Annotated in this window: 102 protein-coding genes, 1 tRNA gene and 1 riboswitch (2 of these 104 running past the window's edge); of the genes, 42 read left to right on the top strand and 61 right to left on the bottom strand. The window is 73.1% G+C overall.

Going from position 1 to position 111,433, the window contains the following annotated elements; all coding sequences use genetic code 11:
- From D9C15_RS17065 to D9C15_RS17045, 5 genes are all read right to left on the bottom strand, one after another.
- Positions 1-11: the 5' end (the start) of an XdhC family protein gene (locus D9C15_RS17065; protein WP_127999387.1), read on the bottom strand. 997 nt of this gene lie to the left of the window's left edge; only the first 11 of its 1,008 coding nucleotides appear in the window; its start codon is at positions 9-11; the stop codon falls past the left edge of the window.
- 124 nt (positions 12-135) lie between these two features.
- The gene (locus D9C15_RS17060; RefSeq protein WP_127999385.1) at positions 136-1,386 is read right to left on the bottom strand and encodes a vWA domain-containing protein; all 1,251 of its coding nucleotides are present in this window, start codon (positions 1,384-1,386) and stop codon (positions 136-138) included.
- A gap of 3 nt (positions 1,387-1,389) precedes the next feature.
- Positions 1,390-2,319, bottom strand: a complete 930-nt coding sequence (locus tag D9C15_RS17055; RefSeq protein ID WP_127999383.1) for an AAA family ATPase — start codon at positions 2,317-2,319, stop codon at positions 1,390-1,392.
- Between the two features lie 85 nt (positions 2,320-2,404).
- A complete protein-coding gene (locus D9C15_RS17050) occupies positions 2,405-3,199 on the bottom strand; it encodes an FAD binding domain-containing protein (protein WP_127999381.1) in 795 nt (264 codons plus the stop codon).
- Between the two features lie 103 nt (positions 3,200-3,302).
- Positions 3,303-4,145 (bottom strand): hypothetical protein, encoded by an 843-nt coding sequence (locus tag D9C15_RS17045; RefSeq protein WP_127999378.1) that lies wholly within the window; start codon positions 4,143-4,145, stop codon positions 3,303-3,305.
- 222 nt (positions 4,146-4,367) lie between these two features.
- On the opposite strand from D9C15_RS17045, the gene D9C15_RS17040 reads away from it, so the two are divergent.
- On the top strand, positions 4,368-5,393 hold the full coding sequence (locus tag D9C15_RS17040) for an NAD(P)H-binding protein (protein WP_205854828.1): 1,026 nt from the start codon (positions 4,368-4,370) through the stop codon (positions 5,391-5,393).
- A 6-nt stretch (positions 5,394-5,399) separates the two neighbouring features.
- Here the strand turns inward: D9C15_RS17040 and D9C15_RS17035 are convergent, their stop codons facing one another.
- The 9 genes from D9C15_RS17035 to D9C15_RS16995 form a co-directional block, all read right to left on the bottom strand.
- On the bottom strand, positions 5,400-6,725 hold the full coding sequence (locus tag D9C15_RS17035; RefSeq protein ID WP_127999376.1) for a S8 family peptidase: 1,326 nt from the start codon (positions 6,723-6,725) through the stop codon (positions 5,400-5,402).
- 70 nt (positions 6,726-6,795) lie between these two features.
- Complete coding sequence (locus D9C15_RS17030; protein WP_127999374.1) at positions 6,796-9,564, bottom strand: CHAT domain-containing protein; 2,769 nt, start codon at positions 9,562-9,564, stop codon at positions 6,796-6,798.
- The gene (locus tag D9C15_RS17025) at positions 9,561-10,070 is read right to left on the bottom strand and encodes a carboxypeptidase-like regulatory domain-containing protein (RefSeq protein WP_127999372.1); all 510 of its coding nucleotides are present in this window, start codon (positions 10,068-10,070) and stop codon (positions 9,561-9,563) included. The genes D9C15_RS17030 and D9C15_RS17025 overlap by 4 nt, the downstream gene beginning before the upstream one ends.
- Positions 10,071-10,128: 58 nt before the next feature.
- Positions 10,129-10,734, bottom strand: a complete 606-nt coding sequence (locus tag D9C15_RS17020) for an RNA polymerase sigma factor (protein ID WP_127999370.1) — start codon at positions 10,732-10,734, stop codon at positions 10,129-10,131.
- 30 nt (positions 10,735-10,764) lie between these two features.
- The gene (locus D9C15_RS17015; RefSeq protein ID WP_127999368.1) at positions 10,765-11,151 is read right to left on the bottom strand and encodes a hypothetical protein; all 387 of its coding nucleotides are present in this window, start codon (positions 11,149-11,151) and stop codon (positions 10,765-10,767) included.
- Positions 11,152-11,294: 143 nt separating this feature from the next.
- The gene (locus D9C15_RS17010) at positions 11,295-12,092 is read right to left on the bottom strand and encodes an extracellular solute-binding protein (protein WP_127999366.1); all 798 of its coding nucleotides are present in this window, start codon (positions 12,090-12,092) and stop codon (positions 11,295-11,297) included.
- 4 nt (positions 12,093-12,096) lie between these two features.
- Positions 12,097-12,918, bottom strand: a complete 822-nt coding sequence (locus D9C15_RS17005) for an ABC transporter substrate-binding protein (protein ID WP_127999364.1) — start codon at positions 12,916-12,918, stop codon at positions 12,097-12,099.
- Positions 12,903-13,601, bottom strand: coding sequence for an ABC transporter ATP-binding protein (locus tag D9C15_RS17000; RefSeq protein ID WP_127999362.1), 699 nt, complete (start codon positions 13,599-13,601; stop codon positions 12,903-12,905). Before D9C15_RS17000 ends, D9C15_RS17005 begins: the two co-directional genes overlap by 16 nt.
- Positions 13,602-14,315 (bottom strand): ABC transporter permease, encoded by a 714-nt coding sequence (locus tag D9C15_RS16995; protein ID WP_127999360.1) that lies wholly within the window; start codon positions 14,313-14,315, stop codon positions 13,602-13,604.
- A 65-nt stretch (positions 14,316-14,380) separates the two neighbouring features.
- Here D9C15_RS16995 and D9C15_RS16990 point away from each other — a divergent pair, with 65 nt between their 5' ends.
- A complete protein-coding gene (locus tag D9C15_RS16990; RefSeq protein ID WP_127999358.1) occupies positions 14,381-15,478 on the top strand; it encodes a substrate-binding domain-containing protein in 1,098 nt (365 codons plus the stop codon).
- A 2-nt stretch (positions 15,479-15,480) separates the two neighbouring features.
- On the top strand, positions 15,481-18,759 hold the full coding sequence (locus D9C15_RS16985; RefSeq protein WP_127999356.1) for an ATP-binding protein: 3,279 nt from the start codon (positions 15,481-15,483) through the stop codon (positions 18,757-18,759).
- A gap of 28 nt (positions 18,760-18,787) precedes the next feature.
- Here D9C15_RS16985 and D9C15_RS16980 read toward each other — a convergent pair whose 3' ends face one another.
- From D9C15_RS16980 to D9C15_RS16965, 4 genes are all read right to left on the bottom strand, one after another.
- Positions 18,788-20,098, bottom strand: a complete 1,311-nt coding sequence (locus tag D9C15_RS16980; RefSeq protein ID WP_127999354.1) for a hypothetical protein — start codon at positions 20,096-20,098, stop codon at positions 18,788-18,790.
- Positions 20,099-20,273: 175 nt separating this feature from the next.
- Positions 20,274-22,427, bottom strand: a complete 2,154-nt coding sequence (locus D9C15_RS16975; protein ID WP_240668439.1) for a putative bifunctional diguanylate cyclase/phosphodiesterase — start codon at positions 22,425-22,427, stop codon at positions 20,274-20,276.
- Positions 22,428-22,495: 68 nt separating this feature from the next.
- On the bottom strand, positions 22,496-23,722 hold the full coding sequence (gene senA / locus D9C15_RS16970) for a selenoneine synthase SenA (protein ID WP_310734485.1): 1,227 nt from the start codon (positions 23,720-23,722) through the stop codon (positions 22,496-22,498).
- A 318-nt stretch (positions 23,723-24,040) separates the two neighbouring features.
- The gene (locus D9C15_RS16965; protein ID WP_127999352.1) at positions 24,041-24,991 is read right to left on the bottom strand and encodes a LysR family transcriptional regulator; all 951 of its coding nucleotides are present in this window, start codon (positions 24,989-24,991) and stop codon (positions 24,041-24,043) included.
- A gap of 99 nt (positions 24,992-25,090) precedes the next feature.
- Between D9C15_RS16965 and D9C15_RS16960 the strand changes: the two genes are divergently transcribed.
- Positions 25,091-25,711, top strand: coding sequence for an FMN-dependent NADH-azoreductase (locus D9C15_RS16960; protein ID WP_127999350.1), 621 nt, complete (start codon positions 25,091-25,093; stop codon positions 25,709-25,711).
- On the opposite strand, the gene D9C15_RS16955 is transcribed toward D9C15_RS16960, so the two are convergent.
- Both D9C15_RS16955 and D9C15_RS16950 read right to left on the bottom strand, forming a co-directional pair.
- Positions 25,708-26,904, bottom strand: a complete 1,197-nt coding sequence (locus D9C15_RS16955; protein WP_127999348.1) for an OmpA family protein — start codon at positions 26,902-26,904, stop codon at positions 25,708-25,710. The two genes, D9C15_RS16960 and D9C15_RS16955, sit on opposite strands and share 4 nt — an antisense overlap.
- A complete protein-coding gene (locus D9C15_RS16950; protein WP_127999346.1) occupies positions 26,901-28,445 on the bottom strand; it encodes a serine/threonine protein kinase in 1,545 nt (514 codons plus the stop codon). The genes D9C15_RS16955 and D9C15_RS16950 overlap by 4 nt, the downstream gene beginning before the upstream one ends.
- Positions 28,446-28,522: 77 nt before the next feature.
- On the opposite strand from D9C15_RS16950, the gene D9C15_RS16945 reads away from it, so the two are divergent.
- The 3 genes from D9C15_RS16945 (at position 28,523) to D9C15_RS16935 (ending at position 31,750) form a co-directional block, all read left to right on the top strand.
- Entirely contained in the window at positions 28,523-28,927 is a 405-nt protein-coding gene (locus D9C15_RS16945) for a DUF3717 domain-containing protein (protein ID WP_127999343.1), read from the top strand.
- A gap of 56 nt (positions 28,928-28,983) precedes the next feature.
- A complete protein-coding gene (locus tag D9C15_RS16940; RefSeq protein WP_127999631.1) occupies positions 28,984-30,297 on the top strand; it encodes an MATE family efflux transporter in 1,314 nt (437 codons plus the stop codon).
- Between the two features lie 106 nt (positions 30,298-30,403).
- On the top strand, positions 30,404-31,750 hold the full coding sequence (locus D9C15_RS16935; protein WP_127999341.1) for an alpha/beta hydrolase family protein: 1,347 nt from the start codon (positions 30,404-30,406) through the stop codon (positions 31,748-31,750).
- Positions 31,751-31,753: 3 nt separating this feature from the next.
- Here D9C15_RS16935 and ybaK read toward each other — a convergent pair whose 3' ends face one another.
- Positions 31,754-32,248, bottom strand: a complete 495-nt coding sequence (gene ybaK, locus D9C15_RS16930) for a Cys-tRNA(Pro) deacylase (RefSeq protein WP_127999339.1) — start codon at positions 32,246-32,248, stop codon at positions 31,754-31,756.
- Positions 32,249-32,423: 175 nt separating this feature from the next.
- Positions 32,424-33,491, bottom strand: coding sequence for an aldo/keto reductase (locus tag D9C15_RS16925; protein WP_127999337.1), 1,068 nt, complete (start codon positions 33,489-33,491; stop codon positions 32,424-32,426).
- A gap of 98 nt (positions 33,492-33,589) precedes the next feature.
- Between D9C15_RS16925 and D9C15_RS16920 the strand changes: the two genes are divergently transcribed.
- The 7 genes from D9C15_RS16920 to D9C15_RS16890 all read left to right on the top strand — a co-directional run bounded on the left by D9C15_RS16920 (position 33,590) and on the right by D9C15_RS16890 (position 38,275).
- Complete coding sequence (locus D9C15_RS16920; RefSeq protein WP_127999335.1) at positions 33,590-34,144, top strand: DUF2975 domain-containing protein; 555 nt, start codon at positions 33,590-33,592, stop codon at positions 34,142-34,144.
- A 21-nt stretch (positions 34,145-34,165) separates the two neighbouring features.
- On the top strand, positions 34,166-34,387 hold the full coding sequence (locus D9C15_RS16915) for a helix-turn-helix domain-containing protein (protein ID WP_127999333.1): 222 nt from the start codon (positions 34,166-34,168) through the stop codon (positions 34,385-34,387).
- A gap of 5 nt (positions 34,388-34,392) precedes the next feature.
- Complete coding sequence (locus D9C15_RS16910) at positions 34,393-34,995, top strand: hypothetical protein (RefSeq protein WP_127999331.1); 603 nt, start codon at positions 34,393-34,395, stop codon at positions 34,993-34,995.
- An 83-nt stretch (positions 34,996-35,078) separates the two neighbouring features.
- Complete coding sequence (locus D9C15_RS16905; protein WP_127999329.1) at positions 35,079-35,774, top strand: glutathione S-transferase family protein; 696 nt, start codon at positions 35,079-35,081, stop codon at positions 35,772-35,774.
- Complete coding sequence (locus D9C15_RS16900) at positions 35,771-36,247, top strand: VOC family protein (protein WP_127999327.1); 477 nt, start codon at positions 35,771-35,773, stop codon at positions 36,245-36,247. Before D9C15_RS16905 ends, D9C15_RS16900 begins: the two co-directional genes overlap by 4 nt.
- 76 nt (positions 36,248-36,323) lie before the next feature.
- Positions 36,324-37,043, top strand: a complete 720-nt coding sequence (locus D9C15_RS16895; protein WP_127999325.1) for a Rieske (2Fe-2S) protein — start codon at positions 36,324-36,326, stop codon at positions 37,041-37,043.
- Positions 37,022-38,275 (top strand): MFS transporter, encoded by a 1,254-nt coding sequence (locus D9C15_RS16890; RefSeq protein ID WP_127999323.1) that lies wholly within the window; start codon positions 37,022-37,024, stop codon positions 38,273-38,275. Before D9C15_RS16895 ends, D9C15_RS16890 begins: the two co-directional genes overlap by 22 nt.
- Here the strand turns inward: D9C15_RS16890 and D9C15_RS16885 are convergent, their stop codons facing one another.
- The gene (locus tag D9C15_RS16885; protein WP_205854827.1) at positions 38,276-39,076 is read right to left on the bottom strand and encodes an alpha/beta fold hydrolase; all 801 of its coding nucleotides are present in this window, start codon (positions 39,074-39,076) and stop codon (positions 38,276-38,278) included. It abuts the gene before it with no gap.
- Between the two features lie 167 nt (positions 39,077-39,243).
- On the opposite strand from D9C15_RS16885, the gene D9C15_RS16880 reads away from it, so the two are divergent.
- Positions 39,244-41,667, top strand: a complete 2,424-nt coding sequence (locus D9C15_RS16880) for a PAS domain-containing hybrid sensor histidine kinase/response regulator (RefSeq protein ID WP_127999319.1) — start codon at positions 39,244-39,246, stop codon at positions 41,665-41,667.
- Here D9C15_RS16880 and D9C15_RS16875 read toward each other — a convergent pair.
- The 3 genes from D9C15_RS16875 to D9C15_RS16865 all read right to left on the bottom strand — a co-directional run bounded on the left by D9C15_RS16875 (position 41,626) and on the right by D9C15_RS16865 (position 44,130).
- Positions 41,626-42,825, bottom strand: coding sequence for an MFS transporter (locus tag D9C15_RS16875; protein WP_127999317.1), 1,200 nt, complete (start codon positions 42,823-42,825; stop codon positions 41,626-41,628). The genes D9C15_RS16880 and D9C15_RS16875 overlap by 42 nt on opposite strands.
- A complete protein-coding gene (locus D9C15_RS16870; protein ID WP_127999315.1) occupies positions 42,822-43,097 on the bottom strand; it encodes a hypothetical protein in 276 nt (91 codons plus the stop codon). The genes D9C15_RS16875 and D9C15_RS16870 overlap by 4 nt, the downstream gene beginning before the upstream one ends.
- Before the next feature lie 61 nt (positions 43,098-43,158).
- Entirely contained in the window at positions 43,159-44,130 is a 972-nt protein-coding gene (locus tag D9C15_RS16865; RefSeq protein WP_127999313.1) for a hypothetical protein, read from the bottom strand.
- Positions 44,131-44,304: 174 nt separating this feature from the next.
- Between D9C15_RS16865 and D9C15_RS16860 the strand changes: the two genes are divergently transcribed.
- Positions 44,305-45,036 carry a response regulator gene (locus tag D9C15_RS16860; protein ID WP_127999311.1) on the top strand — a complete coding sequence of 244 codons (732 nt, stop codon included), beginning with the start codon at positions 44,305-44,307 and terminating at the stop codon, positions 45,034-45,036.
- A 46-nt stretch (positions 45,037-45,082) separates the two neighbouring features.
- Here D9C15_RS16860 and D9C15_RS16855 read toward each other — a convergent pair whose 3' ends face one another.
- The 4 genes from D9C15_RS16855 to D9C15_RS16840 are packed head-to-tail and all read right to left on the bottom strand — an operon-like array spanning position 45,083 to position 52,249.
- A complete protein-coding gene (locus tag D9C15_RS16855) occupies positions 45,083-47,410 on the bottom strand; it encodes an NADP-dependent malic enzyme (protein ID WP_127999309.1) in 2,328 nt (775 codons plus the stop codon).
- Between the two features lie 22 nt (positions 47,411-47,432).
- Positions 47,433-48,221 carry an alpha/beta fold hydrolase gene (locus D9C15_RS16850; protein ID WP_127999307.1) on the bottom strand — a complete coding sequence of 263 codons (789 nt, stop codon included), beginning with the start codon at positions 48,219-48,221 and terminating at the stop codon, positions 47,433-47,435.
- A gap of 25 nt (positions 48,222-48,246) precedes the next feature.
- On the bottom strand, positions 48,247-50,949 hold the full coding sequence (locus D9C15_RS16845; protein WP_127999305.1) for a CoA-binding protein: 2,703 nt from the start codon (positions 50,947-50,949) through the stop codon (positions 48,247-48,249).
- A gap of 13 nt (positions 50,950-50,962) precedes the next feature.
- Positions 50,963-52,249, bottom strand: coding sequence for an ATP citrate lyase citrate-binding domain-containing protein (locus tag D9C15_RS16840; RefSeq protein ID WP_127999303.1), 1,287 nt, complete (start codon positions 52,247-52,249; stop codon positions 50,963-50,965).
- Positions 52,250-52,463: 214 nt separating this feature from the next.
- Here D9C15_RS16840 and D9C15_RS16835 point away from each other — a divergent pair, with 214 nt between their 5' ends.
- The 4 genes from D9C15_RS16835 to D9C15_RS34495 all read left to right on the top strand — a co-directional run bounded on the left by D9C15_RS16835 (position 52,464) and on the right by D9C15_RS34495 (position 56,764).
- Complete coding sequence (locus D9C15_RS16835; protein ID WP_127999301.1) at positions 52,464-53,429, top strand: Bug family tripartite tricarboxylate transporter substrate binding protein; 966 nt, start codon at positions 52,464-52,466, stop codon at positions 53,427-53,429.
- Between the two features lie 3 nt (positions 53,430-53,432).
- Positions 53,433-53,957 (top strand): tripartite tricarboxylate transporter TctB family protein, encoded by a 525-nt coding sequence (locus tag D9C15_RS16830; RefSeq protein ID WP_127999299.1) that lies wholly within the window; start codon positions 53,433-53,435, stop codon positions 53,955-53,957.
- A 141-nt stretch (positions 53,958-54,098) separates the two neighbouring features.
- Positions 54,099-55,610, top strand: coding sequence for a tripartite tricarboxylate transporter permease (locus tag D9C15_RS16825; protein ID WP_127999297.1), 1,512 nt, complete (start codon positions 54,099-54,101; stop codon positions 55,608-55,610).
- A complete protein-coding gene (locus tag D9C15_RS34495; RefSeq protein ID WP_310734484.1) occupies positions 55,610-56,764 on the top strand; it encodes a YjbE family putative metal transport protein in 1,155 nt (384 codons plus the stop codon). Before D9C15_RS16825 ends, D9C15_RS34495 begins: the two co-directional genes overlap by 1 nt.
- A 19-nt stretch (positions 56,765-56,783) precedes the next feature.
- Here the strand turns inward: D9C15_RS34495 and D9C15_RS16815 are convergent, their stop codons facing one another.
- Positions 56,784-57,836 (bottom strand): ABC transporter substrate-binding protein, encoded by a 1,053-nt coding sequence (locus D9C15_RS16815; protein WP_127999293.1) that lies wholly within the window; start codon positions 57,834-57,836, stop codon positions 56,784-56,786.
- 62 nt (positions 57,837-57,898) lie between these two features.
- Here D9C15_RS16815 and D9C15_RS16810 point away from each other — a divergent pair, with 62 nt between their 5' ends.
- Positions 57,899-58,579: a response regulator gene (locus D9C15_RS16810; RefSeq protein ID WP_127999291.1), complete on the top strand. Its 681-nt coding sequence runs from the start codon at positions 57,899-57,901 to the stop codon at positions 58,577-58,579.
- Positions 58,563-59,933, top strand: coding sequence for a sensor histidine kinase (locus D9C15_RS16805; protein WP_164886754.1), 1,371 nt, complete (start codon positions 58,563-58,565; stop codon positions 59,931-59,933). The genes D9C15_RS16810 and D9C15_RS16805 overlap by 17 nt, the downstream gene beginning before the upstream one ends.
- Positions 59,934-60,023: 90 nt before the next feature.
- Here the strand turns inward: D9C15_RS16805 and D9C15_RS16800 are convergent, their stop codons facing one another.
- Genes D9C15_RS16800 through D9C15_RS16780 form a run of 5 tightly spaced genes read right to left on the bottom strand, consistent with a single transcriptional unit; the run spans position 60,024 to position 65,684 of the window.
- Positions 60,024-61,367, bottom strand: a complete 1,344-nt coding sequence (locus D9C15_RS16800; protein WP_127999287.1) for a PDZ domain-containing protein — start codon at positions 61,365-61,367, stop codon at positions 60,024-60,026.
- Between the two features lie 36 nt (positions 61,368-61,403).
- The gene (locus D9C15_RS16795; RefSeq protein ID WP_127999285.1) at positions 61,404-62,507 is read right to left on the bottom strand and encodes an AraC family transcriptional regulator; all 1,104 of its coding nucleotides are present in this window, start codon (positions 62,505-62,507) and stop codon (positions 61,404-61,406) included.
- A 9-nt stretch (positions 62,508-62,516) separates the two neighbouring features.
- Entirely contained in the window at positions 62,517-63,509 is a 993-nt protein-coding gene (locus D9C15_RS16790) for a questin oxidase family protein (protein ID WP_127999283.1), read from the bottom strand.
- Complete coding sequence (locus D9C15_RS16785) at positions 63,487-65,199, bottom strand: acetate--CoA ligase (protein ID WP_127999281.1); 1,713 nt, start codon at positions 65,197-65,199, stop codon at positions 63,487-63,489. The genes D9C15_RS16790 and D9C15_RS16785 overlap by 23 nt, the downstream gene beginning before the upstream one ends.
- Positions 65,196-65,684, bottom strand: a complete 489-nt coding sequence (locus D9C15_RS16780) for a GNAT family N-acetyltransferase (RefSeq protein ID WP_240668437.1) — start codon at positions 65,682-65,684, stop codon at positions 65,196-65,198. The genes D9C15_RS16785 and D9C15_RS16780 overlap by 4 nt, the downstream gene beginning before the upstream one ends.
- Positions 65,685-65,724: 40 nt before the next feature.
- Between D9C15_RS16780 and D9C15_RS16775 the strand changes: the two genes are divergently transcribed.
- The 3 genes from D9C15_RS16775 to D9C15_RS16765 all read left to right on the top strand — a co-directional run bounded on the left by D9C15_RS16775 (position 65,725) and on the right by D9C15_RS16765 (position 67,656).
- Entirely contained in the window at positions 65,725-66,636 is a 912-nt protein-coding gene (locus tag D9C15_RS16775; RefSeq protein WP_127999277.1) for an alpha/beta fold hydrolase, read from the top strand.
- A gap of 35 nt (positions 66,637-66,671) precedes the next feature.
- Positions 66,672-67,052, top strand: a complete 381-nt coding sequence (locus D9C15_RS16770; RefSeq protein ID WP_127999275.1) for a zinc ribbon domain-containing protein — start codon at positions 66,672-66,674, stop codon at positions 67,050-67,052.
- A gap of 118 nt (positions 67,053-67,170) precedes the next feature.
- Positions 67,171-67,656 (top strand): hypothetical protein, encoded by a 486-nt coding sequence (locus D9C15_RS16765; protein WP_127999274.1) that lies wholly within the window; start codon positions 67,171-67,173, stop codon positions 67,654-67,656.
- A gap of 3 nt (positions 67,657-67,659) precedes the next feature.
- Here D9C15_RS16765 and D9C15_RS16760 read toward each other — a convergent pair whose 3' ends face one another.
- The 6 genes from D9C15_RS16760 to D9C15_RS16735 all read right to left on the bottom strand — a co-directional run bounded on the left by D9C15_RS16760 (position 67,660) and on the right by D9C15_RS16735 (position 73,573).
- Entirely contained in the window at positions 67,660-68,289 is a 630-nt protein-coding gene (locus tag D9C15_RS16760) for a 3'-5' exonuclease (protein ID WP_127999272.1), read from the bottom strand.
- Positions 68,286-70,166 (bottom strand): DUF294 nucleotidyltransferase-like domain-containing protein, encoded by a 1,881-nt coding sequence (locus tag D9C15_RS16755; RefSeq protein ID WP_127999270.1) that lies wholly within the window; start codon positions 70,164-70,166, stop codon positions 68,286-68,288. Before D9C15_RS16755 ends, D9C15_RS16760 begins: the two co-directional genes overlap by 4 nt.
- Before the next feature lie 104 nt (positions 70,167-70,270).
- Positions 70,271-72,394 carry a VC_2705 family sodium/solute symporter gene (locus tag D9C15_RS16750; protein WP_127999268.1) on the bottom strand — a complete coding sequence of 708 codons (2,124 nt, stop codon included), beginning with the start codon at positions 72,392-72,394 and terminating at the stop codon, positions 70,271-70,273.
- A 1-nt stretch (position 72,395) separates the two neighbouring features.
- Positions 72,396-72,656 carry a DUF4212 domain-containing protein gene (locus tag D9C15_RS16745; protein WP_127999267.1) on the bottom strand — a complete coding sequence of 87 codons (261 nt, stop codon included), beginning with the start codon at positions 72,654-72,656 and terminating at the stop codon, positions 72,396-72,398.
- A gap of 51 nt (positions 72,657-72,707) precedes the next feature.
- On the bottom strand, positions 72,708-73,280 hold the full coding sequence (locus D9C15_RS16740; RefSeq protein ID WP_127999265.1) for a tetratricopeptide repeat protein: 573 nt from the start codon (positions 73,278-73,280) through the stop codon (positions 72,708-72,710).
- The gene (locus D9C15_RS16735; protein ID WP_127999263.1) at positions 73,277-73,573 is read right to left on the bottom strand and encodes a hypothetical protein; all 297 of its coding nucleotides are present in this window, start codon (positions 73,571-73,573) and stop codon (positions 73,277-73,279) included. Before D9C15_RS16735 ends, D9C15_RS16740 begins: the two co-directional genes overlap by 4 nt.
- 184 nt (positions 73,574-73,757) lie before the next feature.
- On the opposite strand from D9C15_RS16735, the gene prfB reads away from it, so the two are divergent.
- The 5 genes from prfB (at position 73,758) to D9C15_RS16710 (ending at position 80,846) form a co-directional block, all read left to right on the top strand.
- Positions 73,758-74,862 (top strand): peptide chain release factor 2 gene (prfB, locus tag D9C15_RS16730; RefSeq protein WP_127999261.1). Its coding sequence is split into 2 segments (ribosomal slippage): positions 73,758-73,838 and positions 73,840-74,862, totalling 1,104 coding nucleotides; the frame shifts between segments, so codons are not numbered across the junction.
- 4 nt (positions 74,863-74,866) lie between these two features.
- Positions 74,867-75,544, top strand: coding sequence for an HAD family hydrolase (locus D9C15_RS16725; protein ID WP_240668436.1), 678 nt, complete (start codon positions 74,867-74,869; stop codon positions 75,542-75,544).
- On the top strand, positions 75,537-78,224 hold the full coding sequence (pepN, locus tag D9C15_RS16720; RefSeq protein ID WP_127999259.1) for an aminopeptidase N: 2,688 nt from the start codon (positions 75,537-75,539) through the stop codon (positions 78,222-78,224). The genes D9C15_RS16725 and pepN overlap by 8 nt, the downstream gene beginning before the upstream one ends.
- A 7-nt stretch (positions 78,225-78,231) precedes the next feature.
- The gene (locus D9C15_RS16715) at positions 78,232-79,251 is read left to right on the top strand and encodes a class 1 fructose-bisphosphatase (protein ID WP_127999257.1); all 1,020 of its coding nucleotides are present in this window, start codon (positions 78,232-78,234) and stop codon (positions 79,249-79,251) included.
- Positions 79,252-79,343: 92 nt separating this feature from the next.
- Positions 79,344-80,846, top strand: coding sequence for a TIR domain-containing protein (locus D9C15_RS16710; RefSeq protein ID WP_164886753.1), 1,503 nt, complete (start codon positions 79,344-79,346; stop codon positions 80,844-80,846).
- 188 nt (positions 80,847-81,034) lie between these two features.
- On the opposite strand, the gene D9C15_RS16705 is transcribed toward D9C15_RS16710, so the two are convergent.
- The 3 genes from D9C15_RS16705 to D9C15_RS16695 all read right to left on the bottom strand — a co-directional run bounded on the left by D9C15_RS16705 (position 81,035) and on the right by D9C15_RS16695 (position 84,743).
- On the bottom strand, positions 81,035-82,291 hold the full coding sequence (locus D9C15_RS16705) for a D-amino acid dehydrogenase (RefSeq protein ID WP_127999253.1): 1,257 nt from the start codon (positions 82,289-82,291) through the stop codon (positions 81,035-81,037).
- A 51-nt stretch (positions 82,292-82,342) separates the two neighbouring features.
- Positions 82,343-82,444: riboswitch (glycine riboswitch) on the bottom strand.
- A 90-nt stretch (positions 82,445-82,534) separates the two neighbouring features.
- Positions 82,535-83,743 carry a M20 aminoacylase family protein gene (locus D9C15_RS16700; RefSeq protein WP_127999251.1) on the bottom strand — a complete coding sequence of 403 codons (1,209 nt, stop codon included), beginning with the start codon at positions 83,741-83,743 and terminating at the stop codon, positions 82,535-82,537.
- Between the two features lie 13 nt (positions 83,744-83,756).
- The gene (locus D9C15_RS16695) at positions 83,757-84,743 is read right to left on the bottom strand and encodes a tripartite tricarboxylate transporter substrate binding protein (protein ID WP_127999249.1); all 987 of its coding nucleotides are present in this window, start codon (positions 84,741-84,743) and stop codon (positions 83,757-83,759) included.
- A gap of 134 nt (positions 84,744-84,877) precedes the next feature.
- Between D9C15_RS16695 and D9C15_RS16690 the strand changes: the two genes are divergently transcribed.
- Positions 84,878-85,777 carry a LysR family transcriptional regulator gene (locus D9C15_RS16690; RefSeq protein ID WP_127999247.1) on the top strand — a complete coding sequence of 300 codons (900 nt, stop codon included), beginning with the start codon at positions 84,878-84,880 and terminating at the stop codon, positions 85,775-85,777.
- A 5-nt stretch (positions 85,778-85,782) separates the two neighbouring features.
- Here D9C15_RS16690 and D9C15_RS16685 read toward each other — a convergent pair whose 3' ends face one another.
- The 9 genes from D9C15_RS16685 to araD all read right to left on the bottom strand — a co-directional run bounded on the left by D9C15_RS16685 (position 85,783) and on the right by araD (position 96,409).
- Positions 85,783-87,579, bottom strand: a complete 1,797-nt coding sequence (locus D9C15_RS16685) for a DUF885 domain-containing protein (protein WP_127999245.1) — start codon at positions 87,577-87,579, stop codon at positions 85,783-85,785.
- A 68-nt stretch (positions 87,580-87,647) separates the two neighbouring features.
- Complete coding sequence (locus D9C15_RS16680) at positions 87,648-88,436, bottom strand: SDR family NAD(P)-dependent oxidoreductase (protein WP_127999243.1); 789 nt, start codon at positions 88,434-88,436, stop codon at positions 87,648-87,650.
- The gene (locus tag D9C15_RS16675) at positions 88,436-89,557 is read right to left on the bottom strand and encodes a Gfo/Idh/MocA family protein (protein WP_127999241.1); all 1,122 of its coding nucleotides are present in this window, start codon (positions 89,555-89,557) and stop codon (positions 88,436-88,438) included. The genes D9C15_RS16680 and D9C15_RS16675 overlap by 1 nt, the downstream gene beginning before the upstream one ends.
- Before the next feature lie 5 nt (positions 89,558-89,562).
- Entirely contained in the window at positions 89,563-90,405 is an 843-nt protein-coding gene (locus tag D9C15_RS16670) for a carbohydrate ABC transporter permease (RefSeq protein ID WP_127999239.1), read from the bottom strand.
- A gap of 7 nt (positions 90,406-90,412) precedes the next feature.
- Positions 90,413-91,330, bottom strand: coding sequence for a carbohydrate ABC transporter permease (locus tag D9C15_RS16665; protein WP_127999237.1), 918 nt, complete (start codon positions 91,328-91,330; stop codon positions 90,413-90,415).
- Between the two features lie 144 nt (positions 91,331-91,474).
- Positions 91,475-92,752 (bottom strand): ABC transporter substrate-binding protein, encoded by a 1,278-nt coding sequence (locus D9C15_RS16660; RefSeq protein WP_205854826.1) that lies wholly within the window; start codon positions 92,750-92,752, stop codon positions 91,475-91,477.
- A 26-nt stretch (positions 92,753-92,778) separates the two neighbouring features.
- Positions 92,779-93,849 carry an ABC transporter ATP-binding protein gene (locus tag D9C15_RS16655; protein ID WP_127999235.1) on the bottom strand — a complete coding sequence of 357 codons (1,071 nt, stop codon included), beginning with the start codon at positions 93,847-93,849 and terminating at the stop codon, positions 92,779-92,781.
- A 3-nt stretch (positions 93,850-93,852) separates the two neighbouring features.
- Positions 93,853-94,647, bottom strand: a complete 795-nt coding sequence (locus tag D9C15_RS16650; protein ID WP_127999233.1) for an HpcH/HpaI aldolase family protein — start codon at positions 94,645-94,647, stop codon at positions 93,853-93,855.
- 10 nt (positions 94,648-94,657) lie between these two features.
- A complete protein-coding gene (gene araD / locus D9C15_RS16645; RefSeq protein WP_127999231.1) occupies positions 94,658-96,409 on the bottom strand; it encodes an L-arabinonate dehydratase in 1,752 nt (583 codons plus the stop codon).
- A 75-nt stretch (positions 96,410-96,484) separates the two neighbouring features.
- Between araD and D9C15_RS16640 the strand changes: the two genes are divergently transcribed.
- Entirely contained in the window at positions 96,485-97,546 is a 1,062-nt protein-coding gene (locus D9C15_RS16640; RefSeq protein WP_127999229.1) for a LacI family DNA-binding transcriptional regulator, read from the top strand.
- Here the strand turns inward: D9C15_RS16640 and D9C15_RS16635 are convergent.
- The 5 genes from D9C15_RS16635 to D9C15_RS16615 all read right to left on the bottom strand — a co-directional run bounded on the left by D9C15_RS16635 (position 97,534) and on the right by D9C15_RS16615 (position 101,999).
- Entirely contained in the window at positions 97,534-98,511 is a 978-nt protein-coding gene (locus D9C15_RS16635) for a Bug family tripartite tricarboxylate transporter substrate binding protein (RefSeq protein ID WP_127999227.1), read from the bottom strand. The genes D9C15_RS16640 and D9C15_RS16635 overlap by 13 nt on opposite strands.
- 90 nt (positions 98,512-98,601) lie before the next feature.
- Positions 98,602-99,600, bottom strand: a complete 999-nt coding sequence (locus D9C15_RS16630; RefSeq protein ID WP_127999225.1) for an Ldh family oxidoreductase — start codon at positions 99,598-99,600, stop codon at positions 98,602-98,604.
- Positions 99,597-100,523 (bottom strand): hydroxyacid dehydrogenase, encoded by a 927-nt coding sequence (locus D9C15_RS16625; protein ID WP_205854825.1) that lies wholly within the window; start codon positions 100,521-100,523, stop codon positions 99,597-99,599. The genes D9C15_RS16630 and D9C15_RS16625 overlap by 4 nt, the downstream gene beginning before the upstream one ends.
- 8 nt (positions 100,524-100,531) lie before the next feature.
- On the bottom strand, positions 100,532-101,707 hold the full coding sequence (locus tag D9C15_RS16620) for a UxaA family hydrolase (RefSeq protein ID WP_127999223.1): 1,176 nt from the start codon (positions 101,705-101,707) through the stop codon (positions 100,532-100,534).
- A gap of 10 nt (positions 101,708-101,717) precedes the next feature.
- Positions 101,718-101,999, bottom strand: a complete 282-nt coding sequence (locus D9C15_RS16615; RefSeq protein WP_112184721.1) for a UxaA family hydrolase — start codon at positions 101,997-101,999, stop codon at positions 101,718-101,720.
- A 130-nt stretch (positions 102,000-102,129) separates the two neighbouring features.
- Here D9C15_RS16615 and D9C15_RS16610 point away from each other — a divergent pair, with 130 nt between their 5' ends.
- The 3 genes from D9C15_RS16610 (at position 102,130) to D9C15_RS16600 (ending at position 104,001) form a co-directional block, all read left to right on the top strand.
- Positions 102,130-102,894 (top strand): GntR family transcriptional regulator, encoded by a 765-nt coding sequence (locus D9C15_RS16610; protein ID WP_127999221.1) that lies wholly within the window; start codon positions 102,130-102,132, stop codon positions 102,892-102,894.
- The gene (locus D9C15_RS16605; protein ID WP_127999219.1) at positions 102,891-103,895 is read left to right on the top strand and encodes a YeiH family protein; all 1,005 of its coding nucleotides are present in this window, start codon (positions 102,891-102,893) and stop codon (positions 103,893-103,895) included. The genes D9C15_RS16610 and D9C15_RS16605 overlap by 4 nt, the downstream gene beginning before the upstream one ends.
- A 30-nt stretch (positions 103,896-103,925) precedes the next feature.
- A tRNA-Thr gene (locus D9C15_RS16600) sits at positions 103,926-104,001 on the top strand.
- A gap of 15 nt (positions 104,002-104,016) precedes the next feature.
- Here D9C15_RS16600 and D9C15_RS16595 read toward each other — a convergent pair.
- The gene (locus tag D9C15_RS16595; RefSeq protein ID WP_127999217.1) at positions 104,017-106,299 is read right to left on the bottom strand and encodes a helicase-related protein; all 2,283 of its coding nucleotides are present in this window, start codon (positions 106,297-106,299) and stop codon (positions 104,017-104,019) included.
- A gap of 189 nt (positions 106,300-106,488) precedes the next feature.
- Between D9C15_RS16595 and D9C15_RS33440 the strand changes: the two genes are divergently transcribed.
- The 5 genes from D9C15_RS33440 to D9C15_RS16575 all read left to right on the top strand — a co-directional run bounded on the left by D9C15_RS33440 (position 106,489) and on the right by D9C15_RS16575 (position 109,839).
- Positions 106,489-106,659: a hypothetical protein gene (locus D9C15_RS33440; protein WP_164886752.1), complete on the top strand. Its 171-nt coding sequence runs from the start codon at positions 106,489-106,491 to the stop codon at positions 106,657-106,659.
- A gap of 148 nt (positions 106,660-106,807) precedes the next feature.
- Complete coding sequence (locus D9C15_RS16590) at positions 106,808-107,524, top strand: SDR family NAD(P)-dependent oxidoreductase (RefSeq protein WP_127999215.1); 717 nt, start codon at positions 106,808-106,810, stop codon at positions 107,522-107,524.
- 11 nt (positions 107,525-107,535) lie between these two features.
- On the top strand, positions 107,536-108,054 hold the full coding sequence (locus D9C15_RS16585) for a 2,4'-dihydroxyacetophenone dioxygenase family protein (RefSeq protein WP_127999213.1): 519 nt from the start codon (positions 107,536-107,538) through the stop codon (positions 108,052-108,054).
- Positions 108,055-108,223: 169 nt separating this feature from the next.
- Positions 108,224-108,832 (top strand): ubiquinol-cytochrome c reductase iron-sulfur subunit, encoded by a 609-nt coding sequence (petA, locus tag D9C15_RS16580; RefSeq protein ID WP_127999211.1) that lies wholly within the window; start codon positions 108,224-108,226, stop codon positions 108,830-108,832.
- 80 nt (positions 108,833-108,912) lie between these two features.
- Positions 108,913-109,839, top strand: a complete 927-nt coding sequence (locus D9C15_RS16575; protein ID WP_127999209.1) for an alpha/beta hydrolase family protein — start codon at positions 108,913-108,915, stop codon at positions 109,837-109,839.
- Positions 109,840-109,858: 19 nt separating this feature from the next.
- Here the strand turns inward: D9C15_RS16575 and D9C15_RS16570 are convergent, their stop codons facing one another.
- Complete coding sequence (locus tag D9C15_RS16570) at positions 109,859-111,184, bottom strand: sigma-54 interaction domain-containing protein (RefSeq protein ID WP_127999207.1); 1,326 nt, start codon at positions 111,182-111,184, stop codon at positions 109,859-109,861.
- Between the two features lie 5 nt (positions 111,185-111,189).
- Here D9C15_RS16570 and D9C15_RS34355 point away from each other — a divergent pair, with 5 nt between their 5' ends.
- Entirely contained in the window at positions 111,190-111,324 is a 135-nt protein-coding gene (locus D9C15_RS34355; RefSeq protein WP_259372606.1) for a hypothetical protein, read from the top strand.
- 22 nt (positions 111,325-111,346) lie between these two features.
- Positions 111,347-111,433, top strand: the 5' end (the start) of a protein-coding gene (ccoG, locus tag D9C15_RS16565; protein WP_127999205.1) for a cytochrome c oxidase accessory protein CcoG. The gene runs 1,329 nt beyond the window's last position; only the first 87 of its 1,416 coding nucleotides appear in the window; the start codon lies at positions 111,347-111,349; its stop codon lies off the right edge, out of view.

The raw sequence follows: 111,433 nt of genomic DNA, 5'->3' as shown, positions 1-111,433 counted from the left end.
AGACTGTCCACGGCCGGACTCCTTACGCATGAGAACCCAGAGGGCCGCCAGCACGAGCGCCGACGACCCACCAGACGCGATTCTGGCGCGCGGCCACGGCCGCTGCCGGCGGCGGGGCTTCCGCCGGGGTGGGCCCTAGTGCGGCCCCGACCTGCTCGACCGGACCGGGGGCGAGGCGTTCGCCCTGGCGTTCCATGCAGCGTCGGGTCGGTGAAGCAGGGCCGCCGGCGGCGCCGCCGGGCGGCGCAGCGCCACGCCGAGGTCGGCGAGGCTGCGCAGGTTGTGCACCGGCAGGAAACGGTCCACATGCGCGAGCAGCGCGCGGACGCCGGCGGCGCGCGGCTGGAAACGCTCGAAGCGCAGCAGCGGGTTGAGCCAGACGAGCTGGTGCGCGCTGCGCTGCAGCTGCGCGGCGGCACGTTCGAGCGCCCCGCCCTCGTCGCGCTCGAGCCCGTCGGTGACCAGCAGCACGGCCGCATTGCCGCCCAGCACGCGGCGCGCCCAACGGTGGTTGAACTCGTCCAGGCTGGCCGCGATGCGCGTGCCGCCCTTCCAGTCGTGCACCTGGGCATCGACGAGCCTGAGCGCCTGGTCGGGGTCGCGCGCGCGCAGGCAGCGCGTGATGTTGGTGAGCCGCGTGCCGAAGGTGAAGGTGTGCACCGACAGGTGCCGGCGCGTCAGGCCGTGCACGTAGTGCAGGAACAGGCGCGAGTAGCGGTCCATCGAGCCGGAGATGTCCAGCAGCACGACGATCGGCGGCAGCTCCTCGCGTGCGCGGGTGAAGGCCAGCGCCGGGGCGTCCGGCTGGCGCGCCATCTGCGCCAGGCTGCGGCGCAGGTCCGGCGCGCCGCGGGCACTGCCCTCGTGGCGGCGCCGGCGCACCGGCAGCACCGGCAGCGGCGCGCGTTCGGCGAGCTGCTTGGCGAGTTCGTACTCGGCCGTGCTCATGCTCTCGAAGTCGGCCTGCTGCAGCCGCTCGCGCTCGGAGAAGCCGAACTCGGCATCGACACGGATCTCGTCGTGCTGCGCGTCGGCGCCGGGCCGGGGCGGCTCGGGCGCGCGCAGTGCGGCCAGCGCCTCCGCGAGACGGTTCGAGCGCGGCGGCGCCAGCGGCTCGCGCCGGCCGTCCACCTCGGGCAGCAGCAGGACCATCATCTGCTCGAGCAGCTTCGGGTCGCGCCAGAAGGCCTCGAAGGCGGCATCGAAGATCGCCTGCTGCTCGTGGCGGTCGAGCATCACGGCCGAGAGCGCGGCGTGCACGTCGGCCTTGCGTTCCACACCGACGGCCTCCACCGCGGCGATCGCGGTCAGCACGCGGTCGGGGCCGACCGACAGCCCTGCATCCCGGAGGATGCGCGCGAAGTGCACGAGGTTGTCCGCGAGCACGGCTCAGCCCGGCAGCGCCTTCGCGCGCAGCTCGTCGAGGATCTTGGCCGTGTCGCCACCGCCCATGCGCGTGATGTCGTCCTGGTACTTCAGCAGCACGCCCAGCGTGCTGCTCACCGTGGCCGGGTCGAGCTGCATCGTGTTCAGCGCGACGAGCGCGTTGACCCAGTCGATCGTCTCGGCCACGCCCGGCGCCTTGAACAGGTCGAGCGTGCGCATGCGCTGCACGAACTCCACCACCTGGCGGTACAGCCGCTCCGGGGCGCCCGGCGCCTTGCGGCGCACGATGTCGAGCTCGCGCTCGACGTCCGGGAACTCCACCCAGTGGTACAGGCAGCGCCGCTTCAGCGCATCGTGGATCTCGCGCGTGCGGTTGCTGGTGATGATCGTGACCGGCGGCGCCTCGGCGCGCACCGCGCCGAGCTCGGGGATGGTGATCTGGTTCTCGGCCAGCACCTCGAGCAGGAAGGCGTCGAAGGGTTCGTCCGCACGGTCGAGCTCGTCGATCAGCAGCACGGGCGAGCGCGGCTGCGTCAGGGCCTGCAGCAGCGGCCGCTCGATCAGCATCGCACGCGAGTAGAGGTCGTGCGCGAGCCGTTCGCGGTCGGCCGCGTCCGTCACGGCATGCGCCGCCTCGGCCAGGCGGATCTCCACCATCTGGCGCGCCACGTTCCACTCGTAGGCGGTCTGTGCGACGTCCAGCCCCTCGTAGCACTGCAGCCGGATCAGCCGCGTGGCCAGGCCCTCGGCCAGCGTCTTGGCGAGTTCGGTCTTGCCGACGCCCGGCTCGCCTTCGAGGAACAGCGGGCGGCGCAGCTTCAGGCTGAGGAACAGCGCGGTGGCGAGGCGCCGGTCGCACACGTAGTCGCGCTGCGCGAGCAGCGCGATCACGGCATCGACCGACTCGGGCAGCACGAGCGGGGTGGCCGTCATGGAAGGTTCTCGTCGAAAGGACGCGGCCGACATGCCGCACCCGGGCGACGCAGTATGCCGGCCGGCGCCCCGCCGGGCAGGGCGCTCAGCGCGCCAGCGCCGCCGCGACGGCGCGCGAGGCCATCACGCTGATCATCGCGGCGCGGTAGGCGGCCGAGGCGTGCAGGTCGGCGTTCAAGCCGTCCGCACTCTCCGTCACCGCCTTGGCGGCCGCGGGCGTGAAGCTCTTCGCGAGTGCCGCCTCGATCGGCTGGCAGCGGAACACGCTGCCGGCCGCGCCGGTGACCGCGACACGCACCCCGGAGGCCGTCTGCGCGACGAACACGCCGACCAGCGCGAAGCGCGAGGCCGGCTGCTTGTACTTGATGTACGCGGCGCGCTGCGGCACCGGAAAGCTGACCGCGGTGATCAGTTCGCCCGGCTTCAGCGCCGTCTCGTACACGCCGGTGAAGAAGGCGTCGCCGGCGATCCGGCGCTGGTTGGTGATCACGGTGGCGCTCAGGCCGAGCACCGCCGCGGGGTAGCAGGCCGCCGGGTCGGCGTTGGCGATCGAGCCGCCGATCGTGCCCATGTTGCGCACGGCCGGGTCGCCGATGCCGCCGGCGAGTTCGGCGAGCGCCGGGATGGCCTTGCGCACGTCGGCCGAGGCCGCCACGGTCGAATGCGTCGTCATCGCGCCGATCGTGACCTGGCCGGGCTCGACCCGGATGCCCCTGAGCTCGGCGATGCCGCCGAGGTCGACCAGCCGCTCGCTGGAGGACAGGCGCAGCTTCATCGCCTGCACCAGGCTCTGGCCGCCGGCGAGGTAACGCGCCTCGCCCTGGAAGGCCGAGGCCGCCGCGGCGGTGCTCGCGGGACGCTGGTAATCGAAGGGGTACATGGCCTCGTCTCCTCGCTCGGTTCCGGTCGCGGCATGCCGGTCGGAGACCGGCCGGCGCCCGGATCGTACACACAGCCGCCGTGCACCGGCGCGGCGGCCGTGCTCAGCCGAACAGCTGCCGCAGCGCCTGCGGCAAGGTGGCCGCGTCGGGCAGCCAGTGCGCCAGCAGCAACCCGGTGCCCACGGTGGCGGCCAGCACGATCAGCAGCGGCACGACGGTGCGCCGCAGCGCATGCCCAAGCCAGCCCTCGCGCTGCGCCTTGAAGGCCAGCGCGCTGCTGGCCGAGGCGATGGCGATCTCCACCGCCACGCCAAGCAGCACCTCGGCGCCGAACAGGCCGAACACCGCCACGCCGAAGGCCGCGGCCAGCAGCAGCGCCACGCCGACCAGCAGCGCCAGCGGCACCAGCACGATGGCGCCCTCGTCGGCGCTGCCGCCCACCTCGACCGCGGCGCCGAGCACCCTGCGGCCGCCCTGCGCGCCGAGTTCGGCCAGCGCCGAGCCGGCGTCGCCGCCCACATCGAAGCTGCCGCTGGCACCGCCGCCGCCGAAGTCACCACCGCCGCCGGAGCCGAAGCCCGGCGCATCGGGCGATCCGCCGCCCGACCCACCGGGTAGGTCGAGACTGCCGAGGTCGCCCCCGTCGGCCTCGTGGCGCGACAGCAGCCAGCGGGCCCACAGCCCGAGCAGGCCGAGGTAGACCACGTAGGCGCCGACCAGCGCCAGCGCATGCCGCAACGCCATCGAGTCGACCCCGGCGCGCAGCAGCGCATGCGACAGGCCCCACAACACGCCGAAGGTGACGAGGCCGATCGAGGTGACGTGCACGCGCAGCCAGCGCCGTTCGCGCAGGTCGGCACGCACCTGGCGCTCGAAGCGGAGCGTGGCGCTGGCGCGGCCGTGCAGCGGGCCCGGGCCCTTGCCCTTCCTCCCTGATCGATTCATGGGGGTGAGCGTAGCGGAGCGCCGCGGTGTCCGGTTCCGCCGCCCCGCGCGTCGGGGTCGATGAGACAGACGAACCTCCTGGCGCTTGCCTGGCACGCCATCGCTGCCGCACCGCTCGCTCCCAGCGCATCCGGGGCGCTCGCCGGGCCGTGGCTGCGGCGCATCCCCCGGCAGCACGGGCAGCGCGGGCCGGGCCGGCACCACACGGCGAGAATCGCCTCGATGGCCATCAGCACTCCGAGCCCCGCCGCCGCGCCGACGGATGCGCCGCGCCCGCACTCGCAGCGCCCGCGCCGCATCTTCATGCTCGGCGCCACCGGCACGATCGGCCGCGCCACGGTGCAGGCGCTGCATGCGCGCGGGCACGAGGTGGTGTGCCTGGTGCGCGCGCGTGCCGGGCTCGCGGCGCTGCTGCCCGGCGCCGCGCTGCGCACCGGCGACGTCACCGACCCGGCCTCGATCGAACGCGACGGCCTCGCCGGCGAGCGTTTCGACGTGCTCGTCTCCTGCCTGGCCTCGCGCACCGGCGTGCCGGCCGAGGCCTGGGCGGTGGACCACCGCGCGCACGTGCACGCGCTGGAAGCGGCGCGCCGCGCCGGCGTCGCTCAGGTGGTGCTGCTGTCGGCGCTGTGCGTGCAGAAGCCGCGGCTCGCGTTCCAGCACGCCAAGCTGGCGTTCGAGAAGGTGCTGGTCGAGTCCGGGCTGGACTACTCGATCGTGCGTCCGACCGCGTTCTTCAAGTCGCTGTCGGGCCAGGTCGGGCGCGTGAAGCGGGGCAAGCCCTTCCTGGTGTTCGGCGACGGCAGGCTGACCGCCTGCAAGCCGATCGCCGATGCCGACCTGGCCGAGTACCTGGCCGACTGCCTGGACGACCCGGCACGCTCGCGCCGCATCCTGCCGATCGGCGGGCCGGGCGCGGCGATCACGCCGCGTGGCCAGGCCGAACTGCTGTTCGGCCTGCTCGGCCGCGAACCGCGCCTGCGCTCGGTCAGCCCGCGCCTGCTCGATGCGATCGCCGGCGGACTCGGCCTGGCCTCACGCCTCGTCCCGCCGTTGTCGGCCAAGGCCGAGCTGGCGCGCATCGGCTGTTACTACGCCACCGAGTCGATGCTGGTGTGGGACGCCGCCGCGGGCCGCTACGACGCGGACGCGACACCCTCCTTCGGCACCCGCACGCTGGCCGCGCACTACGCCGCGCTGCTGCGCGGCGAGGCCGTCGACGAGCGCGGCGAGCACGCGGTGTTCTGAGCGACGTCAGGGGCAGACGCGGTCCGGCGCGCGCACACCCGCCACCGCGGCATGTGCGTCCAGCAGCGGCAGCAGGTCGTCGCAGGACGGCGCGGTGGCGCGGCGCATGCGCTGCACCACCTCCTTGGGCTGCAGCGTCGGGGCGCGTTCGCGCACCAGCGCCGCGGTGCCGGCCACCAGCGGCGCGGCCATCGAGGTGCCGCTCCAGGTGCCCCACAGCCCGCCCGGCAAGGTGCTGGTGATGCGCTGCCCCGGCGCAGCCAGGCGCACCCAGGAGCCGAAGTTGCTGAAGGCGGCGATGCTGCCGTTCGGGCGCGAGGCGCCCACCGAGACGAGGCCGTACACGCCCTCGGCGGCCGGGTACTGGCGCACCCGGCTGGCGTCGTTGCCCGCCGCGGCCACCAGCACCGCGCCGCGGCGCGCGGCGCAGCGCCGCTCGTCGTCGGCATAACCGGGGTCGCTGCGGTCACCCACCGGGTCGCCGGCCACGGCCGGCTGGCAGGCAGCGATGCGCGCGATCGCGTCCAGCACGTCGGTGCGTGCCAGCGTGCCCAGGCTCATGTTGATGACGTCGGCACCGTCGTCGGTGTCGGGGTTGCCGTCGGGGTCGGCGGCCCACAGCAGCGCCTCGGCCAGCACCCAGCTGTTGCCCACGCCGTCGGGGTCGAGCACACGCCCCGGCATGATGCGGGCGTTCGGCGCCACCAGTGCGATCAGGCCCGCCACATGCGTGCCGTGGCCCCAGGCCGCGCCGTTGGTCACCGCGGGCTCGCCCGCGTTGCGGTCGCCGTCGACGAAGTCGCGGCCGGGCAGCATGCGGCCGCTGAGCGCCGGGTGGCGTCCGTCGACCCCGGTGTCGAGCACCGCCACGCGCACGCCGCGGCCGGTGGCCAGGCGCTGCGCGGCCGACAGGCGCAGTGCCGCCGGAGCCCATTGCGCCGCATAGGCGTCGGGCTGGCCGATCGCCCAGGCCATGTTCTTGCGGGCCTCGGGACTGGCCTGCCGGCTGTTGGTCTCGGCCACCATCACCGTCGGCTCGAGCCGCAGCGCGTCCAGCACGTCGGCCGGCCGCGCATTGCCGGTCACCGTCAGCCGGAAGATCGGCCGCGCGCCGAAGCGGCTCGCCAGCGCCAGCGGATGTTTCGCGAGCAGTGCCTGCAGGTCGGCGCCGCGGCGCAGCTTGACCAGCAGTTCGTTGTCGATCCGGTCGGGCCCGGAGGCGGCCGCGGCGGGGCCCGCCACGGCGGCCGCGGCGGCTGCCAGCAGGGCCGCGAGCAGGCGGCGTATCGGGCGCAGGAGGCGCGTCGGGTTCATGCGGGTCTCCTCGGGCATGGGCGCATTCTAGTACAAATGTGCTTCATGCACATTTGATGGGCCATCGGGCGGCGTGTCGTGACGGGTCTCACCACGCACCCCAGAGCGAAAACGCAGCCCAGTGGGCCGGGTGCGGATGGGCGCTGCGCGTGCTCGCCTGGGCCGTGCGCAGCGCCGCCGCGGCATTCGCGCCGCCGGCCAGGGCGGCGTGGAACGCCGCCATGAAGCCGCGCGTGACGGCGTCGTCCACCGGCCAGCCGGCGGCCAGCACGCGGGCGGCGCCGGCCACGAAGAAGGCGCGCACCAGCCCGACCACCTGGTCGCCGTGCGCCCCGTCGACCCGGCCGGTGTCGCAGGCGCTGAGCACGACGGTCGCACCCGGGCGCAGCGGCAGTTCCTCGGCCTCGTCGGCGGTCAGCGAGGCATCGGCCAGGTCGAGCCGCGCGAAGCGCGGGTTGTCGGCACGGTACTGTGCGTGGCAGGCGAGGTGCACCAGGTCGGCGCCCGCCACCTCGTCGTGCAGGCGCGCCAGGCTGGCCTCGGCGCCGGTCCAGGCGCGTGCGTGCGCGTGGACCCGCGCCACCGCCTCGGCCTCGACGCCGGCGTGCGGCAGGCGCGTGGATTCGCCCAGCGCGACCACCACCTGCACCGGCCGCAGCGGCTGGCGCAGCGCCTGCAGGGCCGACTGCACGCTGGGTGCGAGGGCGAGGTCGAGCGTCGCGCCCAGCGGTGCGTTGCGCGGGCCGAGCGCGGCGAAGGGCACCCCCGCCAGCGCGCCATGCGGCACGACGATGACCCGCCCGCAGCCGGCCAGCGCCGCCTGCAGCGGCTGCCACACCAGCCGGTGCAGCGCCTCGAGCCGGCGCAGCGCGCGTTCGACCAGGGTGTCCAGGTGGCGTTGCAGCGTGCCGGCGCCGCTGGCGAGCGTGGCGAGCTGGAACTGCGCCGCCTCGGCCGCCTCCTGCACCGCGCTCGCGCCGGCCAGCCGGCGCACCAGCCGGACCGCGCCGTCGCGCAGCACGCACGCGAACAGCTCGTCGTCCAGCACGCCGAAGGCGACGATGGCGGCGCCCGGCGGCAGCGCCGCGGTGTCGAACGCCGTCGGGCGATCGGCGTCGGGCCCTGGCGCGGCCAGCACGCGCTGGCGGCGCTGGCGCTCGCCGAGTTCGGCCTCGGCGCGCAGGATCTCGCCGGTCGGCTCGCCCTCGCCGGCGCCCTGGCGCTGCGCGCGCCGGTACAGCCAGTTCAGGTGCTGGCGCAGGCGCAGCACCTCGGCATCGGGCACCAGGCCGGGTTCACGGCGGCGTTCGTCGAGGGCACGCGCGCGCCAGCGGTCCAGGTGCTGCAGCACGGCCTCCGGAGGCTCGTCGTCGAGCGCCAGGCGCAGCCGGTCTTCCCAGGGACGCAGGTGCTCGGCGCGCAGCGCCTGGCGGAACTCGTCGCCCGGCAGCGTGGCGTGCACGCTGTCGATGTCGGCGATCGCGGCATCGAGCAGCGCGCGCGCCGCCTCGTGTGCGCCGTCGGCCATCGCCAGGCGCGCCAGCGCCGCGCGGCAGCGCGCCTGCGACACGCCATCCCGGCGCGCCTGCGCGCGCGCCAGCGCCGCATCGAAGGCCTGCGCCGCCGCGCCGTCACCGAGCGCCTGCAGCGCCTCGGCACGCAGCAGTTCGCTGCGCAGTTCGCCCTGCGCCTGGCCGGCGGCCTGGAAGCCGGCGCGGGCGGCCTCGGCCTGCGTCCGCGCGGCGGTCGCATCGCCGCGGGCCAGCGCCCACTCGCCCTGCGCCAGCGCGAGGGTCGCGGCGCCGACCGCATTGCCCTGGGCGCGGAACAGGTCGGCGGCCCGCGCGAAGCTGTCCGCCGCGGCCGGCTGGCCGAGCAGGGCCTGCGCACGCGCCTGCTGCAGCAGCGCCCAGGCCTGTTCGTCGGGCAGCTCCAGCGCGGCGAACTGCGCCGCGGCGGCCTCGAACAGTGTGAGCGCCTCGCCGGCCAGGCGCAGCTCGAGGTAGGCGTCGCCGAGCTGCTTCTCGGCGATCGCCAGGTACTGCGGCAGGTCCATCTCGGCGTAGCGGCGGCGTGCCGATTCCATGCCGGCCAGGCCGTCGCGCCAGCGCCCGGCCGCCAGGTCGAGCAGCGCGAGGGATTCGTCCACCAGCGCCGCCGGCAGCGCGAGCGCGCGCCGCTGTGCACGCAGCCGGGCGCGTTCGTAGATGCGGCGCGCCTCGTCGAGCTCGCCCAGCACCGTCATCGCGTCGCCGAGCGAGATGTCGGCCAGCACCGAATGCTGGTGGTCGGCCGCGCGCGCGAACAGCACCGCCGCACTGCGGAAATGCGCCACCGACTCGCGATAGCGGTCACGCCGGAACAGCAGGTTGCCGAGGTTCAGGCTGACCCGCGCCGCGGCGGCGCTGTTGCCGAGCGCACGCAGCACGCGCAGCGCCTCCTCGGCGCAGGCCACCGCCTCGTCGTGCCGGCCGAGCAGCGACAGCGCCATGATCTTCGGCACCCGGGTCTGCGCCGCCGGGTCGGGCCGGCCGGCGCGCTGCAGGCCGTCGTGCGCCGCGTCGAAGGCCTGCACCGCCTCGGCGAAGCCGCCGCGCGTGAGCGCCGCGATGCCGGCGGTCCATTGCGCCAGCGCCTCGATCTCGTCGCGCTCGGCCGCCGCCGCGCCGGGCAGGAGCGCACGCAGCAGCTCGGCGGCGCGCACCGCCTGCGGCGGTGCCTGCTGGAAGGCGGCGTAGCAGCGCTCCTTCAGCGCCCAGGCCAGCTCGAGCCGTCCGGCACCGGCCGGCGGCAGCTCGGCCGCGCCGGCCAGCAGCCGCTCGGCCCGGGCGCCGGCATCGGTGGCGGGCAGCGTCACGGACCGGCCCGGTGCAGATCGAGCAGCGGCAGCTCGATGGCTTCGTCGGCCACCTCGAAGCTCAGGCGGTAGCGCCCCGGCGCGAGCCCGCGCAGGCGGAATTCGCCCAGTTCGTCGAGTTCGGCACCGAAGGGCGCGCCACCGCCCTCGGCGAGCGCCTCGACCCGCCCGCCGGCCGACGGACCGAGCAGCTGGCCGGCCAGGTCGAAGCCGGTGCCGGCTGCGCTGATGCGCAGGTCGACGTCGTGCGCGCCGGCGCTGAACAGCAGGTGGCGCGCGGCACCGCCGGCGCTGCGCAGGCCGAGCGCCGGTGCGGACAGCGCCGCGCTGTCGAAGCTCAGCACCGCGAGCACGCGTCGCAGCTGCGCGGCCGCACGCTCGAGCGGCCCGGGCCACAGCCCGACGGCGGCCTGCCGCCAGGCCAGCGGCGCATCGGGCAGCTCGCGCACGGCACGCCGCACCAGGGCCTCGAAGTCGTCGTCGCCGGGATCGGTGTTGGAACTCATCGCGCCTCCGGGAATGTCTGCACGACAGAGCGGCACGGGCTGCGCCGGATACATCGACTCATGGGCGCACCCCGGCAGCGTCGTAGAGCTTGCGCAGCTTGCCCAGGCAGCGGCTGCGCGTCGGCCCGAGGCTGCCGCGCGGCATGCCCATGCGCTCGGCGATGCTGTCGTAGTCGAGCGCGTCGTCGTCGTCGCGGAAGGTCAGCAGCAGCAGCTCGCGGCAGCGCTCGTCGAGCCGGTCCAGGCTGTGGCGCAGCAGGTCGAGCGACTGCAGCTCGGCGAGCTGCTCCTCGGCGCGCGGGGCGTCGTCGGCCAGGCGCTCGTGCAGCGCGGGGCGGTCGCCGTCCTCGTCGTCGCCGGCGTCCAGCGTCTCGTGGCGGCCGACCCGGCGGATCTCGCGCAGCGCCTCGCGCCGCGCGGTGGTGACGATCCAGGCCTGCAGCCGCTCGGGCTGGGCGAGCCGGGGCAGCTGCTCGTGCAGGCGCTGGAACACGGTCTGGAACACGTCGGCCGCGGTGTGGCCGTCCAGCCCGGTGCGGGTGACGATGGCGTAGACCAGCCGCTGGTAGCGCTGCACCAGCGCCCGCCAGGCCGCGCCGTCACCGGCGCGGCAGCGGGCCACCAGGCGGGCATTCTCGGCCCCGGGATCGTCCCCTTCGCTCATGGGCGCATGGTAGACCCCGGTGCTTATGGCTCACTTGCGGCGGATGCGGCAGGCGACGGTGTCGCTCGCCACGGTGCGGCCGGCGGCGTCGACGATCTTGCCGGTGACCTGGCGATTCACGACGAAGGTCGAGGAGATCGCGGTGGCGCCCTCGCGGATGTCGGCCGGGTTGCTGTCGAAGTCGAACTCGACCTCGTCGCCGATGGCCGCTTCGGCCGGCGACTGCGCGGTGTTGCCGCCCGAGACGATCACGCCGCGGTAGTTGCCGGCGGCCAGGCCGCTGCCGTCCACCGAGGCCTTGGCGCGGCTGGCGCGCACTTCGCAGGTGACGCGCACCGAGGGCGCGGCGGCGGCGGCGAACGAGGCGCCCAGCAGCAGGGTGACGATCGAGGTGGTGGCGATGCTCTTGAGGTTCATGGCGGTGCTCCGTGCGATGCGTGTCGCGGGGACCGGCCGCCGGGGGATCCGGGGCACTCGACATCGTCGCGACGCCTGCGACAGAGCCGCGGCGCCGCGTCCGGATACACCGGCATGTTGTAACAATTCGCTGCAGGCGTCGATCAGGGCGCCGCGAAGCCGTGCCGCGCCAGCACGGCCTGCCCCGCCGGGCCGAGCAGGAAGCGCACGAAGTCCTGAGCCGGCTCGCCGGCGCCGTTCAGCAGCGCGACGCCGTAGCGCGCCGCGACGTTCACCTCGGCCGGCACCTCCACCGAACGCAGCGACGGCACCTCGCGCACGGCGCTCACTGCGTTCGTGCAGTAGGTGACGAAGACGTCGGCCCGCTTCGCCTCCATCAGCGCACCGTAGACACTGCGGTCGGCCGGCGGCGGCGGCGAGGCCGGGCCACCGGTCAGCTGCAGCGCCTTGGTCGAGAGCGTCTTGAAGGCACCGGGTCGGCCCTGCTGCTCGATGCGCTCGAACATCGTCCAGGTGTAGTCGCCGGCCGGATCCGACCGGGGCTTGGAGGTGCCCAGGCGCACCGCCGGATCGAGCAGGCGCTCGACCAGGTTGGCGCTCGTGAGGCCGGCCTCGGCCGGCGCGAGCGCACACAGGCGGTTGCTCGCGAAGGCCTGCGGCGCCAGCGCCCGGCCGGCGGCGGCGAGCGCCTGCGGATGCTCCATGTTGGCCGAGGCGAACACCTGCGCCACCTCGCCGGCCAGCAGGCGGTCCTTCAGCAGCCCCGAGGCACCGAAGCCGAGCACCGCGCGGCGCCCCGGCACCTGCGCCTCCCAGGCCTGCGCCACCTCGGTGAGCGCAGTGCGCAGGCTGCCGGCGGCAAGCACCTTCACGTCGGCCGGCTGGGCCAGCGCCGCGGCAGCCAACCCGAATGCTCCCAGCCCGATCGTCAGCGTTCGCATCGCCTCACTTGTCCGCGTTCGGGAAGAACAGCTGCTCGCCGCCGATCTTGTAGGAGGCGATGCTCGCCTGCCCCTCGGGCGAGACCACCCAGTCGGCAAACGACTGGGCCAGGTCCTTCTTGACGTGCGGGTGCTTGGCCGGGTTCACGACGATCACGCCGTACTGGTTGAACAGGCGCCTGTCGCCCTCGACCAGGATGGCCAGCTCGCCGCGGTTCTTGAACGCCAGCCAGGTGCCGCGGTCGGCCAGCACGTAGGCGCCGGTCGACGACGCGATGTTCAGCGCCGGGCCCATGCCGCAGCCACACTCCTTGTAGCCGGCCACCTTGCCGACCGGCGTGTCCAGCCCGGCGGCCTTCCAGTAGCGCAGCTCGGCGGCATGCGTGCCGCTCTTGTCGCCGCGCGAGACGAACTCGGCCTCGCCGGCGGCGAGTTTCTTCAGCGCCTCGACGATGTCGCTGCCCTTGGTGCCGGCCGGATCACCCTTCGGGCCGATCAGCACGAAGTCGTTGTACATGACCGCGCGGCGCTCCAGTCCGAAACCCTCGGCGACGAACTTCTCCTCGGCCACCTGGTCGTGCACGAACAGCACGTCGGCATCGCCGCGCCGGCCCATGTCCAGTGCCTGGCCGGTGCCCTGCGCGACGACGCGGATGTCGATGCCGGTCTTCGCCTTGAAGGCCGGCAGCAGGTGCGCGAACAGGCCCGACTGCTCGGTGCTGGTGGTCGAGGACATCACGATGAACCTGTCCTGCGCGTGGGCGGCAAGCGTGGCGAGGGCGAGGCCGAACGCGGCGAGCGCGCGGCGGGTCAGCTGGTGTGCCATGGCAGTTCTCCTTTGAGGAACTGGGCGGCGCGCTCGGGCAGCGGGCCATCGAAGAAGCGGGCGGTCGGCAGGTCCGCATGGATGCGGCCGCCTTCCAGGTAGACCACGCGGGTGGCCAGGCGCTTGGCCTGGCCGAGGTTGTGGGTGCTCATCACGAGCGTCATGCCGTCGGCCGCGAAGCCGGCCAGCAGCGTCTCGACCTCGCGCTTGGCGCTCGGGTCCAGGCTCGCGGTCGGCTCGTCGAGGAACAGCAGGCGCGGCTGCACCGCCCAGGCACGGGCCAGCGCGAGGCGCTGCTGCTGCCCGCCCGACAGCGCACGCGCCGGGCGCCCGTCCAGCCCTTGCAGGCCGACGCGTTCCAGCGCCGCCTGCGTACGCGCGGGCCACTCGCCACGCGGCACGCCGGCGAGCCAGAGCGCGAGCTTCAGGTTGGCCGCCACCGACAGCCGCATCACGAACGGGCGCTGGAACACCATCGCCTGGGCGCGCTCGGGCACCCCGGCACAGCGCCGGCCCTCGTGGCGCAGCAGGCCGTGCAGCACGCGCAGCAGCGTGGTCTTGCCCGAGCCGTTCGGGCCCACCAGGGCGACCACCTCGCGCGGCGCGACCTCGAGCGAGACCTGCTGCAGCGCCTGCACGCTGCCGAAGCGCACCGAGACGTTCTCGAGGGCTAGAAGCGTCATCTAGCGCACTCCTGCCAGCGCCGAGCCGTGGCCGCGCTGCGCCAGGCCGAGGAACAGGTTGACGACGCCGACGACCAGCAGCAGCACGATGCCCAGCGCCATCGCGAGCGGCAGGTCGCCCTTGCTGGTCTCCAGCGCGATGCTCGTCGTCATCACGCGCGTCACGCCGTCGATGTTGCCGCCGACGATCATCACCGCGCCCACCTCGGCGATGGCGCGGCCGAACGCGGCGATCAGCACCGTCAGCACCGCCCAGCGGTCGTGCACCAGCATCAGCAGCGCGCAGGTCAGGGGCCGCCCGCCCATCGAGCGCAGCTGGTCGCCGCCGTCGCGCAGCGCGTCGCCCACCAGCTGGCGCGTCAGCGCGGCGATCACCGGCGCGACCAGGACGGTCTGCGCGATCACCATCGCGGTGGGCGTGAACAGAATGCCCCAGGAGCCCAGCGGCCCGCTGCGCGACAGCAGCAGGTAGACGACCAGCCCGACCACCACCGAGGGCAGCGCGAGCAAGGTGTTCAGCACCAGGATCAGCGCGCGATGGCCGGGAAAATGCGCGACCGCGAGCCAGGCACCCGCGACCAGCGCGAACAGCGCGGACAGCAGCGTCGCCGTGCCGCTGACGCCCAGCGACAGCGCGACGGTGCGGGACAGGACGGGATCGGCATGCAGGATCAGGTCGGTGGCGGTACGGACACTCTCGAGAAAGGCACTCATCCGGGATCTCTCATACTGCGCGGGATTCTCCACGGACCCTGGACCCCGAGACCATATGAACCGTCATGCATAGGGTGCAGCTGACGTACACGCTCAGCGGCGAGCCCGGCGCGCTGCCCGACCTGCATCACCCGCTGATGGCGCTGCTGGGAGCGGTGCACGACACCGGCTCGATCAGCGGCGCGGCGCGCCGGCTGGCGCTCTCCTACCGCCACGTCTGGGGCGAACTCAAGCGCTGGGAGGGCGAACTCGGCCAGGAGCTGGTGCTGTGGGTCAAGGGCCAGCCGGCGCTGCTCTCGCCCTTCGGTGAGAAGCTGCTGTGGGCCGAGCGGCGCGCCCAGGCGCGCCTGGCGCCGCAGATCGAGGCGCTGCGCAGCGAACTCGAGCAGGCCTTCGCGATCGCCTTCGACGAACGCGCCGGCGTGATCCCGCTGACCGCCAGCCACGACGATGCGCTGCCGCTGCTGCGTGCGCTGGCCCAGCGCGAGGCGCAGCTGCACCTGGACATCGGCTTCAGCGGCAGCGTCGACGCGCTCGCCGCGCTGAACGACGGGCGCTGCCTGATGGCAGGCTTCCACGCGCTGATCGAGTCGCCGCTGCGCTCGCCGACGGCGCTGGTCTACCGGTCGATGCTCAAGCCCGGCCAGCACAAGCTGGTGTCGTTCGCGCAGCGCATCCAGGGCCTGATGGTCGCGCCGGGCAACCCGCTGCGGCTCGCCACGCTGGCCGACCTGCAGCGCCCCGACGTGCGCTTCGCCAACCGGGCACGCGGCACCGGCACGCGCGTGGTGTTCGACGAGTTGCTGGCGCGCAGCCGGATCGCACCGGCGGCGATTGCCGGCTACGAGCAGGCCGAGCCCTCGCACCGGTCGGCCGCCGAGGCGGTGGCCAGCGGCATTGCCGATGCGGCGCTGGGCATCGAGCCGGCGGCGCGCTCGCGCGGTCTGGATTTCGTGCCGCTGGCGCTGGAGCACTACTTCCTCGTCACGCTGCAGCACGCCCTCGACCAGGCGCCGGTGCAGGCCCTGCTCGCGCTGCTGCGCAGCGAGGCCTGGCGCGCGCAGCTCGAGCTGCTGCCGGGTTACTCGGCCGAGCGCAGCGGCGAGGTGCTGTCGCTGCGCCGCGTGCTGCCGTGGTGGACCTACAAGACGCCCAAGGCCTGACCATGCAGCTGCGCCTGAGCGGGCAACCGCGCATCGAACGCTCCGACGGCACGGCCCATGCGCTGGCCGAGGTCGACGCGCTGCTGCTTGCCTACCTGGCGCTGCAGGGCCCGACCGCGCGACGCACGCTCGGCGCGCTGCTGTGGCCCGAGAGCGGCGAGGCGCAGGCCGCCAGCGCGCTGCGCCAGCGGCTGTTCCGGCTGCGCCGCCTGCTCGGCACCGAGGTCGCGCTCGGGGCACCGCTGCTCGCGCTGGCGCCCGGCGTGGCACACGACCTGGCCGACGCCGAGACGCTGCTCGGGGCGCTCGCCCTGCCCGCCTCGCCCGAGCTGGCCGACTGGCTGCGCCGCGAGCGCGAGACGCGCCGTGCACGCACGCTGGAGACGCTGCGCGAGGCGGCCCGCACGCTGGAGGAGGCGCGCGACCCGGCTGCCGCGCTGGTGCCGGCGCTGCAGCTGCTCGAGCGCGACCCGCTCTCCGAGGAGGCGCACCAGCGTGTCATGCGCCTGCACTACCTGGGCGGCGACCGCGCCGCCGCGCTGGCCGCCTTCGAGCACTGCGAACAGCTGCTGCGGCGCGAGCTCGGCGTGCGCCCCTCGGCCGCCACGCTGGCGCTGCGCGACACCCTGCGCCAGGCCCAGGCCGGCCCGGCCGCGCCGCGCCGCGTGCTGCCCTCCAGCGTGCTGCGGCCACCGCGGCTGGTCGGCCGCGCGGCCGAGCAGCGCCGGCTGCGCCAGGCCTGGGAGGGCGCGCTGGTCGCCGCCGTGATCGGCGAAGCCGGCATGGGCAAGAGCCGGCTGCTGGCCGAGCTGGCCGAGGCCTCGCCCGCCGTGGTGCTGGCCGCGGCGCGCCCGGGCGACGCCGGCGTGCCCTTCGCCACCATCGCACGCCTGCTGCGCCAGCTGCTGCAGCGCGCCCCCGGCGTGACGCCGGCGCCCGGCACGCGGGCCCAGCTCGGCCGCGTGCTGCCGGAGTTCGCCGGCGCCGCCGCCACGCCCGGCGAGGCGCAGGCGACCCCGCTGCAGCAGGCGGTGCTGGAGCTGCTGCGAATGCTGCCCGCGCTCGACGGCCTGGCGCTCGACGACCTGCACTTCGCCGACCCCGCCAGCCTGGAATTGCTGGCGCTGCTGGCCGATCCCGCGAGCGGCGTGCGCTGGGCCCTGGCCTACCGCCCGGCCGAGGCCGGCAGCGCGCTGCGCTCGCTCGAGAACACACTGGCGGATGCGGCCCTGCTCGCCCCGGTGCCGGTGGCGCCGCTGACACCCGAGGCCGTCGCCGAACTGGTCGACCAGCTCGGTCTCGGCATCGACGCGGCGGCGGTCGCGCCGGCGCTGCACCGGCGCACCGGCGGCAACCCGCTGTTCGTGCTGGAGACGCTCAAGCAGGCCTGGGTCGACGAGACCTTGCCGCAGCTGGCCGACAGCCTGCCGCGCCCGCCCTCGATCGACCGGCTGATCGACCGGCGCATCGGACAGCTCTCGGTCGGTGCGCTGGCGCTGGCGCGCGTGGCCGCGATCGCCGGCGTCGACTTCGACATCGCGCTGGCCGAGGCCACACTGCAGACGCCGGCGGTGCTGCTGGCCGATGCGCTGAACGAACTCGAGGCGGCCCAGGTGCTCAAGGGCGAGCAGTTCGCGCACGACCTGGTGTTCGACGCGGTGCAGCGCAGCCTGCCGGCGGCGATCGCGCGCCACCTGCACGGCAGCGTGGGCGACTGGCTGGCGGCGCACGGTGGCGAGCCGGCGCGCATCGCGCAGCACTACCTCGAGGCCGGGCGCGACACCGCGGCCATCGACTGGCTGGGCCGCGCCGCAGCGCGTTCCGAGCAGGCGCTGCGCCTGCGCGAGGCGATGGGCTTCCTCGAGCAGCGCGCGGCGCTGGAGGCGCAGCGCGGCGAGGCCGCAGCCGCCTTCGAGAGCGCGCTGCGGGCGGCGCGCATCAGCGCCGGGGTCGACCACGAGGCGGCCAGCGGCGACGCGCGCTGCGACCGGCTCGACGCGCTCGCCGCCACGCCGGCGCAGGCGATCGCGGCGCAGCTCTGGCGCGCCCACCTGGCCGAGCTGCGCGACGCGCCGGAGAGCGCCGAGGCCGCGCTGCGCGAGGCGCTGCAGCGCAGCGTCGGTCTCGGCGACGCGGCGCTGATCGCACGCTGCCGCCTGCGCCTGGCGGCCAGCCTGGCAATCCAGGACCGGCTCGACGAGGCGGCCGAGCATGCCGAGGCCTGCCGCGCCTGGTTCGACGCGCAGGGCAGCGACGACGAGCGCGGCGAGCTGCACGCGGTGCTGGCGCAGATCCGCGACTCCGACGGCCGGCTCGAGGAGGCGCGTGTGCACCATGCCGCTGCCGCGGCCTGCTACGAACGCGCCGGCCGGCACGTCAAGCTGGCCGACGCGCACCGCGACCTGGCGGCCAACTACCTGTTCCAGGGCGACTCGCTGCACGCCCGCGAGCACCTGCTGCAGGCGCTGCGCGGCTACGGCCAGCACGACGAGGACGCCGCTGCGCGCGGCCCGGTGCTGGGCACGCTGGGCGCCTGCAACACCACGCTCGGCCGCTTCGACGAGGCGCTGCAGCGCCTGGCCGAGGCGCGCGAGCTGCTGGCGGTGCACCAGCCCTCGGCGCTGCTGTTCCTGGCGCTCTACGAGGCCTCGTGCTGGCGCCACCTGGGCCAGTGGCAGCGTGTGCACCAGGCGCTGCGGCCGCTGGACACCCAGGACAACCTGCCCACCACCGTGCGCGCCGGCGCGCTGCTGCAGCGCCACCACCAGGCCAAGGCCGCCGGTCGGCACGACCCGGCGCTGCTGCGCGAGGCGCTGGCGCTGCTGCCCGACGGCGCGCGCACCACCTTCCGCATGCTGATCGAGGTGGAGCACGCGCTCGACCTGGCACCCGAGGCCGGCCTGGCGCTGCTGGACGACGTGGCCGAACGCGCCACGCGCCTCGGGCATGGCGGCGTCCGCCTGGCGACGCGGGTGCGCGCCGCCGAGATCGCCGCGGCCGTCGATCCGGCACGTGCCGCGCACGAGGCCCGCGCGGTGCTCGAGGGCGTGGCGCACCACGCCTACACCGGGCCCTACATCGTCGAACCCTGGCTGGCCGCGGCGCGGGCATTCGCCGCGGCGCACGACGACAGCGCGGCGCGGGCCGCGCTGCGCGCCGGGCTGGCGTGGGTCTCGCAGACGGCGCAGCACCGCGTGCCGGCCGAATTCCGCGCTGGTTTCCTCGAGCGCAATCCGGCCAACGCGGCGCTGCTGGCGCTGGCGGCGCGTCGCGGGGACTGAGCCCGGTCGCCGCGCGCCCGCGCACGGCTCACTCCCAGGCGCGCGCCACCAGCTTCGCCGCGTTGGGGTTGGCGAGGTTGGGCATCGCCCAGCCGGCCACCGCGGCGGCGGCGCCGGCGGCGACCGGCATCGGCCCGCCCCAGTAGCCGGTGCCCAGGTTGCGGCGTGTCCAGGTGCCGGCCGCATAGACCGAGGCCTTGGCGACGTTGGCCGCGTCGTCGGTCCAGCCGACGATGGCCACCGACCCGTCGCCGGCGAAGGCGGCACTTGGCCAGCCCGCCTGATCGGACAGCGCCGACAGCCGCCGCGCCGCGCTCCAGCCGGCGCCCGACGCGGCGACGCGGGCCCAGATCTCGCTGCTGCCGGTCAGCGGGTCCTGCGCGAGCCAGGCGACCAGCATGTCGCCTGCCGCGCTCATCGCGAACGCCGGGTAGGCGGCCGCCTGGCTGCCCGACACCAAGGCCGGCGCGCTCCAGGCGCCGGCCGGCGTGCGCGCGACCACGACCATGCCCTGGCCGTCGAGGTAGCCGATGGCGGCAGCGCCGGTGGCGTCGAGGCCGGCCTTCGGGTTCCAGGTCGCCCGGGCGGTCGGCGCCGAGGCCGTCTGCGCGGGCTCCCAGGACCCGCCGGCGGGCCGATAGGCGGCGACGATGGCGCTCGGGTTGCCCGGCGCCCCTTGCTGCCAGACGGCCAGGGCGGCACCGGCATCGTTGACCACCAAGCCCGGCAGCGCCGCGCCGACATGCGCATTCGACAGCTGCACCGGTGCGCTCCACGGCCCGGCACCCGGCTGGCCGTCGCAGGCGCCGGGGCTGCGCCCGGTACCGGCCAGCGTGCTGGCCCAGAGGGCCGACGCGTCGCCCCACAGCAGCGTCACGCTGCCGTCGCATGCGATGCCGAGCTTGATCGCCCCGGCCACGCTGCCCGGCGCGGGCTCGACGGCGGCGCCGAAGCTGCCGGCGGCCGGACGCACGGACACCATCAGCCGCGACGGCGTGTAGCGCGTCGCCACGGTGGTGTAGGCGACGGCGGCGGCGCCGCTGTTGCCCAGCGCCAGCGCCACCGGACCGGCGCCGCTGCCGCCGCCCGGGACGTTGCCGCGCGGCAGCCAGCCGCCGCCCTTGACATGCTCGGCCCAGCGCACGATGCCGGTGGCGTTCCACGCCAGCAGCGCGCGGCCCTCGGCGTTCATCGCCACCAGCGGCGGCTCGGGGATCGAGCCGGCCGCGAACGGCCCCTCTAGGTTGCGGGTTGCCGTCCAGGCGCCGGTCTGTGCCGACACCGTGCCGGCCAGGCAGAACCAGGCCGCTGCGAGCAGCGCGTTCGTCGTCGGATTCAAGCGAATCTCCTTGGCATGGGGACGACCGATGCTCGGCAGGCATGCTGAAGTCGGACTTAAGCGGTCGGCGTGCGCGCATCGCGCCGGGTGCCCGATACGGGCCCTGCTGAGCCAGCTCAAACCGGCCGTCGACGCGCCCATCGTGCGGCGCGCTCCGCGACGCGCTGCGGCTCGCTCAGGCCGCGTCGAGCATCCCGACGGTCGAGGGCGAAAACGCCACGGGCGCCTGCGCCCGATGGCCGAGCGCCCAGTCGAGCAGTTCGTCGGCCGGCATCGGGCGCGCGAACAGGTAGCCCTGCATCTGGTCGCAGCCCATGCGCTGCAGCTGCTCGCGCTGGCCGGCCGTCTCGACCCCTTCGGCCACCACCACCAGGCCGAGCCGGTGCGACAGGTGGATCACCGCGTCGACCACCGAGCGGGCCTCCTCGCACGTCTCCAGGTCGCGCACGAAGCTGCGGTCGATCTTGAGCTGCGTGGCCGGCAGCTGGCGCAGGCAGGCGAGGCTGGAGTAGCCGGTGCCGAAGTCGTCGATCGCGAGGAACACGCCGAGCCGGCGCAGGCCGTCGAAGGTGCGCTGGGTCGCCGCCAGGTCGTCCATCGCGACCGACTCGGTGATCTCGCACAGCAGCTGGCTGGCCGGCAGCGCATGGCGCTGCAGGGCCTGCCGCACGTGCTCGACCAGGCCGTCCTCGCGCAGCTGGTGCACCGACAGGTTGACGGCGACCCGGATGCGGGCGCCGGCGTGCTGCCACTCGCCCATCTGCCGGCAGGCCTCGTCGATCGCCCAGGCGCCGAGCGCGCCGATCAGGCCGAAACGCTCGGCCAGCGGCACGAACAGTGCCGGGCTGACCATGCCTCGGCTCGGGTGGCGCCAGCGTAGCAGTGCCTCGACGCCGCACACCGCGCCGCGCCGCGCGTCGATCTTGGGCTGGTAGTGCAGCAGCAGCTCGCCGCGCTCGAGCGCGCCGCGCAGGTCGCTGGCCAGTTCGATCTGCTCCAGCGAGCCTTCGTCCATGCGGCGCTCGTACAGCGCCCAGGTCGCGCCGCCGGCTCGCTTGGCGGCGTACATGGCGGCGTCCGCGTGGGCGACCAGGCGTTCGTCCTGGCCCTCGTCCGGATGCACCACGATCCCGACCGAGCACGACAGTTGCACGCGCCGCTGCGCCAGCTCGATCGGCCGCGTGACCGCCTCGATCAGGCGGCGCGCCTGTGCGACCGCCTCGTGCGCGTCGCGCAGCGGCTCCATCAGCAGCAGGAACTCGTCGCCACCGACGCGCGCCACCGTGTCGCCCGGGCGTGCCGCGCCGCGCAGGCGCTGCGCCACCTGGCGCAGCACCTGGTCGCCGACGTCGTGGCCGAAGGAGTCGTTGATCGGCTTGAAGCCGTCCAGGTCGACGAACAGCACCGCCAGGCGCGGCGGCGGCAGGCTGGTGCGCAGGCCGCGCGACAGCACGCCGTCCAGCCGCTGCTCGAACCAGGCGCGGTTCGGCAGCCCGGTCAGCGGGTCGCACAGCGCCTGGCGCTGCAGCGCCTGGTTGGCCTCCTGCAGGCGGCGGTTGCTCAGGCGCAGCGAACGCGCCAGGCGCGTGGTGCAGGCCTGCATGCGCGCGTCCAGCACCGAGGTGAACAGCGTGAGTGCCAGCAGCGCCGCGGCGGCCAGGCCGACGCCGAGCCCGAGGCCCCGGCCGCCCAGGTCGTCCGCGCTCAGGCACAGCGCGTCGGCCGGGAAGCCGGCCGCCGCCATCCCGGTGTAGTGCATGCCGACGATGGCCAGCGCCATCACGCCGGCCGCGCCGAGCTGGCGCCGGCGCCGCTGCGGCCCGGCGTCGCGGTGCAGGCGGCAGAACACGCTCAGCGATGCCGCCGAGGCGCCGAGCGCGACGACCACCGACAGCAGCACCAGCTCGCCGTTCCAGCGGATTCCGGGCTCGAGTTCGAGCGCCGCCATGCCGACGTAGTGCATGCCGCTGATGCCCGCGGCCATCGCGCACGAGCCGAACAAGAGCCGGATGCGGGTCAGGCCGCCGCGCGCCGCCAGGCCGAGCGCGACCGCCGAGGCCGCCACCGCGGCGAGCCAGGACAGCGCGGTCGGCAGCGGCCGCCAGCCGAGCCGGACCGGCAGCTCCAGCGACAGCATGCCGATGAAGTGCATGGCCCAGACGCCGCTGCCCATCACCACCGAGCCGCCGATCCACCAGGCCAGCGCGACGTCGCGGTCGCGCGTGCGCACGCGGCGCGCCAGGTCGAGCGCGACGTAGGCGGCGAAGAAGGCGATCAGCACCGAGGCGGCGACGCCGGCCGGGTCGTGGGAGGCAGGCAGCAGGGACACGCCTGCTTATCGGCCACCCGGGCGCGCTCCGCTGTCGGGAGGTCTGGACGGATGGGCCGCGCCGGTTCCTAGAGGGCGCAGCTGCGGAAGCCGCAGAACAGGTGGTCGGCCTCGGGCAGGGCGAAGGCGCGGAACTTGGCGCTGCGCATGCGGCCGCGCGTCGCGAAGGAGGCCCCGCGCAGCACCTTGTGCGTGCCGAAGGCGGGCTGCGAATAGTCGCGCTGCGGCCCGGGCGCGAAGCCGCGGTAGGGCTCGAAGCTGCTGGCCGTCCACTCCCACACATCGCCCCAGCGGAAGCCGCGGCTGGCCCCGAGGTGCGCGGCCGCCTCCCATTCGGGTTCGGCGGGCAGGCGCCGCCCGGCCCAGCGGCACCAGGCATCGGCCTCGTACCAGCCGACATGCAGCGCCGGCTGCGCCTGCGGCACGCGCGTCAGCCGGCCCAGGCGCTGCTGCAGCACGCCGTGGCGGATCTGGTCGACATGGCGCGGACAGCGCCGGCCCTCGCGCTGCAGCAGCTCCCAGCCCTGCGGGTGCCACAGCTCGCTGCGGTCGTAGCCGCCGTCCTCGACGAACTCGGCGTACTGGCCCCAGCTGACCGGCTGCGCGTCGATCTCGAACTCCGGGATCGGCACGTCGTGCACCCATTTCTCGTTGTCGAACACGAAGCCGCCGGGCTCGCAGCCCATGGGCCAGACGGTGGCCGGGAACAGCAGCGGCTCGCGCGCATTGACCGCGGCCGGCGAACCGAGCAGCCCGGCATCGAAGCCGAGCGTCTGCGACATGTGGGCGAACTTCTCGCCCAGCATGTCCTCGTGGAACAGCGCGAGGCGGTAGAAGTACAGCGCCTCGTCGTCGTCATCGGGCGAGTTGTCGAGCAGCTCGAGCGTGGTCTCGAGCGTGTCGACGAGGTACTGGCGGATCGCCTGCAGCTCGGGCAGCGCCAGCGTCCAGCGCTGTGCATGGCCGACCTGCGCGTCGTCGAAGCAGCGGTCGGCCTCGGCGAGGATAGAGGCCAGGCGCGGCTGCGACGGGTCGCAGCGCGCACCGCGCTGGCGCTGCACGTTGCGCGCGATCCAGCGCTCCTGGAACCAGCCGGCATGGCCGAGTTCCCACAGCGGCGGGCTCAGCTCGGGCTGCTGCGGCACCTGCATCGCCGCGGCGCCGAGCGCGCGCTCGTAGGCGGCGATCCAGCGCAGCGTGTGGTTGCGCGAGTCCATCAGCGCGAGCGACAGCAGTTCCTTGCCCGCGCGTCGCATGCGCGCGGAGTCGACGTTCGGGGCTTCGATGTCGAGCAAGGCCGGATCCTCGGGCGTGAGCCGATTGTGGCACCGCTTCGAGCCGGCTCAGAAGGTGTGAGAGAACCCAGCATGCCCGCGCCGGGGTGGCCAAGGGCCCTGGGCAAGACGCGGCACGCCGCCCAGACTGGCCGTCTGGGCCAGTGACGCAACGCGGCCCAGGGCCCTTGGGTACCCCGGCCCTGCGGGTTGCCCCCGGGATCGCGTCCACTCGTCGTTGCAAATGCTCGACGTGTCACCCGACACGTCTGCGCTTTGCGCCTCGATTGGGCGCGATCTCGGGGGCAACGCGGGCATGCTGGGTTCTCTCACACCTTCTCAGCGCGCGGCCGCCCCGCGCATCCGGGCGGTCCTGGCCTGCTGCGCGGCGCAGCGCGGGCCGACGAACTCGGCCGCCAGCGCGTCGAGGAAGACACGCGTGCGCGCCGGCATCAGGCGCCGTCCCGGGAACACGGCCCAGGCCGGCGCGCCGGGCAGGTCCCAGTCGGGCAGCACCGGCACCAGTTCGCCGGCCAAGACGTGCGGCTCGGCGAAATGGTCCGCCACCGCGGTGATGCCGGCCCCCTGGCGCGCCAGCAGCGTCAGCAGGTCGGGTGCGTTGGCGGTGGCGCGTGCCGGCGGTGCGAGTTCGCGCCGCTCGCCGCCGCGGCTCAGGACCCACGGCGCCGGCTCGCCCGAGCGCGTCAGGATGCGCAGCGTGTCGTGCACCAGCAGCGCCTCGGGATCACGCGGCCGGCCGCGCCGCTTCAGGTAGGCCGGCGAGGCGTACAGGCCGTTCGAGAACGTGGCGATGCGGCGTGCGGCGAGCGTCGCGTCGTCGGCCAGGTCGCCCATGCGCAGTGCGAGGTCGAAGTTCTCGCCGATCAGGTCGACGCGGCGCGGCGAGAGGTCGAGCTCGAGCGCGATCGCCGGATGCTCCTGGACGAAGCGCGCCAGCAGCGGGCCCAGCACGGTGGTGGCGAAGTCGGCCGGCATGGAGACACGCAGCCGGCCGCTGGGCTGCGCCTGGCGGTGCTGCGCGAGCGCGGCGGCGGCCTCGGTCTCGTCGACCACCTGGCGCGCGTGCTCGAGCACGGCATGGCCGATGTCGGTGAGCGTCAGACGTCGCGTGGTGCGCTGGATCAGCCGCTCGCCGAGCTGCGCCTCGAGCGCCGACAGGCGGCGCGACACGGTCGACTTCGGCAGCGACAGGCGCAGCGCGGCCGCGCTCAGGCTGCCGGCCTCGGCGATGCGGGCGAACAGCAGCAGGTCGTTCGGGTCGAGGGTCATCGTTCCACCGGCGCAACGATCATATCCAGCACGCGCTCTTCTCGCGGCGCCGGGGCGCACCTAGATTTGCTGCACCACCGAACTCCACGAGAACCCGCGATGAACATCCTGCAGATCAATGCCAGTGCACGGCGCGACGGCTCCGTCTCCACGCTCCTGGCCGGCGAGCTGGTCGCCGCGCTGCGCGAGCGCCATCCCGGCGCGACGCTGACCGTGCGCGACCTGGCCGCTACGCCGCACCCCGCGCTCGACGAGGCGACGCTGCAGGCGCTCTTCACACCCGAGCCGCAGCGCACGCCGCAGCAGCGCGAGCGCGTCGCGCTCGACGACGCACTGATCGCCGAGCTGCAGGCGGCCGACGTGCTGGTGCTCGGCGTGCCGATGTACAACCTCGGCGTGCCCGCCGGCCTGAAGAACTGGATCGACGCGGTGGCGCGTGCCCGCGTGACCTTCCGCTACACCGAGAACGGGCCCGAGGGCCTGCTGACGGGCAAGCAGGTCTACCTGGTGCTGGCGCGCGGCGGCGTCTACCGCGACACGCCGGCCGACACGCAGCTGCCCTACCTGCGCTCGGTGCTCGGCTTCCTCGGCATGACCGACGTGGTGCCGGTGTACGCCGAGGGCCTGTCGATGGGACCGGAGGCCGAACGGGCCGCGCTCGCCGCGGCGCGCGAGCGCATCGCCGAACTGACGGGCGAGGCGCTCGCGGTCGCGGCCTAGCAGGCCACGATCTTGAACTCGACGCGCCGGTCGAGCGCGTCGACCGCGTCGTCGGATCCGCTGCCCACCAGGTTCTGGCGGAAGCCCATGCCTTGCGGCCTGGTGCGGCTGCCGAGTTCGGCCGACTCGCCGATCAGACGCTGGCGGATCGTCGTCGCACGGCGCAGCGAGAGCGCGTCGTTGTAGGCCTCGGTGCCGGTCTTGCTGGTGTGGCCGACGACGTCCATGCAGACCTTGGCCGTACCGGCCTCGCGCGCGATCTGGCGCAGCCACATCGTGTACGGGCCGCTGATCTTCGGGTCGGACCAGAACTCGGTGCTGTTCGGGTTGAACAGGAACTTGACGCCGAGCTCGCGCGCCGCGATGCCGAAGGCCACCACGCGGCCGAACGCCGCCTCGGCCTCGGCCGGGCGGTTCAGCTTGCTGGTGGAGAGATAGATGCCGTTGAGCACGCGCATCTGCTCGCCCGCCGGCGTGGCCAGGGCGCTGCGGTACTGACCGAGGGCCTCTTCGTAGCGCTCGGCGTTGTAGCTCACCATCGCGTCGTTGATCACGGTGGCCGCGGCGATGCGCTCGAGGTAGGTGGCATCGCCCTTCTGCCCGACCGGCGTGGCCGAGGTCAGCACGTAGCCGTCGATCACCTTGTCCTTCACGAGCACCGGGCTGTCGCGGTAGTACGGCAGCGGGCTCATGTCGACGCTGGCCTCGGTCGCCACCGCCGAGGCCTGCGCGGCGACCACGCCGGTGGCCAGGTCGGTGGCCGCGAGGTTGATGCGGTAGGCCTGGTTCAGGCGCGTCAGCGTGCCGGTGAGCACGAGCTGGGCACGCGCCAGGTTGGCGGCACGGAAGGGCAGCACCTCGAACTGCTCGGCACGCGCGGCGAGCCGCTCGCTGGCCAGCCGGTCGAGCTGCTGCGTGCCGGCGGTCTGCTGGCCGCTGCCGGCGTCCAGCGAGGGGTCGAGCACCAGGGTGCGACGCGCCGGCTTGGCCTGCAGCTGGGCCAGCAGGTTGCCGCCCTTGGACGGCTGCAGCTGGGCCGCGAGCGCATCGGTGGCGGCGGCCACGGCCTGCTCGAAGGGCACCGGCTGGTTGCTCGGCGGAGGCGGCGGCGGGGGCGGCGGCGCCGCACAGCCGGCTGCCAGCAGGGCCGCCAGCACGAGCGCCGCGCGGCGCGGGACGAGGAAGCGGTTCATCGGCACTCCCGTTGCAGGTAGGCGGTCTCCTCGGCCGAGAGCGGCTCGAGCGAGCCCTTCTGCAGAATATCACTGCACCTCGCGGGCACCTTCTGCGGTTTGGGGGATGGCGCGACCGGCGCCGCTGCCCTTGGCGGTGGTGGCGGTGGTGGCGGTGGTGGCGGTGGTGGCGGTGATGGCGGTGGCGGTGGCGGTGGTGGCGGCGGCGGTGGCGGTGGCGGTGGCGGTGGTGGCGGCGGCAGTGGCGGTGGTGGCGGCGGCGCAGGCACCTCGACCGGCGCGGGCGCAGGCGGCGGCAACGATGCGGGCGGGGCCTCCTCGGTGACCGGCAGCGGCGCGGGGGCCGGCGGGGGCGGCACGGACGCGTCAGTGCCGGCACGAGGCCACAACATCCACGCGGCTCCGCCGCCGGCCAGCAGCGCCAGCGCGCCGGCCGCCCACATCAGCTCGCGCCGGCGACGTGGCCCGGCCGGCGCTGCGCGCGGCGCCGGCGCCTGCGTGCGCGGCCGGGTCGGCACGAAGGCCTGCTTGTCGAAGCTCGATTCGGGGAAGGCCGAGTTCGGGAAGCCGGACGGCCCGAAGCCCGAGGGCGAGAGGCGCTCGGCGCTGTCGTCTGCCAGCTCGGCATCGAGCAGCGTGCGGAACTCGGCCACGCTTTGCGGCCGCTCCCTGGGCCGCACCGAGAGCGCCTGGTCGATCGCGCGCAGGAAGCCGTCGCGGTAGCGCCCGGCGGCGCGCTGCGCAAGCGGCTGCAGGGTGTCGTCCATGATGCGCTCGACCGCACTCGGCGGCGCGTAGCCGCCGGTGATCGCGAAGTGCACCACGCTGGCCAGCGCGTACAGGTCGGTCCACGGCCCCTGCGCCATCGCGAGCGACTCGCCGTACTGCTCGATCGGCGCATAGCCCGGCTTGAGCACCACGGTCAGCGCATGCGTCATGTCGCCGATCACGCGGCGCGCGGCGCCGAAGTCCAGCAGCAGCGGCCCGCGCTCGGTGAGCAGGATGTTGTCCGGCGCGATGTCGCGGTGGAAGCAGTTCTCGCGGTGCATCAGCGCGAGCGCATCGAGCAGCGGGCGCAGCCAGCGGCGCAGCAGCACCTCGTCGGGCGGGTGGCCGAGCGCCTCCAGCGCGGCCTTCAGCGTCGGCCCCTCGTAGTACGGCATCGCCATGTAGGCCGTGCCGTGGCCCTCCCAGAAGCGGTAGACCTTCACCAGCGCGGGATGGTCGAAGCGCGCCAGCAGGCGCGCCTCGTTGACGAAGCTCTTCAGCCCGGCCTCGAAGGTCTCGCGGTGGCGCTCGGACTTGACCGAGATGTGCGCGCCGTCTCGGCTGCGCGAGGCCAGCGTGGCCGGCATGTATTCCTTGATGGCCACGCGCCGCTCGAGCGAGTGGTCATAGGCGAGGTAGACGATGCCGAAGCCGCCCTCGCCGATCAGACCGATGATCTCCAGCCCCTCGAGCCGCGTGCCCGGCGGCAGCACGTGCCCGGGGCCGCCGCGCGGCGCGGGGCGGATCACGGTGCGGTCGTCGTCGGCATCCATGGCCCGGCCGATGGTGCCAGAGAAAGCCCCGCGCGCCACCCCTTGCTGCGAGGCGGCGCTATCCTTCGCGCCCCGCCATGGCTGCCCTGCACATCACCGACATCGAATCGGCCATCAACTGGTGGCGCGAACGCAGCCCGTCGCCCGACGGCATCACCGCCTGCCCCGAGGTGCGCGCGCTGGCCGAGGTGTACGCGCTGATGGTCTACCGCCACGAGCACGAGTGGGACGAGGACGGCCTGCCTGGCGCGGCCCGCGAGGCCTGGCTCGCCTGGTACGCCAGCACGCCCGACGCGCCCTGCATCGCGATCTGCTCGACGGTGCAGGGCGACGCGGTCTGCAAGGGCTGCGGCCGCACCGTCGAGGAGGTGCAGCACTGGCCGGTGATGACCCCCGGGGAGAAGCGCGCCACCTGGCGCCGCATCACGCTGCAGGGCACGGCCTGGCGCTTCAACCGCTACGCGGAGCGCTCCGGCTCGTGAGGCGCGGAGCGTTCGTCGCCAGCGCGCGCCGCATCGTCCCGCTGGCCTGGCCGGTGATGGTCGGGCAGCTCGCGGTGCTGGCCTTCAGCACCATCGACACGATGCTGGTCGGCCGCGCCGGCGCCACGGACCTGGCCGCGCTGGCGATCGGCAGCTCGGCCTACGTGACGGTCTTCATCGGCCTGATGGGCGTGGTGCTGGCGGTCGGGCCGATCGCCGGGCAGCTGTTCGGTGCGAAGCACCATGCACAGGCCGGCGCGCAGCTGCACCAGGCGATGTGGCTGGCGCTGCTGCTGGCCGTGCCGGGCTGCCTGCTGCTGCTGTTCCCCTACCCGTTCCTCGCCCTCTCGCGCGCCGAGCCGGCGGTGGCGGAGAAGGTGCGCGGCTATCTCGGCGCGCTGGCCTTCGCGCTGCCCTTCGCGCTGCTGTTCACCGCCTTCCGCGGCTTCAACACCGCGGTCTCGCGGCCCAAGATCGTGATGGCGCTGCAGCTCGGCTCGCTGGCGCTGAAGCTGCCGCTGACGGCCTGGCTGGTGTTCGGCGGCGCGGGCCTGCCGGCGCTCGGCGCGGTCGGCGCCGGGCTGGCCACCACGATTTGCATGTCACTGCAGACGGCCGCCGCCTGGGCGGTGCTGCGGCACGACCCGTTCTATGCGCCGTTCGCGCTCGGCACGCGGCTGCAGCGGCCGCACCGCGCCAGCCTCCTGGCGCTGCTGCGACTGGGCGTGCCGATGGGCGGCTCGGTGATGGTCGAGGTGACCGGCTTCAGCCTGATGGCGATCTTCATCGCGCGCCTGGGCACCGTGCCGGTGGCCGGCCACCAGATCGCGCTGAACCTCGTCTCGGCCATGTTCATGGTGCCGCTGGCGATCGCCAACGCCTCCGGCACCCTGGTCGCGCAGGGCATCGGCGCGGGTGACCTGCGCGAGGCGCGGCGCGTCGGCTGGCACGGCCTCGAGCTCGGCGCGCTGGTGGCCGCCGCGATGGGCGCGGCGGTCTGGCTGCTGCGCGAGCCCATCCTCTCCGCCTACACGCGCGACGCCGCGATCGTCGCCGCGGCGCTGCCGCTGCTGGCCTGGGTGGTGCTGTTCCACATCGCCGACGCGGCGCAGACCGTGGCCGCCTTCGTGCTGCGCGCCTGGCGCATCGCGGTCGTGCCGATGTTGATCTACGTCACCGCGATCTGGGGCGTCGGCCTGGCCGGCGGCTACGCCCTGGCCTTCGACCTGCTCGGCGCCACGCCGCCCTCGCTGCGCGGCGCCCCCGGCTTCTGGGCCGCCGCGACGGCCGGGCTGGTGCTGGCCGGCGCGGCGCTGAGCGGCTTCCTGCTGTGGATGCTGCGCCGCCAGCGCGCCGCGGCCGTGAACTAGAGAACCCGCTCGACGCCCCTCCGCGACAAGGCCGGGTTAGCCCTTGCCCGGGCGGCGGAAACCGGCGGCTAAGCTCGACGGGCTCTGACAACCACAAGGGATGATCATGCGATTCTTCCGTTGGACCGCCGCGGCGATCGCCGCAGCCGTGCTGGCCGCCTGCGGCGGCGGCAGCGACGACGATGCGCCGGCGCGCGGTGCCCTGCTGAACAGCCTGGTGCTCGGCCAGGCGACCACGGCGCAGATCGACGCCGGCACCGCGGCCTCGGGCGCCCAGGCGCTGACCGGCGCGGCGCGCTGCGACGTGACGATCCGCTACGTGCAGTACTCCACCCGCGCCCCCGGCGGCGAGGCGGTTCGTGCCTCGGCCGGCGTGCTGGTGCCCGGCGGCAGCGCTCCCGGCTGCACCGGCGAGCGCCCGGTGGTGCTGTATGCCCACGGCACGGCCTACGAGAAGTCCAAGAACATGGCGCAGGTCAGCACCGACAGCGAGGCGTCCGGCCTGATGGCCTTCTACGCCGCGCAGGGTTTCATCGTCGTGATGCCGAACTACCTGGGCTACGACGGCTCGCTCGACTGGCACCCGTTCCTGAACGCCAAGTCGCAGGCGACCGACATGATCGACGCGCTGCGTGCGTCCAAGTCGGCCCTGTCCTCCGCCGGCGGCACCACGGCCTCGGCAGCGCTGCTCGTCACCGGCTACTCGCAGGGCGGCTTCGTCGCGATGGCGACGCACAAGGAAATCCAGGAGAACTACGGCACCGAGTTCACTGTCACGGCGTCGGCCCCGATGTCCGGCCCGTACAACGTGGCCACGTTCTTCGACGTCGCGGTGGGTCCCGGGCCCATTCCGGCGGGCGCGATGTCCTTCGCACCGCTGCTGCTGACCAGCTACCAGCGCAGCTACGGCAACATCTACTCGTCGGCGTCCGATGTCTACCAGGCGCCTTACGCCGCAACCTCGCCGACACTCTTCCCCGGGGACCTGTCGCCCACCGAGGCGATCGCCGCGGGGCTGCTGCCGAACGACCCGACCCAGCGGCTGCTCTGGGGTGACGGCGGACTGCTGACCGACTCGTTCCGGGCCAGCTACGCGACGTCGGCATTCCGCGAGGCCACGGTCACCAACACCCTGCTCGGCTGGACGCCGACGCGGCCGATGGCGATGTGCGGCGGCGCGCAGGATCCGACCATCTTCTTCAGCGTCAACACCACGGCGGCGCAGGCGGACTTCGCCTCGCGCGGCGCGCAGGTGCCGGCCTTCGACCTGGAGAACCGCGCCACGCTGCCGGCCGGTGCCACCGGCGACCTGCTGTTCGGCGCGTTCCAGCAGCAGAAGGCCGCGGCGGGCGCCAACGCCACGGCGCTCTACCACGGCACCCTCGTGCCGCCGTTCTGCATCGCGCTGTCGCGCGGCTTCTTCGCCCAGGTGCTCGCCGCCTCGGCACCCTGAGCGTCAGGGCTCGAGCGCGCACTCCACGGGGTGCGCGCCGAGCTGTTCGACCAGCACGCGCGGCTCGATACCCACCAGGAAGCCGCGCCGCCCGCCGTTGATCAGGATCCTCGGCAGCGCCAGCACCGAGGCCTCCACGTACACCGGCATGGCCTTGCGTGTGCCGAACGGCGAGGTGCCGCCGACCTGGTAGCCGCTGTGGCGCTGCGCCACCTCGGGCTTGCAGGGCTCGACCGACTTGGCACCGATCGCGCGCGCCAGGTTCTTGGTGCTGACCTGCCGGTCGCCGTGCATCAGCACGATCAGCGGCTCGGCCTTCGCGTCCTGCATCACCAGGGTCTTGACCACGGCATGTTCGTCCACGCCGAGCTGGCGTGCCGACTCCGCGGTGCCGCCATGCTCGACGTACTCGTAGACATGCTCGGTGAACGCCACGCCCTGCTGCTTCAGCCAGGCGGTGGCGGGCGTCTCGCTGACGTGCTTGTCCTTCTTCGCCATCGACCCCTCACAAGCTGTGAACGAACCCAGGCTGCCCGCGCCGGGGTGGCCAAGGGCCCTGGGCAAGGCGCGACGCGCCGCCCAGACTGGCCGTCTGGGCCAGCGGCGCAACGCGGCCCAGGACCCTTGGGTACCCCGGGGGCAACGCGGGCAGCCTGGGTTCGTTCACAGCTTGTCACTGCGCCGGGTCGCGGTGCGTCCAGCGGATCGCGTCGATCTCGGCCAGCAGTTCGGGCGACAGCGTCGTGTCCCAGGCCGCGAGGTTGCGCTCCAGCTGGGCGCGCGAGGTGACGCCGACGATCGTGCTGGTCACGCGCCAGCTGCGGTAGCAGAAGGCCAGCGCGAGCTGCGCGGGCGCGAGGCCGTGGCGCCGCGCCAGCGCGTTGTAGAGCTTCGCCGCGGCCAGTGCCTCGGGCCGCGCCCAGCGCTGCTTCTTCATCGAGTCGAACAGCGCCAGGCGGCCGGGCCGCTCGGCCGCGTCGAGGCCGATGTCGTCGTACTTGCCGGTCAGCGCGCCGAAGGCGAGCGGCGAGTACGCGAGCAGCCCCACCTGCAGCCGGTGCAGCACCTCGTCCAGGCCGTTGTCGAGCGCGCGGCTGGTCAGCGCGTACGGGTTCTGCACGCTCGCGATGCGCGGCAGGCCGTGCTGTTCGGCCAGGCGCACGAACTCCATCACGCCCCAGGGCGACTCGTTCGAGAGGCCGACGGCGCGCACCTTGCCGGCCTTCACCAGGTCCGCCAGGCCCTCGAGCTGCTCGTGGATCGAGGCATAGGCGCGGTCCTTGGACGGGTCGAAGTAGAGCGCGCCGAAGGTCGGCACGTTGCGCGCCGGCCAGTGGATCTGGTACAGGTCGATCACGTCGGTGCGCAGGCGCTGCAGGCTCGCCTCGCAGGAGGCGACGATCTCGGCGCGTGTCAGGTCGGCGCTGCCGTTGCGCACCCAGTCCATGTTGCGCGAGGGCCCGGCCACCTTGGTGGCCAGCACCACGCGCTGTCGCATGCCCGGCCGCGCCGCGAACCAGCTGCCGAGGATGCGCTCGGTCGCGCCGTAGGTCTCGCGGCGCGGCGGCACCGAATACATCTCGGCGGTGTCGATCACGTTGATGCCGCGTTCGACCGCGAGGTCGAGGATGGCGTGCGCGTCGGCTTCGCCGACCTGCTCGCCGAAGGTCATGGTGCCGAGGCAGATCGGCGTCACGCGCAGGTCGCTGCGCCCGAGGGAGACGAGGGGAAGGGGGTTCATGCCGGAAGTGTAGGGAAGGCGATGGGACCACTGCGTGGCTTTGCGTTATTATTGTTTTACGATAAACTTTTATCGCTCTACGAACAACCTCGGACACCATGGCCCTGCCCTCAGCTCCTGCCGGCGCCGCCGCGCCCTTGTCGCCCCGTCTGGTGCTGTTCGTGCGCGCGATGTGCGTGCTGGGCGCGCTCAGCCTGGTCGGCGTGCCGCTGTGGTTCTGGAACTCGCCGGAGGCGGTGCGTGCGCTGGCCCCGCAGTTCGCTGGCGTGCAGGCGGTGACGATCGACGCGCGCGCGCTGCAGCTCGGCGCGCTGCTCAGCGTCGCGCCCGTGGCCCTCGGCCTGTTTGCGTTGTGGCAGCTGTGGCGCCTGTTCGGCGAGTACGGCGCCGGGCGCGTGTTCGGCCGGCCGGCGCTCGCGCACCTGCGCCGCTTCGGCTGGGCCCTGCTCGGCACGGCGCTGCTCGCGCCGCTGGTGCGTGCGGCCGGCTCGGTGGTGCTCACGCTGGGAAACCCGCCCGGCCAGCGCATGCTGGTGCTGGGCCTGTCGTGGAACGACTACCTCGCGGTGCTGCTGGCCGCCGTGCTGATCGCCATCGCCACCGTGATGGCCGAGGCGGTGCGCGTGGCCGAAGAGAACCAGGCCTTCGTCTGAGAAGGTGTGAGAGAACCCGGCATGGGCCACATCGTCGTCAACCTCGACGTGATGCTCGCGCGGCGCAAGATGCGCTCGCGCGAGCTCGCCGAGCGCGTGGGCATCACCGAGCAGAACATCTCGCTGCTGAAGGCCGGCAAGGTGCGCGGCGTGCGCTTCGAGACGCTGGCGCGCATCTGCGAGGCGCTCGACTGCCAGCCCGGCGACCTGCTCGAGCACCGCCCGGGCGACGCGCCGGGCTGACATTCGTGCACCGCGTGCCGACCTGGCGCCGCGACCGCCGCCGCGCGCCGCTGCTCGCGCTGGTGCTGGCGCTGCACCTGGCGGGCTTGCTGCACTGGGCGGCTCAGGCTCCGCTCCGGCGTGCGCCGCCCGACCTGCCGCGCGTGGCGGTGCGGCTGCTGCCTCTGCCGCGCCCCGTGCCGCGCGCGGAGCCGGCGGCGGCGCTGCCGCCGGCCCCGGCCAGCCGCGCGCCACGCGCCCCCGCCACCGCACGGCCCGCGCGCGTGGCCCCGGCCGGGCCGGCCCCTTCGCCGCCGTCGCCGCCGTCGGCCATCGACGCCAGTGCGCAGGCTCCGGCCCTGCCGGCCTCCGCCCCCGATCCGGTCGCCGGGCTCGACCCCGAGGCCACCGCGCGCGCGATCCGCGACAGCGCGCGCCGGCCCGGCCTCGCCGCGCAGGCGGGCCGCATCGGCCCGGCCGAGCGCGCGCCCGACCAGCGCCTCGGCGAGGGCATCGCGCAGGGCGCGCGCGGCGACTGCCTGAAGGGCGAGTACCTCGGCGGCGGCATGGGCGTGCTCTCGCTGCCCTTCCTCGCCGCGGCGGCGCTGCGCGACCAGTGCCGGCGCTGAGAAGGTGTGAGCCCGGGCGATGGCCCGCCGCATGGCTCCTGTGGCGCATGTGCGGCCGCGGGCCGCTGCCTAGAGTGCACGGCATGCGACTCCACCACCACCCGCTCTCCACCACCAGCCGCGCCGTGCTGCTGTTTGCCGCCGACCAGGCCATCGCGCTCGACCTGCGCCTGGTCGACCTGTTCGCCGGCGAGCACCTCGAGCCGGCCTTCGCCGCACTCAACCCGAGCTGCCAGGTGCCGGTGCTCGAGGACGGCAGCTTCCGCCTCAGCGAGACCACGGCGATCCTGAAGTACCTCGCCGCGCGCCACGGCAGCCGTGCCTACCCGGTCGACGCGCGCCTGCGCGCCCGGGTCGACGAGCGGCTCGACTGGCTCAACACCGGCCTCGCGCGCGACCTGGCCTACGGCTTCGTCTACCCGCAGCTCTACCCGCACCACCGCCGCCCCGACGACGCGGCCCAGCAGGCCACCCTGGACTGGGGCCGGCGGCACGCGCGGCGCTGGCTCGGCGTGCTCGACACGGCGCTGCTCGGCACCGACAACTGCTGCCTGTGCGGCGATTCGCTCACGCTGGCCGACTACTTCGGCGCCGCGCTGCTCTCGCTGGGCGACGCGGTGCACATCGACTACGCGCCCTGGCCGAACGTCCACGCCTGGCTGGCGCGCATGAAGGCCCTGCCCTGCTGGGGCGACGTCAACCGCGTGTTCGAGACCCTGGTCGTCGCGCCGAACCGCACGCGCGACTTCGCGCCCTTCGACGAGGAGGTGACGGCATGATCCGCGGCCTGCACCACAACGCCTACCGCTGCCGCGACTCGGAGCAGACGCGCCGCTTCTACGAGGATTTCCTCGGCCTGCCGCTGGCCGGCGCCTTCCCGATCCGACAGACCAAGACCGGCCGCGCCACCGAGGTGCTGCACAGCTTCTACCGTCTCGGCGACGGCAGCTTCCTGGCCTTCTTCGAGGCGCCCGACCAGCCCTTCGAGTTCAAGCCGCAGCACGACTTCGACCTGCACATCGCGCTGGCCGTCGACGAGCCGGCGCTCGGCGCGATGCTGCTGCTGGCGCAGCAGGCCGGCATCGAGGTGCGCGGCATCTCCGACCACGGCTTCATCCGCTCGATCTACCTGCGCGATCCGAACGGCTACGTGATCGAGCTGGCCGCGCCGGTGGAAGGCGGCGCCGCGGCGCTGGACGGCCGCACCGCCCGCGCCGAGCTGCGGCGCTGGCAGGCCGCGCGCGGGCGCTGACAGTCGCCAACCGGCGCCCCGGGGCACGGGCTTGCCCGCGTGGTGGGGCCACGCGGGCTCGTGTAGCGTGGCGGCCATGCCGCACGACACCACCGACATCGAACGCCGCGACTGGATGCGCCAGGCCGCCTGCGTGGCCGGCGCCTGGGCCGCCGCGGGAACGCTGCCGCGCGTGGCCGGCGCGGCCCAGCCACATCCGCGCGCGCTGCTGGTCGACCGGCTCGGTGAACCGCTGCGCGCGGGCACGCTGGTGCCGGGCGAGGCGCAGCTGTTCAACTACCCCTACCTCGCCGCGCCGGTGTTCCTGCTCGCGCTCGAGCGCGAGGTCAAGGCCACCGAGCAGGTCACCGAGGCGGGGCAGCGTTATGTCGCGCCGGCCGGCGTCGGGCCGCGGCGCTCGATCGTCGCCTTCTCGGCGATCTGCTCGCACAAGCTGATGTACCCCACGCCGCAGCTCAGCTTCATCGGCCCGCGCCCCGGCCGCGGCGGCGAGCCGCCCCAGGTGATCCACTGCTGCGGCGACCAGTCGCGCTACGACCCGGCGCAGGGCGCACGCGTGATCGGCGGCCCGGCCCCGCAGCCGCTGGCGGCGGTGCTGCTCGACTGGGACGCGGCCACCGACCGGCTGCATGCCGTGGGCCTGCAGGGCGGCGAGATGTTCACGGCCTTCTTCGAGAAGTACGCCTTCCGGCTCGAGACCGAACTGGGCACGAAGGCCCGCGCGGCCTGCGGGCCGACCGCCACTGTGCTGCCGGCGCGCACCTACAGCCGCCAATGGCAGAGCTGCGCGGCGTGAGCGACGCGCCGGCCCAGCCCGACTCCGCCGCGGCCTGGTGGCGCCTGGCCTGCGCGCTGGCGCTGATGACCGTCGGCTCGTGCGGCATGTACGTCGTGGCCGTGGTGCTGCCGGCGGTGCAGGCCGAGTTCGGCGTCGACCGCGCCGAGGCCTCGCTGCCCTACACCGCGCTGATGGTCGGCTTCGGCCTGGGCGGCGTGCTGATGGGCCGGCTGGCCGACCGCCACGGCGTGCGCGTGCCGGTGCTGCTGGGCAGCGCGGGCATCGCCGCCGGCTTCGCGCTGGCCGCCAGCGCACCGGGCATCGGCGTGTTCACGCTCGCGCACGGCCTGTTCCTCGGGCTGCTGGGCTGCTCGGCCACCTTCGCGCCGCTGGTGGCCGACACCACCTTGTGGTTCGTGCGCCGGCGCGGCATCGCGGTGGCCGTCTGCGCCAGCGGCAACTACCTGGCCGGCGCGTTCTGGCCGCCGGTGGTGCAGTCCATCGTCGACGGCTACGGCTGGCGCACCGCCTACTTCGGCCTGGCCGGCATCAGCCTGGTGGTGCTGCCGCTGCTCGCGCTGGGCCTGCGCGGGCGGGCCCCGGCCTTCCAGGCCGCCCCGGCGCGCGCCGGGCGGCCGGCACCGCAGCCTTCGGCACGGCCCTTCGGCCTCGCGCCCGCGCAGGCGCAGGCGCTGCTGTGCGTGGCCGGCGTGGCCTGCTGCGTGGCGATGGCGATGCCGCAGGTGCACATCGTCGCCTACTGCAGCGACCTGGGCTACGGCGCCGCGCGCGGCGCGCAGATGATGTCGCTGATGCTCGGCTTCGGCATCGTCAGCCGGCTGCTCTCGGGCGCGATCTGCGACCGCATCGGCGGTCTGCCCACGCTGCTGCTCGGCTCGGCGCTGCAGGGCCTGGCGCTGCTGCTGTTCCTGCCCTTCGACGGGCTGGTGTCGCTCTACGTGATCTCGGCGCTGTTCGGGCTGTTCCAGGGCGGCATCGTGCCGAGCTACGCGATCATCGTGCGCGAGCATTTCGAGCCGGCCGAGGCCGGCGCGCGGGTGGGCACGGTGCTGATGGCCACGCTGTTCGGCATGGCGCTGGGCGGCTGGATGTCGGGCAAGGTGTTCGACCTGACCGGCTCGTACCACGCCGCCTTCCTCAACGGCATCGCCTGGAACCTGCTGAACCTGACGATCGCCGGGCTGCTGCTGCTCGGCTGGCGGCGCACGCGCCGGCTGGCTGCGGCCTGATCAGGCCGCCAGGGCCAGCGGCCGCAGCAGCGCCGGCAGGCATTGCGCGGCCACGCGAGCCGCGTCCTCGATCGGGCCGAGGTGGCCGAGGCCGTCGAGCCGCACCAGCACCGAGCCCGGCACGCGCTGCACCAGCCGCTCGGCCACGCGCTGCGCCGGGCGCGGCGAGCGCGTGCCGGCGAGCAGGCGCAGCGGCATGCGCAGGGCCTGGTAGGCCGCCTCGGGCACCGGGTCGCCGAACAGCGCCTCGAACTCGGCGCACACCTTGGCCATGCGCGTGGCCACCGCCTGGCGGCGCTGCGGGGCCAGGCCCTGCCAGGCGCCGGCGCGCGACCAGTAGTCGACGAAGCGCTCGGCCGCGCCCTCCGGCCCGCGCTCGCGCAGCAGCGTGCCGATCTCCCGGCCCACCGCGACGATGCCGCTCCACAGCGCCGGCTCCGCCTCGCGCAGCAGCGCGAAACGCACCGGCTCGTAGAGCGTCAGGCTGCGCACGTGCTGCGGCCAGCGCAGCGCGACCTGCAGGGCCACCGAGCCACCATAGGAATGCCCGAGCAGGTGCACACCGCCGGGCACCGCGGCGATCTCGGCGTGCAGCGCCTGCGCCTCGTCGTCCAGCGTCACCGCGGCACCGTCGCCCCAGCCGGCCAGGCCATAGCCGAGCAGGTCGGGCGTGCGCAGTTCCACCGCCGCGGGCAGCAGGCCGCGCCAGCCCTGCCACTGGCGCCCGCCCGCGCCGCTGCTGTGCAGCGCGACCAGCACGTTCGGGGTGGCGCGGGAAGAGGCATCGAAGGTCATCGGCATGATCGTCTCGGGCAGTCGCGTCGGGTGTGCAGCATCGCGGCCGGCGGTATCGCGCCGATGTCGCCGCGCCGCGCCGCCCGGTTGCATTGGCAGCGCCGGTGTATCGCGCACGTATCGGCCCGGTTTCACCCCTCGCCGGCCGCGGCCGCGCGCCCTAGACTGACCGCATGCCCGCCCTCGACGACCGCCTCGCCGCGCTGCGCCGCATCGCACTGGCGGTGGCGCAGCCCGGCGGCAGCGACCCGTTCGGCATGCTGGTGGGCGAACTGGCCGGCGCACTGGGCTGCAGCGCGGTGTTCGTCGCCGTGTTCGCGGACCCCGACGCGCTGCGGCTGCGCACGCTGGCCGTGCAGCTCGACGGCCGCGTGCTGCGCAACTTCGAGTACCCGGTGCGCGGCTCGCCCTGCGAGCAGGTGGTCGGGCGCGACTTCCGCTTCGTCGCGCGGGGCGTGGCGGCCGAGTTTCCAGCCGGCACGCTGTTCGCGGCCCAGGGCATGGACTCCTACGCCGCCTACCCGCTGCACGACGGCAGCGGCGCGCCGCTGGGCCTGCTCGCCGCGCTCGACCGCACGCCGGTGGCCGGCGGCGACGCCGCGCACGCCGAGGCGCTGCTGAAGATCGTCGCGGTGCGTGCGGCGGCCGAGCTCGAGCGCAGCGCCGCCGGCGAGGCGCTGCGCCGCTCCGAGGCAAGCTACCGCGCGATCTTCGACGCCGCCGAGGACGCGATCTTCATCCACGACTGGGACAGCGGCGCGATCCTGGACGTCAACCCGAAGGCCTGCGAGACCTACGGCTGGGCGCGCGAGGAATGGCCGGGCCTGAGCGTGGCCGACATCAGCGCCAACGAGCCACCCTTCACCGGCGAGGAGGCGGCGCGCTGGCTGGCATTGGCGCGCGGCGGCGCCTGCCCGCCGTTCGAATGGCGCCGCCGCCGCAAGGACGGCAGCCTGCACTGGGACGAGGTGCGCCTGAAGCCGGCCACCATCGCCGGGCGGCCGCACCTGCTCGCCTTCACGCGCGACATCACCGAGCGCAAGGCCGCGCTCGAGGCGCTGCGCGCGCGCGAGGAGCAGTACCGCGCGATCTTCGAGGCCGCCTCCGACGGCTTCCTGCTGTGGGACGCGAACGAACGCGTGGTCGACGCCAACCCGGCGCTGCTGCGGCTGTACGGCTACACACGCGAGCAAGTGGTGGGTCACGGCTACGCGGCGCACCTGCCGGCCGACTACGTGGCCGAGCGGCTCTCCTTCGTGCGCCGCGCGCTGGCCGGCGAGACCGTGGCCGTCGAGACGTTCGCGCTGCGCCCCGACGGCTCACGCTTCGAGATCGACCTGCGCGTGATGCCGTTCCGCCACCGCGACCAGCCGCACGCGCTGGCGATCGTGCGCGACATCAGCGCGCGCCGCGAGCACGAGGCGCAGCTGCGCCAGGCGCAGAAGATGGAGGCCATCGGCCAGCTCACCGGCGGCATCGCGCACGACTTCAACAACATCCTGACCAGCGTGATCGGCTGGCTGGTGATGGGCCAGGAGCGTGCCGAGGCGGCCGGCGACGCCACGCTCGCGCGCCAGCTCGGCCAGGCGCAGCAGGCCGCGCAGCGCGGCCGCGACCTGATCCTGCAGATGCTCGCCTTCGCCCGGCGCCGCCAGGGACCGCGCCGCGTGCTGGCGCTCGCACCGCTGCTGCGCCAGGCGCTGCCGCTGCTGGCGGCGACGCTGCCCGGCTCGATCGAGCTCGACAGCGCCGGCCTGGGCGACGACACCGCCTCGCCGCAGGTCGCCGCCGACGCGGTGCAGCTCGAGCAGGTGCTGCTGAACCTGTGCCTGAACGCACGCGACGCGCTGCCCGGGCACGGCCACATCCGCCTCGGTCTCGGCACGCACGACGGCGGCGGGCACTGCCGTTCCTGCGGGCGGCGCCTCGCGCCGGGGCGCTGGGTCGAGCTGCGCGTCCAGGACGACGGCAGCGGCATCGCGCCCGAGGTGATGCAGCACATCTTCGAGCCGTTCTTCTCGACCAAGGAGGTCGGGCGCGGCTCGGGCATGGGGCTGGCGATGGTGCACGGCATCGTGCACGACCATGGCGGCCACCTGCTGGTGGACAGCGAGCCGGGCCGCGGCGCCTGTTTCCGCGTGCTGCTGCCGCCGGCCGAGGCGGACTCCCTGGTGGCGGAGCCTCCCGCCGCGGCGGCCCCGGCCGCGGCGTTGCCGCAGCGGCTCGCCGGCCGCGTGCTGCTGGTCGAGGACGACCCGCAGGCCGGCGACTACCTGGCCGAGCTGCTCGCCGGCTGGGGTCTGACGGTGGTGCTGCGGCGCGATCCGCTGCAGGCGATGGACTGGCTGCGCAGTGCGCCCGCGCCGGCGCAGCTGCTGCTGACCGACCACCGCATGCCGCACATGACCGGGCTCGAACTGGCCGGTGCGGCGCGTGTGCTGCAGCCCGGCCTGCCGGTGCTGCTGGTGAGCGCGCAGGCGGCCGGCTTCGACGCCGCCACGCTGGCCGCGCACGGCGTGCAGGCGGCCCTCGCCAAGCCGGTGGACGGCACGCGCCTACGCGCCCTGCTGCACGGCCTGCTCGCGGCGCCGGGCTGACGTCCGCGGCCGCACCAGCGCGGCGGCGGCCAGCGCCAGCGCGATGTCGATCAGCCACAGCGTCCGGTCGCTGCCGCTGGCCTGCGCCAGCACGCCGCCCAGCCAGATGCCGGCGAAGCAGCCCGCCTGGTGCACCAGCATCACGACGCCGAACAGCAGGCCGAGCCGCTCGACCCCATGCGCGCGAGCCACCAGCTGCGTCGTGGGCGGCAGCGTCGCCATGTGGCTCGCACCCATCAGCAGCGCGAAGCCCAGCATCGCCGGCGCGCTGGCCGGCAGCACGAGCAGCGCCGCGATCGCCAGCGCGCGCAGCAGGTACAGGCCGACCAGCAGGGCGCCGGGATCGTGGCGGCGCAGCGCCGCCCCGACGGCGACGCTGCCCAGCATGTTGGCGGCCCCGGCCACGGCGATCCACGGGCCGGCCAGCGAGGCCGGCAGCCCGCAGCGCTCGATCACGCCGGGCATGTGCACGGCCAGGAAGCCGACATGGAAGCCGCACACCCCGAAACTGCCGGCGGCCTGCCAGAAGCGTGTGTCGCGCAGCGGGCCTTGCAGGTCGCGCCACGTCGGCCGCGCGGGTGCGCGTGGCGCCGGGCCCGGGCCGTGCCGCCATGCCAGGGCCAGCGGCCAGGCCAGCAGCGCCAGCGCGGCCAGCACGAGCAGCGCGGCCGGCCAGCCACGTTCGTCGATGAGCCACTGCGTCAGCGGGCCCAGCAGCATCTGACCCAGCGAGGCACCGGCGCCGATCAGGCCGACGGCGATGCCGGCCCGCGCCGTGCCGAGCCGGCGGTTCACCTCGCCGACCAGCACGCCGTTGCTGCCGACCGCGCTGGCGGCCACCGCGCCGGCCAGCAGCGACAGCGTCACGCTGGCGGGCGCGACCGACCAGACCGGCAGCGCCGTGGCCAGCGCCAGCAGCGCGGCGCCGGCCACGATCACCCGCGCGGCGCCGTGGCGGTCGCTCCAGTGCCCGACGAGCGGCTGGGCGATGCCGACGCCGAGCTGGCCGAGCGCGGCGACGAAGCTGAGCGTGCCCAGCCCGAGGCCCGAGGCCCCGTTCAGCGGCCCGATCAGCAGCCCGAGCGCGCCGCGGTTGCCGCTGGCCAGTGCCATCAGCAGGGCCGCCGCGAGCGCGAGCCGCCAGGCCGGCCCGCTCACAGGCCCAGCCAGCGGTCGAACAGCGGCAGCCGACGCAGGCGTGTCGCCTCGACCAGCTGCTGGGACTCGGCCCAGTAGGACAACAGTTCGCTGCGGCCGATGCCGAGGTCGCGCAGGGTGGCCTCGTCCAGATCGGGCAGCCGGCGCTCCAGCGCACGCCAGCGCTGCCGCTCGCGCCACGCGCCGAACGCGGATTGCCACGCGCCGGCCAGGCGCAGCAGACATCCGGACCGCCGCGCCGGCAGGCGCGCGGTCGACACCAGGGTTCCCATGTCGATCTCCTTGCGGGCCGCGCGCCAGCGCGGCCGGATTGCGGCGGCCGTGGCGCGTGGCTCAGGCCGCCATCGGCAGCGCCATCGCGGGCTGCAGCGGCACGGCGCCCATCAGCGGCGCGAGCGCCTGCTGGATGCGCGCGGCCTGCGGCTCGTCGATCAGCGCGAACAGCGTCTTCTGGAAGCGCGGCTCCATCACGCCCGAGACGATGTACTGCCAGCGGTAGGCCTTCAGCACCAGGGCCTCGATCTGCTCGCGCTGCGCCGCGTCGAACGCGCGGCCGGCGATCGCGCCGAAGTAGTCGGCGTCGGCGGCCGACTGCACCTGCAGGATGCCGTCGATCGCGCCGACCAGCGCGATCAGCTCGCCGACCGCCTGGTCGCGCTGCGCCGGGGTCAGCGCCGCGTCGATGCGCAGCAGCTCGATCTCGTCGAGCACGGCGTGCTGCGACTCCTCCTTCCAGTGGAACAGGAACACGTCCTTCCACAGCGGGCAGAGGTCGGCGCTGGGCGCGATGCTGGCGCGGTAGTGCGCCTGGGTGAACAGCTCGATGTCCAGCGTCAGCGCCATCACCGCCCAGTCGCCCTGCGCCAGCACCGCGCGCGCGACGGCGTTCGGGTCGGCGGTCAGCTCGTAGCCGGAGGGCATGACCTCGGCCATCATCTGCTCGAGGCGGCGGAACAGCTCCTGGTGCTTGAGCTCCTCGTCGGTCATGCGCACCAGCGCCTCCAGCGCCACCTGGTCGTCGAAGGCCTGGGCGCGGCCCAGCTCCATGGTCTTGGCGGCGATGAAACGCTCGGCCAGGCCGAAGATGTAGGCGTAGGTGCGGCCCTGCACCTGGCTCAGCAGGCGGCGTTCGTCGCCGGACAGGAACGGCAGTTCGTCGACCAGCGACAGGCCGGCCGGCATGAAGGGCCGGCTCATGTCGAAGTGGCGTCCGCGGATCAGGTCGGCGTCGATGTCCCAGCGCACGCGCTTGGAGATCTCGATCACCTTGGCGTGGCGCGGATTGGCGGCGGGAACGGAGTGCATTGACGGATTCCTTGCATCGAAGGCGCCGGCGGCCCCATGCCACCCAGCGTGGGTCGGACTGTGGATGCGCCGCGTAACCGCTTCGCTGCGCGCCGTGGCCGTGCGCGGGCGCGCATGTAGCCCTCTTGTTGTGGCGTGTATCCGGCAGCGCACACCGCGCGCACAATGCGCGCCATGAGTCCGAGCGCAAACCTGCTGGTCGTCGACGACGATGCCTCGGTGCGCCAGATGCTCACGGAGTACCTGGGCGGCCACGGCTACGCGGTGCGCTGCGCCGGTGACGGCGCGGCGATGCGCGCCGAGCTCGAGCGCGAGCTGCCCGACCTGGTGCTGCTGGACCTGCGCCTGCCCGGCGAGGACGGGCTGTCGCTGGCGCGCTTCCTGCGAGAGCGCTACGACCTCGGCATCGTGATGGTGACCGGCGCGTCCGAGATGGTGGACCGGGTGATCGGCCTGGAGATGGGCGCGGACGACTACGTCGCCAAGCCCTTCGACCCGCGCGAGCTGCTGGCGCGCGTCAAGAGCGTGCTGCGGCGCATGCAGGCGCGTGCGCCGGAGGCGGCCGAGGCGGCCGCGCCGACGCCGGCCTTCGCGCGGCAGCGCTTCGGCCGCTGCGAGATCGAGCTCGAGTCGCGCCGGCTGTTCGACCTGGCCGCCGGCGGTGCCGAGGTGCCGATGACGGCGATGGAGTACGACCTGATCCGCGTCTTCCTCGCCAACCCGAACCGCGTGCTCTCGCGCGACCAGCTGCTGCTGCAGACGCGCAACCGAGAGTGGGAGCCCTTCGACCGCTCGATCGACATCCGCATCGGCCGGCTGCGCCGCAAGATCGAGCCCGAGCCCGGCGCCGAGCCGCGCTGCATCCGCACGGTGCGCAACGGCGGCTACATGTACGTGCCGGGCTGAGGGCGGCCGAGCGGCCTCACGCCGTTTCAGGCCGTCTCACGGCGTGTCAGGCGCCGGCCCGCACGCGCGACAGCACCGACGTCGCCGCGTGGCTGGCCCAGGTGGCGCCCACGTCCACCGCCGCCAGCGCGCTCATGTTGACGAGCCGGCGCACGGTCGCGTTCGGGTTCAGCACATGCGCCGGCCGCGCCAGCCCGAGCAGGATCGGCCCGACCGTGATGCCGTTGCCGGCCACCGCCTTGAGCACGTTGAAGGTGATGTTGGCGGCATCCAGCGTCGGCATCACCAGCAGGTTGGCCTCGCGGCTCAGCGCGGCGCCGGGAAAGGCCCGCTCCAGCGTCTCGCGCGAGAGCGCGGCGTCGCCGTGCATCTCGCCCTCGACCTCGAAGGCCGGCTTCAGCGCGCGGATCAGCTCGAGCGCCTGGCGCATCTTGCGCGCGGCCGGCGTGTCCTCGCTGCCGAAGCTGGAGTGCGACAGCAGCGCCACGTGCGGCACGATGCCGAAGCGGCGCACCGCGTCGGCGGCCAGCACGGTGATCTCGGTGAGCTGCTCGGGGCTGGGATCGGCGTTGACGTAGGTGTCGCAGACGAACAGCGTGCGCTCCGGCAGGATCAGCAGGTTCATCGCCGCGACCGTTTCCACGCCCTCGCGGCGGCCGATCAGGTCGGTCAGCAGGCCGAGATGGTCGCGAAAGCCGCCGTGCACGCCGCAGATCAGCGCATCGGCCTCGCCACGGCGCAGCAGCATGCCGGCCAGCGCGGTCGCGTTGTGGCGCACCGCATGGTCGGCGCCCGCCGGGGTGGCCCCCTTGCGGCGCAGCGCGCGGTAGAACTCGCCGGCGATCGCCCCGAGCTCCGGCACGCGGTCGGGATCGACCAGCGTCACGTCCTGCCCCGGCCGCAGGCGCAGGCCGTACTCCTGCACGCGCCGCTCGATCACCTCGGTGCGGCCGATGAGCACAGGCCGCGCGATCCCCTCGTCCACGACCACCTGCGCCGCACGCAGCACGCGCTCGTCCTCGCCCTCCGCGTAGACGACGCGCCGCGGCGCGGCCTTCGCGGCGCCGAACACCGGCTCCATCACCGAGCCCGAGTGGTAGACGAAGCGGTCGAGCGAGGCCCGGTAGGCGCCGAGGTCGGCCAGCGGCCGGGTCGCCACGCCGGAGGCCATCGCGGCCCGCGCGACCTCCGGCGCCACCGCCGCGATCAGCCGCGGGTCGAACGGCTTGGGGATCAGGTAGTCGCGGCCGAAGCGCAGGCTGCGCGCCCCGTAGGCACGCGCGACGGCCTCGGGCACCTCGCCGTGCGCCAGCGCCGCCAGCGCGCGCACCGCGGCGAGCTTCATCGCCTCGTTGATCTCGGTGGCGCCCACGTCCAGCGCGCCGCGGAAGATGAACGGGAAACACAGCACGTTGTTGATCTGGTTCGGATAGTCCGAGCGCCCGGTGCCGATAACCGCGTCGGGCCGCACCTTCAGCGCCTCCTCCGGCATCACCTCCGGCACCGGATTGGCCATGGCGAAGATCAGCGGGTCGCGCGCCATCGCGCCGATCCACTCCGGCTGCAGCACGCCGGCGGCCGACAGGCCCAGGAACACATCCGCGCCGGACAGCAGCTCGGCCAGCGAGCGCGCGGCGGTGGACTGCGCATAGCGCGCCTTGTGTTCGTCCATGCCCTCCTGGCGGCCCGCGTGGACGACGCCCTTGCCGTCGAGCACCCAGATGTTGGCGCGCGGCAGCCCGAGGCTGACGATCAGGTCCAGGCAGGCGAGCGCAGCGGCGCCGGCACCCGAGCACACCAGCTTGACCTCGGCGATCGCCTTGCCGACCAGCTGCAGCCCGTTCAGGATGGCCGCCGCCGCCACGATCGCGGTGCCGTGCTGGTCGTCGTGGAACACCGGGATCTTCATGCGCTCGCGCAGCTTGCGCTCGATGTAGAAGCACTCCGGCGACTTGATGTCCTCGAGGTTGATGCCGCCGAAGGTCGGCTCGAGGCGGGCGATGGTCTCGACCAGCGCGTCCGGGTCCGTCTCGGCCAGTTCGAGGTCGAACACGTCGATGCCGGCGAACCTGCGGAACAGGCAGCCCTTGCCTTCCATCACCGGCTTGCCGGCCAGCGGGCCGATGTTGCCGAGGCCGAGCACCGCGGTGCCGTTGGTCACCACGGCGACCAGGTTGGCGCGTGCCGTCAGTTCGGCCGCCTGCGACGGGTCGCGCGCGATCTCGAGGCAGGCCTCGGCCACCCCGGGCGAGTAGGCCAGCGACAGGTCGCGCTGGGTCGCCATCGGCTTGGTCGGCACCACGGTGATCTTGCCCGGCCGCGGCAGGCGGTGATAGGCCAGCGCGTCGTCGCGCAGCGTCTGCGAGTCGTTCATCGGAGGTCTCCGGTCGGGGTGTTCAGGCGGCCAGCGCGGCGGCCTGCGGGCGGGCCGCGAGGAAACGCCGCAGGCTGCCCAGCAGGGCGGAGGGGCAATCGGCATGCACCCAGTGGCCGGCGGCGTCGATCACCTCGAGCCGCGCGTTCGGGAACATCGGCCGGTAGGCCGCCGCGCCGAGCGGCACGACCCGGTCGGAGCGGCCGCCGGCGATCGCCAGCAGCGGCAGCGCCGTGCCCAGGTGGCGCAGGTGGCGCGGAAAGTCGCACAGCTCGTGCAGAGACACCGCGACCGCCGCGAGGTTGGTGCGCCAGTCGAACTGTGCATAGCCGGCGGGGCTGCGCGGAATCATCCAGTGGCCGAGCCCCGCGAGCACCGCGGCGGCGCCCGCGTCCGGCGCGCCGAGCAGCGCACCCATCGCGCGCTGCAGGTCGTTCGCCCAGCGGTTGGCGTAGGTCACCGGCGCGATGTCGATCACGGCGAGCCGGCCGACCGACCAGGGGGCCGTCAGCGCCAGCGCCATCGCCACGTTGCCGCCCATGCTGTGCCCGATCACCGCCGGTCGATCGAGCCCCTCGCGCTCGATCAGGTGCAGCACGTCGTCGGCCATCGCGAGGTAGGACATGTCGGCGCTGCGCGGCGACGCGCCGTGATTGCGCAGATCGACGGCGTAGACCCGGTGCGTCTGCGCCAGGGCGGCGGCCACGTGGCCCCAGTGGGCCGCGGAGGCGAACAGCCCGTGCAGCAGCAGGACGGGCGGCCCGCCGCCCCCGGTGGTTTCGAAGGCCAGCGCGAGCGGGGCGTGCGGCATGTCGGCGGCGGGCTGGGGCTGCGCGTCAGGCGACGAAGCGGCAGGCCGAGGCGGCGGCGCGCGTGTCCATGTTGCGGCCGCGGTTCAGGTGGTCGTCGGCCTCGGCCGCGCAGCCGAGCATGCGGGCGTACAGGAACACCGTGAACGCGGCCGTCTCCAGCGACGCGGCATCGCAGCGCCCCGCGCGGTAGTCCGGCCAGACCAGCTTGAGCAGCAGCGTGGCGATCACCGCGTCGACGTTGACGCAGTACACGTTGCGCGAGACACCCGCCTCGAACAGCTGACGCACCAGCGCGTGGTAGTAGTCGAGGAACACGTTGTGCTCGCCGCGCCGCTGCATCAGCTCGCGCACGAACACCTCGCGCGGGTCGAGGTTGACCGGCCTGTCCTTGAACACCGGGTGGTTGACGCAGGGGATCTTCTGCAGGTCCAGGCTGCCCTGGTTCTTCTTCTCGCTCTTGTAGCGTGCGTACTCGGCAACGTAGCGCGCCGCGAGCGCCTGCAGGTCGATGCCGTGGTCGGCGCGGCCGGGATCGTTCAGGTCGACGCCGCGGAACTGCTCGAGCAGGAAGGCCACGCCCTCGAAGCCGTTGCCGCCGTGCGCGTAGCCGCAGTGGCTCAGGAAACCGAGCAGCGCCTTGTTCAGCTGCACGCGCTGCGGCTGCTCCGGGCCGTCGGACGAGACCGCGCCCTTGGCGCCCTGGGCGGTGATCGTGCCCGGGCCGTTGGACAGCAGCAGGCCGATCAGCGTCTGGAACGCGAAGCGCTGGTTCTCGTCCGGCACGCGGTCGAGCAGCGCGGCGTAGGCGAGCTCGGTCAGCGACAGGCGGCCGAGCACGTCCTCCTCGGCCAGGCCGGCGAAGCGCGTCGGCGCGTGGCGCGCGGCGTCGACCGAGGCGCCGATCAGCGTGCCGAACAGCCGGCACCAGGCCGGCAGGCACTCGGCCGAGAGCCGCGAGATGCGCTTGCGCTGCAGCGGCCCCCAGGCGAGCGTGGCACAGACCGCGGCGAGCACGCCGTCGGCACTCGGGTGGCCGCCCAGCGCCTCGAGGTAACGCAGGAACACCGACCTGGCGCCGCGTGCGCGCAGCCCGGCGAGCATCGCCTCGGCGCGCGGATCCGGGCGCGGGCCGAGCAGCAGCCCGTGGTCGCTCGCCGCATCGAGCAGCGCGCCGAGCGCGAAGCCTTCGTCCAGCGCGTTGCGCAGCCCGGCGGCCGAGAAGCGGTCGAGCAGCGCCGCAATCGCCGCGCGCGCCGGCTCGAGCCGGCGCGGCCCGAGCAGCGCCGCCGCGGCGGCGAGCACCGCATTGGGCGCATTGCCGGCCTCGCGTGCCGCCTGCGCCGCGGCCAGCGTGGGCTCGCCGTGCAGGTTGACGAACGCGCCGACCGCCACGCTGACGAGCTTGCGGTCGTTCTCGCCGCCCGGCTCCTTCAGCAGCACCAGGCCGACGTTGGCCTCGATCGGGTACTGCGCCGCGTCGAGCACGGTGACGCCGTTGACCCGCGTGACCTGCGTCTTCGCATCCATCTGCGAAACGCCCGAAGCATCCTTCAGCGCCTCGCGCGCGAAGGTCGCGCCGAGCTGCGACTCGAGCGCCTTGACCTGCCGGTCGTAGGGCGCGACGGCCGCCACCACCGGCAGGTCCAGCGCATCCGGCAGCACGAGGCCGGCATTCGAGCCGAACCAGGGCTTGAGCTCCATCGAGCCTTCGGGCGCGAAGTCGGGCCGGATGCCGCGCAAGGCCATCACCGCGCTCAGCGCGGCGGGAATGTGGGCGATGTTGGTCACCACCGCGCCCTTGGCCGAGCACACCGGGCGCTCCGGCGTGAACAGGGCATCGACGCCGAACTTCTCCATGAACCAGCGTTCCTTGCTGGCGGCGTCGTCGCCGCCGCCGGCCATCGCGCCGGCGTGGCCCACCGCGCGGGTCAGCCGCGCCTTCCAGCGGCCCACCACGCAGGCCACCACCGGCTTGGTGTACTCGGCGTCGAGCTCGTAGTAGCCGCCGGGCTCGCAGTACAGCACCGCGGCCTTGGAGCGCTCGTCGTTGGCCAGCGCGAAGGCGAACTCGGGCGCGGCGTAGTGGATGTACACGTCCTTGCCGCTGGACACCAGCGTCGTCGTGCCCCAGCCGGCCATGCGCAGGTACTGCGCGATCGTGGTCGTGAAGCCGCCGGAGTTGGAGAGGATCGCGATCGAGCCCTTCTTCAAGGTGTCGCCCGGGCTGTCGCCGCCGAGCGCGCCGCCGATGCGCACCTGGTTCCACGAATCGGCCACCCCCAGGCTGTTGCCGCCGAAGATGTCGATGCCGCGCTGCTGCGCCAGCGCGCGGATCTCGCGCGCGTCGTGCACGCTCATCTTCTCGGTCGGGATGAAGATCTTCTCCAGGTCCGGGTTGACGCGCACCAGCTCGACCACGCCGTCGTCCGCCGCCGAGGGCGGCAGGTAGACCACGCCGCAGTTGAAGCGGTGCCCGGCCTCCAGGCCCTCGCGCACGTTGTTGTAGACCGGGATCGCCCCGGCCGGCGTCTCGAGCACCTGGCCGCGCCGCCCGGGCGAGGTGCCGAACACGACGTTGCCGCCGCTCCAGGCATGGCCCACCGGCGTGACCTCGCTCGATTCGCCGCCCAGGATGTTGAGCACGCAGACGCGGTCCGCGCGGGTGGCGATGTCCGCCAGCGAGCGAATGCCCACGTGGTACTTGAAGTTGCCGACGCTGGGTTTCATGGTGTGTGCTCCTTCAGGCCGCCAGGCCCAGACCCAGGCCCATGCGTTGCGCGAGCTGCGCGCGCCCGCCGTCCTTCATCCAGCCGTCGACGCGGCGCGCGTAGTCGACCACCTCGCTCATCGCCGAGTCGAAGCCGAAGAAGCGGTAGGGCAGCCCGAGCGCCTCGCAGGTGTCGCGCAGCACGGCCATGCCGCGCACCAGGTTCGGCCCGCCGCGGCCGACGACGACGTACAGCGGCTGCGCGCCGTGTTTGCCGAAGTGCTCGCGCAGCGCGTCGGCCATCGCGCGGAAGGTCTCGAAGATGTCGGTGTTGTTGCTCTTGCCGCCGATGATGAACAGCACGTTGCTCTGCTTGAGCCAGTGCCTGAAGCAGATCGCCGCCACCGACTTCATCTTCTCGTAGGGCGGGTTGCCGCCGAAGTCGGAGCTGATGATCGCGTCGTCGCCGAGCATCTCGGTGACCAGCGAGTTGGCGCCGCCGCCGAAGGTGGGCGCGAGGATCGTGCCCTTCGGGTTGATGACGTAGACGTCGCTCTGGCCCTGGTAGGTGCGCAGCTGGTTGATCTCCTGCTCGAAGTCCGACGAGTCGGCCGCGAACAGGTCGGCCGGCAGGGCGAGGCGCTGCCAGCGCGGGTCGTCGCGGTCGAAGCCGCACTTGAAGTCGCAGGCCACCGGGGTGAGCCGGCCGCGGCTGTCCGCGCGCAGCCGGATCGGGTTCAGCTCCAGCGTCGTCATGCCGTAGTCGTGGAACAGGTCCCACAGGTTCGGCAGGTGCTGCACCAGCGGCGAGATGATCTGCTTGGGCGCGTTCAGCTCCGAGAGCGCGTTGGCCACGACGAAGGCCTTCAGCCCGGTCAGCGGGTTGAAGGGCACCACCGCCACCTGGTCCTTGGCGAGCTCCTCGATGTCCATGCCGCCGTGGTGCGTCAGCGTCATGGTCGGCGCACGGTAGCGCGTGTTGTCGGTGAGCGAGAAGTAGACCTCGTGCTCGGCCGGCACGCCGGCCTCGAAGGTAACGCCGTTGCTCTTCGCGTGCTGGTTGCCGTGGCGGTGCTCGCAGAAGTAGAGGCGCTCGCGCTCGGCCAGCGCGGTCTGCAGGTCCTTCGCGCGGCCGATCAGGCCGGCCTTGCCCTTCTTGCCGACGCCGCCCTTGAAGACCGGCTTGATGAACACCTGGCCGTGGCGCGCCAGCAGCGCCTTGATCTCCGAGTCGCTCGCATCGGGGCCGAGGATCTCGGGGGTCGGGAAGCCTGCGAGCTGGAGCAGGCGTTGTCCGTGCAGCATGCCGGTGATGTTCATGGCCGCGTCTCCAAGTGCAGTGGGGTGCGCCGCGATGCTAGGAAGGCGCGCCGCGCACCGGCTTTCGGCCGCCTTTCATCGCGCCCTATCGCAAACCCGATGCGGGGAACTCCGGATCACACCGGGGCACCGATGAAAGCCGTTCGAAAGCTCCGCGCCGGGGGGCGCCGCATGATCGGCGACCGAACCGGACCCCAAGACAGAGGAGACAGACATGCGTCGCGACGCCTTCCTGAAGTCCTTCCTCGCGCTGGCCGCCGCCGGCACCCTGCCCAGCGTGGCGCGCGCCAGTGCCGCCCTGAAGATGATGATTCCCGCCAACCCCGGCGGCGGCTGGGACACCACCGGCCGCGCGCTCGGCAAGGCGCTGCAGGACGCCGGTGTCGCCGCCTCGGTGAGCTTCGACAACAAGGGCGGCGCGGCCGGTGCGCTCGGCCTGTCGCAGTTCCTCAACGCGAGCAAGGGCGACCCGAACGCGCTGATGGTGATGGGCGCGGTGATGATCGGCGGGCTGATCGGCTCGAAGTCGCCGCTCAGCCTCGCCCAGGCCACGCCGCTGGCGCGGCTGATCTCCGAGTACAACGTCTTCGTGCTGCCCGCGGCCTCGCCGTGGAAGACCATGCAGGACGTGGTCGAGCAGCTGAAGAAGGACCCCGGCAGCGTCAAGTGGGGCGGCGGCTCGCGCGGCTCGACCGAGCACATCGCCGCGGCGATGATCGCGCAGGCCGCCGGCGTCGACCCGGCGAAGATCAACTACGTCGCCTTCCGCGGCGGCGGCGAGGCGGTGGCCGCGATCCTGGGCGGCAACGTCAGCGTGGGCGGCAGCGGCTTCAGCGAGTTCCAGCAGTACATCGAGGCCGGCAAGATGCGTGCGGTCGGCATCACCGCGCCGGAGCGCATCAAGGGCATCGACGTGCCCACGCTCAAGGAGCTGGGCATCCCGGTGGAGATCGGCAACTGGCGCGGCGTGTACGGCGCGCCGGGCATCACGGCCGAGCAGCGCAAGGCGCTGGTCGAGATGATCACCAAGGCCACGCAGCACAAGAGCTGGCTCGAGGCGCTCGAGAAGAACGGCTGGACGCCCGCGCTGCTGACCGGCGACGCCTTCGCGCAGTTCGTCGAGCGCGACACGGCCCAACTGCGCGAGACGATGACCCGCGCCGGCATGATCGGCTCCTGAGCCATGGAAGCGCCCGTTGCCGTACCGGCCGCGCGCCGGCTGCACCAGAGCGTCATCGGCCTGGGCGCGATCGCGCTCGGCCTGGCCTACGCGTGGGGCGCGATCGACATCGCGTCGGAAGCCGGCTACGGCGGCGTCGGGCCGAACTTCCTGCCCTGGCTCGTCGCGCTGCTGCTGGTGGTCTGCGGCGGCCTGCTGCTGTGGCAGGCGCGGCACGGCGGCTTCGAGAACGACGAGGCACCGCCCGGCGCGGCCAGGGGCGACTGGGACGCGCTGGCATGGATCAGCGCCGGCGTGCTGCTGAACGCCGCCGCGATCGAGCGGGTCGGCTTCGTGATCGGCTGCGCGCTGTGCTTCGTCTTCGCGGTGCGCGGGCTGCGCCGCGCGGAAGGCAAGCCCGCCGGCGGCCTGCGCGGCACCGCGCTCGACTTCGCGACCGGCTTCCTGATCGCCGCGCCGGCCTACTGGCTGTTCACCAAGCTGCTGGCCATCAACCTGCCCGGCCTCACCGGCACCGGCTGGCTGTGATGGGACCACCCCCGGAGCACCTGCGGCGCTCCCCCTCGAGGGGGCAACGCCAGCGGACCGGCGGAGCCGGATCCGCGGCGTTCGCTTGGTACGCCGGTTTGCGCCCGCGAGCGTCGTGTCGAGCGACACGGAGGAGTTGACATGGACCTGCTGCAACAGCTGCTGCATGGCTTCGCGACGGCCGCCTCGCCGGTCAACCTGCTGTGGGCCTTCGTCGGCTGCGCGCTGGGCACGGCGATCGGCGTGCTGCCCGGGCTCGGGCCCGCGGTCACGGTGGCCATGCTGCTGCCGATCACCGCGCAGGTCGAGCCCACCGCGTCGATGATCTTCTTCGCCGGCATCTACTACGGCGCGATGTACGGCGGCTCGACCACCTCGATCCTGCTCAACACGCCGGGCGAGACCGGCTCGATGGTCACCGCGCTCGAGGGCTTCAAGATGGCCAAGAGCGGCCGCGCCGGCGCCGCGCTGGCGACCTCGGCGATCGGCTCCTTCGTGGCCGGCACGATCGCCACCGTGCTGGTCACGCTGTTCGCGCCGCTCGTGGCGCACTACGCGGTGCAGCTCGGCCCGCCCGAGTACTTCATGCTGATGGTGCTGGCCTTCACCACCGTCACCGCCGTGCTCGGCCGCAGCGTGCTGCGCGGCGTCACCGCGCTGGTGGTCGGCCTGGCGGCCGGGCTGGTCGGGCTGGACCAGATCAGCGGCCAGGTGCGCTACACCGGCGGCGTGCCCGAGTTCCTCGACGGACTCGAGGTGGTGCTGGTCGCCGTCGGCCTGTTCGCCGTCGGCGAGGCGCTCTACACCGCGCTGTACGAGGGCCGCACGCAGTCCTCGCTGAACGCGATGAGCCGGGTGCACATGACGCGCAGCGAATGGCGCCGCTCCTGGCCGGCCTGGCTGCGCGGCACCTTCCTCGGCTTCCCGTTCGGCGCCGTGCCGGCCGGCGGCAGCGAGATCCCGACCTTCCTCAGCTACGCCACCGAGAAGAAGCTCAGCCCGCACAAGGCGGAGTTCGGCACCAGCGGCGCGATCGAGGGCGTGGCCGGCCCCGAGGCGGCCAACAACTCGGCGATCACCGCGACGCTGGTGCCGATGCTGACGCTGGGCATCCCGACCTCGACCACCGCGGCCATCATCCTGAGCGCCTTCCAGAACTACGGCATCAACCCCGGCCCGCAGCTGTTCGACACCAATGCCGGGCTGGTGTGGGCCCTGATCGCCTCGCTGTACATCGGCAACGTGATGCTGCTGGTGCTGAACCTGCCGCTGGTGGGCCTGTGGGTCAAGCTGCTGAAGATCCCGCGCGCGCCGCTGTACGCCGGCATCCTGATCTTCGCGACGGTCGGCGTGTACGGCATGCGGCAGAGTTCCTTCGACCTGTTCCTGATGTACGCGATCGGCCTGGTCGGCGTGCTGATGCGGCGCTTCGACTTCCCGGCCGCGCCGGTGATCGTCGGCATGATCCTCGGGCCGATGGCCGAGGCGCAGCTGCGCAACGCGATCTCGATCGGCGAGGGCAGCTGGACGGTCTTCCTGCAGCGCCCCGTCTCGGCGCTGCTGCTGGCGGTGGTGGTCGCGGTGCTGGTCGTGCCGCGGGTGATGGCCTGGCGGCGGCGTGCCGCCGATGCGGCAACAGCGGGAGCGGCATGATGGACTGGAGCAGCCCGGACTTCTGGATCTCGGTCGGCCAGATCATCCTGATCGACATCCTGCTCGGCGGCGACAACGCCGTCGTCATCGCGCTGGCGTGCCGCAAGCTGCCGCCCGAGCAGCGTGCCAAGGGCGTGATGTGGGGCGTGGTCGGCGCGGTCGGCGCGCGCGTGGTGCTGATCTTCTTCGCGCTGCAGCTGCTCGCGCTGCCGTACCTGAAGGCGGTCGGCGCGCTGCTGCTGCTGTGGATCGGCATCAAGCTGATGCTGCCCGAGGACGAGGAGGGCCACGGCAAGCTCGAGGGCGGCAGCACGCTGTGGAGCGCGGTGCGCACGGTGATCGTCGCCGACGCGGTGATGAGCCTGGACAACGTGATCGCGGTGGCCGCCGCGGCCGACGGCCACCTCGGGCTGGTGGTGTTCGGCATCCTGGTCAGCGTGCCCATCATCGTGTGGGGCAGCAAGTTCGTGCTGTTGCTGATCGACCGCTTCCCGCTGGTCGTGGTGTTCGGCGCCGCGCTGCTGGGCTGGATCGCCGGCGGCATGCTGGTGGGCGACGTGGCCTGGAAGTCCTGGCTCGAGGCCCAGCCGGGCTGGCTCGAGCGGGCCGCGTCGGCCGCCGGGGCGGCGTTCGTCGTCGTGCTCGGCAAGCTGCTGGTGTGGCGCCGGCGCCGGGCCCTGCCGCCGGCGCCGGCCGGTGCGGCGGCGCTGCCGGCCCGGATCGGGCGCATCCTGGTCGCCAGCGACGGCTCGCCCGGTGCAGCGCAGGCGCTGCGCCAGGCGCTCGCGCTGCGCGGCCAGCTGCGCGACGGCGCGCAGGCCGAGCTGCACCTGGCCAACGTGCAGCGGCCGGTGTCGGGCAACGTGGCGAGCTTCGTGGCCGCCGGCTCGATCGAGGACTACCACCGCGAGCGCGCCGACCAGGCACTCGACGACGCGCGCCGCACGCTCGCCGAGGCCGGCGTGGCGTTCCAGGAGCATCGCCGCGTCGGCGAGCCGGGCGAGACGATCGCCGCGCTGGCCGCCGAGCTGGGCTGCGACCTGATCGTGATGGGCTCGCGCGGCCTGGGCACCCACACCGGCGCGCTGCTCGGCTCGGTGGCGGCGGGCACGCTCGAGCACGCCGGCGTGCCGGTGCTCGTGGTGCGCGCCTGAGCCAGGGCCTGAACAGGCCCTAGCCGGTGCCGGCGTAACGATGCTTCCAGCGCGCGATGAAGGCGCCGCGCTTGCTGCGGTCCAGGTGGACGAGCAGGCCCGGGCCGATGCCGATCGGCCGCGCCGCCTCGCCGAGCCGGGGCGCCGCACCGGCGCCCGGCAGCACCGGCGTCAGGCCGCAGTCGCTGGCCAGCACCTGCTGGCCGCGCGGCGAGATCAGGTGGTCCAGCCAGGCGCGCGCTGCGCCGGGATGCGGCGCGCTGCGCGCCACGAAGGCGACCCGCGCGGCCAGCAGCGTGTAGTCGCGCGGATAGACGATGGCCAGCTCCGGCCGGGCGCGCGCCGCCGCCTCGACATAGGAGCCCAGCACGTTGTAGGCGAGCAGCGTGCGGCCGGCCGCGATGTCCTCCAGCATGCTGCCCGTGTCGGCCTGCAGGACCGCGCGGCAGGCGCCGAGCGCACGCACCAGGGTCCAGTACTGCGGCGTGGCCAGGCTGTCCTGCGCGGCGAGCAGGTAGCCGAGGCCGGAGCGCTCGACGTCGTAGCTTGCGACGCGCTGGTCGAAGCGCTGCCGCTCGGCCTGCAGCAGCGCGGCCAGCGCGGCATGGGTGCGCGGCAGCTCGGGCTCGGCCCAGAGCCCGCGGTGGTAGGCGATGCCCACCGGCTCGGAGGTGGTGGCGTAGGCCTCGTGTTTCCAGACGGCCCAGCGCGGCAGCGCCGCGGCATGCCGGCTGAGGTGGCGTGCCGCATGGCCGTCGTTGACCAGCTTGACCTGCAGGTCCATCGCGGAACTCCACACCACGTCGGCCTCGCGCCCCTCCTCGGCCGCGAAGCGTTCCGCCAGCTCGACGCTGCCGAGCTGCCGGTAGTCGACGCGCAGGCCCGGGTGGCGGCGCTCGAAGTCCTCGATCAGCGGATCGGCCATCAGCCGGTCGGTCGTCGACCAGACGTTCACGTCCTGGGCCGCGACGCTGCGCCGTGCCGGCAGGCCCAGCGCCGCTGCGGCAAGCAGTCCGCCGACAATCACGCTGCGGCGGCCGGGCCGGCGCGGGTTGGCCTGCTTGCGCTCCATCGTGCGGACGATTATCACGAGCGCTGGATGGCGCCGGCCCTGGGGTCGGCCCCCTTGTCACGATGCGAATCCTGCTGATCGAAGACCAGGCTGCCCTGGTGCAGACGCTGACCCGCTCGCTCGCCGCGCTGGGCATCACGGTCGAGTCGTGCGGCGACGGGCAGCTCGCCGACGAGACCCTGCAGCGCCACGGCTACGATGTCGTCGTGCTCGACCTCGGCCTGCCGCGCCTGCACGGCCTCGAACTGCTGCGCCGCCTGCGCGCGCGCGGCGATGCCGTGCCGGTGCTGATCCTCACCGCCAGCGGCGACACGCACGACCGCGTGCAGGGCCTGAACGCCGGTGCCGACGACTACCTGCCCAAGCCCTTCGACCTCAGCGAGCTGGAGGCGCGCCTGCGCGCGCTGTACCGGCGCCGGCTCGGCGCGGCCGGCTCGGTGCTGCGCGTGGGCACGCTCGCGCTGGACACGGTGTCGCGCCGCTTCGCGCTCGGGGACCGCCACCTCGACCTGCCGCCGCGCGAGCACGACCTGCTCGAGGCGCTGATGATCCAGGCCGGCCGGCCGGTCAGCAAGCTGGCGCTGTCGCAGCGCCTGTGCAGCGCCGACGAGGTGCTCAGCCACGATGCACTCGAGGTCTACGTGTACCGGGTACGGCGCCGCATCGAGGGCAGCGGCGCGGCGATCCACACCCTGCGCGGGCTGGGCTACGTGCTCGAGGCGGCCGGTGATCCGCCTGCGTAGCCTGCTGCTGCGCTGGTTGCTCGTTCCCTCGCTGCTGCTGTGGGCCGGCGGCTTCGCGCTCGGCTACTGGCGCAGCCTCGCGCAGGCGCACGAGGCCTTCGACCGCACGCTGCTCGGCTCGGCGCTGGTGCTCGGCGAGCACCTGCTGGTCGCCGGTGGCGAGGTGGTCGCCGACCTGCCGCACGCCGCCCTCGAGATGCTGCGCACCGATTCGCAGGACCGCGTGTTCTACCGCGTCTCCAGCCTGGACAGCGGCGCCGTCGTGACCGGCTACGAGGACCTGCCGCCACCGCCCAGGCCGTGGTCGGCCGAGCCGGTGTTCTACGACGCGCGCTACAAGGATCAGGCGGTGCGCATCGTCGCGCTGCGCCACACGCTGCTGGACGGCTCGGACCGGCGCCAGCTGCTCGTGCAGGTGGCCGAGACGCTGGATGCGCGCCACCAGCTGACGCGCCGCCTGATGCTGCAGTCCGCCGGGGTGCAGCTGCTGCTGATCGGCGCGGCCGCCGGGCTGATCGTGCTCGGCGTGCGCCGCGGGCTGATGCCGCTGCGGCGGCTGCGCGACGAGGTGCGCGCGCGCGACCCCGACGACCTGCGGCCGATCGCCAGCGCCGAGGTGCCGCGCGAGGTGGCGCCGCTGATCGAGGCGATCAACGTGCACACGACACGGCAGCGCGAGCTGAGCGAGGCGCAGCTGCGCTTCGTGGCCAACGCCTCGCACCAGCTGAAGACGCCGCTGACCCTGCTGCGCGCGCTCGGCGCCCAGGCACGCATGCAGGCCGAAGCCGGCAGCGTGCGCGAGGTGCTCGACCGCATCGACGAGACGACCGACGCCACCGCGCGCATCGTCGGCCAGCTGCTCGCGCTGGCGCGGGCCGAGCCCGGCCACACGCTGCACCCCCAGGTGGTGGACCTGCGCACGCTGGCGCAGGAAGCCACCTTCGAGCTGCTGGCGCTGGCGCGCGGCAAGTCGATCGACCTCGGCTTCGAGGGCGATCGGCCGGTGCCGGTGCGGGGCGACCCGGTGCTGCTGCACGAACTGGTGACCAACCTGGTCCACAACGCGGTCACCTACGTGCCACCCGGCGGACGGGTCACCGTCGAGGTCGACATGCCGGCGGGCCGCCCCCGACTGCGAGTGATCGACAACGGACCGGGCATCCCCCCGGCCGAGCGCGAACGTGTCTTCGAGCGCTTCTACCGGCTCGCCGATGCCGGGACACCGGGCAGTGGCCTGGGCCTCGCGATCGTGCGCGAGATCTGCGCCCGACACGGCGCCGCGATCACGCTGAACGATCCGCCGGGGGGGCGCGGCGGCCTGGCGATCGAGGTGTCGTGGCAGGGCGGGGCCTGAGGCGCGGCCGGCGCCGGGCCGCGCAGCATGCGCGCGGTGCGCAACGGCGGCTGCACGGACGTGCCGGGCCGGGCCGCCGCGGGCCGTGCCTCAACGGCGCGGCGCGAGCGCGCGCAGCCAGGCCACGATGTGCTGCGCGGCCTCGGGGGCGTAGGTGCCGCCCTCCTCGTCGAACGCGGCCTTCGCGTTCGCGAAGCGCTCGAAGTGGTGGTTCATGCCCGGCACGACGACGAGCCGGGCGGTGCCCGGCCGGCGCCGGTTGACGAGTTCGACGATGCGCTGCTGGTCCTCGAGCGCCATGAACCAGTCGTGCTCGCCGTGCACGACCAGCGTCGGCACCGTCACCCGCGCCCAGTCCGCCTCCACGTCGAGAGCCTGGATCTGCCGGTAGTAGGCCAGCGGCCGGCCGAACACGTGGCGCTCGCCCTCGCGCCAGTGCGGCCGCAGCGCCGGCTGCGCCGCCAGCACCTCGCCGGGCGTGCGGCCGTCGAACAGCACGCGCGCGTAGACCGTCGCCAGAGCGCGCATCGCCGCGGCGAGCGCGGCCGGTTCGCTGCCCTCGAGCGCCAGCCGGCGGCGGTCGAAGCCGAGCAGGTGCTCGAACAGCGTGCGGTTGAAGCCGCCGCTGGCGACGATGCCGGCCGGGCCGAACTCGGCGGCGAGCAGCGGCACGAAGCTCGCACCGAACGAGCCGCCGAACAGCACGATGCGCCCGGGATCGACAAACGGCGCCGCGCGCGCGGCGTGCAGCGCGGCGCGGAAGGCGGCCAGGTCGCGCTCGAGGTCGTTGTCGGCGCAGTCGGGGCCGAGGCTGTCGCCGGTGCCGGGCTTCTCGATGCGCAGCGTCGCCCAGCCCGACTCGCGCGCCACGTCGCGCAGCATCTGCTTCCAGCCGTCGCCGTCGGCGACGCCGGTCTCGACCGCGCTGCACGACAGCCACGGCACGAAGGCGACCAGCGGCAGCCGCCCGACGGCCCCGCTCGGCAAGGTCCACAGCAGCCGCGTGCGGTCGCCCAGCGCGCTGACGACCGAGTCGTAGCGCACCTCGACGCCGTCGATGCGCTCGAGCGGGATCGCCCCCGCGACGAGGTGCTGCGTGAAGCGGCGCCCGTCGCGCTCGAGCGTCAGCGTCGCCGCGTCGCCGGCACGGTAGCGGCGCCAGCGCCGGCTGAACGCCTCGGCATCGCCGGGCGGCTCGCCGTCGATCGCGACGACCAGGTCGCCGACGGCCAGCGCCGTGCCGGCCGCCGCGCCCTGCGGACGGACCCGTGCGATGCGGGCGCCGGCCCCGGGGCGTTCGGGCGGGGCGACCGCGATGCCCCAGTCGGCGCGGCGCACCAGGCCGCCCACCGGCTCCGGCGGCGCAGCGATGCCCTGGCCCGCGGCGGCCGCCAGTGCCAGTGCCGCGGCGGCATGCATGAACAGGTGTTTCATCTCGACTCCCGGCGTGGATCCCGGGGCGAGCCTGGCTCAGGTGCCGTGCTGCGGTCTTGCCGATTCCGCAACCGGGCCGGCCGATTCCGGAATCGTCGAGCCGGCGCGGCGGAACGCGCTCGGCGTCAGGCCGGTGCGGGCGCGGAACTCGCGGTTGAACGGGCCGAGCGACGCGAAGCCGGCGGCATGCGCGACCTCGAGCACCGCCTCGCCCGGCACGGCGCGCAGCCGCTCGCAGGCCCACGCGATGCGGTGCGCGTTGACGAACTGGTTGAAGTTGCGCTGGCCGAGGCCCTGGTTGATCGCGCGGCGCAGCTGGTACTCGTGCAGGCCCAGCCGTTCGGCGAAGGCCGCCACGCTGAGGCCGGGCTCGCGGAACCACTCGGGCTCGCGGAGAAGGTGCGCACGCAGCCGCTCGAGCGCCGGGTCCGGCGCCGCGGACGCTGTGGTGCCGGCGCGCCCGGCGACCAGCGGACCGGCGCGCAGCAGCCACGCGCAGGCGAGCAGCGCGCCGAGCACGATCAGCGCATCGTTGGCGAGCACGAGTGCCGCGGGCGTGGCGCCCTGCGCGGCCCACAGCACCGCGAGCTGTACCGCGGCGACCAGCACGAGGTAGCCCCCCGCCACCGCGACGAACACCGCCCGCAGGCGCCGACGCGGCTCGACCAGGTCGCTGCGGCGCTCGAGCAGGACGTGCAGCAGCGTCGCGCCGATGCCGGTGGCGATCGCCGCATGGTAGAGCGCCGCCGCCGCGTGCGCGGCCGCGCCCGCGCGCCCGGCCCAGACCTCGGGCCGGTAGACGTTCTCGTGCCACAAGCCGGCGCCGGCGGCGGCCGCGAGCAGCACGAGGTGCGCCACGCGCAGGCGCAACCCGTCGTCGAACAGGCCGCGTGCGAACAGCGCGAACAGCACCGGCTTGGCGACGCACAGCGCCGCCAGCGGCACGGCCAGCACCCCCAGCACACGTGCCACCGGTGCGGACGAGGTGAGCACGAACGCGGCCACCGCGAGCATGAACGCCGCCCCGACCGCGCCGAGGTGGTCGCCGCGCCGCTGCGTGGCGAGCAGCCAGGCGCAGGCGGCCAGCAGCGGCAGCGCGGCGCCGCGCAGCAGCAGGTCGATCGTCTGCAGGCTCGTCACGGGTCCTCCTCAGGCGCCCACGGCCCGCTGCGCGGCGCGCCGGTGCGCGTCGCTGCCGCAGGCGCGCGCCTCCTCGCGCGCGCTGTAGACGAGCTTGATCACATGGTCGTCGGCCGAGCGCCGCGCGCGCTCCTCGAGTTCGGTCCACGACAGCCCGGCATCGTGCGGCTCAGCCGCGCCCAGCGCCGCGCCGCTGGCCACCACGCCGGCCGCATAGGCGCGTGCGTAGGCCTGCAGCGCAGCCGCACGCGCGGCCTCGTCGGGCAGGTGCGGCAGCAGGATGCGCAGCGCGTGCGCGCTGGTGACGAGGTGCAGCACGGTGAAGTCACGCGTGGCCGCATAGGTGCGCGCGGCCAGCTCGGCCAGGCGCTGCAGCGTGCCGGCATCGATCACCAGGGCATTCGCATGGCGCTCGAAGCCGACCTGGCGCGCCGCGGTGCGCATGCGCTCGAAGATCAGGCCGCCCTCGATGCGCACGACGATCTCGGCGTTCAGCGCTTCCAGCCAGCGCGCCGGGTCGGCCTGCACCGGCACGGCGGCCGGCGGTGCCGGCAGCGGCAGGTGGCGCAGCGTCCAGTAGGCCAGGCCCGAGGCGAGCTCGCCGTCGTGGCCGGCATCGAGCGCGTAGGCCGTGCGGATCAGGCCGTGGAAGGCCGCCGCGCCGATGCCCTCCATCAGCACCGGCAGCACCTCGTGCAGCAGCGCGGCACGGCCGCGCGAGCGCAGCTGCGCGTCGAAGCCGGCCTGCAGGTCGGCGAAGGCACGCGCGGGGCCGAAGCGGCCGAGCGCGGCGCGCCAGTCGGTGTCGGGCGCCGCGGCCTGGGCGACGAGCGAGAGGCGGCGGGCGTAGTCGTCGAAGAAGACCCGCAGCCGCTCGCCGTCCGCGCCGAGGCGATGCAGCGCGACCAGCGCCATCGGCAGGTGGTTGCTCAGCGCGCCGGTGTACTCGGGCGCGTAGCGGCGCCCGGTGTCCAGCAGCTCACGCAGGACCGCTTCGCTCATCCCGTTCTCCTTGCGCGGCGCGCTCCTCCTCGCGCAGCCGCAGCACGCGGCGTTGCACCTTGCCGGTGGTGGTCATGGGCAGCGCGTCGATGAACTCGATCTCCTTCGGGTACTCGTAGGGTGCCAGCTTGCCGCGCACATGCTGCTGCAGCTGCGCGACGAGCTGCTCGCTCCTCGCCACGCCGGGGGCGAGCACCACGTAGGCCTTCACGACGGCGCCGCGCTCGCGGTCCGGCTTGGGCACCACCGCGGCGTTGGCCACCGCCGGGTGCTTGACCAGGCAGTTCTCCACCTCGCTCGGGCCGATGCGGTAGCCGGCCGCCTTGAACACGTCGTCGCTGCGGCCCTGGTACCAGAGCCAGCCTTCCGCGTCCATCACGGCGGTGTCGCCGGTGCGGCACCACGAGTCGGCCGGGTCGCCGGTGAACTTGGCGCGCGTGGCGTCCTCGTTCTTCCAGTAGCCGAGGAAGAACACCGGGTCGGGCTGTCCGTGGATGTCGCGCCGGTGCACCGCCACGTCGCCGGGCGTGCCGCGCGGGCATTCGTGGCCGTCGTCGTCGATCACCGCGACGCGGTGGCCCGGGTAGGCGCGGCCCATGCTGCCGGGGCGCGCCGGCCAGCCGGCATGCACCCGGCCGCGCGCGTCGCGGTACTCGCCGCAGTTGCCCACGACGTAGTTGATCTCGGTCTGGCCGAACATCTCGTTGACCGTCACGCCGAGCGCGTCGCGGCACCAGGCGAACACCGCGTCACCGACCGCCTCGCCCGCGCTCATGATGGCGCGCAGCGGCAGGCGGTAGCGCTCGCGCGGCGTCGGCACGGCCTTCATCATCGCCTTCAGCGCGGTCGGGAACAGGAAGGTGTTGGTGACACGGTGCCGCTCGATCAGCTCGAAGGCCCGCTCGGGCTGGAAGCGGCCCTGGTACGCCACGATCTCGCGGCCGAAGTACAGCGTGGGCAGCAGCGCGTCCATCAGCCCGCCGGTCCAGGCCCAGTCGGCCGGGCTCCAGAAGACGTCGCCGGGCTGCGGGAACCAGTTCTGGCTGCAGACGAAGCCGGTGAGGTTGCCGATCAGCGCGCGGTGCGGGATCAGCGCACCCTTGGGCGGGCCGGTGGTGCCGCTGGTGTAGATCAGCACGGCCGCGTCGTCGGCCTTGGTGCGCTCGGCCTCGAACGGCGCGCTCTCGGGCGCGAGCAGCGCGTCCCAGTCGTGGTCGCCCTGCCCGGCCGCCTCGCCCACCGCGATCACGTGGGCCAGGCCCGGGCAGTGCGGTCGGGCGGCGCACAGGTTGGCGATCGCGCTCTCGTCGACGATCGCCACCGCGGCCTCGGCGTGGTTCAGGCGGTACTCGAGCGCCTCCGGCCCGAACAGCATCGACAGCGGCATCGCCACCGCGCCGAGCTGCCAGACGGCGAGGTCGGCCACCGCGGTCTCGAAGCGCTGCGGCATCACCACGGCGACACGGTCGCCGCGCCGCACGCCGAGCCGACGCAGCGCATGCGCCAGGCGGTTCGCGGCGGCCTGCAGGTCGGCGTAGGTGAACAGCGCGCGGCGGCCGTCCTCGTGCTCCCAGCGGATCGCCACCGCCTGCGGCGTGTCGCGCGCCCAGCGGCCGCAGCAGGCCTGCGCGATGTTGAAGTCCGCCGGCACCTGCCAGCGGAACGTGCCGTGCAGCCGGTCGTGGCTCATGACGGCGCGAAGCGTCGCAGTGCCTCGCCGGTGACGCGGCAGATGCGCCAGTCCGGCATCACCGTGGCGCCCATCTTCTCGTAGAAGCGGATCGCGTTTTCGTTCCAGTCGAGCACGCTCCACTCGAAGCGGCCGCAGCCGCGTTCCACCGCCAGCCGGCCCAGGTGCTCGAGCAGCGCGCGGCCGAGGCCGCTGCCGCGGTGCGCGGGCTGCACGTACAGGTCCTCGAGGTACAGCCCGGGCCGGGCCAGGAAGGTGGAGAAGTTGGTGAAGAAGAGCGCGAAGCCGACCGGCGCGCCGCCGGCCGCGGGCTCCGCCACCAGCGCCTCGGCCACCGGGCGCGGGCCGAACAGGTGCGGGTGCAGCGTCTGCGGCGTGACCTGCAGCAGGTGGGTGAGCTGCTCGAACTCGGCCAGCTCGGCGATCAGGCCGACCACGGCCTCCAGGTCGCGCGGCTCGGCAGGGCGGATCGTGTAGTCGTGCATGCGCCGATTCTGCCGGCGCCGCCGCCGTACAGTGCCGGGCATGAACCCGAGCGTCTACCTGCCGCGCCGCGCCGCGCGTTCCCGCTTCGTCGCCCTGCGCGGGCTGCGCCACCATGTGCTCGAATGGGGCGAGCCGGCGCCCGGGCGCGTGCCGCTGGTGATGGCGCACGGCTGGATGGACGTGGGCGCGTCGTTCCAGTTCGTGGTCGATGCCTTCGCCGAGGAGCGCCACGTGCTCGCGTTCGACTGGCGCGGCTTCGGCCAGACCGACCCGGGCGGCGGTGACGGCTACTGGTTTCCCGACTACCTGGCCGACCTCGACGCCCTGCTCGACTGCGCCGAACTCGGCCTGGCCGGCCGCGTGGTCGACCTGCTCGGCCACAGCATGGGCGGCAACGTGGCGATGCTGTACGCCGGCGTGCGAGCGCAGCGCGTGCGCCGGCTGGTCAACCTGGAGGGCTTCGGCATGCCGCGCGTGCCGAGCGAGCTGGCGCCGCGCCAGTACGAGAAGTGGCTCGACCAGCTGCGCGAGCCGGCACGCCTGAAGCCCTACGACGACCTGGCCGCCGTGGCCGCGCGGCTGCGCGAGACCAACCCGCTGCTGGCCGAGGACAAGGCGGCCTGGCTGGCCACGCACTGGGCGGCGCCGCTGCCCGGGGGCGGCTACGCACTGCGCGCCGACCCGGCCCACAAGCGCATCAACCCGGTGCTCTACCGGGTCGAGGAGGTGCTGGCCTGCTGGAAGCGCATCACCGCACCGCTGCTGTGGGTGGAGGGCGACCGGACCGACGTCGCCAAGTGGTGGGGCCACCGCTACCCGCGCGCCGAGTTCGAGGAGCGCCTGGCCGTGGTGCCCCGGGTCGAGCGCTGCGCGCTGTCGCCGGCCGGTCACATGCTGCACCACGATCAGCCCGAAGCCCTGGCCGAGCGCCTGGAGGCCTTCCTGCGCTAGGATGGCTGCGCTTCAGCAGTTCACGGAGGCCGCAGGTGGGCGCCGCCGGCAAGATCCGCAAGCTCGGGTTCCGCAAGTGGTACGAGCGCGAGCTGCTCAGCAGCCACGCGAACCTGGTGCTGCTGCTGCTCGCGACGCTCGGGCTGCTGGCCAGCGCGGAGGTCTACACGGTGCGGCTGCCGCTGCGCGATCAGCTCGAGGTGCTGCTGGCCGCCGCCGCCAGCGCGGTAATCGGCGTGGTCTCGCTGCGGCGCTACCTCTACCTGCTGAACCATGCCGAGTACGTGGCCGACCAGGCGGTGTGCGACAGCTGCGAGACCTACGCCAAGTGGGACCTGCTCGACGAGCAGGCCGGCGGCAGCCGGCTGGGGGTGCGCTGCCGGCACTGCGGCCACCGCTGGACCATCGATCTTTAGCCCTGGCCAGCCCGTGGTGGCCAATTCCGGTGCTTTTTGACACCGGTGGCGGCGGATGTTGCTTCTTGTGCGCACGAGGGTCAGATCGCAGTAAGCTTCGCGCGCTCCGACTGACCACATGTCCATCATCTACGCCAAGACGCCGTTGGGCCTGCACGAGATCGCCACGCGCGAGCGCCGGCTCTCGCCACGCCTGCGTTCGGCGCTCATCCTGGTGGACGGGAAGCGCGACGAGGACGAACTGGCGCGCCTGATCCAGAACGCCGACGAGACGCTGCAGGCCCTGCTCGAGGCGCAGCTGATCGCCGCGGTGGCCGGCAAGTCCGCGCGTTCGTCCCGGCCGGCCGAGCTCGAGCCGGAGCCGGCGGCCGCCCCCGCCGGGCTGTCTGCAGCGGACCTGGCCACGCTGCGCCGCGACGCGGTGCGCGCCCTCAACGACCTGCTCGGGCCGGAGGCCGAGTCGCTGGCGCTGCGCCTGGAGCGCGCCACCGACGAGGACCAGTTGCGCGCGGGGCTGGAGCGGGCCGTGCAGTACATCGCCAACGCGCGCGGCGGCGGCGCGGCCGCCAGCTTCGCCACCCGCTTCCTCAAGCCCGCCGCCTGAGGCTCAGCGTCCGAGCCAGCGCAGCGAGCCGGCCGCCCGGGCCAGCATGTCCCAGTCGGTCGCCAGGCGCCGCGCGCGCAGCTCGGGCCACAGGCGCAGCAGCAGTTCGGCCGTGACCAGCGCATCGCCCGCCGCCCGGTGGCGCGCCACGCAGTGCAGGCCGTAGTGCGCCAGCCAATCGTCCAGCGCCCGCTCGCCCTGCTGCGGGTGCAGCAGCGCCAGCAGCGCGGCCAGGTCCAGCCAGGGCCGCGCCAGCCGGCGGCCGAGCGCGGCGCGCATCGCGCGGTCGATCAGCGTGCGGTCGTAGCCGGCGTGGTAGGCCAGCACCGGCGCCGTGCCGACCCAGCGCTCGAATCCCGCCAGGGCCTCGGCCGGCGCCATGCCGGCGCGCTGGGCGCCGACGCCGACGCCGTGCACCAGCACGTTGGCCTTGTCGGCCGGGGCCTCGGGCTGGCGCAGCACCACCTCGTGGCTGTCGGCCAGCAGGATGCGCGGTGCCTCGGCCGCCGGGCAGACGGCCACGGCGCCGATGGCCAGCAGCCGGTCGCGGCGCGGGTCCAGCCCGCTCGCCTCCACATCCAGCACCACCCAGCGCCGGGCGTCGGGCGGCGCCGGGCGCGTCCACCAGCTCACCGCGCGTAGTCCAGCGTCAGGCGCTGCTGCAGCTGGCGGGCCACGCGCAGGGCCTCCTTCAGCATGCGCCGGTCGATGTCGTTGAGCGACTCCAGCGCCACCAGGTTGGTGCCTGCTGCGTCGGCCAGCTGCACGCGCAGCCGCAGCGTCTGCAGGATCTCGAAGGCCTCGGCCCAGGCCTCGCCTTCGTGGGCCGGCACGCCCAGCGCCAGCGCCGCGGCGTCCAGGCGCGCACGCGTGCCGATGGCCTCGACGCCGTGGGCCAGCGCGAACAGGCGCGCCGCGTCGACGAAGATCGCGCTGCCCTGAAGCTTCAGGTCGATGCACTCGCGGCCGTCGACCTTGCGGCCCTCCAGCGCGCCGCGCCAGTTCAGCGGCGGCCGGCGTGCGAGTGCATTGAGCGCCAGCTGGTGCTGGAAGCGCGGCAGCCGCGCCGCCTCGCGCGTGACCAGCACACGCAGCGGCGCCGCCAAGGCGGCCTCGCCGGCCAGCGGCCGCAGGTCGAAGAAGATGCTGGCGGCCAGCAGGTCCTCCGGCGCGCCGTGTTCCATCCAGTCGGTGAATCGCGCGGCCCACTCGGTCTGGTCCAGGCAGCACGCCGGCCGGCCGGCCATGATGCCGCCGGCGCACAGCGGGTAGCCGCAGTCCGCCAGGCCCTGGTTGACCTCGTCGCCGAGCGCCAGCCAGGCGGCGCGCTCGGAGGCGCTGGTGTCGTCCGCCAGCACGAGGCCGTTGTCCTGGTCGGTGGCGATGGTCTGCTCGCCGCGGCCTTCCGAGCCGAAGGCGAGCCAGCAGGCACGCCGCAGGTCGAGCCCGAGGCGGCGCGCCGTCAGCTCGACCAGGCGTTCGGTCAGCCGGTCGTTGAGCCGGCTGATCAGCTCGGTCAGCTGGCGCGCCTGCACGCCCTGGCCGAGCAGGTTGCGCGCGAGCTGGCGGATGTCGCCGGCCAGCGCGCGCAGCGTGGCCAGGTCCGGCGCACGCTGCAGCGCCCCGCTGGTCTGCTGGATCGACAGGCGCTGCAGCGCGAACAGATCGCGCTCCGAGACCAGGCCCACCAGCCGCGTGCCGTCGGTCACCGGCACATGGCGGATGCCGTGGCGCGACATCAGCAGCGCCGCGTCCTGCGCGCTGTCGCTGCTGCGCAGCAGGTGCAGCGGCGAGCTCATCACCGCGCTGATCGGCGTGCTCAGCGGCCGCTGCGGCAGGGTGACGCGGCCGAGCACGTCGTGCCGGGTCAGGATGCCCAGCGGCGTGCCGTCGGCCCCGGCCACCAGCACCGAGCCGATGCGCCGCTCGTGCATTGCGATCAGCGCCTCCCCGAGCGGCGTGTCCGGCGCCACGCTGAACGGCGCCTGGCGCACCAGGCTCGCCAGCGGCGCCTCGAGCGACTGCTGCTCGAGCGCGCGGGCCGCGACGCCGCTCTGCAGTGCGCGACGCGACAGCTCGAGCAGCTGCGCGACGCGGCGGTTGAGGAACTCGGCCAGCGGCGGGCAGTCGGCCGCCACCTCCTGCACCCGCCGGGCCGGCAGCAGCAGGCAGAACAGGTCGCCGTCGGCGCGGTAGGTGGCGGTGACGGCCCGCCCGCCGAGCGCCGCGCCGACCGGGAACAGGTCGCCGGCCTCGTAGTGCAGCGTGCCGTCGGCCTCGGCCACGCCGCGCCGCCCGGTGACGCGGCCGCTGCGGATCACGAGCAGCTCCTCCACCGGCCCGCTCTCGGGCCCGAGCACCAGCTCGTCGGGCGCGTAGTAGGCCTCGCGGGCGGCGCCGAGCAGTTGCTCCACCTGCGCCGGCGGCATCTGCGCGAACGGGGCGTGGCGCATCAGCTCGTCGCGCAGCGCGGCAAGCAGCGTGGCGGAGGGTGCGGGGTCGGTGGGCATGGCGGCGATGCTAGGGCCGGACGGCGCCGTGGGAGCCCGTCTGCGTCAAGAAAGAAAAAGGCCCCGCTCGGGCGAGCGGGGCCGGTTGAGGAAGCGTGACGGGATCAGCCGCGCGCGAGCTTCAGGTCCGGATACCGGACATGCTCGACCAGCTCCTGCGTGTCCCGGCGCGGGGCCGGGGTCAGCAGGCTCACGATGATGATCACCGCGAAGCCGATCGGCACGCCGAACAGGCCGGCCGAGATCGGCTGGATGCCCCACCACAGCTCCACCGGCGAGGTGACGCCGAAGATGCCGCGCAGCCACGGCTGGGTGGTGACCATGTAGTAGAAGGTCGTGCCCAGGCCGGCGATCATGCCCAGCGAGGCGCCCCACTTGTTGGCGCGCTTCCAGAACACGCCCAGCACCAGCGCCGGGAAGAACGCCGCCGCCGCGAACGAGAACGCCGCCGAGACCAGGAACAGGATGTCCGCCGGCTTCTGCGCCGCCACCGCCGCGGCCGCGAGGGCCACCACCAGCAGCAGGACCTTGGAGATCGTCACGCGGCGCGCGGTGGGCGCGTTCGGGTCGATCATCTTGTAGTACAGGTCGTGCGAGAGCGCGTTGGCGATCGTCAGCAGCAGGCCGTCGGCGGTGGACAGCGCCGCCGCCAGGCCGCCCGCGGCCACCATGCCCGAGATCACGTAGGGCAGCCCGCCGATCTCCGGCGTGGCCAGCACGATGATGTCGCCGCCGATGCGCATCTCGCCGAGCTGGAAGATGCCGTCCTTGTTGATGTCGGTGACGGACAGCAGCGCCGGGTCGACCTTGCCCCATTGCGCTATCCAGCCCGGCAACTTGTCGAACGGCGTGCCCACCAGCACGTTGAACACCTCGTACTTGACCAGCACCGCCAGGGCCGGCGCGGTGAAGTAGAGCAGGAAGATGAAGAACAGCGACCAGGTGACCGACTCACGCGCCTCCTTCACCGACGGCGTGGTGTAGTAGCGCATCAGGATGTGCGGCAGCGCGGCCGTGCCGACCATCAGGCAGAAGGTCAGCGCCAGGAAGTTGCGGCGCGACTCGTCGTAGGTCTTCTTCGCCTTCTCGTCGCCGTTCGGGTCACCGGCGAACTGCTGCGAGTGCACCGGCATGCCCGCCAGCGGCTTGGCGCGCCCCTCGTTGGCGGTCTTGGCCGCGGTCCAGGCCTTCTTCGCGTCGGCCTCGGTGGCCGGCAGCGCGGCAAGCGCCTTCTCGGCAGCCTGCACGTCCGCGAGCGGGGCGTTGGCCTCCTTCAGGTCGGCCAGCTTCTTCTGCGCCGCCGCCTTGTCGGCCGCCAGCGCCGCCGGGATGTCCTTCAGCTTGGCGTCGAACTCCTCGGCCTTGGCCTTGAAGGCGGCGATGACCTCCTTCTCCTTCGGGTCGTCCTTCAGCCGCTTCTCCGCCTCGGTGACCTTCTGCAGCTGGTAGCCGTAGACGGCCTGCGGGATCGGCACGCCGGTCTGCTTCACCGACAGCCAGACCACCGGCACCATGTAGGCGATGATCAGGATGATGTACTGCGCCACCTGCGTCCACGTGACGGCGCGCATGCCGCCCAGGAACGAACACACCAGGATGCCGCCCAGGCCGACGAAGATGCCGATCTCGAAGGCCAGGCCCGACAGCCGCGTGGTGATCAGGCCCACGCCGTAGATCTGCGCCACCACGTAGGTGAAGGAGCACAGGATCGCCGCCAGGATGCCGATGAAGCGCGGCAGGTTGCCCTCGTAGCGTGCGCCGAGGAAGTCGGGGATCGTGAACTGGCCGAACTTGCGCAGGTAGGGCGCGAGGAACAGCGCCACCAGGCAGTAGCCGCCGGTCCAGCCCATGATGAAGGCCAGGCCGCCGTAGCCGGTGAGGTAGAGCGTGCCGGCCATGCCGATGAAGCTGGCCGCGCTCATCCAGTCGGCGCCGGTGGCCATGCCGTTGTAGACCGCCGGCACGCGGCGCCCGGCCACGTAGTACTCGGCCGCGTCCGTGGTGCGGCTCATGATGCCGATGCCGGCGTACAGCGCGACGGTGGCGAGCAGGAAGATGAAGCCGATCCAGTTGCGCGGCAGCCCCATCTGCTCGAGCACTGCCAGCACGACGATGAACACGATGAAGCCGCCGGTGTACCAGCCGTACACCTTGTTGAGCTGCTGCTTGAACGCCCGGTTGGCCGCGGCGTTGGAGCCTGCGGCGTGTTCGAATCCTAGGCCTGCCATGTCATTCCTCCTCGGCGACGCCGTGTTCCTGGTCCAGCTTGTTCATGTAGCGAGCGTAGAACCAGATGATGACGACATAGACGATCAGCGCGCCCTGGGACGCGACCCAGAAGCTGAACGGCCAGCCGAAGAAGGTGAAGTTCAGCTCGCGTGCGTAGAACCCGACCACGTAGGTGACGACGAACCAGATCGCCAGCAGGATGCCGGTGATCCTCAGATTCTTGCGCCAGTACTGGTGGTGCCTCTCTGTCAGTTGCTGCATCGATATGCCTCCGACGTACTCTCTTCCGGGGATGGCCCGGCCCTCTTGCTGCTACGACTCCTGCACCGCGAGCCCGGTCTCGCGCTCGAGCTGCGCGGCGACCTTCGGCTCGAAGCCCTTCAGGTGGCGGATGATCCGGCGCGCCTCCTCGGGTTCGTGGCGGTCCACGTGCACCCGGGCCAGCTGGTACCAGCCGTACGGGCTCATGGGCTGCAGTTCGGTGTTGCGCTTCAGCGCGGCGACGGCCTCGTCGAAGCGGCGCTGGCGGATCAGGGTCAGGCCGAGGCCGTACCAGGCGCGGTCGAGCTTGTCGTCGAGTTCGACGGCGCGGCGGAAGGCGGCCTCGGCGTCGTCCACCCGGTCGGCCTCCTCGAGCATGAAGGCGAGGTTGAACCAGTCCGCGGCACTGCGCGCCGGGTGCGCGGCCACCAGCGCCTGCAGGTCGGCGATGGCGGCGTCGCGCGCGCCGCGCTGGGCACGCAGGTGGGCCCGGCTGGCCAGCGCATAGGCGTCGCCGGGGAACTGCGCCAGCATGGCGTCGAACACCGCCTCGGCGGCGGCCTGGCGGCCCAGCACGAGCAGCGCCAGGGCTTTGAGCTTGTGGCCGGTGTAGGCGAGATTCATTTGCAGTGCTCCACGCCGACTTGCAGGCAGAGGTTGATCTTCACGAGGGTCGCGATCGCCCACACCATCGCCAGCAGCACGAAGGCGGCCAGCGGGATGTGGCGGTCCAGCACGACACGCGGGGTGATCAGGCGCACGCCGCGCACGAACGGGTTGGTCAGGATCTGCAGGAGCCGGTAGAAGAAGTTGCGCTCGCGCCTGGCGCCGGCCAGCAGCGCGAGCAGGAACTGCCCGGCCAGCGCGAGCAATGCGATCTCCGCCACCAGCTTCACCGACGAGACGAACAGCAGCATTCGCACCCTTGTAAGGAAAGTGCAGGACTTTCTGACGAGACGGCTTACAGCTTTCTGACAAGTCGGGCCGGGCCGCGCGCTTCCCCGGATCGGGCAAACCCGCAATCGCGGCCTGAAAGAACTGCCAGGATGCGTGCGCAGACCACCATGCGAGAATGCGCCCCTTTCCGGAGCGCCCCGCACCATGGACATCGAACGCATCAACCAGATCGGCAACATGCTGGCCGACCTGAGCGCGCGCACCGACGCGCTGCGGAGGTATCTTTGACTACGACCGCAAGGCACTGCGCCTGAACGAGGTCAACGCGGCGCTCGAGAACCCGAACGTCTGGAACGAGCCCAAGCGCGCACAAGAACTGGGGCGCGAGAAGAAATCACTCGAGACGGTGGTCGACACCATCCGCCACCTCGAGGGCAACCTCGGTGACAACACCGAGCTGTACGAGATGGCCAAGGCCGATGGCGACGAGGCGAGCCTCGCGGCCATCGAGGCCGAGACCGCCAAGCTGCGCGAGATCGTCGAGCAGCTCGAGTTCCGCCGCATGTTCAACAACCCGGCGGACCCGGCCAACTGCTTCATCGACATCCAGGCCGGCGCCGGCGGCACCGAGGCCTGCGACTGGGCGCAGATGCTGCTGCGCCAGTACCTGAAGTACTGCGAGCGCAAGGGCTTCAAGGCCGAGGTGATGGAGGAGACCGAGGGCGACGTGGCCGGCATCCGCAGCGCCACGGTCAAGGTGGAGGGCGAGTACGCCTACGGCCTGCTGCGCACCGAAACCGGCGTGCACCGCCTGGTGCGCAAGAGCCCGTTCGACAGCTCGGGCGGCCGCCACACGAGCTTCGCCAGCCTGTTCGTCTACCCCGAGGTGGACGACTCGATCGAGATCGAGATCAACCCGGCCGACGTGCGCACCGACACCTTCCGCGCCAGCGGCGCGGGCGGGCAGCACATCAACAAGACCGACTCGGCGGTGCGCCTGACGCACATCCCGACCGGCATCGTCGTGCAGTGCCAGAACGACCGCAGCCAGCACCGCAACCGCGACGAGGCCTGGCAGATGCTGCGCTCGCGCCTGTACGAGCACGAGATGCGCAAGCAGCGCGAGGCGCAGCAGAAGCTCGAGGACAGCAAGACCGACGTGGGCTGGGGCCACCAGATCCGCAGCTACGTGCTGGACCAGAGCCGCATCAAGGACCTGCGCACCAACGTCGAGATCAGCAACACGCAGAAGGTGCTCGACGGCGACCTCGACGCCTTCATCGAAGCCAGCCTGAAGCAGGGGGTCTGACGCCGTGTGCGACGTGCAGGCCCTGCTGTTCGACCTCGACGGCACGCTGATCGACAGCATGCCGCACCACCATGACGCCTGGGTCGAGTGGCATGCGCGACGCGGCCTGGCCATCGACGCCGACGCCTTCTTCAAGGCCACCGCCGGGCGCACCAACGCCGAGATCCTGGCCGAGATGTACCCGGCCGCCAGCCGCGCCGAGATCGACGCGCTGGCCGACGAGAAGGAGGCGATCTACCGCGAGATCGCCGCGCGCACGCTGGCGCTGATCGGCGGGGCGCAGCGTTTCGCCGAGGCGGCCAAGGCGGCCGGCCTGCGCATGGCGGTGTGCACCGCCTCGACGCCGGAGAACATGGCGCTCGCCTTCGGCCGCTTCCCGATCCGCGAGTGGGTCGAGACGGTCACCTCGCCCGCCGACGGCCTGCGCGGCAAGCCCGAGCCGGACATCTTCCTCGAGGCCGCGCGCCGCCTCGGCGTGGAGCCGGCGCGCTGCATCGTGTTCGAGGACGCGCCGCTGGGCGTGGAGGCCGCGCGGCGCGCCGGCATGGACGCCGTGGCGCTGACCACCACGCTCCCGGCCGAGGCCTTTGCCGGCTACCCCAACCTGCTGGCCACGGCGGCGGATTTCGCCGGCCTCGATCTCCCTTCCCTGCTCCGCAAGCGAGAACAACACCATGCGTGAAGGCATCGCCCAGGTCGTGCGCCGCGAGGACTACCGCGCGCCGGCCTTCTGGATCCGCAACGTCGAGCTGAGCTTCGACCTCGACCCGGCCAAGACCCTGGTCAGCAGCCGCATGACGCTGCAACGCAACGCCGAGCGCCCCGGCGAGCCGCTGGTGCTCAACGGCGAGGGCCTGACGCTGCTGCGCGTGCTGGCCGACGGGCAAAGCGTCTCGTTCCGCCACGAGGGCGCGCTGCTGGTGATCGACAACCCGCCGGCCGGCGACGCCGAGGGCCGCTTCACGCTCGAGATCCGCAACACCTGCGCGCCGGAGAAGAACAGCGCGCTGTCGGGCCTCTACACCTCGGGCGGGGGCTTCTTCACGCAGTGCGAGGCGGAGGGCTTCCGCCGCATCACCTACTTCCTCGACCGCCCCGACGTGATGGCGGTGTACACCGTCACCCTACGCGCCGACAAGAAGCGCTGGCCGGTGCTGCTGTCCAACGGCAACCTGGTCGAAGAAGGCGATCTGGACAACGGCCGCCACTACGCCAAGTGGCACGACCCCTTCCCGAAGCCGAGCTACCTGTTCGCGCTCGTCGCGGCGGATCTCGTGGCGCGCCAGCAGCACGTGCGCACGCGCTCGGGCCAGGACCACCTGCTGCAGGTCTGGGTGCGCCGCGGCGACCTGGAGAAGACCGAGCACGCGATGAACTCGCTGATCGCGAGCGTCATCTGGGACGAGGCGCGCTTCGGCCTGAAGCTCGACCTCGAGCGTTTCATGATCGTCGCGGTGGGCGACTTCAACATGGGCGCGATGGAGAACAAGGGCCTGAACATCTTCAACACGAAGTACGTTCTGGCCAACCCCGCCACCGCCACCGACGGCGACTACGCCGGCATCGAGAGCGTGGTCGGCCACGAGTACTTCCACAACTGGACCGGCAACCGCATCACCTGCCGCGACTGGTTCCAGCTCAGCCTGAAGGAAGGCCTGACGGTGTTCCGCGACCAGGAGTTCAGCCAGGACATGGCGGGAACGCCGACGGCGCGCGCCGTCAAGCGCATCGAGGACGTGCGTATGCTGCGCGAGCGCCAGTACCCCGAGGACGCCGGCCCGATGGCGCACCCGGTGCGGCCCGACCAGTACCTGGCGATCGACAACTTCTACACCGCCACCGTCTACGAGAAGGGCGCCGAGGTGGTGCGCATGATGCAGACGCTGGTGGGCCGCGAGGGCTTCGCCAAGGGCATGACGCTGTACTTCGAGCGCCACGACGGCCAGGCCGTCACCTGCGACGACTTCGCGCAGGCCATCGCCGACGCCAACCCGGGCTCGGCGCTGGCCCATGCGCTGCCGCAGTTCAAGCGCTGGTACAGCCAGGCCGGCACGCCGCGCGTCAGCGCACGCGGCCGCTACGACACGCTGACGCGCCGCTACACGCTCGAGCTCACGCAGCAGGGCCTGCCCACGCCCGGCCAGCCCGACAAGCTGCCGTACGTGATCCCGCTGGCGATGGGCCTGCTGGCACGCGACGGGCGCGCCCTGCCGCTGCGCTTCCACGGCGAGGACGGCGAGGCGCCCACCGAGCGCGTGCTGGTGCTCGAGGAGCCGCGCAGCGTGTTCACCTTCGTCGACCTGGACGACGAGCCGGTGCCCTCGCTGCTGCGTCACTACTCGGCGCCGGTGACCCTGTCGGACGACCTGGGCGATGCCGACCTGCTGGTGCTGCTGCAGCACGACGCCGACGCGTTCAACCGCTGGGAGGCCGGCCAGCGCCTGGCGCTGAACCGGCTGCTGGCGGCAATCGACGGCGACATTCCGGCGCAGCCCGACGCCGCGTTCGTCGACGCGATGCGCGGCGTGCTGCGCCACCCGGCGCTCGACGCCGCCTTCAAGGCCCTGGTGCTGACCCTGCCGAGCGAGACCTTCATCGCCGAGCAGTGCCGCCAGGTCGACCCGCAGAAGATCCACGCCGCGCGCGAGGCGCTCCAGCTGCAGCTGGCGCATGCGCTGCGCGACGACTGGGCCTGGGCCTGGGAGGCGCACCAGGTGCGCGGCGGCTACCGCAGCGACCCGGTGTCCGCCGGCCAGCGCGCCTTGGCCAACCTGGCGCTGGCGATGCTGTGCCTGGACGGCACGGCGCGCGGCGAGGTGCTGTGGCAGGGCAAGGCCTACCAGCGCTTCAAGGACGCCACCAACATGACCGACCGCGAGGGCGCGCTGTGGGCGCTGCTGGCGGCGCATTCGGAGATGGCCGACCTGGCGCTGCCGCGCTTCCACGAGATGTTCCGCCACGAGCCGCTGGTGATCGACAAGTGGTTCCAGCTGCAGGCCACCGCCCCCGAGCGCGAGGGCCGCGTGTTCGCGCGCGTGAAGGCGCTGATGAAGCACCCGGACTTCACGCTCGCCAACCCGAACCGCGCGCGCAGCCTGGTGCGCGCGCTGTGCGCCGAGAACCCGGCCGCCTTCCACCGCCACGACGCGGCCGGCTACGTGTTCTGGGCCGAGCGGGTGATCGAGCTGGACGCGATCAACCCGGTGCTGGCCGCGCGCATCGCCCGCGCGATGGACCGCTGGAGCCACCTGGCCGAGCCCTGTCGCAGCGCGGCGCGCGAGGCGATCAGCCGCGTCGCCGCGCGCACCGAACTCTCCGACGACGTGCGCGAGGTGGTGAGCCGCGCGCTGGAAGGACATTGAGGACACCATGGCACGCCGAGTCAGCCTGACGCAATACCTGGTCGAGCAGCAGCGCGAGCACGGCCACATCCCGGCCGAGCTGCGCCTGCTGATCGAGGTGGTGGCGCGCGCCTGCAAGACCATCGCGATCTCGGTCAACAAGGGCGCGCTCGGCGAGGTGCTGGGCACGGCCGGCACCGAGAACGTGCAGGGCGAGGTGCAGAAGAAGCTCGACATCATCGCCAACGAGGTGCTGATCGAGGCCAACGAATGGGGCGGCCACCTGGCCGCGATGGCCAGCGAGGAGATGGACTCGATCCACCTCGTGCCCAACCGCTACCCGCAGGGCGAGTACCTGCTGCTGTTCGACCCGCTGGACGGCTCGAGCAACATCGACGTCAACGTCAGCATCGGCACCATCTTCTCGGTGCTGCGCAAGGTGGGCCACCACCGCGGCGTGAGCGAGCAGGATTTCCTGCAGCCCGGCCGCGCCCAGGCCGCCGCCGGCTACTGCATCTTCGGCCCGCAGAGCATGCTGGTGCTGACGGTGGGCGAAGGCGTCGCGGTGTTCACGCTCGACCGCGAGATGGGCTCCTGGGTGCTCACCGCCGACCACCTGCAGATCCCGGCGGACACCAAGGAGTTCGCGATCAACATGTCCAACCTGCGCCACTGGGCGGCGCCGATGCGGCGCTACATCGACGAATGCCTGGCCGGCAAGGACGGCCCGCGCGGCAAGGACTTCAACATGCGCTGGGTCGCCAGCATGGTGGCCGACGTGCACCGCATCCTGACGCGCGGCGGCATCTTCATGTACCCCTGGGACAAGCGCGAGCCCGACAAGCCGGGCAAGCTGCGCCTGCTCTACGAGGCCAACCCGATGAGCTTCCTCGTCGAGCAGGCCGGCGGCGCCGCCACCGACGGCACGCAGCGCATCCTCGACATCGTGCCGACGGCGCTGCACCAGCGCGTGAGCGTGATGCTCGGGTCGAAGAACGAGGTCGAGCGGGTGTCCACATACCACCGCGAGGCGGCGACGGGCTCCTGAAGCTGCCGCGTCACATTCGAATCGACCGCACTTGACGCGGTCCGGGCATTGCCGGTCGAATGTGCCCTGCGGACATGGTGACGGAGAGCGGCATGGACGACGCTCGGCAACGCTTGCGCGTGTTTATCTCGTACGCACGCGCGGATGCGACGGTGTTCGCCGAGGAACTGATGACCGGCCTGGACGTGGCCGGCTTCGACCCGTTCCTCGACCGACATGACATCGCCGCGGGCGAGGCATGGGAGGAGCGCCTCGCGGACCTCATCCTGGCGGCCGATACGGTCGTGTTCATCATCACGCCCGCGGCCGTCAAGTCGCCGCGATGCGCCTGGGAAGTCCAGAAGGCCGAGGAACTGTCCAAGCGCATCCTCCCGATCGTGGCCATCGACGTGACCGAGGCCGACACGCCCGCAGCGCTGCGGCGCCGCAACTACGTCTTGTTCTCGGGAGGCCGCTCGTTTGCCGCCGGCCTGCGCGACCTGTCCCAGGCGCTGCGACTGGATGTCGACTGGATCCGGGAACACACCCGGCTCGCAGAACTCGCTGCGCGTTGGGAGGGCCGCGGTCGTTCCGAAGCCCTGCTGCTGCGCGGCGCGGAACTCGACGCGGCCAAGACCTGGCTGGCCACCTGGGCGGCGCCCGCACCGGCACCCACCGAACTGCACCGCGCCTTCATAGGCGAAAGCGAGGCCGCCGAGCAGACCCGAACCAATGCTGAGCGAAAGCGTCTGGAGGAGGTTGCCTCCGCACAGGCGGAGCGCGGCCGGGCGTTGGGGCGCGCCAGACGGGCACTCGTCGCCGTCGGATTGCTGATGGCTTTGCTGCTGCTGGTGACTGCGTGGGGAGGGCTCAAGGTCATCGATCTCAATCGCGAAGTCCGTCGTGAACAGGACAACGTCAAGGCCGAAAGGTCGCGCGTCGCTGACGCCAGGCGCGATGTGGCCGAATTCAACCAAGGCGTCGAGAAGCTGCGCGCCCAGCTCGATTCGGTGCTGCTCCAGCTCGAGGGCACGGTCGGAACCGATCCTCGGGTTGCTGCGCAGGCGCGCGATCTGGGACGGCAGATCACCTCGGGTCTGCGCGCAAACATACGGCTCTCCCGGCATTTCACGCTCGCCGACCTGACGCTGTCCGAAACGGCCGGCATGCGAGGCATCGAGAACGCGCCGGACCCCGACTCGTTCGAGCGTCTTCGCAGCAGCGCGCAGCACCTGGATCGCATCAAGGAGCTGCTGAAGGGATGCCCGATCAGGATCGTCTCCGGGTACCGCGGACCGGCGCTCAATCGGGCCCTCCGGGGCGCGATGACGACGCACCACGCAACCGGCTACGCCTTCGACATCACCTGCGAAGAGTTCGGCACGCCCTATCGGATCGCCCGCACCATCGAGCAGTCAGAGGTCATGGCGGATATCGACCAGCTCTACCTGGAGCTTGGCAGATGGGTCCATGTCAGCTTCGACCCGCAGCGGCGCCGCCAGCTCATGACCACCTTCCGGGCCGACGGCGGTGGTCAAGGCAGGATGCCGCAGATCGTCGAGGTCTCGATCGACGGTAGGCTGGCGGGATCCGCGCCCGGCGCCGCACCGAAGTAGCACCGGTTTGCCCCGTCCCCAGCGAGGCCTGCTCACGCGGTGCCCGGTGGGCGCCCGCGATGGGACCGGCAGACGCGGTTACCGCCGTCGACCGGCGACCATGAGCGGGCGCGCCGACATCAGCCGTCGACGGACTGCACCGGGCCGGGAGCCGGCCCGAGCCCTGTGCAAGACAACACGGACGCGGCTCAGCTCCCCGCGAAGGCGAAGTCGATCTCCGGCTTCAGCCCCGCCACGATGCGCGCGATGCTCTTGCCCGAGCCGCAGGAGTGCGTCCAGCCCAGCGTGCCGTGGCCGGTGTTGAGGAACAGCTTGCGCAGCTTCGAGCGGCCGATGATCGGCACGTTGCTCGGCGTGGCCGGGCGCAGCCCGGTCCAGAACTGCGCCCGGCTCGTGTCGCCGGCGCCGGGGAAGAGCTGCTCGACGCGCCGCACGATGGCCTCGCAGCGCACGCGGTTCAGGTCGCGGTCGTAGCCGTTCAGTTCGGCCGTGCCGGCGATGCGCAGGCGATCGCCGAGGCGCGAGAACACCAGCTTGTACTCGTCGTCGGTGAGCGAGACCTGGTGCGCCATCGAGGCGTCCTTCACCGGCATCGTCACCGAGTAGCCCTTGGCCGGGTAGATCGGCAGCGTGATGCCCAGCGGCTTGGCGAGCAGCGGCGACAGGCTGCCCATCGCCAGCACGTAGGCATCGGCGCGGATCTGCTGGAAGCGGCCCTCGCCGTCGGTGGCCTCGACATGGTCGATCTCGCCGCCCGCCTCGCGCAGCGCGGTGACGGTGTGGCTCATCAGGAACCGCACGCCGTCGGCCTCGCAGCGCTTGACCAGCTCGCGCGCGAAGCGGTTCGCGTCGCCCGACTCGTCTTCCGCGGTGTAGGTGGCGCCGGCCAATGCGGGGCGGATGTGGCGCAGCGCGGGCTCCAGCCGCACCGCCTCGTCGGCCGAGATCACGCGGCGCTCGCAGCCGAGCGCGCGCATCTGCGCGGCCGGCGCCTCGGCGGCGTCGAACTCCTTCTCGCTCGTGTAGAAGTGCAGGATGCCCTGGGTGCGCTCGTCGTAGGCGATCTGCCGGTCGCGGCGCAGCTGCTGCAGCGTGTCGCGGCTGTAGGTGCCCAGGCGCACGATCTGCGCGATGTTGTGGCGCGTGCGCGCCGGCGTGCATTCGCGCAGGAACTGCAGGCCCCAGAGCCACTGGCGCATGTCGGCGCGCAGGCGGAAGAGCAGCGGCGCGTCCTCCTTGCCGAGCCACTTCAGCAGCTTCAGCGGCGCACCGGGGTTGGCCCAGGGTTCGGCATGGCTGACCGAGATCTGCCCGCCGTTGGCGAAGCTGGTTTCGGCCGCCGGCGCGGCCTGGCGGTCGATGACGGTGACGTCGAATCCCTGCTGGCGCAGGAAGTAGGCCGAGGTGACGCCGAGCAGGCCGGCGCCGAGTACCACCACGTTCATGATCAGGACTCCGAAGGAACAGGTCACGCGCACGACGGATGTCGTGCGCTTGCCGCTCCCCCTGTCCTCGGTACCTGAGAGTTTCGACGCCCGCGCGGGGCGCCTTGCTCCTTCGGTGCGTCACGCGTGTGACGGCTCTCCAGACGGCGATGGTGTGGTGCAGTACGGGCCCTGAGCGTTCATGGGAGTTTGCGCCTTCGGGGGCCGGGCACGGGCCCGGCACTCTCCTGCAGAAAAGGGATTCTACGGGTGCTGGGGCAGGCCCTCCGCGCTCAGGAAGCGCTGCGCCAGCCGCACCCAGAAGGCGCTGCCGACCGCGATGTTGGCGTCGTTGAAGTCGTAGCCGGGATGGTGGACCATGCAGCCGCCGCCGCAGGGACGGTCGTCGCCCGCGTCGCCGTTGCCGATCAGCAGGTAGCTGCCGGGCACGCGCTCGAGCATGAACGCGAAATCCTCGCTGCCGGTCAGCGGCGGGCCCTGCAGCGTGACGTGGTCCGGCCCGAGCAGATCGAGCGCCACCTCGCGCGCCAGCGCGGTCTCCCACGGCGTGTTGACGAGCACCGCGTAGCCGGCGCGCCAGTCGACCTGCGCGCTGACGCCGAAGCTCTGCGCCTGCGACAGCGCGATCGCGCGGATGCGCTGCTCGAGCAGCGTGCGCACCCCGCGGTCGAGCGCACGCACGCTGAGCTCGAGCGTGGCGCTGGCCGGGATCACGTTGTTGGCCTGGCCCGCGTGCAGCGCACCCACCGTCACCACTGCGGCCTGCAGCGGATCGACGTTGCGCGACACCACGGTCTGCAGCGCCATCACCAGGCTGGCGGCCGCCACCACCGGATCGGCCGCGTGCTGCGGCATCGCGCCGTGGCCGCCGGTGCCGGTGAGCGTGATGGTGGCGTAGTCCGACGAGGCCATCGCCGCGCCCTCGCGCAGCACCAGCCGGCCCTGCGCGATGCCGGGCATGTTGTGCATCGCGAACACGGCGTCGCAGGGGTGCTTCTCGAATAGGCCGTCGGCCATCATGCGCAGCGCGCCGCCGCCGCCCTCCTCGGCCGGCTGGAAGATCAGGTTCAGCGTGCCGTCGAAGCGCCCTTCCTCGGCCAGATGGCGCGCGGCGGCCAGCAGCATCGCGGTGTGGCCGTCGTGGCCGCAGGCGTGCATCAGCCCGGGGCGCCGGCTGGCCCACTCGACGCCGCTCGCCTCGCTGATCGGCAGCGCGTCCATGTCGGCGCGCAGGCCGAGCCGGCGCAGCCCTTGGCCGCGCACCAGCGTGCCGACCACGCCGGTGCCGCCCAGGCCGCGTTCCACCGTGTAGCCCCAGGTCGCGAGCTTGTCGGCCACCAGCGCGGCGGTGCGGTGCTCCTCGAAGGCCAGCTCCGGGTGGCGGTGGATGTCGCGCCGCAGGCCGATGAACTCGGCGGCGCGCTGTCGCGCGGCGTCCAGCAGGTAGGTCACGTCGCCTCCGCGCTCACTGCGGCTGCAGGTTGATCTGCTTCGCGATGGCGCGATAACGTGCCGTCTCGGCGTCGAAGAACTTCGTCGCCTCGGCCAGCGTCATCGGCGCCGACGGATGCTGGGTCTGCGCCGCGAGCTGCGTGCGCACGGTCGGGTCCTGCAGCGTCCGGCCGATCGCGGCGTGCAGCCGCACGACCACGTCCTCGGGCGTGTTCTTCGGCACCATGAAGCCGGTCCAGATCTTGTAGGAGAAGTTCTTCAGGGCCTGGCCTTCGCCGACCGTGGGCACGTTCTTCAGCAGCTCCGAGCGCTGTGCGCCGAGCTGGCCGATCACCTTCAGGCGCCCCTGTTCGGCCAGCGCGCCCATCGCGGCGCTGTAGACCAGCACGGCGAAGTCGACCTGCCCGCCGCCGATGTCCTGCAGCAGCGGCGCGTTGCCCTTGTACGGCACGTGCGCGAGCGTGATGCCGGTCGAGGCCTGCACGTGCTCGAGGATCAGGTGGTAGAGCGAGCCGACGCCCACGCTGCCGTAGGTCAGCGGCTTGGCGGACGACTGGCGCGCCAGCGCGATCAGCTCGTCGACGCTGTTGACCGGCAGGTCCTTGCGCGTCACGAACACCATCACCGCATCGGCCACCGGGTGCACGAGGCGGAAGTCCTCGGTCTTCAGCTTCACCGCGGCATTGGCCAGCGGCGAGAGGATCACCTCGTTGGGCGAACCCTGGAAGACGTAGTGGCCGTCGGCCGGTGCCGCCAGCACCTTCTGCGCCGCCAGCGCGCCGCTGACGCCGCCCAGGTTCTCCACCAGCACCTGCTGGCCGAGCTCCTTGCCGAGCGGGACGTTGAAGATGCGCGCGATCGCGTCCGACGGGCCACCCGCCGGGTAGGGAACCATCAGGTTGACCGGCTTGCCGGGCGAGCCCTGCGCGACGGCTGCGCCGGCGCCGAGCAGCAGGCCGGCCGCGAGGACCAGGGAGCGGGGGAACGTGAGCTTCGGCATACGGACTCCTCGAAGGGTGGATCCCGGCGTTCAGGCAGGGTGCGGGGCCAATGTAGGAGCGGCCAAAAACAAAGTCCAATGCATTGTTCTTTGAATCAGTATGATTCTGACGTTGGATCGAAGCAGGCCCGACCATGACCCTCGTGCAGCTCCGGCACCTCGTCTCGCTGGCCGAGACCGGCTCGTTCAGCAAGGCCGCGCAGGCGCAGTTCCTCACCCAGCCCGCGCTCAGCCGCAGCATCCGTGCGCTCGAGGACGAGCTCGGCACGGCGCTGTTCGACCGCATCGGCCGCCGCATCGAGCTGACGCCCTTCGGCCGCGAGACGCTGGAGCGCGCCAAGCTGCTGCTGACCGACGCCGACGAACTGCAGGCCAGCAGCCGGCGCCACCGCTCGGGCGAGGCGGGCGTGCTGCGCCTGGGCATGGGCTCGGGCCCGGGCGCGATGCTGATGACACCGCTGCTGCTGCAGACGGCGCAGCAGCGGCCGCAGCTGCGACTCGAGATCGCACGCGGCGGTACCGAGCTGCTGGTGCAGGCGCTGCGCGGGCGCACGCTGGATGCGCTGGTGGTCGACGCGCGTTCGCTGCGCCCGGCCGCCGACCTGCGCGCCGAGTTCCTGCACGAGATGCGCGGCGCCTTCATGGTGCGCCGCGGCCACCCGCTGGCGCGGCGCCGTGGCGGCGTGGCCTTCGACGACCTGCTGCGTTACCCGATCGCCTCCACGCCGCTGTCCGACGAGGTGGCGCGCCTGCTGATCGAGCGCTACGGGCCACGCGCACACCCGGGCGAATGCGTCACGCTGCGCTGCGACGAGCTCCCGAGCCTGGTCGAGGTGGCGCTACACAGCGACGCGGTGCTGCTGGCCATCCGTGCCGCCGCGCCCGGGCTGGTCGAACTGACGCTGCGTCCGGCACTCGACGCCACCGCCCGCTTCGGCCTGGTCACGCTGGCGCGCCGCAGCGAGCCGCCGGGGCTCGCGGACGTGCGCCGGCTGATGGCGCAGCAGCTGCAGGACCCACCCGCCGCGCGCTGACCAGCTCACCCGCGCCGCGCCGCGATCCACCCCTCGATGCGCTGCTCCAGCAGCGCCAGCGGCAGCGGCCCGTCGCCCAGCACGGCGTCGTGGAACGCCGCGATGTCGAAGCGCTCGCCGAGCGCCTGCCGCGCGCGCTCGCGCAGCTGCTGGATCTTCAGCGAGCCGATCTTGTAGCCCAGCGCCTGGGCCGGCCAGGCGAGATAGCGCAGCACCTGGCTTTGCGCGATCGGCGGCCACAGGCCGGCCTCGTCCACCAGGTAGGCCACGGCCTGCTCGACGCTCCAGCCCTGCGCGTGCAGGCCGGTGTCGACCACCAGCCGCGCCGCGCGAAACACCTCCAGGCGCAGCTGGCCGACATAGGCGGCCGGGTCCTCGTACAGCCCCATCTCGTGGCCCAGCGTCTCGGCGTACAGCGCCCAGCCCTCGCCGTAGGCGTTGATCCAGCCGCGGCGCCGGAAGCTCGGCAGGCGCATCTCCTGCTGCAGCGCCATCTGGAAGTGGTGGCCCGGCTGGCCCTCGTGCAGGAACAGCGCCGCCATGCCGGTGGATTCGTAGCTGGCCGGATCGTTGATCACGGCCCAGAAGATGCCGGGCCGCGATCCGTCTTCGGCCGGCACGGCATAGTGGTCGGAGGCGGTGGCGCGGGTCAGCTCGGGCTCGGGGCGGATGTCGAGGCCGGCGCGCGGCCGGCGGCCGAACAGGCGCGGCAGCTGCTCGCGCACGCGCCGGTCGATCTCGCGGTAGGCCTCGATGATCTGCGCCTCGCTGCGGAACGGCCGGAAGCGCGCCTGCTCGTGCACCCAGGCGAGCAGGCCGCGCGGCTCGCCGGCGTAGCCGAGCGCCGGGCCGAGGCGCGCCAGCTCGGCCTGGATGCGTGCCACCTCCTGGCGCCCGAGCGCGTGGATCTCCTCCGGGCCGAGCTCGGTGGTGGTCTGGTCGCGCACCCACTGGCGGTACCAGGCCGCGCCGTCGGGCAACGCACCCCAGCCCGGTGCGCTGGCACTGGCGGGCAGGTACTCGCGCTCGACGAACTCGGCCAGCTGGCGCATCGCCGGGGCCACCTGGCGCTCGACCACCGCGCGCCAGGCCTGCTGCAGGCGCTGGCGCTCGCGTGCCGGCCAGGCCGCCGGCAGGCGCGTGGCCGGGCCCCAGAACGGGTTCTCCTCGAGCCGGCGGCTGCCCAGCGGGCGCAGCTGCGCCAGCACCGATTCGACCACCGGGCGCGGCCGCACGACGCCGCGGGCCATGCCCTCGCGCATGTTGGCGATGGCCTGCGCCGACCAGGCCGGAAGGCTGCCGACGCGCTTCAGGTAGGCACGTTGCTGCGCCGGCGTGGCCAGCGGCTGCTCGCCCTGCCCGCTGGCGAAGTTGGCCAGCAGCACGGGCACCGAATCCATCTGCTGCAGCGGCATCAGGTGGTCCGGGAAAGGTTCGAAGCCGAGCCGCGTGGCCAGCTCGCGCGCCAGCAGGTCGTGCGTCAGCGCGTCGCCCGGCGCGAGCGCGGCGCGCGGGATCAGCGCCAGCTCGCGCTGTGCCTCGCGCAGCATCGAGAAGCGGGCCTGGCGCTGCGCCGGCGCGATGGTCAGCGGCAGGCGGTCGTCGAAGCGGTTGTCGCCGAACAGCGTGGCGGCGTAGAGCGGATCGAAGCGCGCCTGCGCCTCGTAGTAGCGCTCGGCGAGCGAAGCCAGGGCCCGCGCCGGATCGGCAGCGCGCGCCGGGCCGACCAGCGCTGCGCCGGCCGCGCCGAGCAGGACCTGGCGGCGTGTCGGTCCACGGGCGGACAGCAGGTTCGGGGGCATCGTCGGGTGGGGAGTTCGCGGCGCCCAAGCATAGGGGCCGCGCCCTCGGCGTGACGAGCCCCTAGGCCCTAGACGATCACCGACTGCTGCGCGATGCCCGCGTCCACCAGCACATGCTGCCCGGTCATGCCGTCGGCGTCGTCGCTGGCGAGGAACAGGGTCGCGCGCGCCACGTGGCCCGGGTCGAGCCGGATCTTCAGGCACTGCGCATCGAGGAAGGCCTGGTCCGCGGCCGGGTCGCGGTGCAAGGTGGTCTGGCGCTCGGTGACGATCGCGCCGGGCACGATCGCGTTGACGCGGATGTTCCGGCCGCCCAGCTCGCGCGCCAGCGTGCGCGTCAGGCCGAGGATGCCCGCCTTGGCGGTGGTGTAGCCCACCAGGTGGGGCCGGCCGCGCATCCAGCTCACCGAACCCATGTTGACGATGCTGCCGCCGCCTGATTCCGCCATCTTCGGCGTCACGGCCTGGATGGCGAAGAAGTAGTGCTTCAGGTTCAGCGCCAGGCGGTCGTCCCAGAACTCGGACGTGACCTCCTCCATCGCGTGCCGGTCGTCGCGGCCGGCGTTGTTGACGAGCACGTGCACCGGGCCCTGCTCGCTCATCAGCGCGGTCAGCAGCGCCTGGTAGGCTGCCACGTCGCGCACGTCGCAGGCGCCGTACCACGGTGCCGGGTGGCCGGCAGCGACCAGCTCGTCGATCAGCGCCCGGCCGCCTTCCGGCCGGGTGCCGCAGAAGGCGACGCGCGCGCCCTGCGCGGCGAAGGCACGCACCAGCTCGGCGCCGATGCCCGAGCTGCCGCCGGAGACGAACACCAGCTTGTCGCGCAGCGAGGCGTACTGCGTGTAGGCCCGGCCCATCAGCACAGCTCCGCCGGCAGCACGTCGCGCAAGGCCACCGGCGCGCCGGTCTCGATGCTGCGGTGCGCGGCCAGGCCCACGGCCACGGCACGCAGGCCTTCGTCGAGCGGGATCTCGGCCGGCAGCCCCTCGCGCACCGCCTGCGCAAACTTCTGGTGCTCGATGTACGAGGCGCCGAAGTGCTGGCCGGCGTAGCGGATGTTGGTGTCCCACACGCGCCGCACCGAGACGCCGCGGCCGGTGCCCGAGGGCTGGCCCCAGACCTCGCGCCGGCCCCAGTCGGCGCGCCGGCCGTGGCGCAGCGTGAGCGAGGGCAGCAGCGATTCGAGCTTGCCTTCGGCGCCGACGATCACGATGTGCTCGTTGTCGGTCGAGTTCTCGGCGAACATGCACAGGTCGAGCATCGCGCGCGCGCCGCTGGCGTACTCGACGATCACGTAGGCCGAGTCGAGGATGTCGGGCACCTTGCCGTCGTAGCGTTCGTCGAGGTGGTTGACGCGCTGCCCGCCCGAGGCGAACACACGCACGGCTCGCTCGCGCAGGATCAGCTCCATCAGGTTGAAGTAGTGGCAGCACTTCTCCACCAGCGTGCCGCCGGTGTTGGCGGAGAAGCGGTTCCAGTCGCCCACCTTCGGGTAGAAGGGTTCGCGGTGCTCGCGGATGCCGACCTGGTGCAGCCTGCCGATCTCGCCCGCATGCGCGATGCGGATCATCTCGGCCACCGGCGGCATGTAGCGGTATTCCTGCGCCACCCAGGTGATGGCTTTCCGGCCCTGCGCGCGCCGCAGCAGGTCGAGCCCGTCGGCCACCGTGGTGACGAGCGGCTTCTCGGCCAGGATGGGCAGGTCGGTGGCGAGCGCATCGCGCAGCACCGTGGCATGGGTGTGGTTCGGCGAGGCGATCACGACGGCGTCGCACCGGCCGGAGGCCAGCAGGTCCTCGTGGCGCTCGAACAGCGCCGGGCGCCAGCCGTCGACCAGCGTGGCCGCCGCGTCGCGGCTCGGGCCGTGCGGGTCGGCGATGGCGGTGACCTCGGCGCCGCCCATCGCGTGCAGGTTCAGCAGATGCTCGCGGCCCATGCTGCCGCAGCCGATGATGCCGTAGCGGATCTTCTCCTTCACTGGCTTCAACCCTTCAGTCCACCTTGGGTGAGTCCGCCGACGACGCGCTCCTGGAACGCCGCGATCAGCACCGCGATCGGCACGATGGCGACGATCAGCGCCGCCGAGATGATCGGCCAGGGGAAGGTGAACTCGCCCTGGTACAGCGTGATGCCCACCGGCAGCGTGCGCATGCTGGCGCTGGCGTTGAGCGACAGTGCCAGCAGGAACTCGTCCCAGGCGTTGACGAAGGCAAGGATGCCGGCGGTGAACACGCCCGGCGCGGCCAGCGGCACGACCACGCGCACCAGCGCACCGACACGCGTGCAGCCGTCGATCATCGCGGCGTTCTCCAGGTCTTTCGGGATGGCCTGGAAGAAGCTCACCAGCACCAGCGTGCAGACCGGCAGGTTCAGCACCACGTAGGGCAGCACCAGCGCGGTGTAGGTGTTGAGCAGGTTCATCGCCCGCATGGTCTCGAAGATCGGCACCAGCAGCGTGACCAGCGGGAACATGCTCGAGGCGACGATGCAGGTCAGGATCAGTTGCCGCCGCTTCAGGTTCAGCCGCGCGATGGCATAGGCCGCGCAGGAGGCGACCAGCAGCGAGAACACCGTCGCCACCAGCGCCACCACCACGCTGTTGCCGAGGTAGCGCAGCAGCGGCTGGTCGGTGAAGGCCTGCACGTAATTCTGCAGCGTCGGCCCGTGCGGCCAGTAGGTGATGGGCTTGCTCACCAGCTCGGCCTCGGTCTTCAGCGAGGTCAGCAGGATCCACACCGCCGGGAAGAAGCCGTTGAGCACCACGATGCCTGCGGCGATCAGGCGCAGCGACTTCGGCGAGAGAAAGGGCAGCGGCTTGTCGACCATCGTGGCCTCACCCGGCGTTGCGGCCGATGCGGCGCAGGTAGACCGCCGTCACGGCGAGCGACAGCAGGAACATGAACACCGCCAGCGTCGAGCCGTAGCCGACGTCGAGGTAGTCGATCGTCGTCTTGTGGATCAGCATCGCCAGCGTCTCCGTGCTGTTGCCCGGGCCGCCCTTGGTCATCGTGTAGGGGATGTCGAAGGTCTGCAGCGCGGTGATGGTGCGGAAGATCAGCGCGACGATGATCGAGGGCATCAGCATCGGGATCGTGATCTGCCAGAACTGCTGCCAGCGGCTCGCACCGTCGACCTCGGCTGCCTCGTAAAGCGACTTCGGGATCATCTGCAGGCCGGCGAGCAGGATCAGCGCCATGAACGAGCTGGTCTTCCAGACGATCGTCGCGCAGATCGCCGCGAAGGCCCAGTTTGGCCGCAGGAGCCACATCGTCGGCTCGCTTCCCGACGATGACGGGCCGAAGCGGCGCAGCACGTCGTTGACCACGCCGTACTCGGTGTGGAAGAACCACGCGAAGATCAGGCCGGCGAAGGACAGCGGCAGCGCCCAGGGCAGCAGGAGCGCCAGGCGCACCGGCCATTGCCGCTTGAACGGCAGGTTCGCGAGCATCGCCAAGCCGAGCCCGACCACCAGCGCGCCCGGCACGGTGATCAGCGTGATCAGCACGGTGTTCTTGGTCGCGTTCCAGAAGTCCTTGTCCTGCAGCACCAGGGCGTAGTTCTCCCAGCCGACGAACTTCACCGTGCCGCCGCCGGACAGGCGCAGGTCGAAGAAGCTGTTCCAGATCAGCTTGCCGATCGGGTAGACCACGATCAGCGCCAGCAGCAGGAAGGCCGGCGCGAGCAGCAACACGCCGAGCGTGCGCTCGTTGGGGTCGCTCGCGCGGTCGAGCCAGCTTCGAGGAGCAGACATGTCAGACGCAGTTGGTGGCCGAAACCGCGGACGTGGACGCCCCGCCCCTCGCATCGAGCGGCCGCCGCGGATCCGGCTTTGCCGGTCCGCTGGCGGCGCCCCCCTGGGGGGGAGCGCCGAAGGCGCTACGAGGGGGAGCCATGTCTAGCGCATCACGCGCTTCAGGCGGCCCTCGATCTCGTCCACCCCCTCGGCCGGCGTCTTAGTGCGCGCCAGCACCGCGCTGGTCGTCGTGCGGATCACGTCGCTGACCTGGCCGTACTCCTTGGACAGCGGCCGGCTGCGCCCGGCGATCACCACCTCCGCGGCGTCCTTGAACCAGGGCACGCTCTTCACCACGTCGGGATCGGTGTAGACGCTCTGGTAGGTCGGCAGCAGCGAGCCCTCGGAGGCGAGGAACTTGCTCGCCTCGGGCGAGGACATGAACTGCACCAGCTTGGCTGCCGCGGCCTTGTTCTTCGAGAACGCGCTGACGGCCCATTGCCAGCCGCCGACGCAGGTGGCGCTCTTGCCGCCGGCCATCGCGGGCAGCGGCATCACGCCCACCTTGCCGGAGACGGTGCTGTCCTTGTCATCCTTGAAGCGGTCCCAGGCGAAGCCCCAGTTGATCGCGAAGATCACCTGGCCGGCCTTGAACTCGTTGACGGTGTCCGGCGTCTTGACCTCGGCGACGTTCTTCTTGATCACGCCCTGGTCGACCATGGCGAGCCACTGGCTCAGGCCCTTCACCGCGGCGGGCTTGTCGAGCGTCATCCTGCCGCTGGCGTCGTTGAAGTCCTTGCCCTGACCCCAGTAGGGCAGCAGGAAGGTGCAGACCGCGCCCTCGATCGGCGCGCCCTGGATCGACAGGCCCTGCAGGTTCGGGTTGCCCGACGCCGATTCAGCGGCCTGGATCTTCCTGGCCGCGGCAGCGAGCTCGTCCCAGGTCTTGGGCTCGGCGATCTTGTGCTTCTCGAGCAGATCGCGGCGGTAGTACATGAACATCGCGTCGGCGAAGGCCGGCATCGCGGCGAGCTTGCCGTCGACCACGTTGCTCGCCGAGTAGACCGGCAGGTAGGGCTTGAGCACCGTGGCCGGCGCGCCGATGTAGGCATCCAGCGGCTCGAGCCAGCCGGCGCCGAAGTACTGCGCCGGGTTGACGATGTCGATCATGTAGACGTCGATCGCCGAGTCCTTCGCGTTCAGCACCGTCGAGAGGTACTGGCGCTGCAATTCGGAGGTGGCGCCGCCGGTCTCGATGTCGATCGTGACGCCCGGGTTCTTCTGCTGGTAGACGTCGAACAGCTTGCGCATCAGGTCGGGCCGCTGGCCCGAGCCGCCGGAGAAGACACGCAGCTTGGTGTCGGCGAAGGCGGCGCCCGTGGTCGTGGCGAGGCCGGCCGCGAGGGCCAGCGTGGCGAGCATCGAAGTACGGCGTTTCATCGGTGTCTCCTCTTGGGGGTGCGTGATCACAGGGCCGCGCCGGAGGCGGCGTCGAACAGGTGCATGTGCTGAGGCTGCAGGTGCAGCGTGCGCCGGCTGCCCGGCGCATCGCGGAAGCTCGCGGGGCAGCGCGCCACGAGTTCGGCGGCGCCGGCGCGGAAGGTGACCAGCGTCTCGGCGCCCAGCGGCTCGAGCAGCACGACCTCGGCGTCGATCGCCGCACCACCCTCCCCGCCCGGCGCGAGCGTCAGGTTTTCCGGGCGCACGCCGAAGCGCAGCGCGCGGCCGTTCGTCTTGCCGGCCAGCGGCGCGGGCAGCGCGAAGCGCGCGCCGCCCAGGTCGATGGTGTTCTGGGCCACGCTGCAATCCACCAGGTTCATCGGCGGCGCGCCGGTGAAGCCGGCGACGAACAGCGCCGCCGGCCGGTTGTAGATCGCCTCCGGCGTGTCGTACTGCATCAGCCTGCCGGCCGACAGCACCGCGATGCGGTCGGCCAGCGTCATGGCCTCGACCTGGTCGTGCGTCACGTAGATGATGGTCGCGCCCAGGCGCTGGTGCAGCTTCTTGATCTCGGTGCGCATCTCGTGGCGCAGCTGCGCATCGAGGTTCGAGAGCGGCTCGTCGAACAGGAACACCTTGGGCTGGCGCACGATGGCGCGGCCGATCGCCACACGCTGGCGCTGCCCGCCGGAGAGCGCCGCGGGCCGGCGCTCGAGCATGTGGTCAATGTGCAGCAGCTTCGCCGCGTCCATCACGCGCCGCTTGATCTCGTCTTCCGGCGTCTTGCGCAGCCGCAGGCCGAAGGCCATGTTGTCGTACAGCGTCTTGTGCGGGTAGAGCGCGTAGTCCTGGAACACCATCGCGATGTCGCGGTGGCGCGGCGGCAGCTCATTGACCACCTGGCCGTCGATCGCGATCGTGCCGCCGGAGATCGCCTCCAGCCCCGCCACCATGCGCAGCAGCGTGCTCTTGCCGCAGCCCGACGGACCGACGAACACGACGAACTCGCCGTGGCGGATCTGCAGGTCCACGCCGTGGATCACGGTGAGCTTGCCGTCGTAGCTCTTGACGACGTTCTGGAGGTCGACGGTGGCCATGGTTCAGTACCCGCCCTGCTCTTTCGCTGCGGGCGCGGGTGCCGACGTCAAGGTCTGCACCAGGCCCGACGCGGTGCGCATCAGCATGCCCAGGTCGGAGGCCACCGCGACGAAGTCGTAGCCCATCGCGCGGTACTCCAGCACCGCCTCGGCGGTGCCGCCAACGGTGCCGATCCAGCGGCCCGCGGCCCGCGCGCGCTTCGCCACGTCGGCCATCACCGCCTTGACCTGCGGATGCGCCATCTGGCCCGGCACGCCGAGGCTGCCGGACAGGTCGGCCGGGCCGAGGAACAGGCCCTCGACGCCGGGCACCGCGGCGATGGCCTCGAGCCGGTCGACCGCGGCCTGCGACTCGAGCTGCACGATCACGCTCACGCGCTGGTTCGCGGCGCGGTAGTAGTCGGGAATGGTGCCGAACAGCGAGCCGCGGCTCATCGCCGCCATGCCGCGCACGCCTTCGGGCGGGTAGCGCGTCGCGGCCACCGCGCGCGCGGCCTCCTCGGCGTCCTGCACGAAGGGCACCAGCAGCGTGTGCGCGCCGGCATCGAGCACGCGCTTGATGGTCACGGTGTCGTTCCACGGCACGCGCGTCACCGGCACGAGGCCGGTGCCGGACAGCGCCTGCAGCAGGCCGACCAGCGTGGAGAGGTCCAGCGGCGCATGCTCCATGTCGACCACGCCCCAGGCGAAGCCGGCGCGGCCCATCGCCTCGGCGACGATGGGGCTGCCGGACATCAGCCAGGTGCCGAGCGGAGCTCGGTCGCCAGCGGCGTTCATCAGGTCGCGGAACGGGTTCATGCGGGGGCCTTCAGAAGATCGCGGGCTCGGGCGTCGGCGCGCCGCCCTGCAGGAAGTCGAAGTCGCAGCCTTCGTGCGCCTGGGTCACGTGCTCCTGGTACAGGCGCGTGTAGCCGCGGCTCACGGCGCGCGGCGGTGCCTGCCAGGCGGCGCGGCGGCGCGCCAGCTCGGCCGCGTCGACCAGCATGTCGAGGCGGCGCGCGGCGACGTCGAGCTCGATCAGGTCGCCGGTGCGCAGCAGCGCCAGCGGCCCGCCGACCGCGGCCTCGGGGCTGGCGTGCAGGATGCAGCTGCCGTAGTGCGTGCCGCTCATGCGGGCGTCCGACAGGCGCACCATGTCGCGCACACCGCGCTCGAGCAGCTTCTTCGGGATCGGCAGGCCGCCCCACTCCGGCATGCCGGGTGCGCCCACCGGGCCGGCATGGCGCAGCACGAGCACGGTGTCCTCGTCGACCTCGAGCGCGGGGTCGGCGCAGCGCGCGTTCATCTCGGCGGGCGAATCGAACACCAGCGCGCGGCCGCGGTGGCGGAAGAACTTCGGGTCCGCCGCGCTGAGCTTCATCACCGCACCGTCGGGCGCGAGGTTGCCGCGCAGCACCGCCAGCGCGCCGTCGGCACTCACCGGCCGGTCGAGCGGGCGGATCACCTCGTCGTCGAGCACCCGTGCGCCGGCGATGTTCTCGCCCAGCGTGCGGCCGGTGACGGTGCGCTCGCCCAGCGACAGCCGCCCGGCGATGCGCTGCATCAGCGCGGGCAGGCCACCGGCGTACCAGAAGTCCTCCATCAGCCGGTCCCCGCTCGGGAACAGGTTGGCGAGCACCGGCACCTGGCGGCCCATCGTGTCGAGGTCGTCGAGCGTCAGCGCCACGCCGGCACGACGGGCGAGCGCGATCAGGTGCACCGCCGCGTTGGTGGAACCGCCGAGCGCCATCTGCACTGCCGCGGCGTTGAGGAACGAGCCGCGTGTCAGCAGGCGCGAGGGCTTGAGGTCTTCCCAGATCATGCCGACGATGCGCTCGCCGCAGTCGGTGGCCATGCGCGGGTGGGCCGCGTCCATCGCGGGAATGGCGGTGCTGCCCGGCAGCGCCAGGCCGAGCGCCTCGACGATGGAGGTCATCGTGCTCGCCGTGCCCATGGTGTTGCAGGTGCCCGGCGAGCGTGTCATCTTGGCCTCGAGCGCCACCCACTCGGCCTCGTCGATGCGGCCGGCCTGCTTCTCGTCCCAGAACATGCGGGTGTGCGTGCCGGCGCCGATGCGGCGCGTCTGGCCGGCCTCGACGCGGCGGTCGTTGAGCATCGGCCCGGCGGCGCAGAAGAGCACCGGGATGTCCATGCTGATCGCGCCCATCAGCGTGCCGGGCGTGGTCTTGTCGCAGCCGGCCAGCAGCACCGCGCCGTCCACCGGGAGCGAGCGCAGCAGTTCCTCGACCTCCATCGCCAGGAAGTTGCGGTAGAGCATGGTGGTCGGCTTGACCATCACTTCGCCGAGGCTGAGCGCCGGCAGCTCGAGCGGGTAGCCGCCGGCCAACAGCACGCCGCGCTTGACGTTCTCGGCCCGCTCGCGCAGGTGCGCATGGCAAGGCGACAGGTCGCTCCAGGTGTTGATGACGGCGACGATCGGCCGCTCCATCACGTCTTGCCGGCGCACGCCCATCTGCTGCATGCGCTGGCGGTGCGCGAAGCCGCGCATGCCGGCATCGGCAAACCAGCGACGGCTGCGCAGGTCGGCCAGCGGCTTGGGTGGATTGGAGGAAGTCCCCATGGCATTCGCTGTTGTTACCGGTAACATTACAGCCATGGCTAGACTTCCGCCATTCAGACAAACCCGGGAGGCGGCATGACGCCGGACGAGGCACCGGCGCGCCGCAGCCGCCGCGGCCATGGGCGCGCGACGCTCAGCGACGTGGCCGCGCTGGCCGAGGTGACCAAGATCACCGTCTCGCGCTTCCTGCGCGAGCCCGAGCGCGTGGCCGGGCCGACGGCCGAGCGCATCCGCGCCGCGCTCGCGGCCACCGGCTACGTGCCCAACAAGCAGGCCGGCCAGCTGGCCAGCGGGCGCTCGAACATCGTCGCCGCCCTGATCCCCAACCTCGGCCACTCGATCTTCGGCGAGACGGTGCAGGCGCTCAGCGAGGGCCTGCAGGCGGCCGGGCTCGAGCTGCTGCTCGCCTCCACCGGCTACTCGCCGCAGCGCGAGGAGGAGCAGTTGCACACCGTGCTCGGCTGGGCACCGGCGGCGGTGGTCGTCACCGGGCGGCGCCACACGCCCGGCGCGCTGGCGCTGCTGCACGAGGTGCATGCCGCCGGCACGCCGGTGCTCGAGGTGTGGGACCACCACCCCGAGGACCGGACGCCGTTCGCGCAGATCGGCTTCGACCACGCGCAGGTCGGCCGCGCGATGGCGCGCCACCTGCTCGATGCCGGCCACCGCCGGCTCGCCTACCTCGACAGCGGCGTGGCCACCGACTTCCGCGCGCACGAGCGCGGCGCCGCCTTCGTGGCCGAGGCGAAACAGGCCAAGGCGACGGTGAAGATGCTGGCCGCCGTCACCGGCGACCCGTTCGACGCCGGCCGGCATGCCTTCGCCACGCTGCGCGCGCTGCCGGCCCTGCCGAGCGCCGTGGCCTGTGCCAACGACCACCTCGCCTGCGGCCTGCTGCTGGAGGCGCAGGCCCGCGGCGTGGCGGTGCCCGGCGAGCTGGCGCTGCTCGGTTTCGGCGACTTCCCGGTCGGCCGGCAGCTGCAGCCGCCGCTCTCGACCGTGCGGCCGCCGAGCCAGGAGATTGGCCGCGCCGCGGCGGCGGCCGTGGTCGAGGCGCTCGGCCACCAGACCCCGGCGCGCAGCCAGGCCCTGCCGTGGCAGCTGCTGGCGCGCGGCAGTACCGCTCAATCGGCCTGAATCTTCGCGCTGGCGATGATGCCGGCCCAGCGCTCGATCTCGCTCTTCAGGAAGGGCGCGAACTCGGCCGGCCCGCGTGCGTCGACGCGGAAGCCCAGCTCGCGCACCCGTGCCGCGACCTCGGGCAGGTTCATGATCGCCACCGCTTCGGCACCGAGCCGGGCGACGATCGCGTCGGGCGTGGTGCCCGGCACCATGATCGCCGTCCAGTTCTCCACCTGCAGCTGGGGCAGGCCGGCCTCGGCGGTGGTCGGCACGTCGGGCACCTGCGGGTGCCGTGCCGGGCCGGTGACCGCCAGTGCGCGCAGCTTGCCCGCCTTCACGTGCGCGATGCTCTCGGGGAAGTTGGAGAAGATCACGTCGAGCTGGCCGCCGATCAGGTCGGTCATGCTGGGTGCGCCGCCCTTGTACGGGATGTGCTGCACCTGCACCTCCTGCGTGCCGGCGAACAGGGCCTGCGTCAGATGCGGCGGCGTGCCGTTGCCCGACGAGCCGACGTTGAGCACCCGCGCCTTGGCCTGGGCGACCAGGTCCTTCACGTCCTTGATCGGGCTGGCGGCGGGCACGACGATCAGCATCGGCGAACCGGCCAGCAGCGCCACCGGCCGCAGGTCGCGCTGGAAGTCGAAGCTCGCCTTGCCCTTGTAGAGCGTCACGTTGGCGGCATGCGTCAGCGTGATCGCCAGCAGCGTGGTGCCGTCGCCCGGCGCCTTCGCCACCGCGTCGGCGCCGATCTGCGCGCCGCCGCCGGGCTTGTTGTCGATCACCACGTTGACGCCCCAGCGCTGGCCCAGCCGCTCGCCCACCACGCGGGCCATCACGTCGGTCAGCCCGCCCGGGGCGAAGGGCACCACGTAGCGCAGCGTGGATCCCGGCTTCGGGTAGTCGTTCTGCGCCCAGGCCGTCAGCGGGCCTGTGGCGGGCAGCAGCAGGGCCAGCGCCTGCAGCAGTTCGCGTCGTTGCATCAGTCCAGTCTCCGGATAAGCCGCGCATGCTGCCGGCGGGCACGGCGCCGCGCAACCGGTATCGTTATGCGAATCCCGCGTGAAAATTCATCAGGTGCGCCACTGCGCGAGCAGCGCGTCGCCCACCTCGATGCCTTCGGCCTCCGCCTGGCGGCGCAGGGCCTCGCGTCGGGCGCCGGGCAGGCGCACGCCCTCGTCCTTCAGCATCTCGACCACCAGCGTCTCGACACGCTCGAGGTAACGCTCGCGCCCGGCCAGCGCCCCCGGATCCACCACGATGAAGGCCTGGCCGATGCCGGGCCGGTTGCCCTCGTCGACGAAGAAGCTCGAGGCCTCGAACCCGAAGTTCGCGCCGATCAGCGCGGTGACCAGCAGCTCGACGACGAGCGCCAGCATCGCGCCCTTGGGCGAGGAGAGCGCGCCGATCGGCAGCATCGAGCCCTCGAGCGCGGCCTTCGCGTCGGTGGTCGGGTGCCCGTGTTTGTCGAGCGCCCAGCCGGCGGGAATCGGCTCGCCCTTCTTCGCCGCCACCATCACCTTGCCGCGCGCGACCTCGCTCAGGCTCAGGTCGATGAGCAGCGGATCGCCCAAGCGACGCGGGAAGGCCGCGGCCACCGGGTTGGTGCCGAAGATCGGGTGCTTGCCGCCCGCAGCCGGCATGGCCGCCGGCGAGTTGGCGAACCCCAGGCCGACCATGCCCGCGGCAGCGACGAGGCGCAGGTGGTCGACGATCACGCCGGCATGGTGGCTGTTCGCGACGCCGGCGAACGCGACACCGTGCTCGCGCGCCGCGGCGATCGCCTCGCGCAGCGCCAGCTCGCAGGCCGGGAACGCAAGGCCGGCCTTGGCATCGACGAGCACCGCTCCGCCCTTGCGCGCCACCACCTCGGCCTGCGCCCGCCCGTCGGCGCGGCCGTTCTTCAGGTGCGTGGCGTACTGGGTGACGCGCGAGAGGCCATGCGATCCGAGGCCTTGCGCCTCGGCCAGCACCAGCGCGCGCGCGGTGGCCTCGGCCATGCCCGCGCTCGCGCCGGCGCGGATCAGCGCGCCGGCCACCTCGGCCTGCAGCTGCCCGACCGTCAGCCTCATCGCAAGGCCTCCGCGACCCGCTGCGCGATCAGCGAGCTGACGCGGTCGTTGGCCTCGGCGGTCAGCCCGGCGATGTGCGGCGTCAGCAGCAGGTTCGGGCAGCCCTGGAAGTGCGGCGCCGCGGGCAGCGGCTCGGTGCCGAACACGTCGATCGCCGCGCCGCCCAGGCGCCTCTCGCGCAGCGCGGCGGCCAGCGCCGGCTCGTCGACGATGCCGCCGCGTGCGGTGTTGATCAGCACCGCGCCGGGTTTCATCGCGGCGATGCGCGCGGCGTCGAACAGGCCACGGGTGGAATCGACCAGCGGCACGTGCAGGCTGATCACGTCGCTCGCCTTGATCACCTCGTCGAGTCCGGCGCAGCGCACGCCGAGCTCGGCATAGGCCGGATGGTCGTCGTCCATCATCGCGTCGAAGGCGCAGACATCCATGCCGAGCGCGCGGGCCAGCTTCGCAACCAGCTGCCCGATGCCGCCGAAGCCGATCAGCCCGAGCGTCTTGCCGCCGATCTCGCGCCCGTTCGAGAGCGCCGTACGCGGCCACGCCCCCGACGCCACCTCGGCCGTGGACACGTACGCGCCGCGCAGCAGCAGCATCGCGCTGGCGATCACGTACTCGGCCACCGACAGCGCATTGGCACCGGTGGCCGGGATGACCTGCATGCCGCGCGCCTCGCAGCCGGCCACGTCGATGTTGTCCAGCCCGACACCGAGTCGGCCGACCACCCTGCACCTGGCCAGCGCGGCGAGCAGCTCGCCGCGCACCTGGGTGCGGTTGCGCACGATGATGGCGTCGGCCCCACGCGCCTCCTGCAGCAGGCGCGGCGCATCGTCCACCAGCCTGGCGTCGTAGAGCACGTCGTGCGCCGCCGCGAGCGACGCGACGGCGCGCTCGTCCATGAACTCCGTGATGACAATCCGCGCCATCACGGGCCTCAGGCGCTCTCGTACAGGCGCGTCAGCACGAACTCGCGGTGCCCCAGCGCCTCGGCCGCCGTCAGCCGCCCGTTGGCCGTGCGCAGCATGCACTCGAGCAGCCGGTCGCCCGCCTGGTCGAGCGTGATCTCGCGCTGCAGCAGGCCCGAGGAATCGACGTCGATGTGCTCGCTCATCAGCCGCACGGTGCGCGGGTTGGCGCAGATCTTGATGACCGGCAGGATCGGGTTGCCGATCACGTTGCCCTGGCCGGTGGGGAAGAAGTGCACCACGTAGCCCGAGGCGGCGCACAGCGTCACCATCTCGGCCGCGGCGGAGGACGAATCCATGAACCACAGGCCCGGGTGCGTGGGCATCTCGGCCTTGTCGATCACGCCGTCGACGGTGCACTTCTTGCCGATCTTCTGGATGTTGCCGAGCGCCTTCTCCTCGATCGTCGTCAGGCCGCCGGCGATGTTGCCCTTGGTCGGCTGCGACTCGGAGAGATCGGTCGTCTTGTGGCGGTTGATCATGTCCTGGTAGCGGTTGAACATGAACATGAAGCGCTCGCGCACCGCGTCGTTGGCGCAGCGCGCCGCGACGATCTTCTCGCCGCCGGTGATCTCGCTGGTCTCGCCGAAGCACAGGTAGTTGCCCAGCGGGTGCAGCTTGTCGAACGCGTTGCCGACGGTCGGGTTGGCGCCGCAGCCGCTCGTCGTGTCGCTCTCGCCGCACTTGGTGGAGACCCACAGCTCCGAGATCGGGCAGACCTCGCGCTGCTTCTCGCTGGCCCACTGCACGTACTCGCGCGCCACCTTGCTGGCCTTCATGATGGTCTCGTGGTCGCCATGGCCCTCGATGCCGAAGCCGGTGACGGGCTTGCCGGTGGCGGCAATGCCGTCGACCACCTTCTTGGTCCAGCCGTCCTCGATGCCGATCACGACGACGGCCGCGACGTTCGGGTTGCAGCCCGCGCCGATCAGCGTGCGGAAATGCAGTTCCAGGTCGGCGCCGAACTGCAGCCGGCCGTAGGGGTGCGGGATCGCCAGCGTGCCCTTGATGTTGTGCGCCACGGCCTCGGCCGCGGCGTTGGACAGGTCGTCCAGCGGCAGGATGACGACGTGGTTGCGCACGCCGACGCGGCCGTTCTCGCGGCGGTAGCCGAGGAAGGTGGTGTCTTTCGAAATGACGGACATGGGTGACCTCTTACCAGCGCTTGGTCTTGATGTTGTGCACGTGGGCGTGTTCGCCCGCCTTGATCGGCGCGACCACCTTGCCCATGTCGATGCCGTACTTGATGACGGTGTCGCCGGGCGCCATGTCCTTCAGCGCGATCTTGTGTCCGATGGGAATGTCCTGGCGTGCGTCCATCGAGATCATGCGGTCCTCGTCCATGATCCAGCCGTTGAGCGTCATGCCGGCCTTCACGCCCTCGACGACGACCACCGCGACGGTGTCGTGGGCGTCGTGCAACACGAAGTGATTCATCCTGTCTGGCTCCTCGTTCGGCCGCGCGGTCGGCGGCACGGAAGCGCATGCTCGGCCTGGCGTCGCCTGCTGTCAAACAGGTCATATAGATGACTTGCAGGATAGGCTCCGGCCGGCAGAATTCGCCGCCATGCCCGCCGCCACCTCGTTTCGTCCGATCGCCCCCGAGGCCGCCGGCATGCCGCTGTACCGGGTGGTCAAGCGTGCGCTGCTGCGTGCCATCGAGGGCGGCGAGCTGCCGCCGGGCGAGGCGTTGCCGGCCGAGGCAGCGCTGGCCGGCGCGTTCGGCGTGGCCATCGGCACGCTGCGCCACGCGGTCGACGAACTGGTGGCCGAGCACATCCTGGTGCGGCGCCAGGGCCGCGGCACCTACGTCGCGACGCACGACGCCGACCGCTTCCTGTTCCAGTTCTTCCATGTCGAGCGCAGCGACGGCCTGCGCGAGGTGCCGCAGGTCGAGCTGCTCGCCTTCGCGCGCGAGCGGCTCGAGGACGAGGCCGCGGCCGCGGCGCTCGGCATTGCCGTGGGCGAGATGGTGGTGCGCTTCGAGAACCGCCTGCGCCTGCAGGGCCGCCCGGTGGTGCACGACCAGATCACCGTGCCGGCGCTGCTGTTCAAGGGCCTGACCGAGAAGCGCCTGCGCGAGCGACCCGGCACGATCTACCAGCTCTGGCAGACCGAGTACGGCATCACCGTGGTGCGCGCGCAGGAGCGCGTGCGTGCCGTGGCCGCCGACCGCAACGTGGCCCGCGTGCTCGGCATCGCGCCCGGCACGCCGGTGCTGCAGGTGCGCCGCAGCGCGCTGACCTTCGGCGACAAGCCGGTCGAGCACCGCGTCTCGACGATCCACACGGCCGTGCACGAGTACGTGCAGACGCTCTCGCGTCCGGCATGAACGCCCGGCTCCGATCGACCGCCGGCCTGGTGCCGGGCAGCGCGCTCGCGGGCGTGCTCGCGCTCGCGGCGACCTTCGTCTCGCAGCTGCATGGCGGGCCGCAGCTGCTGTACGCGCTGTTCTTCGGCATCGCCTTCCACTACCTCAGCCACGAGCCGCGCACCAAGGCCGGCATCGAGTTCTGCGCGCGCCAGGTGCTGCGCCTCGGGGTCGGCCTGCTCGGCGCGCGCATCACCGCGGCGCAGATCGCCGCGCTCGGCTGGGTCACCGCCGGCATCGTGGTGCTGGCGGTGCTGACGACGCTCGGGCTCGGCCTGCTGCTCGCGCGCCGCTTCGGCCTCTCGCGCGCGCAAGGCGTGCTGTCGGGCGGCTCGGTCGCGATCTGCGGCGCCTCGGCCGCACTGGCCATCGCCGCGGTGCTGCCGCGCGAGCGGCACGGCGACCGCTTCACGCTGATGGTGGTGATCTGCGTCACCGTGATGTCCACCGCAGCGATGGTGGTCTACCCGCTGATCGCCCGGGCCATGAACCTGCCGCCGGAACTCGCGGGGTTGTTCATCGGCGGCACGATCCACGACGTGGCCCAGGTGGTCGGTGCCGGCTACACACTCGGCACGCAGGCCGGCGACACCGCCACCATCGTGAAGCTGTTCCGCGTCTCGATGCTTGCCGCCGTGGTGCTGGTGGTGAGCCTGGCCTTCCGCGCCGAGCGCGAGCGCGGCGAGCCGGTGCAGGCAGCCCGGCAGCCGCTGGTGCCCTGGTTCCTGTGGCTGTTCGGCGCGCTGGTGGCGCTGAACTCCGCCGGCGTCATCGCACCGGCCCTGCAAGAGGGCATGAACCTCGCCTCGCGCGCGGCGCTGGTGCTGGCGATCGCGGCCCTGGGCATGAAGACCAGCTTCATGCAGCTCGCGCAGGCCGGCTGGCGGCCGATCGTGCTGATCCTCGTCGAGACGCTCTGGATGGCCGGCCTGGTGCTCGCCGCCATCGCCTGGCGGGGCTGACACCGGCATCGGCTATACTCGCGGGCTTGCGCCGGTGTAGCTCAGTTGGTAGAGCAGCGCATTCGTAATGCGAAGGTCGGGAGTTCGACTCTCTTCACCGGCACCACTCACAGTCAGACAGTCAGGGCCCGCCACCGTGCGGGCCTGGTTTCGAGTGGCGGGGGGGCCGGCCGGTGCGCACCTGCGCCAGCGGCCGCTTGCCCTTGAGCTGGCGCTCGATGCCCTCGTTGAGCGCGGCGCGCAGCGCGTGCACCTCCTCCACGTGGCCGTAGATGCCGGGGAAGCGCAGGTCCAGCCAGAGCCACAGCGTGCAGCCGCGCAGCGCCTGCTCCATGCGGTCGAGTCGGCTGTGGCCGTCCACCGCCTCCAGGAACCAGGGCGTGCCGGCGCGCCCGAGCAGCGCGTGGCGGCTGCTCCAGTCCAGGAACTCCTGCAGCTGCGACTCGGTGCGCGTGTCCACCGGCGCCTGGGCGTAGGTGAAGCGCTGGCGCAGCGGCAGCTTCGCCGCGCTCTTGTCCAGCGCCTCGGCGAGCAGCAGCATCTGGTCGAGCTCGGCCACCGCGAAATGGGCGTCGTCCAGGCGCAGCTGCTCGACGAACACGCCGAGCACCTCGCGCAGCCGGGTCTTGTGCAGCCGCGCGGCGATGGTCTTCACGTGCCAGGGGTTGGGCGCCACGGGCGCCTTGAAGTCGCGCGGCGCCTGCGGGCGGCGCTGCAGCAGCTCGCGCAGCTGCCGCGCCGCGCCCGGCTCGGCGCTGTCGAGCAAGCCCACGAAGCCTTCCTCGTGCAGGCCGAAGCGGCCGGCCCGGCCCGCGATCTGGTGCACCTCGGATTCGTCCAGCGGCCGGTCGCCCGCACCGTCGAACTTGGACAGCGTGCTGAACAGCACGCGACGGATCGGCAGGTTCAGGCCCATGCCGATCGCGTCGGTGGCCACCAGGATGTGCGCCTCGCCCTGCGCGAAGCGCTCCGCCTCGCGGCGCCGCACCTCGGGCGGCAATGCGCCGTAGATCACCGAGACCGGGTGGCCGGCGGCGGCGATGCGGTCGCGCAGCGCCAGCACGTCGCGCCGGCTGAAGGCCACCACCGCATCGCCGAGCTGCAGCGCGTCGAGGGCGACGGGCCGGGCGAGCTGCTCCACGTGCTGCTTGCGCTCGAACACCCGCACCGTGCAGCGCTCGCCGCACAGCCCGAGCAGCCGTTCGATGGCCGGCACCGCGTGCTCGGAGCAGATGACGATCAGCTCGTTGGCCGGCACGCCGACGATGGCCTGCGTCCAGGCCCAGCCGCGTGCGCCGTCGAAGATCATCTGCGCCTCGTCGATCACCGCCACGTCGACGGGCCGGTCGGTGGCCACCATCTCGATGGTGCTGGAGACCACCCGCGCGCCGGGCGCGGGCACGTTCTCCTCGCCGGTCAGCAGCGAGCAGGCCACGCCGCGCGCCGCCAGCCGGTCGCGCCCCTCGAGCGCCAGCAGGCGCAGCGGCGCGAGGTAGGCGCCGACATGCGCCTGCGCGAGCCGCTCGAAGGCCGCGTGCGTCTTGCCGCTGTTGGGCGGGCCGACGAACAGCGTCACGCTGCGCTGCAGGTGGCGCGCCTTGGTGAAGGTGTCGGGGTAGCCCTGGAAGGCCAGGTCCTGGTTGAGCGAGGCCAGCGTGTCGAGCTCGGTGACACGGTGCTCCCAGCGGTCCTGCGTGCGCGTGCAGGCCGCCAGCAGCTCCGCCACCGGCTGCGGGCGGGCGCATTCGGCCTGCAGGCGCGGCAGCAGCTCGTCCAGACGGCGCGGCTGGTAGGCCTGGCTGCGCGCCACCAGGTCGGCCAGGTGCGCCGTCACCTCGGCCGCCTGCGGATGAACCGGGGCCGGGCCGAGCGCGGCGCGCAGGGCCGCCTCGTCGCCGCTGCGGTAGAAGGCCCAGACACCGGACGTGTCCACCGCCACCCGGTACAGCAGCGGGATGCGCCAGGCCGCCGCGTCGGGCACCGGCACCTGCAGCGCCTGGCTGACCAGGCGGGTGAACTCGCCGTCGTGGCGCGACACGCCCAGCGCCTCGAGCGCGGCGGTGCGCTCCAGCAGCAGCGGCCGCACACCCGGGCCGGTGCCGACCGCGTCGAGGTGCGCCAGCGCGGCGTCGATCGCCGCCGGGTCGATCCAGCGGCTCGGCCGCCCGCCCGCGGCGGCCTTCTGCAGCTGCACCAGGCCGAGCTGGTCGAGCCGGCGGTCCGTGGCGCCCTCGCCGAAGTCTGCCGGCGTCAGCACCTGCGGCAGGCTGTAGGCCGCCTGGCGCAGGCGCTCCAGCGCCAGGCGCCCGACGTGGCGCGGCAGCCGGGCAGCATGGCGCGGGTCGGGCAGATTCAGCGGCTCGCGGGGCGGTTCGGAGGCGGCGGCGCTCGTCGGGGCGGACATGGGCGGGGCATCGAGAGGCGCCCGACTCTACCCGCTGCGACGCCGGCGGGCGCACGGGGCCCCGCCGGGGTCGGCGCGGCCCGAGGTGTGAACTCGGTGTCCAAGCGTTTCGCTTGCTGGGAATTCGGCCGATCGCGAACCAGAATGCTCCGACAGGCGGCGCATTGCACGGCGCCGCCGCACGACAACATGCCTCTTCACTCCTCGCTCCCACCCCTCAAGTCCACGCCACCGGCGCTGCTCGTGCCGCGGCCGCTCGGCGAGCGCCGCGACGCCAAGCAGGAAAGCGCGCTCCAGGAGACCGCCTGCACGGGCCGCCGCTCGCTGGCCAAGGAACTGATCGCCGACCGCAAGCGCTGAGCGGCCCTGCCCGGCCGGGTGGTACGCTGCGCCCCGCCAGCAACCCTCGCCACCGCCCGGTGGCCGGCCCCATGACCTGCGACCCGCCCGCGGCGCCCGACGTCCGCCGCCAGTTCCCGCGCACGGACCTCGCCGCCTGCCTCGTTCGATGAGTGGCAGCGCATTCATCGGCAAGGCCGTGCTGGTGGTTGGCGGCACGAGCGGCATCGGCGCGGGCATCGCGGCGGCCTTCGCGGCCGAAGGGGCAAAGGTCTGCGCCACCGGCGCCACCGAGGCGGAATGCGGGCGCGCCCCGCAGGCCGTGCCGGCGCGGGTGCTCGACGTGCGCGACGACGCCGCGGTGCGCGCATTGGTGGGCTCGCTCGGCGAGCTCGACGTGGTGGTCAATTGCGCCGGCGTGATCCGGCGCGGCGCCGAGCACGAGCCGGCGGTGTTCGCCGAGGTGCTGGACATCAACCTGAACGGCACGCTGCGCGTCTGCGCGGCGGCGCGGCCGGGGCTCGCGGCGCGGCGCGGCTGCATCGTCAACACCGCCTCGATGCTGAGCTTCTTCGGCGGCGGTCTGGTGCCGGCCTACAGCGCCAGCAAGGGCGGCGTGGCGCAGCTGACCAAGAGCCTGGCGATCGCCTACGCGGCCGAGGGCATCCGCGTCAACGCGGTGGCGCCGGGCTGGATCGCCACGCCGCTGACGCAGGCCCTGCAGGACGACCCGGCCCGCAGCGGCCCGATCCTCGCGCGCACGCCGCTGGGCCGCTGGGGCACGCCGGAAGACGTGGCCGGGCCGGTGCTCTTCCTGGCCAGCCCGGCGGCGCGCTTCGTCACCGGCATCGTGCTGCCGGTGGACGGCGGCTACCTCGTTTCATGAGTGCATCGAACATGGCGACCGACAGCGACAAGTGGCAGCCCTACCGGCACCCGATGCCCAAGGAGTCGCCGCCCGAACTGGTGATCCCGGACGCGATCCCGGCCGACGAACGCGTCTGGGTGCCGGTGGACGAGAACGTCTGGTTCCGCCCGCTGTGCCTGGCGGCCAGCCGCGGCTACTGGATGAACCTGCTGCGCGTGCGGCGCGCCGGCGTGCTCTCGCGCCACCGCCATCCGCAGCCGGTGCACGGCTACGTGATCAAGGGCCGCTGGCGCTACCTGGAGCACGACTGGGTCGCCGCCGAGGGCGGCTACGTCTACGAGGCGCCGGGCGAGACGCACACGCTGGTGGTCGACCCGGACGTCGACGAGATGATCACGCTGTTCCAGGTCAACGGCGCGATGATCTACGTCGACCCCGACGGCCGCTGCACCGGCTACGACGACGTGTTCACGCGCATCGACAAGTGCCGCGCGCATTACGCGGCGGTGGGGCTGGGCGCGGACTACGTCGACCGGTTCATCCGCTGAGCGGCCGGCCGCGGCGCTGCCAATCCTGGCAGCACGCTGTCACGGCCTGGCAGCAGCTGACACCGGGTGCGCGCCGGCAAGTGCCTGTCGCGCAGGTGGTTTGCGCCCCGCGGGCGGCTGGCACGGGGCTTGATACGGGTCACCCTGTCAACCTCTCCGGACCCCTGCCATGACCACCACCAATTTGCCCCGCGTCGGCGCCGACGATCCCGAGCGCCGCACCTGGCTGCTCGCCACCGGCGCGGCCGGTGGCGTGGCGGCCATCGCCACCGCCGTGCCCTTCGTCTCCAGCTTCGCGCCCAGCGAGCGTGCCAAGGCGCAGGGCGCCTCCGTCGAGGTGGAGCTCGGCGACATCGCGCCCGGTGGCATGAAGACCGTCGAGTGGCGCGGCAAGCCGGTCTGGATCCAGCGCCGCACGGCGGAGATGATCGCCGCGCTGAACGGCCAGGAGGCGGCGCTCGCCGACCCCGACTCGGCGCGCGACGGCCTGCCCGAAGCGCTGCGCAACCCCGGCCGATCGATGAAGCCGGAGTTCTTCGTCGCCATCGGCATCTGCACCCACCTGGGCTGCTCGCCCAGCGCGGTGTCCCAGGGCAGCGGCAACCCGAGCGTCGGCGCCGACTGGCACGGCGGCTTCTTCTGCCCCTGCCACGGCTCGACCTTCGACCTGGCCGGCGGCGTGTTCAAGAACAAGCCCGCGCCGACCAACCTCGAGATTCCGCCGCACCGCTTCGTCGGCGAGACGCGCCTGGTGATCGGGGAGAGCCAGAGCGGCTGAGACCCGCCCCACGGCGCGCGCCGCTGCAGCGACCCCAGCGGCCGCAGGGTGGTGGCGGCCTCGAATATCATTTCTTACTGATGTTTGATCCTTCCGCACCGGACGCCCCTGCGCCGACCGGCGCCGCACGCCTGGTGCGCCGCACGCTGGGCCGGGCTGCGCGCCCGCTGCTGCACCGCGCGCTGCTGCGCGGCCTGCGCCCGGCGCGCCTGCCGCACGACCCGCCGCTCGAGCGCCGGCCCTGCCGGCATGGCCGGCTGAAGGTGCTGCGGCTGCACGGGGCGCGCGGCCAGCGCCTGGCGGCCTGGCTGGCCCTGCCGCAGAGCGCGGATCCCGCGGCGCAGGTGCCGGCGGTGCTGGCCCTGCACGGCTGGGGCGCCAATGCCTCGACGCTCTGGCCGGTGGTCGACACGCTGCTGTCCAGTGGCCTGGCCGTGCTGCTGCTGGACGCCGGCAACCATGGCGACAGCGACGCCGAGGCGTTCAGCTCGCTGCCGCGCTTCGCGCAGGACCTGGCCACCGGGCTGGGCGCCCTGCGCGCCGAGCCCGCCGTCGACGCGCGCCGCATCGCGCTGCTCGGCCACTCGGTCGGCGCGGCGGCCACGCTGCTGCACGCGGCGCGGCACGGCGACGTCGCGGCCGTCGTCAGCCTGTCCGCGTTCGCGCATCCACGCGAGATGATGGAACGCTGGCTGCGCGCGCACCACCTGCCCCGGCGCGGCCTCGGCACGACCATCCTCGAGCATGTGCAGGCGGTGATCGGCACACGCTTCGACGACATCGCGCCGCTGAACCTGGTGCCCGCACTGCGCTGCCCGCTGCTGCTGGTGCACGGCGCGCACGACACCACCGTGCCACTGGCCGACGCGCACCGGCTGCACGCCGCCTGCCCGGGCAGCGCGTTGCTGGTGGTCGACGGCACGCACGACCTGCGCGCCGCGCTGGCCCCGCACGCGCCGCGCATCCTGCAGTTCCTCGGCCGCCACCTCGGCACGGCCGCGGCCTGAGCGCGAGGCCGGGGCGGCTTCAGCGGCCCGGCGCGTCGTCGTCGAGCTCGCGCAGCTTGCGGTACAGGGTGCGCTCGCTGATGCCGAGCGACTCGGCCAGCGCACGGCGGTTGCCCGAGTGGCGTGCCAGCGCCTCGCGCAGGGCCTCGCGGCCGGCCGCACGCAGCGGCGGCGCTCCCGTGCCGCGCGCGCCCGCCGGCGCGAGCACCAGCTCGGCGGCGAGCGCGCGTTCGATCGCGCCGGCGCCGATTTCCTCGGCGTCGCTGAACAGCGCGGCGCGCTCGAGCAGGTTGCGCAGCTCGCGCACGTTGCCCGGGAACGGGTGCGCCGCCAGGCGCCGCAGCGCCGCGGCACCGAGCACCAGCCGGCGCCCGGGCGCCAGGCGCGCCAGCAGCGCCTGGGCCAGCAGCGGCAGGTCGTCGCGGCGCTCGCGCAGCGGCGGCAGGGCGATCGGCACGGTGGCGATGCGGTAGTACAGGTCGGCGCGGAAACGCTCCTGCGCGATCATCGTGCCGAGGTCGCGGTGCGTCGCGGCGATCACGCGCAGGTCGGCGCGGCGCGGCTCGCTGCTGCCCACGCGGCGGTAGGTGCCGCTCTCGAGCAGGCGCAGCAGCTTGACCTGCATGGTCAGCGGAATGTCGCCCACCTCGTCGAGGAACAGGGTGCCACCGGCGGCGCTCTCGACCAGCCCGGGGCGCGCCGCGTGCGCGCCGGTGAAGGCGCCTTTCTCGTGGCCGAACAGCTCGCTCTCGAACAGGCTCTCGGGCAGGCTCGCGCAGTCCACCACCACCAGCGCGCGACCGGCCCGCGGGCTGGCCTCGTGCAGCGCCCGCGCCACCAGTTCCTTGCCGGTGCCCGATTCGCCCAGCAGCAGCACGCTGGCCTCCGACGGGCCGACCCGCGCCACGAGCTCGAGCAGCGCCCGGAACGGCGCCGAGCGCCCGATCAGCCCCTGCGGCGAGGCCTCGCCCGGCGCGCCGCGCAGCGGCTCCATCTTCTCGATGAACCAGCCGGGCGCGCCGGCGCCTCCCTTCAGCGGCACCAGCTCGATGTTGACGTAGGCGCGGCCCTGCGGCGTGTGGTGCAGGTGCAGCACGCGCTCGCGCTGCCCGCTCTGCCGGGCGCGCGCCAGCGGGCAGCTTTCGCCGGCCTGGTCGCAGGGCACGCTGATGTGGTGCGACACCTCGTGGCAGGTGCGCCCGACCACCGAGGCGCGCGGGCTGAACTGGCGCCGGTAGGCCGCGTTGGCGGCGGCGATGCGGTAGTGCGCGTCGAACAGGATGTGCGGCTCGGGCAGACCTTCGAGAAAGGCCACCAGTTCGTCGGGCGCAGTCGCGCGGGGCATGTCGCATGCTGCCATTCCTGGCAGTCGTTGCCAAGACCTGGCAGTCGCGTCGCGCCTCGTTCACGCGCAAGTGGCTGTCGGCGCACGGCTTTCTCGGCGCGGCGGTGCTGGCATGCAACTTGATACCCATCGCCGTATAGCAGCCGATTGCCGAGTCTCCCCATGTCAAGCCCTGCCGTGCCCACGTCCGTCCCGCTGTACGCCGCCGACCGGCGCATCTACCCGCGCGCCGTGCAGGGCCTGTTCCAG

The organism is Piscinibacter defluvii, assembly GCF_004011805.1.
Classification (GTDB): domain Bacteria; phylum Pseudomonadota; class Gammaproteobacteria; order Burkholderiales; family Burkholderiaceae_C; genus Piscinibacter; species Piscinibacter defluvii.
This window is presented reverse-complemented; position numbering and strand designations above follow the sequence as displayed.

Coding starts and splice junctions, on each gene's coding strand:
- D9C15_RS16850 (WP_127999307.1), bottom strand. CDS start 48,221: ATGCCGCACGCCCCGCTCGCGCTGGCCTTCGAAACCACCGGGGGCGGC.
- D9C15_RS16740 (WP_127999265.1), bottom strand. CDS start 73,280: ATGAATCTCGCCTACACCGGCCACAAGCTCAAAGCCCTGGCGCTGCTC.
- D9C15_RS16630 (WP_127999225.1), bottom strand. CDS start 99,600: ATGAGGCTGACGGTCGGGCAGCTGCAGGCCGAGGTGGCCGGCGCGCTG.
- D9C15_RS16890 (WP_127999323.1), top strand. CDS start 37,022: ATGGCAGAGCTGCGCGGCGTGAGCGACGCGCCGGCCCAGCCCGACTCC.
- D9C15_RS16955 (WP_127999348.1), bottom strand. CDS start 26,904: ATGAACCGCTTCCTCGTCCCGCGCCGCGCGGCGCTCGTGCTGGCGGCC.
- D9C15_RS16590 (WP_127999215.1), top strand. CDS start 106,808: ATGAGTGGCAGCGCATTCATCGGCAAGGCCGTGCTGGTGGTTGGCGGC.
- D9C15_RS16660 (WP_205854826.1), bottom strand. CDS start 92,752: ATGAAACGCCGTACTTCGATGCTCGCCACGCTGGCCCTCGCGGCCGGC.
- D9C15_RS16570 (WP_127999207.1), bottom strand. CDS start 111,184: ATGCCCCGCGCGACTGCGCCCGACGAACTGGTGGCCTTTCTCGAAGGT.
- D9C15_RS16670 (WP_127999239.1), bottom strand. CDS start 90,405: ATGGTCGACAAGCCGCTGCCCTTTCTCTCGCCGAAGTCGCTGCGCCTG.
- D9C15_RS16710 (WP_164886753.1), top strand. CDS start 79,344: ATGGACGACGCTCGGCAACGCTTGCGCGTGTTTATCTCGTACGCACGC.
- D9C15_RS16620 (WP_127999223.1), bottom strand. CDS start 101,707: ATGTCCGTCATTTCGAAAGACACCACCTTCCTCGGCTACCGCCGCGAG.
- D9C15_RS16900 (WP_127999327.1), top strand. CDS start 35,771: ATGATCCGCGGCCTGCACCACAACGCCTACCGCTGCCGCGACTCGGAG.
- D9C15_RS16945 (WP_127999343.1), top strand. CDS start 28,523: ATGGCTGCCCTGCACATCACCGACATCGAATCGGCCATCAACTGGTGG.
- D9C15_RS16870 (WP_127999315.1), bottom strand. CDS start 43,097: ATGGGAACCCTGGTGTCGACCGCGCGCCTGCCGGCGCGGCGGTCCGGA.
- D9C15_RS16950 (WP_127999346.1), bottom strand. CDS start 28,445: ATGGATGCCGACGACGACCGCACCGTGATCCGCCCCGCGCCGCGCGGC.
- D9C15_RS16650 (WP_127999233.1), bottom strand. CDS start 94,647: ATGAACCCGTTCCGCGACCTGATGAACGCCGCTGGCGACCGAGCTCCG.
- D9C15_RS16680 (WP_127999243.1), bottom strand. CDS start 88,436: ATGGGCCGGGCCTACACGCAGTACGCCTCGCTGCGCGACAAGCTGGTG.
- D9C15_RS17040 (WP_205854828.1), top strand. CDS start 4,368: ATGGCCATCAGCACTCCGAGCCCCGCCGCCGCGCCGACGGATGCGCCG.
- D9C15_RS16695 (WP_127999249.1), bottom strand. CDS start 84,743: ATGCCGAAGCTCACGTTCCCCCGCTCCCTGGTCCTCGCGGCCGGCCTG.
- D9C15_RS16825 (WP_127999297.1), top strand. CDS start 54,099: ATGGACCTGCTGCAACAGCTGCTGCATGGCTTCGCGACGGCCGCCTCG.
- D9C15_RS17005 (WP_127999364.1), bottom strand. CDS start 12,918: ATGGCACACCAGCTGACCCGCCGCGCGCTCGCCGCGTTCGGCCTCGCC.
- D9C15_RS16815 (WP_127999293.1), bottom strand. CDS start 57,836: ATGGAGCGCAAGCAGGCCAACCCGCGCCGGCCCGGCCGCCGCAGCGTG.
- D9C15_RS16775 (WP_127999277.1), top strand. CDS start 65,725: ATGAACCCGAGCGTCTACCTGCCGCGCCGCGCCGCGCGTTCCCGCTTC.
- D9C15_RS33440 (WP_164886752.1), top strand. CDS start 106,489: ATGCCTCTTCACTCCTCGCTCCCACCCCTCAAGTCCACGCCACCGGCG.
- D9C15_RS16735 (WP_127999263.1), bottom strand. CDS start 73,573: ATGCTGCTGTTCGTCTCGTCGGTGAAGCTGGTGGCGGAGATCGCATTG.
- D9C15_RS17010 (WP_127999366.1), bottom strand. CDS start 12,092: ATGCGAACGCTGACGATCGGGCTGGGAGCATTCGGGTTGGCTGCCGCG.
- D9C15_RS16830 (WP_127999299.1), top strand. CDS start 53,433: ATGGAAGCGCCCGTTGCCGTACCGGCCGCGCGCCGGCTGCACCAGAGC.
- D9C15_RS16635 (WP_127999227.1), bottom strand. CDS start 98,511: ATGCAACGACGCGAACTGCTGCAGGCGCTGGCCCTGCTGCTGCCCGCC.
- D9C15_RS16780 (WP_240668437.1), bottom strand. CDS start 65,684: ATGCACGACTACACGATCCGCCCTGCCGAGCCGCGCGACCTGGAGGCC.
- D9C15_RS16685 (WP_127999245.1), bottom strand. CDS start 87,579: ATGCCCCCGAACCTGCTGTCCGCCCGTGGACCGACACGCCGCCAGGTC.
- ybaK (WP_127999339.1), bottom strand. CDS start 32,248: ATGGCGAAGAAGGACAAGCACGTCAGCGAGACGCCCGCCACCGCCTGG.
- D9C15_RS16860 (WP_127999311.1), top strand. CDS start 44,305: ATGAGTCCGAGCGCAAACCTGCTGGTCGTCGACGACGATGCCTCGGTG.
- D9C15_RS16785 (WP_127999281.1), bottom strand. CDS start 65,199: ATGAGCCACGACCGGCTGCACGGCACGTTCCGCTGGCAGGTGCCGGCG.
- D9C15_RS34495 (WP_310734484.1), top strand. CDS start 55,610: ATGGACTGGAGCAGCCCGGACTTCTGGATCTCGGTCGGCCAGATCATC.
- D9C15_RS16920 (WP_127999335.1), top strand. CDS start 33,590: ATGGCCCTGCCCTCAGCTCCTGCCGGCGCCGCCGCGCCCTTGTCGCCC.
- D9C15_RS16810 (WP_127999291.1), top strand. CDS start 57,899: ATGCGAATCCTGCTGATCGAAGACCAGGCTGCCCTGGTGCAGACGCTG.
- D9C15_RS17045 (WP_127999378.1), bottom strand. CDS start 4,145: ATGAATCGATCAGGGAGGAAGGGCAAGGGCCCGGGCCCGCTGCACGGC.
- D9C15_RS16800 (WP_127999287.1), bottom strand. CDS start 61,367: ATGAAACACCTGTTCATGCATGCCGCCGCGGCACTGGCACTGGCGGCC.
- D9C15_RS16665 (WP_127999237.1), bottom strand. CDS start 91,330: ATGTCTGCTCCTCGAAGCTGGCTCGACCGCGCGAGCGACCCCAACGAG.
- D9C15_RS17015 (WP_127999368.1), bottom strand. CDS start 11,151: ATGAACCTCAAGAGCATCGCCACCACCTCGATCGTCACCCTGCTGCTG.
- D9C15_RS16595 (WP_127999217.1), bottom strand. CDS start 106,299: ATGTCCGCCCCGACGAGCGCCGCCGCCTCCGAACCGCCCCGCGAGCCG.
- D9C15_RS17035 (WP_127999376.1), bottom strand. CDS start 6,725: ATGCCCGAGGAGACCCGCATGAACCCGACGCGCCTCCTGCGCCCGATA.
- araD (WP_127999231.1), bottom strand. CDS start 96,409: ATGGGGACTTCCTCCAATCCACCCAAGCCGCTGGCCGACCTGCGCAGC.
- D9C15_RS16995 (WP_127999360.1), bottom strand. CDS start 14,315: ATGAGTGCCTTTCTCGAGAGTGTCCGTACCGCCACCGACCTGATCCTG.
- D9C15_RS17025 (WP_127999372.1), bottom strand. CDS start 10,070: ATGAGTTCCAACACCGATCCCGGCGACGACGACTTCGAGGCCCTGGTG.
- D9C15_RS16625 (WP_205854825.1), bottom strand. CDS start 100,523: ATGGCGCGGATTGTCATCACGGAGTTCATGGACGAGCGCGCCGTCGCG.
- D9C15_RS16925 (WP_127999337.1), bottom strand. CDS start 33,491: ATGAACCCCCTTCCCCTCGTCTCCCTCGGGCGCAGCGACCTGCGCGTG.
- D9C15_RS16655 (WP_127999235.1), bottom strand. CDS start 93,849: ATGGCCACCGTCGACCTCCAGAACGTCGTCAAGAGCTACGACGGCAAG.
- D9C15_RS16865 (WP_127999313.1), bottom strand. CDS start 44,130: ATGCACTCCGTTCCCGCCGCCAATCCGCGCCACGCCAAGGTGATCGAG.
- D9C15_RS16605 (WP_127999219.1), top strand. CDS start 102,891: ATGAACGCCCGGCTCCGATCGACCGCCGGCCTGGTGCCGGGCAGCGCG.
- D9C15_RS16585 (WP_127999213.1), top strand. CDS start 107,536: ATGGCGACCGACAGCGACAAGTGGCAGCCCTACCGGCACCCGATGCCC.
- D9C15_RS16615 (WP_112184721.1), bottom strand. CDS start 101,999: ATGAATCACTTCGTGTTGCACGACGCCCACGACACCGTCGCGGTGGTC.
- D9C15_RS16790 (WP_127999283.1), bottom strand. CDS start 63,509: ATGAGCGAAGCGGTCCTGCGTGAGCTGCTGGACACCGGGCGCCGCTAC.
- D9C15_RS17050 (WP_127999381.1), bottom strand. CDS start 3,199: ATGTACCCCTTCGATTACCAGCGTCCCGCGAGCACCGCCGCGGCGGCC.
- D9C15_RS16835 (WP_127999301.1), top strand. CDS start 52,464: ATGCGTCGCGACGCCTTCCTGAAGTCCTTCCTCGCGCTGGCCGCCGCC.
- D9C15_RS16755 (WP_127999270.1), bottom strand. CDS start 70,166: ATGCCCACCGACCCCGCACCCTCCGCCACGCTGCTTGCCGCGCTGCGC.
- D9C15_RS16750 (WP_127999268.1), bottom strand. CDS start 72,394: ATGGCAGGCCTAGGATTCGAACACGCCGCAGGCTCCAACGCCGCGGCC.
- D9C15_RS16840 (WP_127999303.1), bottom strand. CDS start 52,249: ATGAACATCACCGGCATGCTGCACGGACAACGCCTGCTCCAGCTCGCA.
- D9C15_RS16940 (WP_127999631.1), top strand. CDS start 28,984: ATGGTCGGGCAGCTCGCGGTGCTGGCCTTCAGCACCATCGACACGATG.
- D9C15_RS16990 (WP_127999358.1), top strand. CDS start 14,381: ATGCATAGGGTGCAGCTGACGTACACGCTCAGCGGCGAGCCCGGCGCG.
- D9C15_RS17055 (WP_127999383.1), bottom strand. CDS start 2,319: ATGACGGCCACCCCGCTCGTGCTGCCCGAGTCGGTCGATGCCGTGATC.
- D9C15_RS16915 (WP_127999333.1), top strand. CDS start 34,166: ATGGGCCACATCGTCGTCAACCTCGACGTGATGCTCGCGCGGCGCAAG.
- D9C15_RS16985 (WP_127999356.1), top strand. CDS start 15,481: ATGCAGCTGCGCCTGAGCGGGCAACCGCGCATCGAACGCTCCGACGGC.
- D9C15_RS16845 (WP_127999305.1), bottom strand. CDS start 50,949: ATGAAACCCAGCGTCGGCAACTTCAAGTACCACGTGGGCATTCGCTCG.
- D9C15_RS16965 (WP_127999352.1), bottom strand. CDS start 24,991: ATGACCCTCGACCCGAACGACCTGCTGCTGTTCGCCCGCATCGCCGAG.
- pepN (WP_127999259.1), top strand. CDS start 75,537: ATGCGTGAAGGCATCGCCCAGGTCGTGCGCCGCGAGGACTACCGCGCG.
- D9C15_RS16575 (WP_127999209.1), top strand. CDS start 108,913: ATGTTTGATCCTTCCGCACCGGACGCCCCTGCGCCGACCGGCGCCGCA.
- D9C15_RS16610 (WP_127999221.1), top strand. CDS start 102,130: ATGCCCGCCGCCACCTCGTTTCGTCCGATCGCCCCCGAGGCCGCCGGC.
- petA (WP_127999211.1), top strand. CDS start 108,224: ATGACCACCACCAATTTGCCCCGCGTCGGCGCCGACGATCCCGAGCGC.
- D9C15_RS34355 (WP_259372606.1), top strand. CDS start 111,190: ATGCTGCCATTCCTGGCAGTCGTTGCCAAGACCTGGCAGTCGCGTCGC.
- D9C15_RS16715 (WP_127999257.1), top strand. CDS start 78,232: ATGGCACGCCGAGTCAGCCTGACGCAATACCTGGTCGAGCAGCAGCGC.
- D9C15_RS16905 (WP_127999329.1), top strand. CDS start 35,079: ATGCGACTCCACCACCACCCGCTCTCCACCACCAGCCGCGCCGTGCTG.
- D9C15_RS17020 (WP_127999370.1), bottom strand. CDS start 10,734: ATGAGCGAAGGGGACGATCCCGGGGCCGAGAATGCCCGCCTGGTGGCC.
- D9C15_RS16705 (WP_127999253.1), bottom strand. CDS start 82,291: ATGAACGTGGTGGTACTCGGCGCCGGCCTGCTCGGCGTCACCTCGGCC.
- D9C15_RS16855 (WP_127999309.1), bottom strand. CDS start 47,410: ATGAACGACTCGCAGACGCTGCGCGACGACGCGCTGGCCTATCACCGC.
- D9C15_RS16765 (WP_127999274.1), top strand. CDS start 67,171: ATGTCCATCATCTACGCCAAGACGCCGTTGGGCCTGCACGAGATCGCC.
- D9C15_RS16690 (WP_127999247.1), top strand. CDS start 84,878: ATGACCCTCGTGCAGCTCCGGCACCTCGTCTCGCTGGCCGAGACCGGC.
- D9C15_RS16895 (WP_127999325.1), top strand. CDS start 36,324: ATGCCGCACGACACCACCGACATCGAACGCCGCGACTGGATGCGCCAG.
- D9C15_RS16960 (WP_127999350.1), top strand. CDS start 25,091: ATGAACATCCTGCAGATCAATGCCAGTGCACGGCGCGACGGCTCCGTC.
- D9C15_RS17000 (WP_127999362.1), bottom strand. CDS start 13,601: ATGACGCTTCTAGCCCTCGAGAACGTCTCGGTGCGCTTCGGCAGCGTG.
- D9C15_RS16885 (WP_205854827.1), bottom strand. CDS start 39,076: ATGCCGATGACCTTCGATGCCTCTTCCCGCGCCACCCCGAACGTGCTG.
- D9C15_RS16880 (WP_127999319.1), top strand. CDS start 39,244: ATGCCCGCCCTCGACGACCGCCTCGCCGCGCTGCGCCGCATCGCACTG.
- D9C15_RS16640 (WP_127999229.1), top strand. CDS start 96,485: ATGACGCCGGACGAGGCACCGGCGCGCCGCAGCCGCCGCGGCCATGGG.
- D9C15_RS16745 (WP_127999267.1), bottom strand. CDS start 72,656: ATGCAGCAACTGACAGAGAGGCACCACCAGTACTGGCGCAAGAATCTG.
- D9C15_RS16935 (WP_127999341.1), top strand. CDS start 30,404: ATGCGATTCTTCCGTTGGACCGCCGCGGCGATCGCCGCAGCCGTGCTG.